At 39.4% G+C, this 93131-nt stretch carries 114 protein-coding genes, 1 tRNA gene and 2 pseudogenes; 87 read left to right on the forward strand and 30 right to left on the reverse strand.

Going from position 1 to position 93131, the window contains the following annotated elements:
• A partial coding sequence (locus tag F3G88_RS10340; RefSeq protein WP_188117486.1) for a hypothetical protein occupies positions 1-473 on the reverse strand: 473 nt, incomplete at its 3' end.
• A gap of 345 nt (positions 474-818) precedes the next feature.
• Positions 819-1250 carry a transcriptional regulator gene (locus tag F3G88_RS09520; RefSeq protein WP_021087448.1) on the reverse strand — a complete coding sequence of 144 codons (432 nt, stop codon included), beginning with the start codon at positions 1248-1250 and terminating at the stop codon, positions 819-821.
• Between the two features lie 307 nt (positions 1251-1557).
• On the opposite strand from F3G88_RS09520, the gene F3G88_RS09525 reads away from it, so the two are divergent.
• From F3G88_RS09525 to F3G88_RS09550, 6 genes are all read left to right on the forward strand, one after another.
• The gene (locus tag F3G88_RS09525) at positions 1558-1917 is read left to right on the forward strand and encodes an Lcl C-terminal domain-containing protein (protein ID WP_159070995.1); all 360 of its coding nucleotides are present in this window, start codon (positions 1558-1560) and stop codon (positions 1915-1917) included.
• A gap of 27 nt (positions 1918-1944) precedes the next feature.
• Positions 1945-2385 carry an Lcl C-terminal domain-containing protein gene (locus F3G88_RS09530; protein WP_149716039.1) on the forward strand — a complete coding sequence of 147 codons (441 nt, stop codon included), beginning with the start codon at positions 1945-1947 and terminating at the stop codon, positions 2383-2385.
• Between the two features lie 230 nt (positions 2386-2615).
• Complete coding sequence (locus F3G88_RS09535; protein WP_035142343.1) at positions 2616-3068, forward strand: Lcl C-terminal domain-containing protein; 453 nt, start codon at positions 2616-2618, stop codon at positions 3066-3068.
• A 100-nt stretch (positions 3069-3168) separates the two neighbouring features.
• On the forward strand, positions 3169-4935 hold the full coding sequence (locus tag F3G88_RS09540; protein WP_149716040.1) for an McrB family protein: 1767 nt from the start codon (positions 3169-3171) through the stop codon (positions 4933-4935).
• 4 nt (positions 4936-4939) lie between these two features.
• Positions 4940-6202 (forward strand): 5-methylcytosine restriction system specificity protein McrC, encoded by a 1263-nt coding sequence (locus F3G88_RS09545; RefSeq protein WP_149716041.1) that lies wholly within the window; start codon positions 4940-4942, stop codon positions 6200-6202.
• A 515-nt stretch (positions 6203-6717) separates the two neighbouring features.
• Positions 6718-7968, forward strand: a complete 1251-nt coding sequence (locus F3G88_RS09550) for a hypothetical protein (RefSeq protein WP_149716042.1) — start codon at positions 6718-6720, stop codon at positions 7966-7968.
• Positions 7969-7978: 10 nt separating this feature from the next.
• Here F3G88_RS09550 and F3G88_RS09555 read toward each other — a convergent pair whose 3' ends face one another.
• Together F3G88_RS09555 and F3G88_RS09560 are read right to left on the reverse strand one after the other, a co-directional pair.
• Positions 7979-8266 carry a type II toxin-antitoxin system RelE/ParE family toxin gene (locus tag F3G88_RS09555; protein ID WP_103644979.1) on the reverse strand — a complete coding sequence of 96 codons (288 nt, stop codon included), beginning with the start codon at positions 8264-8266 and terminating at the stop codon, positions 7979-7981.
• Positions 8267-8518, reverse strand: a complete 252-nt coding sequence (locus F3G88_RS09560) for a hypothetical protein (RefSeq protein ID WP_021092475.1) — start codon at positions 8516-8518, stop codon at positions 8267-8269.
• Positions 8519-8687: 169 nt separating this feature from the next.
• Here F3G88_RS09560 and F3G88_RS09565 point away from each other — a divergent pair, with 169 nt between their 5' ends.
• The 3 genes from F3G88_RS09565 (at position 8688) to F3G88_RS09570 (ending at position 11442) form a co-directional block, all read left to right on the forward strand.
• On the forward strand, positions 8688-8912 hold the full coding sequence (locus tag F3G88_RS09565; RefSeq protein ID WP_103644980.1) for a type II toxin-antitoxin system VapC family toxin: 225 nt from the start codon (positions 8688-8690) through the stop codon (positions 8910-8912).
• A 662-nt stretch (positions 8913-9574) separates the two neighbouring features.
• Positions 9575-9985 carry a nuclease-related domain-containing protein gene (locus F3G88_RS10575; RefSeq protein ID WP_223228782.1) on the forward strand — a complete coding sequence of 137 codons (411 nt, stop codon included), beginning with the start codon at positions 9575-9577 and terminating at the stop codon, positions 9983-9985.
• Positions 9986-10098: 113 nt separating this feature from the next.
• Entirely contained in the window at positions 10099-11442 is a 1344-nt protein-coding gene (locus F3G88_RS09570) for a DNA/RNA helicase domain-containing protein (RefSeq protein ID WP_223228783.1), read from the forward strand.
• Positions 11443-11447: 5 nt separating this feature from the next.
• Here the strand turns inward: F3G88_RS09570 and tpx are convergent, their stop codons facing one another.
• From tpx to F3G88_RS09585, 3 genes are all read right to left on the reverse strand, one after another.
• Entirely contained in the window at positions 11448-11978 is a 531-nt protein-coding gene (gene tpx, locus F3G88_RS09575) for a thiol peroxidase (protein WP_149716043.1), read from the reverse strand.
• 9 nt (positions 11979-11987) lie between these two features.
• Positions 11988-13130 (reverse strand): trans-sulfuration enzyme family protein, encoded by a 1143-nt coding sequence (locus F3G88_RS09580; RefSeq protein WP_149716044.1) that lies wholly within the window; start codon positions 13128-13130, stop codon positions 11988-11990.
• Positions 13131-13348: 218 nt separating this feature from the next.
• Positions 13349-13804: a DIP1984 family protein gene (locus F3G88_RS09585; protein WP_149716045.1), complete on the reverse strand. Its 456-nt coding sequence runs from the start codon at positions 13802-13804 to the stop codon at positions 13349-13351.
• An 88-nt stretch (positions 13805-13892) separates the two neighbouring features.
• On the opposite strand from F3G88_RS09585, the gene F3G88_RS09590 reads away from it, so the two are divergent.
• Positions 13893-15059, forward strand: a complete 1167-nt coding sequence (locus F3G88_RS09590) for a MalY/PatB family protein (RefSeq protein WP_149716046.1) — start codon at positions 13893-13895, stop codon at positions 15057-15059.
• A 175-nt stretch (positions 15060-15234) separates the two neighbouring features.
• A complete protein-coding gene (locus F3G88_RS10650) occupies positions 15235-15357 on the forward strand; it encodes a hypothetical protein (RefSeq protein WP_258030387.1) in 123 nt (40 codons plus the stop codon).
• Positions 15358-15701: 344 nt separating this feature from the next.
• Here F3G88_RS10650 and sodB read toward each other — a convergent pair whose 3' ends face one another.
• Positions 15702-16319: a superoxide dismutase [Fe] gene (gene sodB, locus F3G88_RS09595; protein ID WP_149716047.1), complete on the reverse strand. Its 618-nt coding sequence runs from the start codon at positions 16317-16319 to the stop codon at positions 15702-15704.
• Between the two features lie 468 nt (positions 16320-16787).
• On the opposite strand from sodB, the gene F3G88_RS09600 reads away from it, so the two are divergent.
• From F3G88_RS09600 to F3G88_RS09610, 3 genes are read left to right on the forward strand one after another with little or no spacing between them, the layout of a single operon-like run.
• Positions 16788-17780: a DctP family TRAP transporter solute-binding subunit gene (locus F3G88_RS09600; RefSeq protein WP_149716048.1), complete on the forward strand. Its 993-nt coding sequence runs from the start codon at positions 16788-16790 to the stop codon at positions 17778-17780.
• The gene (locus tag F3G88_RS09605) at positions 17780-18322 is read left to right on the forward strand and encodes a TRAP transporter small permease (RefSeq protein ID WP_021084026.1); all 543 of its coding nucleotides are present in this window, start codon (positions 17780-17782) and stop codon (positions 18320-18322) included. Before F3G88_RS09600 ends, F3G88_RS09605 begins: the two co-directional genes overlap by 1 nt.
• Positions 18323-18333: 11 nt before the next feature.
• On the forward strand, positions 18334-19617 hold the full coding sequence (locus F3G88_RS09610; RefSeq protein WP_103615308.1) for a TRAP transporter large permease: 1284 nt from the start codon (positions 18334-18336) through the stop codon (positions 19615-19617).
• 25 nt (positions 19618-19642) lie between these two features.
• Here the strand turns inward: F3G88_RS09610 and F3G88_RS09615 are convergent, their stop codons facing one another.
• The 5 genes from F3G88_RS09615 to F3G88_RS09630 are packed head-to-tail and all read right to left on the reverse strand — an operon-like array spanning position 19643 to position 24476.
• Positions 19643-20692 carry a GGDEF domain-containing protein gene (locus F3G88_RS09615; RefSeq protein WP_149716049.1) on the reverse strand — a complete coding sequence of 350 codons (1050 nt, stop codon included), beginning with the start codon at positions 20690-20692 and terminating at the stop codon, positions 19643-19645.
• A complete protein-coding gene (locus F3G88_RS09620) occupies positions 20685-21779 on the reverse strand; it encodes a GGDEF domain-containing protein (RefSeq protein WP_149716050.1) in 1095 nt (364 codons plus the stop codon). Before F3G88_RS09620 ends, F3G88_RS09615 begins: the two co-directional genes overlap by 8 nt.
• A gap of 45 nt (positions 21780-21824) precedes the next feature.
• Positions 21825-21983: a hypothetical protein gene (locus tag F3G88_RS10345; protein ID WP_002941615.1), complete on the reverse strand. Its 159-nt coding sequence runs from the start codon at positions 21981-21983 to the stop codon at positions 21825-21827.
• A gap of 11 nt (positions 21984-21994) precedes the next feature.
• Complete coding sequence (locus F3G88_RS09625) at positions 21995-23839, reverse strand: mechanosensitive ion channel domain-containing protein (RefSeq protein ID WP_021089226.1); 1845 nt, start codon at positions 23837-23839, stop codon at positions 21995-21997.
• A complete protein-coding gene (locus F3G88_RS09630; RefSeq protein ID WP_021086289.1) occupies positions 23832-24476 on the reverse strand; it encodes a carbonic anhydrase in 645 nt (214 codons plus the stop codon). The genes F3G88_RS09625 and F3G88_RS09630 overlap by 8 nt, the downstream gene beginning before the upstream one ends.
• 171 nt (positions 24477-24647) lie before the next feature.
• On the opposite strand from F3G88_RS09630, the gene F3G88_RS09635 reads away from it, so the two are divergent.
• The 6 genes from F3G88_RS09635 to F3G88_RS09660 all read left to right on the forward strand — a co-directional run bounded on the left by F3G88_RS09635 (position 24648) and on the right by F3G88_RS09660 (position 29293).
• Complete coding sequence (locus F3G88_RS09635) at positions 24648-25346, forward strand: Bax inhibitor-1/YccA family protein (protein ID WP_021087252.1); 699 nt, start codon at positions 24648-24650, stop codon at positions 25344-25346.
• The gene (locus F3G88_RS09640) at positions 25339-25722 is read left to right on the forward strand and encodes a hypothetical protein (protein ID WP_002941503.1); all 384 of its coding nucleotides are present in this window, start codon (positions 25339-25341) and stop codon (positions 25720-25722) included. The genes F3G88_RS09635 and F3G88_RS09640 overlap by 8 nt, the downstream gene beginning before the upstream one ends.
• Positions 25723-25784: 62 nt before the next feature.
• Positions 25785-26114, forward strand: a complete 330-nt coding sequence (gene secG, locus F3G88_RS09645) for a preprotein translocase subunit SecG (protein ID WP_002941549.1) — start codon at positions 25785-25787, stop codon at positions 26112-26114.
• Positions 26115-26116: 2 nt separating this feature from the next.
• Entirely contained in the window at positions 26117-27076 is a 960-nt protein-coding gene (locus F3G88_RS09650; protein WP_149716051.1) for a polysaccharide deacetylase family protein, read from the forward strand.
• Positions 27066-27623, forward strand: coding sequence for a ribosome recycling factor (frr, locus tag F3G88_RS09655; RefSeq protein WP_002941557.1), 558 nt, complete (start codon positions 27066-27068; stop codon positions 27621-27623). Before F3G88_RS09650 ends, frr begins: the two co-directional genes overlap by 11 nt.
• Before the next feature lie 92 nt (positions 27624-27715).
• Entirely contained in the window at positions 27716-29293 is a 1578-nt protein-coding gene (locus tag F3G88_RS09660; protein ID WP_149716052.1) for a DUF4153 domain-containing protein, read from the forward strand.
• Here the strand turns inward: F3G88_RS09660 and rnhB are convergent.
• From rnhB to F3G88_RS09675, 3 genes are all read right to left on the reverse strand, one after another.
• Positions 29285-29839 (reverse strand): ribonuclease HII, encoded by a 555-nt coding sequence (gene rnhB, locus F3G88_RS09665; RefSeq protein ID WP_149716053.1) that lies wholly within the window; start codon positions 29837-29839, stop codon positions 29285-29287. The genes F3G88_RS09660 and rnhB overlap by 9 nt on opposite strands.
• Positions 29839-30693 (reverse strand): S-adenosylmethionine tRNA ribosyltransferase, encoded by an 855-nt coding sequence (locus tag F3G88_RS09670; protein ID WP_149716054.1) that lies wholly within the window; start codon positions 30691-30693, stop codon positions 29839-29841. The genes rnhB and F3G88_RS09670 overlap by 1 nt, the downstream gene beginning before the upstream one ends.
• Before the next feature lie 80 nt (positions 30694-30773).
• Complete coding sequence (locus tag F3G88_RS09675; RefSeq protein ID WP_149716055.1) at positions 30774-31868, reverse strand: ATP-binding protein; 1095 nt, start codon at positions 31866-31868, stop codon at positions 30774-30776.
• A gap of 363 nt (positions 31869-32231) precedes the next feature.
• Between F3G88_RS09675 and rpsJ the strand changes: the two genes are divergently transcribed.
• The 45 genes and pseudogenes from rpsJ (at position 32232) to F3G88_RS09900 (ending at position 60286) form a co-directional block, all read left to right on the forward strand.
• Positions 32232-32540: a 30S ribosomal protein S10 gene (gene rpsJ, locus F3G88_RS09680; protein WP_009295257.1), complete on the forward strand. Its 309-nt coding sequence runs from the start codon at positions 32232-32234 to the stop codon at positions 32538-32540.
• A 20-nt stretch (positions 32541-32560) separates the two neighbouring features.
• Positions 32561-33139, forward strand: a complete 579-nt coding sequence (gene rplC, locus F3G88_RS09685) for a 50S ribosomal protein L3 (protein ID WP_002941563.1) — start codon at positions 32561-32563, stop codon at positions 33137-33139.
• A complete protein-coding gene (gene rplD / locus F3G88_RS09690; protein ID WP_002941609.1) occupies positions 33136-33750 on the forward strand; it encodes a 50S ribosomal protein L4 in 615 nt (204 codons plus the stop codon). The genes rplC and rplD overlap by 4 nt, the downstream gene beginning before the upstream one ends.
• 1 nt (position 33751) lies before the next feature.
• Positions 33752-34033, forward strand: a complete 282-nt coding sequence (locus tag F3G88_RS09695; RefSeq protein ID WP_002941535.1) for a 50S ribosomal protein L23 — start codon at positions 33752-33754, stop codon at positions 34031-34033.
• 1 nt (position 34034) lies between these two features.
• Positions 34035-34868 carry a 50S ribosomal protein L2 gene (gene rplB / locus F3G88_RS09700; protein ID WP_149716056.1) on the forward strand — a complete coding sequence of 278 codons (834 nt, stop codon included), beginning with the start codon at positions 34035-34037 and terminating at the stop codon, positions 34866-34868.
• Between the two features lie 2 nt (positions 34869-34870).
• The gene (gene rpsS / locus F3G88_RS09705) at positions 34871-35152 is read left to right on the forward strand and encodes a 30S ribosomal protein S19 (protein WP_002941639.1); all 282 of its coding nucleotides are present in this window, start codon (positions 34871-34873) and stop codon (positions 35150-35152) included.
• A gap of 11 nt (positions 35153-35163) precedes the next feature.
• On the forward strand, positions 35164-35496 hold the full coding sequence (gene rplV / locus F3G88_RS09710) for a 50S ribosomal protein L22 (protein WP_009295259.1): 333 nt from the start codon (positions 35164-35166) through the stop codon (positions 35494-35496).
• Between the two features lies 1 nt (position 35497).
• Positions 35498-36196 carry a 30S ribosomal protein S3 gene (rpsC, locus tag F3G88_RS09715; RefSeq protein ID WP_002941650.1) on the forward strand — a complete coding sequence of 233 codons (699 nt, stop codon included), beginning with the start codon at positions 35498-35500 and terminating at the stop codon, positions 36194-36196.
• Between the two features lie 2 nt (positions 36197-36198).
• On the forward strand, positions 36199-36624 hold the full coding sequence (gene rplP, locus F3G88_RS09720; RefSeq protein WP_002941572.1) for a 50S ribosomal protein L16: 426 nt from the start codon (positions 36199-36201) through the stop codon (positions 36622-36624).
• Complete coding sequence (gene rpmC, locus F3G88_RS09725) at positions 36611-36805, forward strand: 50S ribosomal protein L29 (RefSeq protein ID WP_002941625.1); 195 nt, start codon at positions 36611-36613, stop codon at positions 36803-36805. The genes rplP and rpmC overlap by 14 nt, the downstream gene beginning before the upstream one ends.
• 1 nt (position 36806) lies before the next feature.
• Positions 36807-37058: a 30S ribosomal protein S17 gene (rpsQ, locus tag F3G88_RS09730; protein WP_002941511.1), complete on the forward strand. Its 252-nt coding sequence runs from the start codon at positions 36807-36809 to the stop codon at positions 37056-37058.
• Positions 37058-37426 (forward strand): 50S ribosomal protein L14, encoded by a 369-nt coding sequence (rplN, locus tag F3G88_RS09735; RefSeq protein WP_002941516.1) that lies wholly within the window; start codon positions 37058-37060, stop codon positions 37424-37426. Before rpsQ ends, rplN begins: the two co-directional genes overlap by 1 nt.
• Positions 37426-37662: a 50S ribosomal protein L24 gene (gene rplX / locus F3G88_RS09740; RefSeq protein ID WP_002941666.1), complete on the forward strand. Its 237-nt coding sequence runs from the start codon at positions 37426-37428 to the stop codon at positions 37660-37662. The genes rplN and rplX overlap by 1 nt, the downstream gene beginning before the upstream one ends.
• Positions 37663-37667: 5 nt before the next feature.
• Positions 37668-38213: a 50S ribosomal protein L5 gene (rplE, locus tag F3G88_RS09745; RefSeq protein ID WP_002941643.1), complete on the forward strand. Its 546-nt coding sequence runs from the start codon at positions 37668-37670 to the stop codon at positions 38211-38213.
• Between the two features lies 1 nt (position 38214).
• On the forward strand, positions 38215-38400 hold the full coding sequence (locus tag F3G88_RS09750; protein WP_002941532.1) for a type Z 30S ribosomal protein S14: 186 nt from the start codon (positions 38215-38217) through the stop codon (positions 38398-38400).
• 9 nt (positions 38401-38409) lie between these two features.
• Positions 38410-38805 carry a 30S ribosomal protein S8 gene (rpsH, locus tag F3G88_RS09755; RefSeq protein WP_035169968.1) on the forward strand — a complete coding sequence of 132 codons (396 nt, stop codon included), beginning with the start codon at positions 38410-38412 and terminating at the stop codon, positions 38803-38805.
• 178 nt (positions 38806-38983) lie between these two features.
• A complete protein-coding gene (gene rplF / locus F3G88_RS09760; RefSeq protein ID WP_002941606.1) occupies positions 38984-39520 on the forward strand; it encodes a 50S ribosomal protein L6 in 537 nt (178 codons plus the stop codon).
• A 10-nt stretch (positions 39521-39530) separates the two neighbouring features.
• Entirely contained in the window at positions 39531-39887 is a 357-nt protein-coding gene (gene rplR, locus F3G88_RS09765) for a 50S ribosomal protein L18 (protein WP_002941658.1), read from the forward strand.
• A gap of 15 nt (positions 39888-39902) precedes the next feature.
• Positions 39903-40346 (forward strand): 30S ribosomal protein S5, encoded by a 444-nt coding sequence (rpsE, locus tag F3G88_RS09770; RefSeq protein WP_002941646.1) that lies wholly within the window; start codon positions 39903-39905, stop codon positions 40344-40346.
• Between the two features lie 15 nt (positions 40347-40361).
• Entirely contained in the window at positions 40362-40763 is a 402-nt protein-coding gene (rplO, locus tag F3G88_RS09775; protein WP_103574231.1) for a 50S ribosomal protein L15, read from the forward strand.
• Positions 40763-42025, forward strand: coding sequence for a preprotein translocase subunit SecY (gene secY / locus F3G88_RS09780; RefSeq protein ID WP_009295263.1), 1263 nt, complete (start codon positions 40763-40765; stop codon positions 42023-42025). The genes rplO and secY overlap by 1 nt, the downstream gene beginning before the upstream one ends.
• A gap of 1 nt (position 42026) precedes the next feature.
• Complete coding sequence (gene map / locus F3G88_RS09785; RefSeq protein WP_103574232.1) at positions 42027-42785, forward strand: type I methionyl aminopeptidase; 759 nt, start codon at positions 42027-42029, stop codon at positions 42783-42785.
• A gap of 33 nt (positions 42786-42818) precedes the next feature.
• The gene (gene infA / locus F3G88_RS09790) at positions 42819-43037 is read left to right on the forward strand and encodes a translation initiation factor IF-1 (RefSeq protein WP_002848031.1); all 219 of its coding nucleotides are present in this window, start codon (positions 42819-42821) and stop codon (positions 43035-43037) included.
• 189 nt (positions 43038-43226) lie between these two features.
• Positions 43227-43340 carry a 50S ribosomal protein L36 gene (rpmJ, locus tag F3G88_RS09795; protein WP_002941545.1) on the forward strand — a complete coding sequence of 38 codons (114 nt, stop codon included), beginning with the start codon at positions 43227-43229 and terminating at the stop codon, positions 43338-43340.
• Between the two features lie 3 nt (positions 43341-43343).
• A complete protein-coding gene (gene rpsM, locus F3G88_RS09800) occupies positions 43344-43712 on the forward strand; it encodes a 30S ribosomal protein S13 (RefSeq protein WP_012140556.1) in 369 nt (122 codons plus the stop codon).
• Between the two features lie 22 nt (positions 43713-43734).
• On the forward strand, positions 43735-44127 hold the full coding sequence (gene rpsK, locus F3G88_RS09805; RefSeq protein WP_021092633.1) for a 30S ribosomal protein S11: 393 nt from the start codon (positions 43735-43737) through the stop codon (positions 44125-44127).
• 25 nt (positions 44128-44152) lie between these two features.
• Positions 44153-44779 carry a 30S ribosomal protein S4 gene (rpsD, locus tag F3G88_RS09810; protein WP_002941501.1) on the forward strand — a complete coding sequence of 209 codons (627 nt, stop codon included), beginning with the start codon at positions 44153-44155 and terminating at the stop codon, positions 44777-44779.
• 14 nt (positions 44780-44793) lie between these two features.
• A complete protein-coding gene (locus tag F3G88_RS09815) occupies positions 44794-45810 on the forward strand; it encodes a DNA-directed RNA polymerase subunit alpha (protein WP_021087222.1) in 1017 nt (338 codons plus the stop codon).
• A gap of 11 nt (positions 45811-45821) precedes the next feature.
• Positions 45822-46178, forward strand: a complete 357-nt coding sequence (gene rplQ, locus F3G88_RS09820; protein ID WP_002941584.1) for a 50S ribosomal protein L17 — start codon at positions 45822-45824, stop codon at positions 46176-46178.
• Between the two features lie 933 nt (positions 46179-47111).
• Positions 47112-47579, forward strand: a pseudogene (locus F3G88_RS09825) (alanine--tRNA ligase-related protein); the annotation flags it as partial.
• 243 nt (positions 47580-47822) lie between these two features.
• On the forward strand, positions 47823-48785 hold the full coding sequence (locus F3G88_RS09830; protein ID WP_103574233.1) for a Cj0814-related protein: 963 nt from the start codon (positions 47823-47825) through the stop codon (positions 48783-48785).
• 101 nt (positions 48786-48886) lie between these two features.
• Entirely contained in the window at positions 48887-49498 is a 612-nt protein-coding gene (locus tag F3G88_RS09835; RefSeq protein ID WP_103574234.1) for a hypothetical protein, read from the forward strand.
• A complete protein-coding gene (locus tag F3G88_RS09840; protein WP_103574235.1) occupies positions 49495-50244 on the forward strand; it encodes an ABC transporter permease in 750 nt (249 codons plus the stop codon). The genes F3G88_RS09835 and F3G88_RS09840 overlap by 4 nt, the downstream gene beginning before the upstream one ends.
• A complete protein-coding gene (locus F3G88_RS09845) occupies positions 50241-50933 on the forward strand; it encodes an ABC transporter ATP-binding protein (protein ID WP_149716057.1) in 693 nt (230 codons plus the stop codon). Before F3G88_RS09840 ends, F3G88_RS09845 begins: the two co-directional genes overlap by 4 nt.
• A gap of 73 nt (positions 50934-51006) precedes the next feature.
• Positions 51007-51927, forward strand: a complete 921-nt coding sequence (locus F3G88_RS09850; protein ID WP_149716058.1) for an ABC transporter substrate-binding protein — start codon at positions 51007-51009, stop codon at positions 51925-51927.
• 136 nt (positions 51928-52063) lie between these two features.
• On the forward strand, positions 52064-52339 hold the full coding sequence (locus tag F3G88_RS09855) for a NifU family protein (RefSeq protein WP_103574238.1): 276 nt from the start codon (positions 52064-52066) through the stop codon (positions 52337-52339).
• The gene (locus F3G88_RS09860; protein ID WP_103574239.1) at positions 52326-52880 is read left to right on the forward strand and encodes a histidine kinase; all 555 of its coding nucleotides are present in this window, start codon (positions 52326-52328) and stop codon (positions 52878-52880) included. Before F3G88_RS09855 ends, F3G88_RS09860 begins: the two co-directional genes overlap by 14 nt.
• Positions 52858-54141 (forward strand): UDP-N-acetylmuramoyl-L-alanyl-D-glutamate--2,6-diaminopimelate ligase, encoded by a 1284-nt coding sequence (locus F3G88_RS09865; protein WP_149716059.1) that lies wholly within the window; start codon positions 52858-52860, stop codon positions 54139-54141. Before F3G88_RS09860 ends, F3G88_RS09865 begins: the two co-directional genes overlap by 23 nt.
• Before the next feature lie 18 nt (positions 54142-54159).
• Positions 54160-54729 carry an HI_0983 family protein gene (locus F3G88_RS09870; RefSeq protein ID WP_149716060.1) on the forward strand — a complete coding sequence of 190 codons (570 nt, stop codon included), beginning with the start codon at positions 54160-54162 and terminating at the stop codon, positions 54727-54729.
• 17 nt (positions 54730-54746) lie between these two features.
• Positions 54747-55094 carry an aspartate 1-decarboxylase gene (gene panD, locus F3G88_RS09875; RefSeq protein WP_103557800.1) on the forward strand — a complete coding sequence of 116 codons (348 nt, stop codon included), beginning with the start codon at positions 54747-54749 and terminating at the stop codon, positions 55092-55094.
• A gap of 3 nt (positions 55095-55097) precedes the next feature.
• Positions 55098-55412, forward strand: a complete 315-nt coding sequence (locus F3G88_RS09880) for a YbaB/EbfC family nucleoid-associated protein (RefSeq protein WP_002941513.1) — start codon at positions 55098-55100, stop codon at positions 55410-55412.
• Positions 55409-56518 (forward strand): DUF7488 domain-containing protein, encoded by a 1110-nt coding sequence (locus tag F3G88_RS09885; protein ID WP_149716061.1) that lies wholly within the window; start codon positions 55409-55411, stop codon positions 56516-56518. The genes F3G88_RS09880 and F3G88_RS09885 overlap by 4 nt, the downstream gene beginning before the upstream one ends.
• The gene (locus F3G88_RS09890) at positions 56515-57414 is read left to right on the forward strand and encodes a polyprenyl synthetase family protein (protein WP_149716062.1); all 900 of its coding nucleotides are present in this window, start codon (positions 56515-56517) and stop codon (positions 57412-57414) included. The genes F3G88_RS09885 and F3G88_RS09890 overlap by 4 nt, the downstream gene beginning before the upstream one ends.
• 108 nt (positions 57415-57522) lie before the next feature.
• Positions 57523-59433 (forward strand): transketolase, encoded by a 1911-nt coding sequence (gene tkt / locus F3G88_RS09895; RefSeq protein WP_149716063.1) that lies wholly within the window; start codon positions 57523-57525, stop codon positions 59431-59433.
• Between the two features lie 58 nt (positions 59434-59491).
• Complete coding sequence (locus F3G88_RS09900) at positions 59492-60286, forward strand: undecaprenyl-diphosphate phosphatase (protein WP_103574245.1); 795 nt, start codon at positions 59492-59494, stop codon at positions 60284-60286.
• 69 nt (positions 60287-60355) lie between these two features.
• Here F3G88_RS09900 and F3G88_RS09905 read toward each other — a convergent pair whose 3' ends face one another.
• Genes F3G88_RS09905 through moaC form a run of 3 tightly spaced genes read right to left on the reverse strand, consistent with a single transcriptional unit; the run spans position 60356 to position 62321 of the window.
• Complete coding sequence (locus F3G88_RS09905) at positions 60356-61594, reverse strand: hypothetical protein (RefSeq protein ID WP_103574246.1); 1239 nt, start codon at positions 61592-61594, stop codon at positions 60356-60358.
• 9 nt (positions 61595-61603) lie between these two features.
• A complete protein-coding gene (locus F3G88_RS09910; RefSeq protein WP_103574247.1) occupies positions 61604-61870 on the reverse strand; it encodes an HP0495 family protein in 267 nt (88 codons plus the stop codon).
• Positions 61845-62321, reverse strand: a complete 477-nt coding sequence (gene moaC / locus F3G88_RS09915; protein WP_180995527.1) for a cyclic pyranopterin monophosphate synthase MoaC — start codon at positions 62319-62321, stop codon at positions 61845-61847. Before moaC ends, F3G88_RS09910 begins: the two co-directional genes overlap by 26 nt.
• Before the next feature lie 416 nt (positions 62322-62737).
• Between moaC and F3G88_RS09920 the strand changes: the two genes are divergently transcribed.
• From F3G88_RS09920 to F3G88_RS09985, 14 genes and pseudogenes are all read left to right on the forward strand, one after another.
• Entirely contained in the window at positions 62738-63556 is an 819-nt protein-coding gene (locus tag F3G88_RS09920) for a PQQ-binding-like beta-propeller repeat protein (RefSeq protein ID WP_149716064.1), read from the forward strand.
• A gap of 12 nt (positions 63557-63568) precedes the next feature.
• Positions 63569-66157, forward strand: a complete 2589-nt coding sequence (nosZ, locus tag F3G88_RS09925) for a Sec-dependent nitrous-oxide reductase (RefSeq protein WP_021089247.1) — start codon at positions 63569-63571, stop codon at positions 66155-66157.
• 82 nt (positions 66158-66239) lie between these two features.
• Positions 66240-66995: a cytochrome C gene (locus F3G88_RS09930; RefSeq protein WP_103574075.1), complete on the forward strand. Its 756-nt coding sequence runs from the start codon at positions 66240-66242 to the stop codon at positions 66993-66995.
• Entirely contained in the window at positions 66988-68244 is a 1257-nt protein-coding gene (locus tag F3G88_RS09935) for a nitrous oxide reductase family maturation protein NosD (RefSeq protein ID WP_148824022.1), read from the forward strand. The genes F3G88_RS09930 and F3G88_RS09935 overlap by 8 nt, the downstream gene beginning before the upstream one ends.
• On the forward strand, positions 68237-68914 hold the full coding sequence (locus F3G88_RS09940; protein WP_149712520.1) for a 4Fe-4S dicluster domain-containing protein: 678 nt from the start codon (positions 68237-68239) through the stop codon (positions 68912-68914). The genes F3G88_RS09935 and F3G88_RS09940 overlap by 8 nt, the downstream gene beginning before the upstream one ends.
• Positions 68911-69462, forward strand: a complete 552-nt coding sequence (locus F3G88_RS09945) for a c-type cytochrome (protein WP_149716065.1) — start codon at positions 68911-68913, stop codon at positions 69460-69462. The genes F3G88_RS09940 and F3G88_RS09945 overlap by 4 nt, the downstream gene beginning before the upstream one ends.
• Positions 69459-69920 carry a c-type cytochrome gene (locus F3G88_RS09950; RefSeq protein WP_103559174.1) on the forward strand — a complete coding sequence of 154 codons (462 nt, stop codon included), beginning with the start codon at positions 69459-69461 and terminating at the stop codon, positions 69918-69920. The genes F3G88_RS09945 and F3G88_RS09950 overlap by 4 nt, the downstream gene beginning before the upstream one ends.
• Before the next feature lie 2 nt (positions 69921-69922).
• The gene (locus F3G88_RS09955; RefSeq protein ID WP_002941641.1) at positions 69923-70822 is read left to right on the forward strand and encodes a NapH/MauN family ferredoxin-type protein; all 900 of its coding nucleotides are present in this window, start codon (positions 69923-69925) and stop codon (positions 70820-70822) included.
• A 9-nt stretch (positions 70823-70831) separates the two neighbouring features.
• Positions 70832-71485: an ABC transporter ATP-binding protein gene (locus F3G88_RS09960; protein WP_002941553.1), complete on the forward strand. Its 654-nt coding sequence runs from the start codon at positions 70832-70834 to the stop codon at positions 71483-71485.
• Entirely contained in the window at positions 71478-72305 is an 828-nt protein-coding gene (locus F3G88_RS09965) for an ABC transporter permease (protein ID WP_103633393.1), read from the forward strand. Before F3G88_RS09960 ends, F3G88_RS09965 begins: the two co-directional genes overlap by 8 nt.
• 133 nt (positions 72306-72438) lie before the next feature.
• A complete protein-coding gene (locus tag F3G88_RS09970) occupies positions 72439-72846 on the forward strand; it encodes a tetratricopeptide repeat protein (RefSeq protein ID WP_149712517.1) in 408 nt (135 codons plus the stop codon).
• Between the two features lie 1188 nt (positions 72847-74034).
• Positions 74035-75117, forward strand: a complete 1083-nt coding sequence (locus tag F3G88_RS09975) for a PepSY-associated TM helix domain-containing protein (RefSeq protein WP_149716066.1) — start codon at positions 74035-74037, stop codon at positions 75115-75117.
• A pseudogene (locus tag F3G88_RS09980) lies at positions 75114-77228 on the forward strand (TonB-dependent siderophore receptor). Before F3G88_RS09975 ends, F3G88_RS09980 begins: the two are co-directional and overlap by 4 nt.
• Positions 77229-77324: 96 nt before the next feature.
• Positions 77325-77837: a chemotaxis protein gene (locus tag F3G88_RS09985; protein WP_149716067.1), complete on the forward strand. Its 513-nt coding sequence runs from the start codon at positions 77325-77327 to the stop codon at positions 77835-77837.
• Here F3G88_RS09985 and F3G88_RS09990 read toward each other — a convergent pair.
• Complete coding sequence (locus tag F3G88_RS09990) at positions 77834-79306, reverse strand: Na+/H+ antiporter (RefSeq protein WP_223228785.1); 1473 nt, start codon at positions 79304-79306, stop codon at positions 77834-77836. The genes F3G88_RS09985 and F3G88_RS09990 overlap by 4 nt on opposite strands.
• Positions 79209-79409: a hypothetical protein gene (locus F3G88_RS10580; protein ID WP_223228786.1), complete on the reverse strand. Its 201-nt coding sequence runs from the start codon at positions 79407-79409 to the stop codon at positions 79209-79211. The genes F3G88_RS09990 and F3G88_RS10580 overlap by 98 nt, the downstream gene beginning before the upstream one ends.
• A gap of 235 nt (positions 79410-79644) precedes the next feature.
• On the opposite strand from F3G88_RS10580, the gene F3G88_RS09995 reads away from it, so the two are divergent.
• Positions 79645-80091, forward strand: a complete 447-nt coding sequence (locus tag F3G88_RS09995; protein WP_149716068.1) for a Panacea domain-containing protein — start codon at positions 79645-79647, stop codon at positions 80089-80091.
• On the forward strand, positions 80088-80993 hold the full coding sequence (locus F3G88_RS10000; protein ID WP_149716069.1) for a hypothetical protein: 906 nt from the start codon (positions 80088-80090) through the stop codon (positions 80991-80993). Before F3G88_RS09995 ends, F3G88_RS10000 begins: the two co-directional genes overlap by 4 nt.
• Positions 80994-81118: 125 nt before the next feature.
• On the opposite strand, the gene F3G88_RS10005 is transcribed toward F3G88_RS10000, so the two are convergent.
• The 4 genes from F3G88_RS10005 to F3G88_RS10020 form a co-directional block, all read right to left on the reverse strand.
• Positions 81119-81206: transfer RNA gene (locus F3G88_RS10005), tRNA-Ser, on the reverse strand.
• Between the two features lie 43 nt (positions 81207-81249).
• A complete protein-coding gene (locus F3G88_RS10010) occupies positions 81250-81732 on the reverse strand; it encodes a GNAT family N-acetyltransferase (protein WP_149716070.1) in 483 nt (160 codons plus the stop codon).
• A 2-nt stretch (positions 81733-81734) separates the two neighbouring features.
• Entirely contained in the window at positions 81735-82538 is an 804-nt protein-coding gene (locus tag F3G88_RS10015; RefSeq protein WP_149716071.1) for a M48 family metallopeptidase, read from the reverse strand.
• Positions 82539-82787: 249 nt separating this feature from the next.
• A complete protein-coding gene (locus F3G88_RS10020; RefSeq protein ID WP_149716072.1) occupies positions 82788-83756 on the reverse strand; it encodes a putative transporter in 969 nt (322 codons plus the stop codon).
• Positions 83757-83865: 109 nt separating this feature from the next.
• Here F3G88_RS10020 and F3G88_RS10025 point away from each other — a divergent pair, with 109 nt between their 5' ends.
• Positions 83866-84312 (forward strand): DUF411 domain-containing protein, encoded by a 447-nt coding sequence (locus F3G88_RS10025; protein ID WP_021090169.1) that lies wholly within the window; start codon positions 83866-83868, stop codon positions 84310-84312.
• A 39-nt stretch (positions 84313-84351) separates the two neighbouring features.
• Here F3G88_RS10025 and F3G88_RS10030 read toward each other — a convergent pair whose 3' ends face one another.
• The gene (locus tag F3G88_RS10030) at positions 84352-85665 is read right to left on the reverse strand and encodes a sodium-dependent transporter (protein WP_149716073.1); all 1314 of its coding nucleotides are present in this window, start codon (positions 85663-85665) and stop codon (positions 84352-84354) included.
• A 200-nt stretch (positions 85666-85865) separates the two neighbouring features.
• On the opposite strand from F3G88_RS10030, the gene F3G88_RS10035 reads away from it, so the two are divergent.
• A complete protein-coding gene (locus tag F3G88_RS10035) occupies positions 85866-87176 on the forward strand; it encodes a hemolysin family protein (protein ID WP_508610358.1) in 1311 nt (436 codons plus the stop codon).
• Between the two features lie 471 nt (positions 87177-87647).
• Here F3G88_RS10035 and F3G88_RS10040 read toward each other — a convergent pair whose 3' ends face one another.
• Genes F3G88_RS10040 through F3G88_RS10050 form a run of 3 tightly spaced genes read right to left on the reverse strand, consistent with a single transcriptional unit; the run spans position 87648 to position 89757 of the window.
• The gene (locus tag F3G88_RS10040) at positions 87648-88292 is read right to left on the reverse strand and encodes a sugar transporter (protein ID WP_103606731.1); all 645 of its coding nucleotides are present in this window, start codon (positions 88290-88292) and stop codon (positions 87648-87650) included.
• Positions 88293-89183, reverse strand: a complete 891-nt coding sequence (locus F3G88_RS10045; protein ID WP_103616307.1) for a DUF3137 domain-containing protein — start codon at positions 89181-89183, stop codon at positions 88293-88295.
• Positions 89184-89193: 10 nt separating this feature from the next.
• Complete coding sequence (locus tag F3G88_RS10050) at positions 89194-89757, reverse strand: LemA family protein (RefSeq protein WP_103571980.1); 564 nt, start codon at positions 89755-89757, stop codon at positions 89194-89196.
• 158 nt (positions 89758-89915) lie between these two features.
• On the opposite strand from F3G88_RS10050, the gene F3G88_RS10055 reads away from it, so the two are divergent.
• Genes F3G88_RS10055 through F3G88_RS10065 form a run of 3 tightly spaced genes read left to right on the forward strand, consistent with a single transcriptional unit; the run spans position 89916 to position 91913 of the window.
• Entirely contained in the window at positions 89916-90761 is an 846-nt protein-coding gene (locus tag F3G88_RS10055) for a fumarate hydratase (RefSeq protein ID WP_009295312.1), read from the forward strand.
• A gap of 9 nt (positions 90762-90770) precedes the next feature.
• Entirely contained in the window at positions 90771-91331 is a 561-nt protein-coding gene (locus tag F3G88_RS10060; protein WP_149716075.1) for a Fe-S-containing hydro-lyase, read from the forward strand.
• A gap of 42 nt (positions 91332-91373) precedes the next feature.
• Positions 91374-91913, forward strand: coding sequence for an L-cystine-binding protein TcyA (locus F3G88_RS10065; RefSeq protein ID WP_149716076.1), 540 nt, complete (start codon positions 91374-91376; stop codon positions 91911-91913).
• Here F3G88_RS10065 and cheQ read toward each other — a convergent pair.
• Positions 91891-92364, reverse strand: coding sequence for a cheVAW transcriptional regulator CheQ (gene cheQ / locus F3G88_RS10070; RefSeq protein ID WP_103616304.1), 474 nt, complete (start codon positions 92362-92364; stop codon positions 91891-91893). The two genes, F3G88_RS10065 and cheQ, sit on opposite strands and share 23 nt — an antisense overlap.
• A gap of 94 nt (positions 92365-92458) precedes the next feature.
• On the opposite strand from cheQ, the gene F3G88_RS10075 reads away from it, so the two are divergent.
• Positions 92459-92833 carry a RidA family protein gene (locus tag F3G88_RS10075; protein ID WP_103589857.1) on the forward strand — a complete coding sequence of 125 codons (375 nt, stop codon included), beginning with the start codon at positions 92459-92461 and terminating at the stop codon, positions 92831-92833.
• Positions 92834-93131: the final 298 nt, after the last annotated feature.

Genomic DNA, 93131 nt, shown 5'->3' on the forward strand with positions numbered 1-93131 from the left:
TGCTTTTCTAGGTATTCATTTGGAGCTAGGATGTAACTATTTTTATCGTTTATATGCTGTTTTTGGCTCGGTACTAAATTTTGATCTAGCTTTATAAGCGCAAAAAACTCTTCACATATCTTCTCTAGTTTTATATTTATTTGCTTTCTTTTGCTCTTTATTTGTTCATCAAAATTTTTGATGTAGCCACGAAGTCTTGGCACATTTACTATTAGATCCTCGTCTTTGCCACAAACTTTGCTAACTTCATCCATAAATTTTTTAGTCTGTCTGTCTCTTTTTTCGTCAACTATCTTTTTAAGTATAGATAGATCATTTTCTTTACTAAAATCATAAAATTTACTAACAAAAAGAGAGAGTGCATATGTATTTACAAGAGAGTTTAAAATAGGTGTTTGATCTATTTTAAGGTTTTTATCTGGTTGCTTTTTGCTTCTACCATTAAAAAGTTTATATTCGACCTCGAATGACATATTTTATCCTTGTAGTTTTTAATAGACCCGTAGTATTTCAATAAGCTACATCCACCAAAATTCTACCTATATTTTTATTAGTTTTCCAAAAAACAAAGCAATAATATTGCTGAAATGATAAGTCATAGCCGTCTGTTCTATTTTGAAGCACATAGATTGATTGAACACCTGTATCTATAATGTATTGAAATTGCTAGTAGCACCTCTTTCTAATCCATATACCATGCCTTTTTCTATAAGTAAAAATTTTCAAGTATATTATTCATTACGAACTTTATTTAATATAAAATTTATTCTAACTACATATTTTCTAGGTAGGGCATCTTTATAGTGAGTAGAAGGTGGTTATAAAAGAGAAATATCTCTCATATGTCTTAGCGTTTGCTCTTTGTTTTTCTCTAGAATTTCTATTAGCCTTGATAAGAGTGGCTCTGAAGCATATTGACAAAGATCTATGATGCGACTTATGTTTTGTAAATTTTCATATTCTTTGTCATTGTAATTACATTTATTGACCATATCTTTTAAAAAGCTTGAGATATTAAGGTCGTCTATGAAAAGTTCTTGTTCGCTTACTCCAAGGGCTTTTGCTATATAAGGTATAAGCTCAGCCTTGATCTCTCTATTTCCATTGAGATAGTTATATATAGATGGCAGAGACGGCACTTCGCCTGTGCTTTTTAGCCTAGGTTCAAGATCTATAAATTTTTGGACAAAGTCCTTTTTCTTTAACTTTTTACTTCTTAGGATCGCATTTATTCTTTCATAAATTTGCATTTTACACTCTTTGAAATTGCTCTAAATTTAAGAAGTATAATTGATAAAAAAATACTATATGAATTAAGTATTCAATAAGAATAATTCTAATAAGATTATCCGTATAGTAAATTTTTTCTTAATAGTGATAGTTTTTATAAACCAACATACGTCATCAGGTTAATAGGTCTAATTTCAAGCAAAACAAGAAAGGATAAAGATGAAAAAGATAGCTTTTATGTTTGCGCTTTTGCTGTGTTGCGGCTCTGCGTTTGCGTTTGATCAAATTGTGGGCGATATAACTACCGGATTTAGCAGAGATAACCGATTGGAAGTCGTTAGAGACAATATATATAAGCTGATGTGGCAAGATGGTGATTTGCCACCATTTCGTATGTATTATGACAAAGCAGTCCAATACTGCGAAAATTTAAATTTTGCTGGCTTTGATGACTGGCGGCTACCTACAGTAAACGAGCTTTTAAGCATCATTGACTACAGCAAGTATAGTTCTGCTATGAATTTAGCTTTTAAGTATGCCGACATACCTAGCGGCAAGTACTGGAGCTCTACAAAGAGCGCCGACGACTCGTCTGATGTGTGGGTCGTGGATTTCGATAACGGCGAAGATTTCCGCTACAGCGTTTCATCTCATAAAGGCTTAGTGCGGTGCGTCCGGCAGTATTGATTTTAAAATTTAAGAAAGGATAAAAAGATGAAAAGACATATAGCCGTTTTTTTGCTGCTTTGCGGTTTGCTTCACGCAGAAGCTCTAAGACCTACGTGCTACCGAGATAACGATAAAAACGTAGTGGTATGTAGCGAAAAAAAGCTGGGAAGACTAATGTGGCAGGATGAAAAGCAAATTTTTGAAGGAACGTTGGAGCAGGCGCAGGAGTACTGCAAAACATTAAGTCTAGCCGGATACAAAGACTGGAGGCTACCAACCAGAACGGAGCTACTAAGCATAGAGGATAAGAGTAGATATAACCCCACTCTAAATACCGCTTTTAGATACATAGCAGACTCCGGCCATATATGGTACTGGAGCCAAACTAAAGACGCCAACGGCTCGCCTAATGCGTGGTACGTGGATTTCCGGAACGGCGGCGGTTCCTGGAACAGCGGTCCTCTCTTCGTGCGGTGCGTCCGATAGTATTGATTTTTGAAAGGATTTGAAAGAGTTGCGATATAAAAATTTGTCTATATTTAGAGCTTCTATGAGATTTTGCGTCTATTTAGAAAACAGTGTGGTGAAAACTTATAAATTTAAAAAAGCTTCGTTTCTAACTCATATAAAATGGGCTAAGTAAAAGGTGGCTTTGATAAATGAAAGCCTGGAAAATATCCAAGTGATATATAACTTTAAAAAGTAAAGGAAGATGGATGAAAAAATGCATAACTATATCTTTGCTGCTTTGCGGACTGCTTCACGCAGAGGCGCTAAGCACTGCGTGCTACCGAGATAATGATAAAAACGTAGTGATATGTAGTGAAAAGAATCTAGGAAGACTAATGTGGCAGGATGAAAAACAAATTTTTGAAGGAACGTGGGAGCAGGCGCAAGAATACTGCAAGATAGTAAACCTAGCCGGATACAAAGACTGGAGGCTACCGACCGGAACAGAGCTGCTAAGTATAACGGATGAAGTAAGATCCAACCTCGCTCTAAATACCGCTTTTAAATACATAGCAGACTCCGAATTACCATGGTACTGGAGCTCTACCAAACATAACATCTACTCGTCTAATGCGATGATCATGCGTTTCAATAGCGGCCGCGCTGGCTGGGACGACATTTCTCATCGCTACTTCGTGCGGTGCGTCCGACAGGATTGATTTTTGAAATTTCTTTTTTTGAGAAATTCGGACTTAATGGAGGCGCTTTGAAAAGCCTTTTGCTCCCATTACGGGAGCTTTTTAAATTTTGGAGAATAAAATGACAAATTTTACGGCAGAACAGATAATAAAAATAAACGAAATTTTTAGCAGAGTTGTCGACTGCAAGGGAAATTTGAAGGTGTTTAATGGGGCGTGGGATAAGTACAAAAATTATACTGCCATATACGAAGAAGATTCTAACGGCAATAAATCTATACAAGCGACATACAGCACTAAAGTATCATTGGAAGATATATATAATAATGCCAAAAAGGCACTGAGCATATGCAATGTTGGCAACATAGTAGATATAAATATTGTTACTATAAAGACTTTTGATATAAGCAGTAAAGTAAGTAAAGCTAAAATAGGGGATCAAGCGGATGCACATTTTTCTGTTTTATTGCACCAATGTCCAGATCTCAAGGAAGAAGATTTTAATACTCTTTATAATGCTTTTTATGATGTATTGGCAATTTGCGGCTACGACTTTAACTCAAGTGATAATCATACGATACTTTATCTAAACATTTTTCAAAGATTGATCGATTACTTCAAGGACGGTAAAATAAAATTTGATGTAAAGTCCGGTACGGTAGGTCAAATAGATAGTGGCTTGATTGAAAAATTAAAAGAGTGCTATGAAATAAATAAATTCGTTTGCAAGATTAAACTTTTTATAAAAGAAAATTATACACCGCTAAAAAGTCTTGAAATAGACTGGGATAAATTTAAAAATAACCTAGACGATATCAATAAAGAGTTATTTGATAGGAACTCTGGTATTTGGAGGCAGGTTGGCAAAATAGCAGGAGCTTTTTATGGCTTAACTAAAAATGACTTAAAAAACATCATCTACTACGGTGCACCTGGAACCGGCAAAACGAAATTCGTAAAATACTGCCTTGATATTTTAGATCCTAACCGCACTAGAACTGAGTGGGTACAGTTTCATAGCGGTTTTGAATACGAGGATTTTATAGACGGCATAAAACCTATCGGCATACAAAACGGAAATTTAAATTTAGCTTTGACAAACGGCATATTTAAAGAATTTTGCTTAAAAGCAGCACAAAATACTGATGAAAATTTCTTTTTTATAGTCGATGAGATAAATAGAGCCGATATAGCGGCGGTATTTGGCGAGACGTTATCGCTTTTAGAGGAAAATTACCGAGGAAAAAGCAGCGCCATAAAAATCAAAAATTCTGCGCTTATGGAAGATATAATAGTATCGGACGCTAGTAAAAAATCGCTTTGCATTGATTACGGTAATTTGCAAACTAAATTTTATATACCTGCAAATATCTATTTTATCGGTATGATGAACGACGTGGATAAGAGTATAGACTGCTTTGATCTTGCTCTAAGAAGGCGCTTTGCGTGGGTCTTGATGGAGTGTGATTATGAGGTTGTAGAAAATGCGACGGATAAAGCCTACAAGACAAAATGTGAAAGTTTAAATAACTACATCACCAATGAACTCAAATATTTAGTTGAATACGAAGATGAAACTAGGGTAAAAATAAGATCTATTCAGTCTTACAATAATGCCGAAAACAGAGATGATGATTATAATAAATTATTCTCAGATGCATCTGACAAAGAAAAGGATAAGAAAAGATACGAAAAAACTAGTGGCTTAAATTTAGGTAGAGCTTATGAGATAGGGCATTCGTATTTTCTAAAAAAAGAAACGACGGATGAGAAAGAAATCTGGGCTAGGCATATAGAGCCGATTTTAAGAGAATATATCAGAACGCAATTTGGCGACGGCGAAGTAGAGAAAAAACTAAAGATGGCTAAGAAAATTTTCGTAGGCTAGTGTGATGTTTGAAGATAACAGCTGTTGCAAGTGTGCCGAGCATCAAAAAGAAATAACCTTTGATGAGCTGGCAAAAGATAAGACGGATGTCATTTTTTTAAACGGACGGCATGATAAATTTAAATCCAAGATAAAAGACGACAAAGATGCGCACTATATTTTAAGAAAGTGCGAGAATGGCGGTTTTAAATTCGGCAACTATATAGGCCGTTTTACCTTTGAGGGGCAAGAGTACGTCATAAACTCGCGCTTTGGCAAAGAACTAGAAGCCGAGCTTTTTAAAACTATCGACTCGTCGTTTTTTAGCTCTGGCGGTAGCGTCGCCGAGATAAACGGCGAGATCCCTATGGACTACGTCCTTTATGCCTCGTTTATCAGCCGCTTAAAGCTAGCCAAGTTAAGCGGCTTTCCAAGCGTTTATAAAAAGATTCCTTTTAGAGACTACGCCCTGCACGGAAGCCTTGACGTTAAAAATTTCATCAAAAAAGATCAGCCCTTTACGGGTAAAATTTCAAGCCGAAAAAGCTCGCGAGTGCCTGACGAAGTGGTCGCAAGGGTACTTTTAAGGGCTTACGATATCTTGGTTAGAAAAAACACTAAATTCGCACTTTACGACAAAGAAATAAAGAATTTTTTGCTAGCCAATGCTAACGGCGAGATGAAAAGCATCAGAGATATAGATGCGGCTTTGAACTCAAAATCCGTTATGAACGAGCTTTATAAAGACTACAAAATTGCTCTTCAAATCGCTAGGATTATCATTTTGCAAGATTCTAGATATACGAACGAAAGCGCCGTCAAAAATCTAAATTTTGGTTATTTACTGTATGCGCCCAACCTTTTTGAACTTTATGTCGAGAGGCTCATAAGAAGTGTATTAGGCGAATTTGGCGGTAAATTTAGCCTAGAGACTCAGTATAAAATTCCAGGCTTGGATTTGAGACCTGATTTTGCGATAAAAGATGAAGAAGGGAAAATTTTAGCTGTTTTGGATGCTAAATATAGGCATTTTTATAATGCCTATATAGGTGAAACTGATTGCAAGAATTTGCTACAAATAAAACAATACGTGGAGAAAGCCGGTTCAAACACTGGAATTCTAATCTATGCCAAAAGTAACGTCTTTAATGAGCCAAAAAACATAAGACATAGTTCTGAAAACAAAATTTTTATACTCAGTGTATTAACAAATGATAATAAAACATCTGCTGACGAATTTAAAAAGTACCTTAAGAAGATTTTAGAAACTATAAAAGAAAAAAGATAATGTGAAAACATTATAAAGGTTGCAGCGTTTATGGCCATAAGATTGTTGGATACAAAAGCTGTTTTATCCATAGAAAGGATATATGGTAAAGATGTTCTTTTAAAAGAAAAAAGATAGTATCGCTGTCTATGTGGATATAAGATAAAAGGCACTATATCATCAAGTGATCCGCTAGTAGTCGCAGTGCTAAGCGGAGAAACATACTGTAAAGATATGCTTTAAAGATAAAAAATAAAATACGTAAAATATGCGATTAGAAAAATGCCTATGTAGCAGATGATGCACAAACAAGCTAGCAGGGGTAGGCATAAAGGACTCATTTAGTCTAGCTCTAGAATATGACTTATATTTTAAAAGAATGTAGGTCAAATCTCTCTTTTACATTAAAAAGCCTCGCAGAGCCCAAAGGTTTAGAGCTCTCTAAACCAATTTGGGCAATAAAATGGTTTGGGCTAATGATTTTTGCCCAAACACATATAATTACTATAAATAGATATTAAATTTAAAGAGGCAATATGTTTAAAAACCAACAAGCAAATATAACATTTGAGCTAGCTAGTGACCGCACAAATGCTCACAATAGTAGAGAAGAAAAACCTGGCTACCTAATGCCAGGATACTATCTAAACGAAAAATATGGCATCATGAAAAAGCCCGTGAGGTACATAAGATTAAATAAGCTTAGCTTCGATGACTTATGGCAAAAAAGAAGAGATGAGATGAAGTATGAAGTATCGCATCTTGGCAAGATCAAGCTAGTAGATAAACATAAAGGCAAAAAGCCACTAAAGCAAAACTGTCACTATGAATGCGTCATAGGACTAAATGAGCATACACAACTATCAAGCTTACTAAAATCCATAAAGGCAGTAAGTAAAATTTTAAATATTGAACCCATAAATTTATACATTCATAGTGATGAGGGGCACCTTTTGAGAAAGAGCGATAACAAGGAGATATTTCCACTATTTCATGATGAAAATGGCAAACTAGGTGGCACATACATTACAGATAAGGATGGCAGAGCTTATTACATACATATAAAAGAGAGTGTAAATGGTAAGCAATATTATGAAAAAGGGGCTGAACTCGAATATGAAAAATTTGAACCAATATTTCAAAAGCATGCTCATGTAGAATGGAATAGCTTAGTAAATGGCAGAAACCAAATGCAAAGATTCAAAAAGAATACAACTGATCCAAATTTGGACTATAAAACCGTTTTTAAAACTGTATATAACACAAATGCTGAAATTCTGGGAATGATAAAAGGAGATGGTGGCAGTAAGCATAAGAAACTAAAAGCTTTTAGAGTGGCTAGCGAAAATGATAAGCTTATGAAAAAACTAGAAGAGCTAGAGGCTATCATTGAAAAAGATGAGACATATATAGAGATCATTACTGGATACAGCGAAGATCAAAAAGTAAAGATAGAAGAGCTAGAGCATGAAAATCAAACACTAAGAACAAGGCTTAGCGATCAAGAAAGCTTATATAAAGCTCAAGAGACGGAGCTACAAACTACTAAAAATGAGTTTTGCAAGACTAATCAAGAGCTTATCACAAAGAATAGTGAAATAGAATTGGCAAGAGAAGAGATAAGGCAAGTAAAAGAAGAAATTTATAATCTAGTCATAACTCATGCAAATACAAATATCAAGCTAAAAAGAGAGCTTGAACACTTTGGTATAGCCTTTCCTGTGGAGATTAAGGCGCAAGAGCTAAATAGTAATTTAGAAGTTATAGCCTCTATAAATTTAAGCTAATAGCGTATTTCTATGAGTAAGGAGTGAGATTGTGCTTATATATTGCAAGTATTTTTATGTGATCTTGTTCTATACGAAAGACTACCACATACCCTTTAAAGATAAGGTCTCTAGTGTCTTCTCTATTGATTGTTTTATTTTTTCTAAATCTGTAAGGCATATAAGAGATGCTTTTTAGCCTTTCTACCAGCTCAATATAAAAAGCCCGAGCAGTCTCAATGCTATCCTTAGAGTAAAAATCTAAAATTGCATCAAGTTGGCTTAGAAATTCCTTGCTTAAATAAGGAATTTGCTGCATTTAGGCACCGTATTTTTTAAAAAGAGAATTTACATGAGCATTCATTTCGTCCATTGAGACATACTCTAGCTCTCCTTTATCATCCATATCAGAAATCCTCTTTAGATGCTCTTCGTCCTCTTTACTAAGATAGTTTTGCTGCTCACCATAGGCTTCAAAAATAGCAGCTGGATCTATTTTAAAAAGTAGAGCCTTTATCGCTTCGAGAGTGGTATTATCTGCAGTTGTTTGAATGTTTATCATGGTTGTCATAAAAGTCCTTTTAAATTTGGGTAGATTATAGCACTTTAGAGTCTTTGATTTTATTAAAACAAAAATTTCTATAGCTAAAAATTCTAGAAAAAGTTGTCCTGATAATCGGACAAGTTTTTTATTAAAAATGTTCTAAAAGCCCCTTAAAATCATAGAATACTTGTTACAGATGGGCGATTTTATCTCAAATTTCGGCGTTTTGGATTTTACGAGTAAATGCGCAGCAAGCTATGGTAAAATAAGGCTTGAGATAAGAAATAAAAACAGAAGGATAGGCGATATGGATATGCTGATTGCTGCCGTAGCGCTTGGCGATAATCTTATTTTGGTTACGAATAACGAAAAAGATTTTAAAGATATAAGCGAGCTCAGGATGGGAAATTGGAGCATTTGATATAATATACGGTAAATACAAAGCCTTTTGTTGGTTATATCGGAGGTTAGCTTAAAGCTGGAATGTGCAACCAAAACAAAGATGACTAAGCTCATGAAAACCAGTTGTGCCGCTCTCGATAGACTACTAAACCCAGACAACGATTCGCTAACGCTAAGCACGCTTGAAGGTGCGATAGCGTCAGGCAAAAGACTAAGTATCTAGGTAACCTGGCGGTTGCCGATTAATATATTTAAATAAAAATCGTCTAAAATTTTGGACGAAATTTTATATAAAATATTGCAGAGGAAAGGAATTAATGGTGCTAGACTTGTTACATAGACTTGTTACATCTTTTTACTCAGAAAGAGTCAATATTTATACTCTTAAAAATGCCATAGAAATCCCATTTTTAGGTACTTGTAGTAATGAAAAATGTTTTTACACTCTAGGTGTCCCTATCTCCCGGCCACTTCAAATTTAAAATCACTTTTTTTAATTTTTCAATTATTTTCTTATTTCTTCAGTTTATAAATTTGTATTTTTGCCATAAAAATTCATTTTAAATTCACCCGTAAGGCTTAAATTTAGTCTCAAACTAAATTCTAACAATGTACGCTTTCAAACTCTAAGATTAAAATTTATAAAATGTCAAAGTTGTTAAAAATTTAAAGGAGTGGTTTATGAACATAAAAAGCATTTTTAGCAAGATATTTAAAGGTGAGCAGGGTGAGGCCGATGTGCTCGAAGCTATCGGTAAAATTTTAAATCAAAAGGGCGATGAAAACTACTATCTCATCCCAAAGGCGAGCATCGATGATCCTGCTGGCTCATCTAGAGAGATCGACCTGCTTTTGCTCCATCCAGCACTTGGAATTTATGTCATCGAGGTGAAAAACTGGGATGATCTTGAGCAACTAGACGAAAATAACCCCTACGAACAGGTAAAAATTTATCAAAGAATGCTTCTTGCAAAGATAGAGTCAGTGCTTAAAAAAGTGCCTATAAATGTCGAGTACAGGGTCATTTTCCCCTCTATCAGCAAGGCTGAGGCTAGTAAATTTTACGCGAAAAATCCAAGCTATCTAAATTAAAAAATCACACCTTTTTCAAGGACGATCTCATAGACGAGAACATCTTTGCTAAATTTTTCAACTCCTCTATAAGCACGCTACCAAACAAAAAAGAGTTTCTTAAAATTTCAGAAATGCTTGTCAATCAAAGCAGGCTAAAACAAAAGATAATCCCGATAATCACGAAAGACGAAGTGATGTTTTTTGACCACAAGCAGCTTAGTATCATGAACGGCTACACTGGCGGTTTTCGCGTGATCAGAGGCGTTGCAGGCGCTGGCAAGACGATGATACTTGCAAATTTTGTCGCAAATAGGCTTGAGCGTGACGAAAATGAGAAATTTCTCGTGCTTTGTTTTAACAAAAATTTGGCCCAAAATATCAAGTCAAGCTTTGGCGATAAATTTATAAACAAAAATATCGCCGTATATCCGATCATCTCGCTGCTAAAACGCATAGAATTTGACGAGACAAAGCTTGAAATGGATGAAAATACAAATATCAGCCAAAAGTATCAAATTTATGAAACCGACGAAGCGATTGCTGAGTTTAGAGTGAAATTTAAAGCCCACCTTGCAAAGCACCCGATCGACTACGTCCTTTGCGACGAGACTCAGGACATGCCAGCTGGCTTTATGCGTGTCATCTATGAGGAGATAAAGGACTGTATATTTTTCATCGACGAGGCTCAGAAATTTTACACATACACGATGAACAACATCGCCGACATCTTTCACCATCCAAAATTTGAGCGGATCGACATGAGAGGGCGCGTGAAAAATCTAAAAAACATCTACCGAACGCCTTCAAACATCGCTAGGTGCGCATTTGAGATCTTGCAAAAGGACTCTGCGATAAACGACTACTACAAAAAGAGCTTTTATCTAAATCATGACTTCATCTCAGACATCCAGTGTATCTTGCAAGATGGCAGCATAAAAGTGGCTGAGCTTGATGAATTTGCGGAGCTTAAAAAGTGCATAAAAGCCTTACCAAATGGCGAAACAAGCGTCGTTTTAAGTAATAGCAAGGTCGCTGTAAATGCCATAAAAGAGAGCGTCTTGCTAGAGTGTAAAAATGTAGAGGTTTTGACGATACAGTCCATTAAGGGCCTTGAGGCGCAAAATGTCATCATCCACAACTTTTTGCCGTTTTTACAGACCATATATAAAAATGAAAGAGCGCTTTTTTATAGGAAAATTTACGTCTTGCTAACTAGAAGTCGTGAAAATTTATATATCTCACTGCCTAAAAATTTGGATGAAAATTTGCCAGATGAGATAAAACAGGTGATCGATGTTATCAAAAAATACGCAAGCATCACGCAAGACTTGCCAAAGAAAAGCGAACAAATAAAAGAAAAATCAAGCCTAAAACTAGCCTCTATAAGGCCAGTTTTAAGGGATGTAAAAGAGGTTGGTGAGCTAGTGGTGACAGGCAGTCAGCTCTTTGCCATCATAGCTGGGCTCTTTGCATAGTAAATTTAATGGCAGCCGCAGCCACAACCACATCCGCCGCTTTGTTTTATCGCGTCAAAAACTGCGTCGTAGTTTGGCTCCTCTGTCACTTCAGGGACGATTTGCTTGTGGATGATGACGCCATCTTTGATGACAAAGACCGCTCTTGCAAGTAGTCCTTTTAGCGCCCCGTCACTCATTAGCATGCCGTAGTTTTGGGCAAATTCGCCGTATCTAAAGTCGCTACCAACACGCAAATTTGCTATGCCCTCAGTCGTGCAAAATCTCCCCATCGCAAATGGCAAGTCGTTTGAGATGATGCTAAGTCTAATGCCCTGTTTGCCGGCTACTTTTTCGTTAAATTTACGTGCTTCTGCCGCGCAAACGCCAGTATCTAGTGAAGGCAAGCAGACAAGCACCTCGATGCCGTTATTTCCGCCCACGCTAAATTCGCTAAGATCTTGCGCTACGACTCTTGCTTCAGGTGCATAAGAGCCGACAAATAGCTCGTTTCCGCTTAAATTTACATCTGTGCCTTTAAATTTTGTAGTTGCCATGATTTCTCCTTATCTTTTAGCTTTTTTAAACGCTTGATCAAGGTCAGCTATTAGATCATCGACATTTTCGATGCCGATGGCTAAACGAAGCAAATTTTGTTTTATGCCGATCTTATCTAGCACCTCTTTTGGATATGCCTCGTGCGTCATCGTTGCAGGCCTGCAGATAAGGCTCTCTACGCCGCCAAGGCTCACTGCTAGATCAAAAATTTCTAGCGCTTTTACAAATTTATTTACATCATATTTTTCATCAAGCTCAAATGAGATAAGAGCGCCGATATCGCTTGCTTGAGCTGCTTGCATCTTTGCCTCTTGCTCGCTATATGAGCCAGGGAAATGCACCACGCTAACGGCGTCACTATCCTCTAAAAATTTGATGATTTTATGGGTATTTTGCGTTTGTCTGTCAAACCTAACGCTAAGAGTTTTAAGCCCACGTATTAGGTAGTATGCGTCCATCGGACTGATGATGCCACCAAGCGTGTTTTTGGCAAATTTTATCTTTTCAGCCAAAGCATCATCGTTTAGCGTGACGATACCAGCGATCACGTCAGCATGTCCGCCGATATATTTTGTGGCGCTATATACCACGATGTCAGCTCCGTGCTCAAGAACTTTTTGATAGTAAGGCGTCAAAAATGTATTATCCACGATGACTAGAGCGCCCTTTTTTTGAGCGATCTTTGAAATTCTAGCGATATCAGTCACTCTTAAGAGAGGATTTGAGGGAGTTTCGATGAATATAGCTGCCACGTCGTCGCTTATGTCATCTTCGCTTAAAAAATTTAGATCATCTATAAATTCGCTCTTTATGCCGTGACTCTCAAAAACAGTCGTGACATACCTATAAGTACCACCATAGACGTTGCTATTTAGCAGGACTTTTTGCCCTGTTTTTATAAGGCTAAGTGCAGCTGCTGTTGCTGCCATGCCTGAGCCAAAGCTAAATGCGTATTTGCTACCTTCAACTTTAGCAAAGATATCATCAAATGCCTTTTTCGTAGGGTTGTTGCCACGTGAGTAGGCAAATTCTTGAAAATTTTCAAGGTCATCTTGCACGAAGGTGCTAGCTAAAAATACTGGCGGAACGACCGCTTTGTTTGGGTTGTTTTTAGCTTCGATGCCTTTTACGATAAGAGTGTCTAGTTTCATAAATTTCCTTTTTAAAAATTTACGAAATTTTACATGATAAAAATTAATTTTCCCCAAACCCACCCAAAATATAGCCAAACCAGTAAGTGGTAGTAAAAGTGCTTTTTAAATTTGCATTTGTAAGATTGCTAAGACTAAATTTAAGCTTTTGCTTGGTCTTCGCAAGCCGCCAATGTATGGTTTTTTACTCGCTTTTGGCTAAATTTTTACCATAAATTTTACTCTACTAGATCAACCGACCAGTTTGCCTCCTGAAGCTTCATCTCAAGCTCTCTGATCTCTTTTGAAAGTGCGTCCACTTGCTTTTGAAGTGCGGCCACATCGACTGTGCTTAAAATTTTGATCTCGCTGTTTGAGTAAAGATCCACTTTTTGACTAGCGCTCGTAGCAAACTCCCTAAGCACGTTTGCTTTTAGCACCAAAGCGTCCTTTTTGGCGATCATCTCAGTGAGGCTCATGCCATCAAATTTAGCGCTTGAGTTTGTCAAATTTATAGAGCAAATGAGCGTAAAAAGCTCGCTAGTTAGCTTGTCTAGCTCTTTTAAAAGAAGCTTTGGATCTTCGCTAGGTTTTTCGTTTTCCTGCGTTTTTGCGTTGCTAAGCAGTCTGACTTTTAGCTGTTCGATGCGCTTTTGCGTGTCAGCCCTTAGTATGAGAGCCTGAGCTAGTTTCATCATTTTTCCTTTTTGGGTATTAAATTTTTAAATCATCTTAGTATCTTTTGGGTTATAATCAATTTAAAATTTACTTCAAGGACTTGCTATGAGATATGATTTTGACACGCTTACAGATAGAGAGGGCACTAACTCGTCAAAATGGCGCATGAAGAGCGATGTTTTGCCGATGTGGGTTGCAGATATGGACTTTAAGGCCGCACCTGAGATCTTAAGCGTCTTGCAAAAGCGCCTTGATAACGGCGTCTTTGGCTACTCTTTCATCCCAAAAGAGTGGAACGAAGCGATAAAGAGCTGGTGGCAAAGACGTCACAACGTGAGCTTAGAGAACGAGTGGATGTGCTTTTGCACTGGCGTCATACCGGCCATCTCAACTGCCATTAGGAGATTTAGCAGCCCAGGAGATCAAATTTTAGTGCAAGCGCCTGTATATCACGTCTTTTTTAACTGCATCAAAAACAACGGACGTGAAATTTTATCAAACGACCTAGTCTATAAAAATGGCTCTTATGAGATCGATTTTGACGACCTCGAGGCAAAGCTAGCCCAGCCGCTAACTACCATGATGCTTCTATGTAATCCCCACAATCCAATAGGCAAAATTTGGGACAAAGAGACGCTTAAAAAGATAGGCGAGCTTTGCTATAAGCACGATGTTTTGGTTATCAGCGATGAAATTCACTGCGATATAACTGACCCAGGTCTAAGCTACGTGCCATTTATCAGCGTGAGCGAGGAGTGCAAAAACAACTCCATCACGTGCATCTCGCCAACAAAGGCCTTTAACATAGCTGGCCTTCAAAGCTCAGCCGTCGTTACGCCAAATGAAAAGATCAGATCAAGGCTAAATGCCGCCATCAACTACGATGAGGTCGGCGAGGCAAATGCCTTTGCGATCATCGCCGCAATCGCCGCATTTAACGAGGGCGAAGCGTGGCTTGATGAGCTTAGAGAGTATCTTTTTGAAAACAAAAAGGTCGTTGCTAACTTCATAAAAGAGCAAGGCTTGCCAGTGAAGCTTTTGCCATCAAGTGCAACCTATCTTTTGTGGCTTGACTGCAGTGCGTTTTGCGAGGATTCGAGCGAGTTTATGAATTTCTTACGCGATAAAGCGGGACTTTGGCTAAATGACGGCAACGCTTACAGGGGAGATAGATTTTTCCTTCGTATGAATATCGCAACGCAACGCGAAAGGGTGCTTGAAGGGCTAAAACGCTTGCAAAATGGGATAAATTTATACACTTCAAAAAGATAGATTTTGGCTGGGTGGCTTTGAAATTTAAGCCACCCTTGCCTTATGTAAAATAGCTACTAGAAGCATTTTTGACCTTCCTTATTTCTTAAAGATCAAAGTAAGTTTTCTGATAAATTTAAAGTCTAGCGAGCCTATGCTTGTTTTTGGTTACTTTAAATTTTAAGCATGGAGTTGCTTGGTCGTAGTAAGAGAGGTCGTAAAGCCAGTTTTTGTTATTTTTGATATCTCGCCAGCATGCACTAGTGCGCTAAAAGAGTGTCATGGTCGTGTTTGGGAATTAAGTAGCTTTCGCTCATAAATTTAGTAGTTTAAATTTGAAAGAGAGAAATTTAAGAGCGAGATAACTTGCACTGATCTTGAATTGCATTAAATTTAAGCAAAAAAGCCTTTAAATGCAATGATCAGGGTCGTTTTCAAAGCAGTATTATATATCGCGCCTGTTTTTTAAATTTAGCAACTCAAAATAAATTTGAAAGTGAGATATTTTGCGCTAGCGTTAAATTTTAAAAAAGTCACTTGGCAAAACGAGAATTTGAGCTGTTTAAAATCGTATTATCTTTCAAAAAGCGGTTTTTCTTATAAATTTGATAGTTAAATTTGAATAAAAGTAGAAATTTAAAGGCGGGAAAGTCCCGCCAGATATTATTTATGTAGTTCTTTTGTGTAAAACTCAACTGAGCCAAGACCCTCTTTTAGTGCCCACTCGTAAGCTTTGCTTACAAATTCCCAGTTTATGTTCTCATAGAAAGTCTCTAGGTATTTTGGGCGTGCGTTGAAGTTGTCGATGTAGTAAGCGTGCTCCCAAACATCAACGACTAGAAGTGGCACTTTGCCGTCGCTCACTGGAGTTTTTGCGTTGCTAGTTTGCACGATCTCTAGCTTTTTGCTGCTTGGATCAAATACAAGCCACGCCCAGCCTGAGCCAAAAAGCGTTGTAGCTGCCTTTAAAAACTCCTCTTTAAAGTTTGCAAAATTTGCCTCAATCGCTGTTTTTAGCTCACTTGACATCTCGCTTTTTTTAGCGATGCAGTCCCAGTAAAAGTCGTGGTTATAAACTTGAGCGACGTTGTTGTATAGGCCGCCTTCGCTATTTTTTAGGATTTCGTAAAATGATGCGTTAGCAAATTTTGTATCTTTTATGAGATTGTTTAAATTTGCAACATAGGTCGCGTGGTGCTTGCCATAGTGGTATTCACAGGTCTTAGCACTAACTACTGCATTGGCATTTGCGTCAAACGGAAGTTTTCTTAGTTCAAACATAATAATTCCTTAATAATAAAATTTGTTATCTCGCATTATAGCCACAAAAGATTAACAAACAAAATCTTTTAAAATTTAAGCCAAAAATAGGGCTTTTTATAAAAGCTAAATTTTGAATTTATAAAATATGAGCAAATTTTCTTTATAAATTTGTGGTTAGAAGAGTGAAATTTATATCCTAAAAGAGCAAATTTGGCTTTGTAAAAGAGAGAAAAGTAAATTTAAATTTCTCTAAATGTAAAAAATAATATAAAAATATGTGTAGAAAAGTAACAAATATGCTCTATAAAAATGATAAATAAATTTTTACGTTAAATTTACAAAGTAAAAACTATCCATTTTAGATCAAAAATGTTACAAAATTACACATATAAAAATAAAGATATGTGAATTTATGAAACAAAATTTCTAAATTTTTATTTTTGAAATTTATAATGCACCTATCAAAACTATTACAAAGGATGAAAGATGAAATTCTTACAAGCTTTACTTTTTACATGTGCCATCAGTGGCTTAGCATTTGGTGCTGACAAGGTCTATACGATCAAATTTGCTCACGTTGTCGCAGCTTCTACGCCAAAGGGCAAGGCGGCTGACTTTTTTGCAAAGCGTGCTGAGGAGCTAAGTGGCGGCAAGATAAAAGTTCAAGTCTTCCCATCAGCTCAGCTACTTGATGATGATAGAGTTTTTGGCGCGCTAAAGCTTGGCAACGTTCAAATGGCAGCTCCAAGCTTTTCTAAATTTACACCTATCGTGCCGCAGTTTCAGCTATTTGACCTACCTTTCATCTTTAAAGATGCAGACCACCTTCACAAGGTCCAAGACGGCGAGGTCGGCGAGGAGCTAAAAGGTCTTGTGACTAAGAAGGGCTTTGTGGCGCTTGATTATTGGGATGCTGGATTTAAGCACTTTAGCTCAAGCAAAAAGCCTATCCTCACTCCAGAAGATGCAAAAGGACAAAAATTTAGAATCCAAAGCTCAAAAGTGCTTGAAGAGCAGATCAAAGCGATCGGTGGCAACCCACAAGTTCTGCCATTTTCAGAGGTTTATTCTGCACTTCAACAAGGCGTAGTTGATGCTACTGAAAACCCACTTTCAAATTTCTATAACTCTAAATTTCACGAGGTTCAAAGCTCACTTACACTTTCTCACCACGGATATCTAGGCTATCTAGTTGTTATGAGTGATAAATTTTGGAACAAACTACCAGATGATCTAAAAGCAAATGTAAAACAAGCTCTAAGCGAAGCTACAGCTTACGAGAGAGAAGAGACAGCTAAAGAGGACGCTCACGTCATAGCTCAGCTTGAAAAATATATAGCAGAGACCAAAAAGCTAGAAATTTTCAAGATCGACGACGCACAAAAAGCTGAATGGCAAAAAGTTATGCAGGCTATCTATCCTAAATTTTACGATGTCATCGGCAAAGAGCTTATAGAAAAGACAATCGAGACAAAATAATGAAGAATTTCATTAACGCTCTTGATATATTGATAGTTTCGCTTAATAAAACTATCGCCGTTTTAGGGCTAGCTAGTGGAACACTACTAGCCTTTGCCAACGTCGTGGCTAGATACTTTTTTGATAAAAGCTGGTCATGGGCGAGCGAGCTATCAAACTACTTATTCATCTGGTCGGCGTTTTTTGCCGCAGCATACGGCTTTAACAAGGGCATCCACGTGAGCGTAACTATCTTGGTGGAGAAATTTCCACCAGCGCTTGCAAAGGCGTGCTTACTCTTTTCACATATCTTAACAACTGTCTTTTTGATATTTATCGCGGTTTATTCAGTTGATTATCTTAAAATTTTACATGAGATCGAGCAGATGATCATAGACCTTGGCATACCTCAATGGGTCCCTATGCTAGTGCTTCCAATAGCCTTCGTCACAGCTAGCTACCGCTCGGCTGAAAAGGCTATCAAAGTAGCGCTAACGCCTGCAGCGAAGGTCGTAAGCAACGAAGCGCACGAGCTAGCTCACGGTAGCGTAGTCAAAGACTAAGGAGAAAAAAGATGACAATAGCATTTTTATTTATCCTACTTTTTGCACTGATGCTAATAGGCGTGCCAGTGGCGGTTTCGCTAGGCACAAGTACTGTTTTAACGATGATATTTTTTACAGATATCGACATCGCTACGATCCCGCAGCTAATTTTTGATGGTATCAATAAATTTTCGCTAATGGCGATCCCTATGTTTATCTTGGCTGGAAATTTACTAAGTAAAGGCGGCTCAGCAAGACGTATCATCGACTTTGCAAAGTCGATGGTCGGACACTTGCCAGGTGGCTTGCCTATGAGTGCGATATTTGCCTGCATCATCTTTGCTGCAGTCTCTGGAAGCTCGCCTGCGACAGTTGTGGCTATTGGCTCGATTATGTTTGCAGCGATAAAAGAGGCTGGCTATCCAAAAGAGTACGCAGTGGGCGGCATAACTACGGCTGGTTCGCTTGGAATTTTGATCCCGCCTTCAGTTGTTATGATAGTTTATGGCGTAACGGCAGAGGTTAGTATTGGCAAGCTCTTTATGGCAGGCGTTGTGCCAGGTCTTATGCTTGGTGGCATGATGCTTGTGCAAACCTACGTTGGCGCAAAAAAGCTTGGATTTAAAGCGACTAAGGCTGAGCCACTTAAAGTAAGAGTGCAGAAATTTGCAAAAGCATTTTGGGCTCTTTTGATCGTCGTTGTGGTTATTGGCGGAATTTATGGAGGCATATTCACTCCGACTGAAGCTGCTGCAGCAAGTGCGGTCTATGCGCTATTTATCTCACTTTTTATCTATAGAGATATAAAGATAAGAGACCTTTGGGATATCTGCCTAGACTCAGCCCTTACAACAGCTATGATATTTTTCATCATCGCAAACGCCGTTGTTTTTGCGTATTTGCTAACTAGCGAGCAGATCCCGCAAGCGATCGCTTCGATGATACTTGACGCAAATATCGGCATGATAGGATTTTTGATATTTGTAAATATCTTGCTCTTTATCATGGGTCAGTTTATGGAGCCTTCAAGCGTTATCATGATCATGGTGCCGCTCTTGCTTCCGATAGCTACGCAGCTTGGCGTCGATCCTATACACTTTGGTATCATCTTGGTTGTAAATATGGAGATAGGTATGGTCACTCCGCCTGTTGGACTAAATTTATTTGTCGCAAGCGGTCTTACAAATATGAACTTAAAAGAGGTCATCATGGCGTGCTTGCCATGGACGCTAACCTTGTTCTTTGGTCTTATCTTGGTTACTTATATACCACAAATTTCACTTTGGCTACCAAACATAATGTATGGACATTAAAATTTAGAGGTCTAGACCTCTAAATTTATCCTCTTGGATCGTAATCCGCGCTCATAACGATATTTTTACCATTTCGCTTACCAACGTAAAGTAGCTCGTCAGCTTGCTTGATCATACGCTCGATATTTACCTCAGTGTTGCCACTATGTGCCACGACGCCAAATGTCATCGTCGCTATGATCCTATTGTTTTCAAATTCAACGACATTTTGATTAAGCGTCTCTCTGATACGCTCTAAGATGCTAACTGCTTTTGCCTTTTTAACATCAAAGATAACAGCCAAAAACTCCTCGCCGCCAAATCTTGCAACCCTATCTTCATTTCTAAAAGCGTTTTTGAAAATTTTAGAAAGGCTCTTTAGCACTTCATCGCCTGCACCGTGTCCGTAGGTGTCATTTATCTTTTTAAAGTTATCGATGTCACACATCACGATAGCAAAGTCATTGCCGTCAAATAAATTCTTTTGTCTAAAAATTTGTTGCATCGAGGCGCGGTTTAAAAGCCCAGTTAGTGGGTCGTGGTTAAAGACAGCCTTAGCAGACTCTTTCTCTTCTAAGATGCCTAAGAATATAAATAAATTTGAGCTCTCTAGCAAAAATGATGTTAGGACGGCAAACACGCAAGATGCAGTTAGGTTAAATACAAAAAATATCTCTTTATATAAGGTATCATCTTTTACTGGTAGATCTATCACTAGATAAAAAAGCAAAAATGCCGCGATATCTAGCAAAGAGATAAGTCTGCTTAACATTTTAAAGCTAACTGATAAGAAAAAGAGGCTAATTGTCGATGTTAAAAATAAAATTTCAAAGCCCCAGCCCAGTCCAAGGATAAAGACGCAAAGTGAGGCATGGAGTAAAATTTCTACTTGCAAGATAAACATCACGATCTTGTTGTTCTCTTCGCTATCAAAGAGTATCTTTAGTGCAAAAAGATATATGCTAACAGAAAGGATGTTTGCCACAGCTAAAATTTCTTCGCCCATGAGGCAAAATATAACTAGGTAAAAAGTATGTACAGCTAGGAGCGAAAAGACGATGATCTTTTGTGAGATATAAAGTGAAATTTTAGGCATTGTCTTTGTCCTTATTTGCCTTCATGATCTCATACTCGATGCGGTCTTTGCCATTTTTCTTACCCTCATATAGCTTTTTATCAGCTTTGTTTATGACTGTGTCGATATCAGTTATAACGCCATTTGCACAAAGAACCAGACCAAAGGTCATGGTTACTGAGCTCTTATCAGGCAATTTTACCTGTGCTATCCTTGTACCAAGTCTGGTTTCTACCTTTTTTACGTCTTCAGTTTTAACTTCAGGCAAGATAACTAGAAATTCCTCTCCACCCCATCTACAAATGCGGTCATTTTCTCTAAAAGTATCTTGTAAAGCCCTTGCGATCTCTTTTAAGACCTTATCGCCCCAGTCGTGTCCGTAGGTGTCATTTATCTTTTTGAAGTTATCTATATCTCCTAGCATAACGACTAAATTTGCGTCACTGCTTTTTTCTCTAAGCTCTTTTAGCTCATATCTAAGTGTTCTCTCGATCGAGCGTCTATTTAAAAGACCGGTTAAAAAGTCATACTTAGAAATTCTCTCTATCTCCTCTTTCTCTTCGCTGATCTGTTTGTAGCCACTAGATGTGATCGCATCAGAGAAAAAAGAAAGTCTAAAGACCAAGTAAAAAGTAAAGAAAACGCTTATACAGGTTGAGCCTATTTGTACCATGGTGTCTATCTCAACTACTTTATCTTTATATGTAAGATATAGCCACAAAAGGACAAATAGCTCAAGAAGGCAGACAGAGTAGGTAAGAAGCCTTTGGTTAAAAGCCAAAAAGTAGTTTATAAAGATAACGCCAAGGAGTGTTATCCATATATTAGAGCTCCAGCCCATGCCAACAACGCCAGCGATAACTGCGGTGATGACATTTAGTTGAAAGATGGCAGAGATTAAAAATCTGTATTTGATATTAAATCTAATCCTTAAAGCAGTGCTAATAGAAAGAAATAAAAAACAGATAAAAATGATCGTTAAGTCAAAGTAAAAACTGCAAAGCGCGATCAAGACAAAGGCGTTACTTACTATCGCTACGTTTAATATCGTTTTGTAAATGTCATCGATAGCCTTATAGCTATCTTGCTCTATAAATTCCTGTACCAAGCATTCTCTCCGTTAATTTCATCCATTAAATTTAATTAGACCATTTTAATACGAGTCGTAACTATCCTCATCTTCATCGCTATCTTCATAGTTGTAGTCATTTTCGTCGTAGTTATAGTCATAGCTATCGCTACTATCCTCGTCCTCATCGTTAAATTCAGAGTAGTCTTCTTCTACCTCTTCGTAGTCAAAATCATCACTCATTTTTTTTCTCCTTAAATTTTATCTTTGATATTTTCTATATACAAGCTTTGGCTTGGGAATGCAAAATTTAGACCATTTTGCTTTAAAATATCCATAATTTTTAGCATTACATCTTGTTTTACGTCTAAAAACTCTCCCCAAACGATAGTTTTGGCAAAGCAATAAACTAGGATATTTATCGAGCTATCAGCAAAGTCATCAACCACGACAAATAAATTTGACTTATATCCAGCGTAGTCATCAACTGAGACTATGTTTTGTCTATATTTTAGACCTCTTTTATTAGCCGCGATATCTTCGCTTTTAGCGATATCTGGGTGATTTATCAGCATATTTTTGATGTCATTTACACATTTTTTGATCTCTTCTGTAGTTGGTCCATACTCGATGCCAATAACCATTCTTATGCGTCTGCCGACCTTTCTTCTGCTCCAGTTTCTAACAGGATCGCTCGCTAGCTTTGAGTTTGGCACGAAGATAAGGGCGTTATCAAAGCTTCTAACTGTTGTTTTTCTAAATCCTATCTCAACGACCGTGCCCTCGATGTCGCCACAAACTATCCAGTCGCCTTGTGAAAATGAGTTGTCAAAGAGCATCATAACAGATGCAAAGAAGTTTGCGATGATGTCTTTAGCAGCGAAGGCAACAGCAAGACCACCGATACCAAGTGAGGCGATGAGTGCTGAGATATCAAAGCCAAGCTTTTGAAGGATCAGTAAAAGTGTGATGATCAGCACGATCACGTAGATCACTTTTAGTGCTAGGTTTATCACCTCTTTACGCTTGCTTTTTTGCGCGATCTTGTCGAGTATAGCGATGCCGTAGCCATTTAGTATGGTGAGGACAAGCCATGAAAATGCGACTATATAGATGATAGAAAAGATATTTGCTACCGTTAGAGGCACTGGCACTGGATAAAATCCAATGCCGATACAGATGTTTAGCGCATAGATGATAAGAAGTGCTGAGATCGGCTTTTTGATGATATCAACGATCTGATTTTTAGCCTCTTTTACCCCTTCGCCTGAAGCGACGAGCGACATCACCCAGTAGGTGAGCTTGGCTAAAATTCTAGTTAGCGAGACGAAAAATAAAAATATCGCAACGATAACAACGATCTTGCCTATGTTAAATTTGCTTGAATTTATGGCTGTTGTTTTGTTTATATACTCGACTGCATCGACTAAATTTAGCTCAGACAAGAGCATGCTTGAGCTTAGAAGGTCAGCGTTATTTTTAAGATAGATTAAAATTTCTTCTTCACTCTCTTTTTTCAGCTCAAGGTCAAAAAAGGCGCTGTCGTAAGAGCCTGAAGTGTCATTTAATGAGTCTTTTAGATCTTTTATACTTACATAAGAATTTGTCTGTAAATTTAAAAGTCCATTATCTATCACTTCTTTTATAGAATTTGCCTTAGCACCCTTTTTAAAGATCTCTTCAAGACTAATAAGCGCTGAGTAGTAAGCGTAATCAACCTTCATCTTCTCAAGCTCGATAGCACTTTGAATGTAGGCATCCTTGTTTGACTGCTTCTCTAGCCTAGCTACCTTTTTCTCTAGCGCCTCTTTTTGCAGATTATATTTATTGATATCGCTTTGTGTGACTTCGATCTGCATAACATAGGTCGGAATTTTCTCTAAAAGAGCGTTCTTTTTATTTTGAAGAGTGATCAAATTTGAGTTATCGATCTTTGAAGCGTTTAGGTCTTTTTGCTGAGATTTTATGATGTTTATCTGGCTGTTTAGGGTTTGAATTTGATTTGTTATGCTGATGATATCGTCTTCTTGCGTTACGTTGTTATCAGCGCCAAAAAGAGTTATGAAAGAAAGCAGGATGATGGTTAGAAATTTACGCATTTTCGCCTCTTTTGTCCGCTAGAAGTTTAAACGTGCCCTCTTTTAAATCGTAGCTAAAAATTTCGCCAGTTTCTATGATGTAGTGCCAGCCATAAATTTGAAGCTTACCACTTTCATACTCCTCTTTTACATTTGGATATGTCATTATGTTTTCGATCGAATTTATCACGTTTAGCCTCTCGGTTAGCCACGCCATTTTGGCTGGATCATCGCTTGTAAATTTAAGAACTTCTCGCTTTATAGGCTCTATTAGCCTGATCCAGTTTCTAACGTTTGGAGTGTTTTTTAGCTTCTTTTCATCAACATAAAGTGCCGCGCATCCACCACAGTCAGAGTGCCCGCAGATGATGATGTTTTTGATGTTTAAAACTTCAAGCGCATACTCGATCGCCGAAGTGGTCGCCAAAAACTCTTCGCTCACCCTATAAGGTGGCACGATGTTTGCGATATTTCGCACCATAAAAAGCTCACCTGGCAGGCAGTTTGTTATCAAATTTGGCACGACCCTTGAATCCACGCATGATATGAAAAGCGTGTGCGGATCTTGCTTGTGTTGTAAGCTTTTAAAGAGCTCTTCATGCTCTAAAAAGCCATCTTCCATAAATTTTACTGCACCTTCAAGTATTGAATCATCCATAAAATTTATCTCCATTTTTTATATTTTTATCGCGATTATAGCAACTTTTATTTAATCAAAAAAATGCTCTCTAAAACGAACTTTAAACTAATATTTTTTATTAAACTTCTTTTTATATATTGTTTAATTATTTTAGGCTAAACTCATCGCAAAAATTCATAAGGAGAAAAAATGAGTTTGTATGATAGAAACTACGCCAAGCAAAATCAAGAAGAGCTTGCGTATTCTCAAAGCTCACTAAGCACTTTTATAAAACAAACTTATCAACTTTTTGCAGCATCACTACTTTCAGCTACAGCTGGCGCTTATGTAGGCATTAGTATCGCTAGTGTTTTTGCGGCAAATAGATTTTTGTTTTGGGGACTTGTGATACTTGAGTTTGTTCTACTTTTTGGACTAATGGCGGCTAAACGCAAAGAGGGATTAAATTTAATACTTCTTTTTGCATTTACATTTGTAAGCGGTCTTACGCTAACTCCGCTACTTTCAGCGATCCTTGCTATGCCAAGTGGTGCTAGTATCGTGGCTCAAGCATTTGGCTTGACAACAGTTGCATTTGGTGCTCTAAGCGTCTTTGCGATGAATACAAAACGCGACTTTACAACGATGGGCAAGATGCTATTTATAACTTTGATAGTTATCGTTGTGGCAGCGATCATCAACATTTTCGTTAAAAGCACGATGTTTCAACTTGTAATCGCAAGTATTTCATCGATCTTATTTAGTGCTTATATACTTTTTGATACACAAAATATCATCCGTGGCAACTACGAGACACCAGTTGAGGGTGCAGTTGCTTTGTATCTTGATTTTGTAAATTTATTTACATCATTACTACAAATTTTAGGCATTTTTAATAGAAATGACTAATGACGAGCGCATCTACCGAGTGATAGATGCGAATTTAAATAGGCTAAAAGAAGGGCTTCGCGTCGTTGAAGATATAAAAAGATATGTCTTTGATGACGCTAAGCTCGCCTATAAGATAAAGTCCCTCCGCCACAAGGCAAAGATCCCACAAAAAGAATTTTTAAAATTTAGAAATTCACAAAATGATGTTTTAAAAACCAGCACAAAAAGCGAGCAAGAAAGATCAAATTTAGATGAGATCATCACCGCAAATTTCAAGCGTGCCCAGGAGAGCGCCCGCGTGCTTGAAGAGTGCTTTAAGCTTATAAATTTAGAGCGAGCTGAGCTTTTTAAAAGCATAAGATACGAGCTTTATGAGCTTGAAAAAGAACTTTAACTAAAAATTTAAATCTTTTCTTGTATAATCGCAAACTATTTAAAAAATTTAAAGGAAATTTCGTGAGTTTAATATTTTTAATCTTACAATTTGTTCTAGCTGTCGTTATCACGATCGCAGTTTTACTCCAAAAGAGCTCATCTATCGGTCTTGGAGCATACAGTGGAAGCAACGAGAGCCTTTTTGGAGCAAAAGGACCAGCTGGATTTTTAGCTAAATTTACCTTTGTGGTAGGCGTTTTGTTTATCCTAAACACACTTGCGCTTGGATATTTTTACAATAAAGATCTAAAACGCTCTATCGTTGATAGCGTCGATAGCAAATCTCTAGTCATACCAAAATCAAACGACGTGCCAGCAGCTCCTAGCGCACCACAAAATCCAGCAAAATAACAATGATAAAAACGTTTTTAGCGTCACTTTTGACGCTAACGTTTGCTTTGGCAGACGCTCACATTCTAGTTTATCACCGCTTTGACGAGCCAAGGCACGCTAGCACGGATATTTCTATTCAAAATTTAAGAGCTCAGTTTGAATACTTCAAAAATAATGGCTATGAAGTTGTCAAGCTATCAAGACTTGTCGATGCTGTAAATGCTGGCGAGCCGATCCCTGATAACTGGATCGTTATCACCGTTGATGATGGATACAAAAGCTTTTACAATAACGCTCTTGAGCTTTTTAAAGAGTATAACTATCCATTTGCTTTGATGGTCTATGTAGAGGCAAGCGCGAACAAATATGGTGATTATCTAGACTTTGATCAGATCAAAGAGCTAGAGGCTTACGGCGAGATCGGCTACCACTCATACGCTCATCCAAGGATGACTAGACTTAGCGATGAGGCCTTGAGGGAGGACTTTCAAAAGGGCGTTGAGACCTTTGAAAAACACATGGGTTATAAGCCAAAATACTTCGCAGTCCCTTACGGCGAGATCGATAGCAGAGTCGTCTCTTTGGCAAAAGAATTTGGCTTTTTAGCACTTTTAAATCAAAACTCAGGCGCAGTTTCAGATAAAAGCGATGTTTATGATCTTTACAGAACGCCAGTGATGAACGGCACAAAGATAGCGCTAACTTTTAATAGCAAATTTTTAAATGCCCAGTGGATATTTCCAGAGGGCTATCCGCAAAACAATGCGATCGACAAGCTCATCATCAAGACCGACACAAACGCTAGTGAGGGCAGTTTTTTCATGACTGGCTTTGACGGCTTTAGAAAAGTACCTATGACAAATGGCGTTTTTGAGTGTAAATTTAACCCACCACTTGATAAACGCAAAGTGTTAATGTCGCTAAAAGTAGATCATCACAGAAGTACAAAACTTCTAATAAAGGACACCAATGCTAAATAAAATTTACGATACCCAAAAAGAGGGTTGCGAAAAGGCGATCGCTTCTTTAAAGCGCGATTTTACAACGCTAAGAACTGGCAAAGTAAATATCAACATCCTAGATAACGTTATGGTTGATTACTACGGCTCGCCAACTCCGCTTAATCAAGTAGCCACCGTGCTTACAAGTGACGCCTCGACTATCGCTATCACACCTTGGGAAAAGAGCATGATAAAAGCGATCTCATCAGCCATCCAAGCTGCAAATATCGGCGTCAATCCAAACAGCGACGGCGAGAGCGTTAAGCTATTTTTCCCACCGATGACCGTCGAGCAACGCCAAGAAAATGCAAAACACGCAAAAGCTATGGGCGAAAAGGCCAAAGTTAGCATCAGAAACGTAAGAAAAGACGCAAATGACGAGGTCAAAAAGCTTGAAAAAGACAAAGCTATAACAGAAGACGAGAGCAAAAAAGGTCAAGATGAGGTTCAAAAGATAACTGACACCTACACCGCAAAGATCGACACTCTCGTAAAAGAGAAAGAAGCCGAGCTTTTAAAAATCTAAATTTACTTAGAAATTTGCGCCCCTTGCAAATTTCTAAACCTCCACTTTTTAGCCATGCAATGTGGCTAAATTTCATCCTTTAAAGGACGATCTTGCACATCATCACCGAGCTAAAAGCTGCATTTGCTGATAAAAAAATTTTGTTTCTTACCATTTTGGCTTTTTCTCTAGCTACCATTTTTCTTAGCCCAAGCCAGATAGTGGATGAGTATAGAGGTTTTTGGCTGCTTGAGCCGCTACTTTTGGTCGCTATCTACCTAAATAAAAGGCAAATTTTACTTCCTTTATACTTTTTGATATTTGGAGCTAGCCTTTACTTTTTTGGCCTTAAGCTAAGCGGTCACACTAGCGATCTTGTGGCACTTTATTTCATGGCTTTTGTGCTTTTATTCTCTTTAAATTTTTCCAAAGATAATGAGAAATTTATAAGCCAGAGCCTAGCAAGACTATTAAATTTACTCATCTCATTTACCCTTTTTCACCTATTTTTTCTTGGCATTGTGGCTGTTTATGCAGGGCTTAACTACCTTTTTGATTTGGAGCTTCTAACCAGTCACAGGACGCAAAGGCTCTACTTGACACTGGCCTCTTTTGGTCTGCCTTGTCTATTTATCTTTTTTGAGAGCAAATTTAGCGAGTACAGGCTTTTAAATTTCGTCAAGATCGCCATAAATTTCATCCTAAATCCCGTGCTCATCATCTATGTGGTGCTTTTAAATTTATACTGCATTTATAGGCTTGTTTTGCTTGAGCTGCCACGAGGCGGAGTGGCTTATATCGTGCTTGCCTGCTTGATCGCTGGCTTTGTTTTAAGAGGGCTAAATTTACTTATCAAAAGCCAAATTTATGATCAAATTTTTAAGCTCTTACCACTTTTTGTCATCTTGCCTAGCATAATGCTTTGGTGGGGCGTCATGCACAGGGTTGGTGAGTACGGTCTAAGCGAGGCTAGGATATATCTCATCGCCTGCGTGATATTTGCAAATTTGAGCTATTTTGTGATGATATTTCTTAGAAACTTCTCTTACAAATTTCTAGCATTTTTCATGATATTTGGCATATTTTTCACCCATTTTGTCCTTGATACGAAGCAGCTTGTGCTAAATTCTCAAAAAGAGCTTTTATTAAGAGAGCTAAGAGCGCTAAATTTACTTGATAGCAGTGGCTCGCTAAGCGGCGACGTGAGTAAGATAGACAAAGAGAAGCTCTACTTTTTGCAAGATAAATTTGACTTTTTAGTAGAAAATGGCGATAAATTTGCACTAGAAAACAAAAAATTTATAGTGGGTCTTGAGGTGGCTGAGCAGAAAAATTGGCAGATATTTAGCATTAACTCAGGCAACATCGGCATAAACGTCAAAGAGGCAACCATAAAAAGCGTAGTCACAAGCAGCGTAAATGGCGATGAGCTCGTTATGCAGCTAGATAATGAAAGAGTTAGTATAAATATGCAAAAGCACCTAGAAAAGGCGCTCGCAAGTCTAAATTTAAAGCCAGATGGCGACTTTGGCGCTGAGGTATTTGAGCGGTTAAAAGAGCAGCTTTTGATCTTTGAAGTTGGCAAGCGAGCCTTTGTTCTGCGCTCTATGGAAATCGCGCAAGAAAACGGAGTTTATAAATTTTACGATGCAAGCGTGCTTTTTTATATGGAGGATGCGTTGCTAAAATAGCGAGCCTTGCGTGAGTTTTGGCTTTATGACAAAGCTTTTTCTATGAAAGTCTGAGTAACCAAATTTAGCTATCGCATCTAGGTGCGACTTCGTGCCATATCCTTTGTGCCCTGCAAAGCCGTATGCTGGATAAAATTTATCCCAGCCGTTCATCAAGCGGTCACGGCTTACTTTTGCTAATATACTAGCAGCGCTTACCCCAGCGATCTTGCCGTCGGCCTTTATCATCGTCGTGATGCCAACGCCATAGTCTAAATTTCCATCGTAAATGATCTCAAAGCCCTCAAAATGCGCCTTGAAAAGTTTGAGCGCGCGCCTTAGGCACTCACTTAGCCCAAGCTCGTCTATCTGGGCGTTTGAAAAGTAGGCGATGAGGAAATTTGAGCTTTTTGTGATCTCTTTAAAGAGCTCTTCGCGCCTTTTTGCGGTTAGTTTTTTGGAGTCGTTTAGACCAGAAATTTCGCTATTTAGCACGCAAGCAGCCACACTTAGTGGTCCAGCTAGCGCCCCGCGCCCCGCCTCGTCGATACCGCAAATTTTAGCCATTACAGCCCGACTTCATCGCTAAAGTAAGGTCTTAGCTCCTCAAGTGGGACGCTGATTTGCTCCTCGTTTAAAAATGTAAGCCCAAGTGGCGAAAGCACGAAGTTATCGCTAACACCAGCGGTTGCAAGGACTGCTTTTAGATGTTCGTTATTCATATCTTTAAAAATTTGCTTTAGTTTTAGCTTTTTGTTTGTCGCAAGCGAGATCACCTCGCAGTTTGTTTTTTCGTTTTTATAGGTGCAAACGCTTTTTATCTTGTCGTTGATGTAGTAGATATCTTTTAGACTCTCATACTGGCTATTTGGCCATTTTTTGCGCTCGCTTTTTAGGTCGTAAAACTCTGCAAGAAGCTTGTTTTTGTATTTTTTAGCAGAGTCTTTAGCGAAGATGTCGTTAGTGATCGCCTCATATCTTGTGCCGTTTGCCTCGGTCATTTGGATGCCGATATTTAGGATCTCATACTCTTTTTCTTCTTTTACGGTGGCGTTGTAGGCTTTGTTTTTGACGATTATCTTGCCTTTTAGCTCGCCGTTTTCGTTTTTAACGTCTAAATTTATCTTGTCTGAGACTGCATTTAGCGATGAAATTTCACTGCCATTTTGCTCAAAAGAGCCCTTTTCATAGTCGTATTTTGTGCCGTCAAAAAAGATGTGACCGCTTATCTTGGGTGGGACCTTAAAACTCTTACTTTGTTTGAAATTTTCAAATTCATCTTTAAAATAGTTCATATAAACTTCAAATTTCACACCATTTGCATCGCCACTAAATTTATAAAATTTAGCCCAGTTTTCGTGGTTTATCTCATAGCCAAAAAGGCTTACAGCGATGAATAAGATCCCAAAAAATGCTCTCATGTCTGTCCTTTATAGTTTTTTTGATTATAACTATTTTATCCCTAGACTTTTAAAATGATAATCAAACAAAGAGTTTAAATTTATAAACCTAGGCTCCACCTAGAAAATGGCAATATCTCGCATTTTATCCCCTCGATGCTTTGCTCGGCTTGGTTTGCGACACTGATGATTTGAAGTTTGCTAACGCCCAGCTCTTTTAGGCTCGCGTGGAGCTTTTTAAATTTCAAAAAGACAATCTCAGGCGCAGAAAATGGCACGCAAATGATCGCAAGTTTCTTTTTAGCAAGGAAAAAATCGATCTCTTTTGTATAGTAAATCTCATCTTTAAATTTAAGCAGCTCACAAAAAACGACATTTGCAAAGACAGCTAAAAAGTCCTTTTTTAGGCACAAGGCATTACGAAGGGCAAAATTTGTAAAGTAAATTTTCTTACTCGTGCTGCTCTCATCTAAATTTGGCACAAACTCCACATATCCGCTCTCATTTAGCCAGCTTATCGCGCCATAAACGCTATCTTTTGAAATTTTCATCTGTTCTTTTAGATTTTTATAAATCCCAAAGGCGCTTATGGTGTCGTGGCATTTTGTCGCGCACTCTTTTAAGATAGCGATGTTTTGCTCGTTTAAATTTGCTCTTAAGAGCTGCTGCAAGTGAGCTGTGACCTCACTGGAGTCCAAAAAGGCGCTTGCTATCTCGTTGCCATGGGCCAAAAAGTAGCTAAAAAGCAGGTCTTGGTCTAAATTTTTCTTAAAAAATAGTATAAATTCCTCGTAGTCGAGATAGTTTAAATTTATGCGTGCAAAGCCATCAAGCGAGAGTGAAAATTCCTTGCTTGTAAGGATGATGTTTTCAAGTGCAGCGTCCTTTAAAAAGTCTAAATTTGCAAGATCAGCGCCTTGCAAATTTTCAACTGCGAGCACCTTTATCTGGGCATTTTTTTCTAAAAACTCTTTTAAATTCGCTAAAAGCAAGGCTCTATCTATCCTTATATCGTCTAAATTTATATAAAGCCTCTCCTCGCTTTTATAATGGCTCAAAAACTCATAAACAAGGGCTGTTTTGCCACTTGAAATAGCACCAATGATAAGCGTTTTTGGCGAGATGATCTCATATTTTCTAGGGATAAATTTTGCATTTTTAATGGGTGCTTGATAGAGCGTTTCTAAACTTTTCAAATTTGACCTTTTTGGCTTTTTGAAATTATAGCCACTTCCTTTTAAAAAGGAAAATATTGTGTTAAATTTTAAAAAATGAACAAAATTTAGAAATAAAAAATAAAATTTTAGACTAGAAATTTATAAAATTTTTTAAAAATCAATTCACCATTTACAAGATACCTTCCTTATCAAAAGGAAATAATTAATTAAAATTCAACAAAAAATAGCGTTTTTCTTGACAACTATAATAGCTTTTTTGTAAAATCCCTATCTCTTTACGAAAGACCTATGTCTTGCTCGTACGATCGCTTGATCCTATGCGGGTTATTTTGATGTAAAGAGGTCGCGAGTTTGCGACAAGTTCTTTTTAAAGGAAAACACATGGAAAGAATCAGGTTAAAGCTAAAAGCTTACGACCATAGAGTTCTAGACCGCACTGTTGCAGCAATCGTAGAAGCTGTCAAACGAACAGGTGCCGACGTTCGTGGCCCGGTACCAATGCCTACAAAGATCAAACGCTATACAGTCTTAAAATCTCCACACATCAACAAAGACTCACGTGAGCAGTTTGAGATGAGAATACACGCTCGTATGCTTGACATCGTAGCTGCTACTCCAGAAACTGTAGATAGCCTAACAAAACTCGACCTAGCTCCAGAAGTTAATGTCGAAGTTCGTGCGATGAAATAAGCGGACAAAAGGATAAGAGTATGGAATATATTGTAGAAAAAATAGGCATGAGTAGAACGATTGCCACGAAGAGTACGCCAGTTACACTACTTAAGCTAGTTGAGGCTAAAGTATGTGAGATCGACGAAAACAAACGTGCTATCGTAGCGTATGCCCACACTAAAGCAAACAACAAAGCTATCGCTGGTCAGCAAAAGAAATACAATCTGACAGCAGAATTTAACAAATTTGCTACGCTTGAAGTAGCTAATAGCGAAGTTGGAAACCTAGACTTTACACCATTAAATGAGGCTAAAATTTTAAAAGTTAGCTTTAACTCAAAAGGTAGAGGCTACCAAGGTGTGGTAAAAAGACATGGTTTCGGTGGTGGTCCAAAAAGCCACGGCTCACGTTTCCACAGACGCCACGGATCAATTGGTAACTGCGAATGGCCAGGTCGTGTTCAACCAGGTATGAAAATGGCAGGACACATGGGCAATGAGAAAGTTACTGTTAAAAACGAGCTAATAAGCTTTGACGCTCAAAATGGCATCGTAGTTGTAAAAGGTTGCGTTCCTGGTCACAATGGTGCAATGGGTAAAATAAGGATTGTAAAATGAGTAAAATTCACGTATTAAACGATAAATTTGAAAATTCAGGCGAGTTAGAGCTTCCTGCAAGCTACGCTGAAGTAAATCCGCACAACCTATATCTTTATGTAAAATCTTACCTTGCTGGTATAAGAGCAAATTCGGCTCATACTAAAAGCCGTGCTTTTGTAAGCGGTGGTGGTAAAAAACCATGGAGACAAAAAGGACGTGGTGGTGCAAGAGCGGGTTCAACTAGAACTAACGTTTGGGTAGGCGGTGCAGTTGCATTTGGTCCAACAAACGAGAAAAACTATTTTCAAAAAGTCAATAAAAAACAAAAAAGACTAGCTCTTGAGTACGCTTTGGCAGCAAAAGCACAAGATGGTAAAATTTTCGCAGTAGATAGCATCTCAATCGAGTCTGGAAAGACAAAAGATGCAGCTAATATCATCAAAAATTTAAAAGTAAAAGATGCGCTTATCGTTAAAGATTTACTAGACGATAAAACACTACTTGCTTTTAGAAATTTAGCAAACTGCTATGTAGTAGATGCAAATGAGGTAAATGCTTATCTTGTCTCTACATTTAGTTCGGTTATTATTGAAAAAGCTGCACTAAAAACTATAACAAAAGAGGGCTAAAATGGCGGATATAACTGATATCAAAACAATTATTTATACAGAAAAAACTCTAGGCCTTCAAGAACAAGGCGTTGTTGTTATCCAAACTTCACCAAGAGTTACAAAAAACAGCTTAAAAGCGGTTTTACAAGAGTATTTTGGAGTAACGCCTGTTCGCGTAAATTCACTTAGAATTAGCGGCAAGGTTAAGCGTTTTAGAGGAAGAGCAGGCCAACGTGACGAGATAAAGAAATTCTACGTTAAGTTACCTGAAGGCGTAAGCCTAGAAAATACGGAGGCGTAAGATGGCTATAAAATCATATAAACCATATACACCTAGTCGTAGATATATGACTGGACTAAGCTCTGAAGATATAACAGCTAAACCAAGCGTTAGAAGCTTGCTTGTTAAACTACCTGCATCTAGTGGTAGAAATAACAATGGTCGTATAACTTCAAGACACAAAGAAGCAGGTGCAAAAAAACTTTATCGTATCATCGACTTTAAACGTCGCAAATTTGGTATAGAAGGTAAAGTTGAAGCGATCGAATACGATCCAAACAGAAACTGCCGTATCGCTCTTGTAGCTTATAAAGATGGTGAAAAGCGCTATATCATTAGACCAAATGGCCTAAATGTTGGCGATGTTATCGCATCTATCGATGAGGGCTCACTAGATATTAAACCAGGCAACGCTATGAAGTTAAGATTTATCCCAGTTGGTACTATCGTTCATAACGTAGAGCTAAAACCTGGCAAAGGCGCTCAGATAGCTCGTTCGGCTGGCGGCTATGCTCAGCTAATGGGTAAAGAAGAGAAGTATGTTATCTTAAGAATGCCAAGTGGTGAGATGAGACAAGTACTAGCTGAGTGTATGGCAAGTATCGGTGTAGTAGGCAACGAAGACTGGGCTAACATCACTATAGGTAAAGCCGGACGTAATCGCTACCGCGGTATCCGCCCACAAACACGTGGTTCTGCTATGAACCCAGTTGATCACCCACACGGCGGTGGTGAAGGTAAGAAAAATTCAGGCCGTCACCCAGTTACTCCATGGGGTAAACCAACTAAAGGTGCTAAGACTCGCCGTAAAAAAGCTAGCGATAAGCTTATAATTTCAAGAAGGAAAGGAAAATAGAGATGGCAAGATCACTCAAAAAAGGTCCTTTCGTAGATGATCATGTAATGAAAAAAGTTATTGCCGCAAAAAATGCAAACGATAACAAACCAATCAAGACTTGGTCAAGACGTAGCACGATTGTACCTGAAATGATTGGACTAACATTTAACGTTCATAATGGCAAGAGCTTTATTCCTGTATATGTTACAGAAAATCATATAGGCTATAAACTTGGCGAATTTGCTCCAACACGCACATTTAAGGGTCACAAAGGCTCAGTGCAAAAGAAAATCGGCAAGTAAGGGGAGATAATATGAGTAAAGCAATTATAAAATTCGTAAGACTTTCTCCTACAAAAGCAAGACTTATAGCAAGAGAAGTTCAAGGTATGAATGCCGAGCTAGCACTTGCAAGCTTGCAATTTATGCCAAATCGTGGTGCTAAATTTATAGCAAACGCTATTAGCTCAGCAGTAGCAAATGGCGGATTTGAGCCAGAAGAGGTTGTAGTAACTAGTTGCCGCGTTGATGCTGGTCCTGTATTAAAGAGATTTAGACCAAGAGCAAGAGGAACAGCGAGCAAAATTCGCAAACCTACTTCTCATGTAATGGTAGAAGTATCTAAACCTGAAAAGAAGGAAGCATAATATGGGACAAAAAGTAAATCCAATAGGTCTTAGACTAGGAATTAACCGCAACTGGGAATCTAGATGGTTTCCAACCAAACAAAGTCTTCCTGAAAATATCGGTGAAGATTACAAAATTCGTGCATTTTTAAAGAAAAAACTTTACTATGCAGGAATTAGCCAAATTCTAATCGAAAGAACGGCTAAAAAACTTCGTGTAACCGTAGTTGCAGCTCGTCCTGGTATCATCATCGGCAAAAAAGGCCAAGATGTTGAAAACCTAAAGAACGAAGTTAGCAAACTTATCGGCAAAGAAGTAAATGTAAATATCAAAGAAGAAAGAAAAGCTCAAGCTTCAGCTCAACTTGCTGCTGAAAACGTAGCTATGCAACTTGAAAAGCGTGTCGCATTTAGACGTGCTATGAAAAAAGTTATCCAAGGTGCTCAAAAATCAGGCGCTAAAGGTATCAAAATTTCAGTTGCTGGTCGTTTAGGTGGCGCTGAGATGGCAAGAACCGAGTGGTATCTAGAAGGTCGCGTTCCGCTTCATACTCTTAGAGCAAAGATAGATTACGGTGTAGCTGAGGCTCATACAACTTATGGAAACATAGGTATTAAAGTATGGATTTTTAAAGGTGAGGTTCTTCAAAAAGGTGTTCAACCTGAGAAAACTGAAGAAGAGGCACCTAAGAAAACACGTAGAGCAAGAAGAGGTAAATAATTATGTTGATGCCTAAAAGAACGAAATTTCGTAAGCAAATGAAAGGTCGCAACCGTGGTTATGCGACTCGCGGAGCATCTTTAGCAACTGGCGAATTTGCACTTAAAGCTGTTGAGGCTGGTAGAGTAAATTCACGCCAAATAGAAGCTGCTCGTCAAGCTCTAACTCGTCACGTAAAGAGACAGGCTAAAATTTGGATTAGGGTTTTCCCAGACAAGCCACTTACTAAAAAACCTCTACAAACTCGTATGGGTAAAGGTAAGGCAGGAGTTGAAGAGTGGGTTATGAACATTAAACCTGGTCGTATAATATTTGAAATGGCTGGTGTTGACGAAGAGTTGGCGCGTGAAGCTTTAACTTTGGCTCTACACAAACTTCCTTTCAAATCAAAATTTGTAACGCGAGAGAGTGAAAATGAAATATACTGAGTTAAAAGATAAGAGCGTTGCAGAATTAAACGCGTTGCTAAAAGAGAAAAAGGTGCTTTTATTTACATTAAGACAAAAGCTAAAAACTATGCAGTTAAGCAACCCTAATGAGATTAGTGCTGTTCGCAAAGAGATAGCTCAGATCAACACTGCAATTAGTGCAACAAGACAAGGGGCGTAAAATGGCATTAAAAAGAGAAATTCAAGGTGTTGTTTTACAAAAAGCTGGAGATAAGACAGCTACTATTTTGGTAGAAAGACGCGTTATGCACCCAAGATACCATAAATTTGTAAAACGCTTTAAAAAGTATTTGGTTCATGATGAGAAAAATGAGACAAGAGCAGGCGATACAGTTGTTGCAGTTGAGTGCAGACCACTTTCAGCTCGCAAGAATTTTCGCTTAAAAGCTGTATTGGCAAAGGGAGTTGAGTAATGATTCAAAGTTTTACAAGACTTGCAGTTGCTGATAACAGCGGCGCAAAAGAGTTGATGTGTATAAAAGTTCTTGGCGGCAGCAAAAGAAGATACGCTACACTTGGCGATATCATAGTTTGCTCTGTTAAAAAAGCTCTTCCAAATGGTAAGATCAAAAAAGGACAGGTTGTAAAAGCTGTTGTTGTAAGAACTAAAAGAGAGGTTCAAAGAGATAATGGTTCGCTAATCCGCTTCGACGAGAACGCAGCTGTTATACTTGATAGCAAAAAAGAGCCAGTCGGCACTCGTATTTTTGGACCAGTTGGACGTGAAGTTAGATATGCTAACTTTATGAAGATTGTTTCGCTAGCTCCGGAGGTTTTATAATGGCTAATGTAAAATTTAAAGTCAAAAAAGGCGATACTGTAAAGATCATCGCTGGTGACGATAAAGGCAAAACTGGTAAAATTTTAGCAGTTCTTGCAAAAAAAGGTCAGGTTATAGTTGAGGGATGCAAAATAGCTAAAAAAGCTATCAAACCAAGCGAAAAAACTCCAAATGGTGGTCACGTAAATAAAGAGATGCCAATTGACATATCAAACGTCGCGAAAGTTGAAGGATAAGAGATATGAGTAGATTAAAAGATAAATTTAACGAAACTATCAAGCCAGCTCTCGTAAAAGAATTTGACATCAAAAATCCAATGCTTATCCCTGCGCTCGAGAAAATCGTGATCAGTGTAGGCGCTGGAGACTCTGCGAAAGATCAGAAAGTGCTTCAAAATATGGCTGATACCATTTCACTTATCGCTGGACAAAAAGCGGTTATCACTGATGCTAAAAAATCAGTTGCTGGCTTTAAAGTTCGCGAGGGTTTCCCTGTTGGTATCAAAGTAACTTTGAGAAAAGAGCAAATGTATGCTTTCTTAGATAAGCTAATAAGCGTTGCTCTTCCAAGAGTTAAAGACTTCCGTGGTCTCCCAAAAAATGGCTTTGATGGACGTGGAAACTATAACTTTGGTCTTAGCGAGCAGCTAATGTTTCCAGAGGTTGAGTATGATAAAATTTTACGAACTCATGGTATGAATATTACGATTGCTACTACGGCTAAAAATGATAAAGAGGCATTCAAATTGCTAGAGCTATTTGGTGTGCCGTTTGCAAAAGGAAAGTAAAATGGCAAAGAAATCAATGATAGCAAAAGCTGCACGCAAGCCAAAATTTGCGGTTCGCGGCTATACTAGATGCCAAATTTGCGGTCGTCCGCACTCTGTTTATAAAGATTTTGGAATTTGCCGTGTTTGCCTAAGAAAAATGGCTAACGAAGGCCTAATACCTGGTCTTAAAAAAGCAAGTTGGTAAGGAATAGAAATGTTGAACGATTTAATATCAGATGGATTAACACGCATTAGAAATGCAAGTATGAGAAGACTTGAGACTGCTAAATTGCTTCATTCTAAGGTTGTTGAGGCTACTCTTTCTATCCTTGCAGCAAAAGGCTATATCGAGAGCTACAACGTTATCGAAGAAGGTAACAAGAAATTTATAAACGTAGTTTTAAAGTATGATGAGTACGGCAGAAGCGTTATAAACGAGCTTAAAAGGGTTTCAAAACCTGGTCGCCGTGTTTACCAAGGCAAAGACGACATTAAGCGTTTTAAAAATGGTTACGGAACAGTTATCGTTAGCACAAGCAAAGGCGTTATGAGCGGTATTGAAGCAAGTAAAGCTGGCGTTGGCGGCGAGGTTCTTTGTACCGTTTGGTAATAGTAAAGCAGCGTTTTGGCGTTGTTTTAAATTTAGAAATTTAACTTTAGCTAGGTGAAATTTTATATTTCGCCCAGGCTAAATTTAGTAAGGTTTCGTCAAATTTGACGATCAAATTTACGGCATTGTGGTGTTTATTCGTAAATGTAGGAACACCCTAGACAAGTAAAGGAAAGAAATGTCACGTATTGGAAAACAGCCTATCGCTATCCCAAGTGGTGTAGACGTTAGCGTTGAAAATAATGTCCTAAAATTTAAAAAGGGCAATCACTTAAAAGAGCTTGACACAAAAGGTCACGTTGATGTCAAGATAGAAAATGGCCATATAGTTTTTGCTCCAAAGGGCGAAGATCGCCAAAGCAGAGCTTACTGGGGAACATATAGGGCACTTGCTAATAACATCGTAACTGGTATCACTCATGGCTTTACTCGCCAGCTTGAGATCAACGGCGTTGGTTACAAAGCAGCTGCAAAAGGTAAAATTTTAGAGCTTTCTCTTGGTTTTTCACACCTTATCAACTATGAGCTACCAGCAGGCGTTGAAGCTAGCGTTGATAAAAACGTTATAACTATCAAAGGTGACGATAAACAAGTAGTAGGTCAAGTGGCTGCTCAAGTTAGAGGATTTAGACCACCTGAGCCATACAAAGGCAAAGGCGTTAAATATCTAGAAGAACGTATCATCCGCAAAGCGGGCAAGACATCTAAGAAGTAAGGGGCGGTAAATGACAGCAAAAGTACTAAAAAGAAAAATCGCTCTTAGAATTAAGAGAAAAAGAAGAATCAGAGGTAAAATTTCTGGTGTTGCAACTTGCCCAAGAGTTTCTATTTTCAAATCAAACAGGACTCTTTATGTTCAAGCTATTGATGATGTTACAGCTACTACACTAGCTGCAGTTGATGGTAGAAAAATAGGCATAAAAGCAAACAAAGAAGGTGCGGTCACTTTAGCTAAAGAATTTGCTAAGGCTTTAAAAGCTAAGAAGATAGATGTTGCGATTTTTGATAGAAATGGTTATTTATACCATGGCGTTATTGCAGCATTTGCTGAAGCTTTAAGAGAAAATGGCATCAAGCTATAACCCAAAGGAAAATCGATGGAAAAATATAATAGAGAAGAATTTGAAGAAGTAATCGTCGATATCGGTCGGGTTACAAAGGTTGTTAAAGGTGGTCGTAGATTTAGATTTACAGCTTTAGTTGTTGTTGGTAATAGAAATGGCCTAGTTGGCTTTGGATATGGCAAAGCTAAAGAGGTGCCAGATGCGATGAGAAAAGCGATTGACGACGCATTTAAAAATATTATCCACGTTAAGATCAAGGGCACAACTATCCCTCACGATGTAGAGGTAAAATATAACGCAAGTAGAATGTTACTTCGCCCAGCTAGCGAAGGTACTGGTGTTATCGCTGGTGGTAGTGCACGTCCTATTATCGAGCTTGCAGGTATTAAGGATATCCTTACTAAATCACTTGGCTCAAACAACTCAGCAAACGTCGTTCGTGCTACCATAAAAGCACTTAGTTTGCTAAAAAGCTAAGAGAAAGGAGTTAAGATGGCATTAGAAAAATTAACACCTGCTGCAGGTTCAACTCATTCAACTAAAAGAATAGGTCGTGGTCAAGGCAGTGGCAATGGCAAAACTGCTGGCAAAGGCAACAAAGGTCAAAGAGCAAGAAAAGGCTATAATGAAAAAAGAGGTTTTGAGGGCGGACAACAACCACTTCAAAGACGTCTTCCAAAGGTAGGCTTTGCTTCTAAATTTGAAAAACCTTATGTTATCAATGTTGAGAAGATCACAGCTATAAAAGAGCTTGCGGAAATTTCAATAGCAACAATAGCTAGCGTTCATAAAATTTCAAAGAGCGTTACTAAGATAAAACTAATCGGTGCAAGCGCAAAAGCTCTTGCTTCAAAGATCAAAGACGAGAACGTTAGCGTTAGCGGAACAAAATAATGGATAAAACACTGACCAACAAGATTTTAATCACGTTGGCATTTTTGTTCGCATACAGGATACTGGCTTATGTGCCAGTTCCTGGTGTTAATGTCGACGTAATTAAAGAATTTTTCAATTCAAACAATAGCAACGCCTTGGGTCTATTTAATATGTTTAGTGGTAAGGCTGCTGAGCGTTTAAGTATCATATCTCTAGGCATCATGCCTTATATCACAGCTTCGATCATCATGGAGCTTCTAGCAGCGACATTTCCAAAGTTAGGTCAGATGAAAAAAGAGCGCGACGGTATGCAAAAATATATGCAAATCATACGTTATGCAACCATCGTTATCACTCTTGTTCAATCAATCGGCGTCTCTATCGGACTTCAAAGCTTAAGCGGTCGTGGTGGCGAGCAAGCTATCATGATAGATATGAATTTATTTATTGCGATCTCTGCTGTATCTATGCTAACTGGCACTATGCTACTTATGTGGATAGGTGAGCAGATCACACAGCGCGGTATAGGCAACGGTATAAGTCTTATCATCTTTGCGGGCATCGTCTCTGGCATACCTAGTGCGATCGGCGGAACTGTAAATTTGGTAAATACTTCTGAGATGAATTTCCTAACAGTCATCGCTATTTTGGTGATTATTTTAGCGACCATTGGTGCTATTATCTTTGTCGAGATGGGCGAAAGACGTATCCCTATTTCTTACTCAAGAAAAGTGATAATGGAAAATCAAAACAAGCGTATAATGAACTATATACCGATCAAAGTAAATTTAAGTGGCGTTATCCCACCGATATTTGCTAGTGCGATTTTGATGTTTCCAAGCACTATTTTGCAGGCTAGCACAAATCCAGTAATCCAGGCTATCAACGACTTTTTAAGTCCAAATGGCTATATGTTTAACGTTTTAACATTTTTATTTATAATCTTCTTTGCATTTTTCTATGCATCGATCGTCTTTAACACAAAAGATATAAGTGAAAATTTAAAGAAACAAGGTGGATTTATCCCTGGTGTTAGACCAGGCGAAAGTACAGCTAGCTATCTAAACGAAGTAGCTGGCAGACTAACTTTAGGTGGAGCTTTATACTTAGGTATTATTTCAACACTACCTTGGGTACTTGTCAAGACTATGGGCGTACCATTTTATTTTGGTGGTACATCAGTGCTTATCGTGGTTTCAGTAGCACTTGATACGATGAGACGTATAGAAGCTCAGTCTTATACAAACAAATACCAAACTCTAAGTGCAGTAGGTCTATAAAATGGCTATCACGCTAAAAAGACCAGCTGAGATAGAGAAAATGAGAGCGGCGAATAAGATCGTCGCTCGAACACTTGATCACGTTTCTACGATCATAAAACCCGGAATTTCCCTTCTTGAGATAGATAAAATTTGCGAAGATATGATAAGAGCTGCTGGAGCAAAACCTGCCTTTAAAGGGCTTTACGGCTTTCCAAATGCAGCCTGCATAAGCGTCAATGAAGTGGTGATCCACGGAATTCCAAACGAATACAAACTAAAAGAGGGCGATATCGTTAGTGTTGATATTGGCTCAAATTTAGATGGTTATTTTGGCGATTCGGCTAGGACTTTTGGGGTTGGTAAAATTTCAAAAGATGACGAGGATTTGATCGCTTGCTCAAAAGACGCGCTTTATTTTGCGATTGATTTTATAAGAGCTGGTATGCATTTTAAAGAGATTAGCTACGAGCTTGAGAAATTTATACTAGGTAGAGGCTATGTGCCTTTGCGCGGATATTGCGGTCATGGCATAGGTAAAAGGCCACATGAAGAGCCGGAAATTCCAAACTATCTTGAAGGAAACAACCCAAAAGCTGGACCAAAGATAAAAGAGGGAATGGTTTTTTGTATAGAGCCGATGATCTGCCAAAAAGATGGCACGCCAGTTTTAGGAAGCGATAACTGGAAAGTAACCTCAAAAGATGGTTTGAGAACTAGCCATTATGAGCATTGTATGGCGATAGTTAATGGCAAAGCTGAAATTTTAAGTCAAGCGTGAAATTTAGAGAAAAATTTAAAGAAAGGAGAATTTGTGGCAAAAGACGATGTCATTGAGATTGATGGAAATGTTGTTGAAGCACTGCCAAATGCAACTTTTAAAGTTGAGCTCGACAACAAACATATAATTTTATGTCATATCGCCGGAAAGATGAGAATGCATTATATAAAGATAATGCCTGGCGACCGCGTAAAAGTAGAACTTACGCCATATAGCCTAGACAAGGGCAGGATCACTTATAGATATAAGTAAATTTGATTTTGTGGCAAATATGCTAAGTAAATTTAAAGCTGGCTTTGGATAAAATCCAAGCTTTGCGAAAAGCTGTATGAAGAATTATTTTCAAAGTTCCCCACTTATTTTGAAAATAGTTGGTTTAAATTATTTCTTTAGACCTGATGCAGCCCCTAAAAAAGTGGAATAAATTTTTAGGAGACTAAAATGAAAGTTCGTCCTTCTGTAAAGAAGATGTGTGACAAATGTAAAATTGTCAAACGTAGTGGCATAATTCGTGTTATCTGCGAAAATCCAAAACATAAACAAAGACAAGGATAAGGCATGGCACGTATTGCAGGTGTAGATTTACCAAACAAAAAGAGAATCGAGTATGGTTTGACTTATATCTATGGTATAGGTCTTTATAAATCTCGTCAAATTCTTGACGCAGCTGGAATTTCTTACGACAAGAGAGTTTATGAGCTTAGCGAAGACGAAGCAGCAGCTATCCGTAAAGAAATTCAAGAGCACCACGTCGTTGAGGGTGATTTGAGAAAACAAGTTGCTATGGATATCAAAGCTCTTATGGATCTTGGAAGTTATAGAGGTCTTCGCCACAGAAAAGGTCTTCCTGTTCGTGGTCAAAAGACTAAAACTAATGCTAGAACCAGAAAAGGCAGACGTAAAACTGTCGGCGCGGCTACTAAGTAAGGCAAGGGTTAAAGGATAATAAATGGCGAAAAGAAAAATTGTTAAGAAAAAAGTAGTTAGAAAAAGTATAGCCAAAGGTATCGTTTATATCAGTGCAACATTTAACAATACTATGGTAACTGTAACTGATGAAATGGGAAATGCTATTGCATGGAGTAGTGCAGGCGGCTTAGGCTTTAAAGGTAGTAAAAAATCAACTCCTTACGCAGCTCAACAAGCAGTTGAAGACGCTTTAACAAAAGCAAAAGAGCACGGCATTAAAGAAGTTGGCATTAAGGTTCAAGGTCCAGGTAGCGGACGTGAAACGGCTGTTAAGAGTGTAGGTGGTGTAGAGGGTATAAAAGTAACTTTCTTCAAAGACATCACACCTTTACCACACAATGGTTGCAGACCGCCAAAACGCCGTCGCGTATAATTAGAGAAAATTAGGAGAAATTATTATGGCTAGATATACAGGACCTGTTGAAAAATTAGAAAGACGTCTTGGTGTGTCTCTTGCGTTAAAAGGCGAAAGAAGACTTGCTGGTAAAAGTGCTTTAGAAAAAAGACCTTATGCACCAGGACAACATGGACAAAGAAGAGCAAAAATAAGCGAATATGGCTTACAACTTCGTGAGAAGCAAAAAGCTAAATTTATGTATGGCGTTTCAGAGAAACAATTTAGAAGATTGTTCCAAGAAGCAGCACGCCGCGAGGGCAACACTGGTGCTCTTTTGGTTCAACTACTAGAGCAGAGATTAGACAATGTTGTTTACAGAATGGGCTTTGCAACGACTCGTCGTTTTGCTCGTCAGCTTGTAACTCACGGACATATTTTAGTAAATGGCAAGAGAGTGGACATCCCATCTTACAGAGTGGAACCAGGCTCTAAAGTAGAAGTTGCTGAGAAATCTAAAAACAATCCACAAATCGTTCGTGCGATCGATCTTACAGCTCAAACTGGCATCGTTGCATGGGTAGACGTGGAAAAAGAGAAAAAATTTGGAATTTTCACTAGAAATCCAGAAAGAGAAGAGGTTATTATTCCTGTTGAGGAAAGATTTATAGTAGAGCTTTATTCGAAATAATAGAGGGTATAAAGATGAGAAAGATTACTACATCAGCTTATATGCCAACTGAAATAGAAGTTAAAAGTGTTAGCGAAAATGTTGCTAACATTACAGCATATCCTTTTGAAGCAGGTTATGCTGTTACTTTGGCTCACCCACTACGCCGTCTTCTTTACACAAGTACAGTAGGTTTTGCTCCTATTGGTGTCAAGATAAAAGGTGTTAGCCACGAATTTGATAGTATGCGCGGCATGCTTGAAGACGTAGCGTTTTTTATTATAAATTTGAAGAAGATCAGATTTAAATTAAAAAGTAGCAGTGAGCGTGAAGTTATAGAGTATAGCTTTAAAGGACCAAAAGAGATAACTGGCGCTGACCTAAATAACGACCTAGTCGAGATCGTTAATCCAGATGCATATCTTGCGACTATCAACGAAGATGCTGAGCTAAATTTCTCAGTTATCATCCAAAAAGGTATCGGATATGTTCCTAGTGAAGAGATCAGAGAAGAGATCGAAGACGACTTTATCGCACTTGACGCTTTCTTTACACCAGTTAAAAAGGCAGTTTACGATATACAAAATGTCTTGGTTGAAGACGACCCAGACTATGAGAAGATCGTATTTACGATAACAACTGATGGTCAAGTTGGTCCAGTAGAAGCTTTTAAAAATTGTTTAGAAGCTATGTATCAACAAATGTCAGTATTTAAAGGAATTTTGGATATTGATGTTAGCGCTCCAGTTGCTAGCTCAAGCGCAAGCGGCGAGTTCTCAAAGCTACTTTCTAGTGTAGAAGATCTAAATTTAAGCGCTAGAAGCTTTAACTGCCTTGATAAGGCTGAGATTAGATTTATCGGTGAGCTTGCGTTGATGGACGAAAACGAGCTTAAAGAGCTTAAAAATTTAGGTAAAAAATCTCTTGAAGAGATAAAAGCGGTTATGGAAGAGATAGGCTATCCAGTTGGTGTTGATGTGTTAAAAGATAGCAAAGAGCAACTCAGAAAGAAAATAACCGAGCTAAAATCACAAATGAGTGCAAAAGAATAAAAGGACAATAGATGAGACATAAACACGGATATCGTAAACTTGGTAGAACGTCATCTCATAGATCTGCATTGCTTAAGAATTTAGCGATAGCTATCATCAAAAGCGAAAAGATAGAGACAACTTTACCAAAAGCAAAAGAGCTTAGAAGCTATGTTGAAAAGCTTATCACAAGAGCTAGAAAGGGCGACTCAAACGCTCACAGAGCAGTATTTGCTTCTTTGCAAGACAAAGAGACTACAAATAAACTAGTTACTGAAGTAGCTCCAAAATTTAAAGAGCGCAACGGTGGCTATACAAGGATCATCAAAACTCGTGTTCGCAGAGGCGACGCAGCAGAGATGGCTTATATAGAGCTAGTAGCTGAATAATCCCCAGAGAGCCTATCTGGCTCTCTTTTCTTTCTAAATTTATCTTTTTACGTTTTATAAATTTTCATTTTTAAAAGCTTTTTAAAATTATCCGCCCTGTTTCCTAGCAAATTTTCAAGTTAGAACGCTATAAAATTTGTTTTTTGGTGTTTGGGGTTTGTGGGCTGGAGTTAGTGCAAATTTATATAGTGGTTTTAGAATGTAAAATAGGCTAGGCGACCATAGTATCAAATTTAATGTATTTCAAATTTCTAAAACGAGCTTACAAATTTCTATATTTTTTAAATTGAACCATTCTATGTTGTAGTAAATTTGCAAGTTAGAACATTATAAATTTTAGTTTTTCGAAGTATTTAGGTAATTGACGCAGAGTTAGTGAAAGTTTATATAGACGTATTAAAACAAAATTGACTAGACGCTCATAATATTAAATTTAATGTATTTCAAATTTCTAAAACGACCTTGCAAATTTATAGCTTAAATTTATCCTATTAAATTTTAATGCCAAAGCTATAAATTTCTGAATTTAAGCTAGCTATTCTTAGTTAGTTTTAAAGAGCAATTGCTAGATATTTATAAGGAGAAAACAAAATTTCAAAATGGTCCATCTTGTGTTATAAATTTCCCAACTTTGCCCAAAAGATAAATTTTGCTTTCCTTTAAATTTACGACCCAAAATGATATAAATTTCTAAATTTAGAGCCAGCTTTTTAAATTTTCGGTGTTGTGCCGAGCTATGGGCTTGGCAGGTGGTGTTTTTGTGGTGGTTGTGGTGCAAATTTACAAGGAAGTTTGTGGAGTTTTAATAGCAAGGGGGCGTATACTTGAAATATTAAATCGCATGCGGTATAAATTTCTAATAGACTATCTTAAATTATAAATTTAACCAGTTTCACCAAAAATAAAATTTCAAATTCTAAATTTTGACAATGTAAAAAGCATAAACTAGTAGCTTCTGCGCCACTCGTGCCAAACGATGCAACACTACTTTTCACAAACGCAGGCATGGTGCCATTTAAGAGCATTTTCACAGGCGAAGTGCCACGTCCAACGCCACCTATCCGTACCAGCTGTCAGACCTGCATAAGAGCTGGCGGAAAGCACAACGACCTTGATAACGTCGGCTACACAGCACGTCACCACACATTTTTTGAGATGCTTGGAAATTTTAGCTTTGGCGAATACTTCAAAAAAGAGGCGATCGCCTACGCTTGGGAATTTGTCATAGAGGTGCTAAAACTACCAAAAGATAAGCTCTATGTTACAGTTCATGAGACTGATGATGAGGCGTTTGAAATTTGGAGCTCACACATCGCAAAAGAGAGAATTTACCGCTTTGGCGACCATGATAACTTCTGGCAGATGGGCGATACTGGACCATGCGGCCCTTACAGTGAAATTTCACTATCAAGGCTGACCGGTTATGCGAGCGAAGATGGCACAAATTTGATATGAAATGATCTGCGATATGGCAAAATACGAGCTAAAGCCAAAATCAAAAATACGAACAAAATACAATAAAACCAAACCTAGCTCAGGTAAATTTCTAAAAAGCAAATTCTAAATTTATCCAGTCCCAAACCAGCCTAAATTTTACTCTGAAAGAGACGATATTTGTTTTAACTATCTTACAAAGGATTTGAGATGATAGGTGGCGTAAATGGAGCTAATGTAAATTTATATAGCGGCTTTCAAAACATTAGAGAGCAAAGCGCTAGCCATATCAGGCCTAGCACAGACGAAAATTCCTTAAATTTATCATCTCAAAAATTAGTTCAAAACGCCAACCAAAGCAGCGATCAAATAAAATTTCACAAAGATGATGAGCCGCTAAAATTTGCTAAAGACTACTCGCTCACAGGCATAGCTGCTAATGGCAAGATAAGCATCTGGGGCAAACTCATGGGATACGACAAGCAAATGAGCCAAGACGAGATAGATGAGCTTAAAAGCTTTGTTAGTCAGACCGAGGCGCTTGGCTTTGGAAGGCTTTACGAATCGATTATCGGATACTATCCAACAAACGTCGATCTCTTCGCAAAAGAGTACACGTCAAAAGATGATAGCGGCACCTTGCTCGGACTTGGCCGCAAGAGCCATGTGGAGGGCTTTGAGATACTTGATAAGGACCTGAGCGTCGAGGAGTTTAAAGATAGGTGGCTGGACTATGCGCTGAGGCAATATCTTGGCGAGAGGGTCGGCGTGGAGAGCATTACAATAGGCAAGAAGGCTATCTCAATGCTAACTAGCACAAACAAGCCACCGATCGAATATGAGACAATGCAAAGTATAAATTTCACTGACGATGAGAGCAGGCAGAGATTTTTAACGCTTATGAAGGCTGGCATGAAGAGCGGGGCGAAATTTAAAGAGGTGATAGAGGGCGTGCTGTCACTTTACAATGTGCAAAACACGGACAAGCTTGATGGCAACAAGGTCTATGCCTCGGTGATCGGCCGAAGCGAGAAGCTAGCGACCTACGATATAAATAAGGACGAGAAATTTGCCTATCTTAAGGAGCTAATGCGCCTTGAAAAAAGCGGCGTAGATATACTAAAACTCATAGAAAAGACGCAGAAAAAGCAAAATTTAGACGTAAAAGTCTAGCTGTTTATAAATTTAACCCCCAAAGCCATCTTTTTACTTTCAAGTGATACAATTTTGATTTTAATTATTACATTTTGCTTTTAAATTTGACGGGAGCTCTTATGAAAAAAGTTGTTTGGTTAAATCCTGTTGTAAAAAACATCTACGACTTTGCAGCACTTAAAGAAATTTTGCAAAACAAAGGTTTTAGCGTAGTAGAGTGCGAAAAAGACCACGTTAAAAGCGTAAAAAACGCATATAAAAACGACCTTGCGCAAAAGGAGCTCATCTTCGATAGCCGATGTCCAAGGGCTGTAAATTTCATCAGGGCAAATTTCAAAGAGCAAGCCGCTCTCATATCAAATTTAAACCCCATTTTGATAGAGAGCGCGCTTGAGCTTAGCGCAAAGCTAAAAGAGGACGAGTGGCTTTATGCGACGACACCTTGCGAGGACTTAGCTCAGCTAGGTAGAGGGCTAAATTTAGCGCGAACTACATTTTTGACGTGGAAAAGCTTTAGGGAGCAAAACGCTATAAATTTAAAGATGAAAAGGCTAGGGGCAAGCCCGATACCGCCTGGCTTTTTTACAAATTTGGGCGTAAAAACACTAAGCCTTAGCAGTAAAGAGAAGATACAAAACGCCCTTTCATATAAATTTAGCGAGCTTAAAAACTACCAGATCATCGAGCTTTTATACTGCGAAAACGGCTGTCACAACGGAGATGGACTGTGAGGGAAATTTTTAAAAAGAGCATTTTAGTTCTCGTGATCTTTGCTATCTGGCAGGTCGTTTGCAAGCTAGAAATTTTTACGCCATATATCTTGCCAAGCCCGGTGACGACCTTTAAGACGATGCTTGGCATGATTCAAAGCGGCGAGCTTGCTACGCATACTATCATCAGCTTTAAGCGCATATTTGCAGGATATGCTCTCTCCTTTGCCCTAGCGCTAGTTCTTGGCGGCATAGCGGCACTTTTGCCAAAGATAAGCGTTTATTATGAGTGGATACTGGAGTTTTTTAGAAATATCCCGCCGCTTAGCCTCATTGCCATTTTGGTGCTTTGGTTTGGTATAAACGAGACGCCAAAGATCATCATTATCATCCTAGCCTCATTTTTCCCGATGTTTCTTAGCATTTCAAAGGGGCTAACGAGCTGCGATATAAAGCTCATCGAGGTTGGCAAAATTTTTGGCTTTAGCAAATTTGAGATTTTTTACAAGATCATCTTAAAAAGTGCGCTAAAAGATATCTTTGTCGGCATGCGAATAGGCTTTGGCTACGCCATGCGTGCGATCATTGGAGCTGAGATGATAGCGGCTTCAAGCGGTCTAGGCTACTTGATACTCGACGCGGAGGAGCTTTCACGCGCGGATAGGATATTTGTAGGTATTTTTACGATCGGCATTTGCGGCGTGCTTATAGATAGGATATTTTTACTTTTGATAGCAAAATTTAGCCTTTTGCGAGGTGAGAAATGATAGAAATTTCAAATTTATCCAAGCATTTTTTTATAGGCGAAAAGCGTATCGACGTTTTGAGAGAGCTAAATTTAAGTATAAAAAAAGATAAGATCACCGTCATACTCGGCAGAAGCGGTTGTGGCAAAACTACGCTTTTACGCCTCATCGCTGGCCTTGAGAGCATTAGCCAGGGCGAGATAAAATTTAAAGAGCAAGCAAAGATCGGCTTCGTTTTTCAGGAAGCCCGCCTTATGCCCTTTTTAAACGTCTATGAAAACATCGTATTTGCGCTTAAAAAGCAGGAGATCGAGCCAGCGAAGATAGAGGCTCTCATATCGATGATAGGGCTTAGCGACTTTAAATTTGCCGCAGTTTCGCAGCTCTCTGGCGGTATGAGCTCGCGCGTTTCGCTTGCAAGGGTGCTTGCGTATGAGGCAAATTTGATCCTTATGGACGAGCCGTTTGCCGCGCTTGATGCATTTACTAGAGCTAGCATGCAGGCTGAAATTTTAAAGATAAAGGCTGGCAAAACCATCATTTTTGTCACGCACAACATCGACGAGACGCTATTTTTGGCGGATGAGATCATCTTGCTTGAAAAGGGTGGGATAAAGTCAAGCTACGATCTATCAAATTTAGTAAGACCAAGAGATCTGCTAAGCGAGGAGCTAATAGCGATAAAACGCAAAATTTTGAGTGAAATTTAGGCAAATAAAATGATAATTAAAACCAAAATGAAGCAAAAGATTATATAATCTTGAAAATTTTAAAGGAGCAAATATGAGAAAGTTTTTTAAGGTTTTGTGTGCGGCCTCTTTGTTTTGCTTAGTTGCAAACGCAAGCGAGGGCTTAGATAAGATCGGCATGACCTACGTAAAATCGCCACTAAACGTCCCATCAATCGTCGATAAATTTAAAGGCTTTTACGCGAAGTCTTTTGGCGTGCCGGTTGAGTACTCTGAGATCACCTCAGGTGCGAAGCAGACACAAGCTCTCGCATCAAATTCGCTCCAGTTTTTAAACTGCGTGGGCGGCACTTCGGTCATACTAGCAGCTGCAAATAAGGCTGATATAAAGATCATAAGCGCCTATTCAAGGGCGCCAGAGGCCTTTGTCATATTTTCTAAAGATAAAAACATCAAGTCGCCAAAAGATCTAAAAGGCAAAAAAGTAGCAGGCCCAAAAGGCACTATCCTAAACGAGCTTTTGGTTAGATACCTAGCGCTTGGCGGACTTCGCATAAACGACGTAGAGTTCATCTCTATGGGTATCCCAGCTGCGCAAGCTGCAGTAGAAAACGGCAGCGTCGATGCAGCGCTTCTTGCAGGACCAGCGGCCTACAACGCTCAAAAATCAGGCCTAAATGTAGTGACAACTGGCAAAGGCGTCATCACTCCAGTCATAGTCACGGCAACAAGCGGAGAGTTTTATAAAAAGCATAAAGACATAGTTGAGAAATTTAAAAAGGCTCAGGATGAAATTTTGGCCTACATCAAAGCAAACGAGGACGATGCGCTTAAATTTACGGCTGAAGAGACTGGGCTTAGCATAGAGGCGGTAAAGAGCATGTATCCTCAGTACGACTTTAGCTCAAAGATCACGGCTGATGATATAAAAGCGCTTGAAGCTACGCAAGAATTTATGCTTGAAAGCAAGATGATAGAGCATAAAATCGATATAAAATCACTTCTACTAAACTAAATTTAAAGGGCAAATTTGCCCTTTTTTCTCACAAAAAACCACCAAAATTTAAAGCCAAAACGCCACCAGTAAAAGCCTAGAAAACGTTTGTTTGCACTTTATCTGCTATAATAGCTAAAAAATTTAAGGAAAAAATATGATCCCATTTAGTGATGAAGAGCTTTTAAAACCAGTGACTGCGAGTTTGCAAAAGGTGCTACCTATGCTTGAAAATGATGGCGGCGGCATGGAACTACTTGGCATAAAAAATGGCAAAATTTACGTAAGGCTCACAGGACATTGTCACGGATGTGCGGCCAGCACGACCACGCTAAAATACGGTATCGAAAGGCAACTTCGCATCGACATTCACCCAGAGCTTGAGGTCATAAACGTCCCAATAGGCGAGGAATTTAACATTGATAGATTATAAAAAAGTAGGCATAAAGCACTTTAAGCGCTCTAAATTTAAAGATGCGATCTTTTACTTTTCGCTAGCCTACGAGAAGACACGCGAGAAGGATCTGCTATTTTTGATACAAATTTGCTCTCTTGGCGAGGAAAATGCCGAGGAGGCAAAGCTCTTGTTTGACTACTACATGGCTAAGGTAAGAGCCGGCGAGGACGACGAGGGCGTGGAGGAAATTTTAAAAATTTTAGAGTCCAGAGACGAGGAGAGCGAGTACTTTGAAGAGCAAGACGCGATCAGCTACGAGGACTTTAAAAGGGCTGTTTATAAGGACGGCAGCTTTAAAAAGGTCTTTGAAAACATCATGTTCTCAACCAAGGTGATGATCTCAAACAAAGACGATTTTTTGGAATTTTTAGGAAATTTGATAAAAAATGACTTCATCGATATGAGCATGAACTACCTTGAGAGTGCGGCGGTGATGTTTGGCGGCGACGAGCGTATAGATCAGCTTTTTAAAGAGATACAAAAAAGACAAAACGATGAAAATATCAGTAGAAAATAGCTTCATAACAGATGACTCAAACGAGTGCGAGCAGGGTGCATACTTTGTGCAAACCACTGCAAATGCGAAATTTGCAGAGGACGCGGTAAAAAAGGGCGCTAAGATAATCACCCTTGAAGAGTGCAAAAAGCTTTTAAAAATAGACGAAAGCTTAAAAATAGTTGGCATCACAGGGACAAATGGCAAGACTACGACGGCTGCGGCTATCTATGAGACCATGCGAAATTTAGGCAAAAAATGCGGCCTAAGTGGCACCAGGGGGGCTTTTATAGAGGGCGAGCAGATAGATGACAAGGCGCTTACGACAAGTGCCATTTTAAAGACGCTTTCATACCTCAAAGTAGCTAGCGAACAGGGCTGTGAGTACTTCGTGATGGAGGTTAGCTCACACGCGATCGCTCAAAAACGCATAGAGAGCTTAAATTTTGCTCTTAAAATTTTTACAAACCTAACGCAAGATCACCTAGACTACCACAAGAGCATGGAGGAGTACGCAAGGGTAAAATCAAGCTTTTTTGACGATGAGAGCGTAAAGCTCATAAACATTGACGATGGTGGCGTTAAATTTAACCCAAAAAACGCCTACACATACGCGATCAAAAAGCCAGCCAGCTTCTCGCCGATAGTTTATGGGCTAAAGGACGGCATAGACGCAGTTATCAAGACGCCAAATGGTGATGTGGAGATAGACTCAAGCCTTCAAGGTGAGTTTAATCTCTACAATCTAATCGCAGCTCTTGGCGCAGTTTGCCTGCTAGAGCGCCCAGACGCAGCCGCACTTTCAAAGGCGATAAGTAAATTTAAAGGTGTGAGTGGCAGGATGGAGGTCGTTAGCACCGATCCGCTAGTCATCGTGGATTTTGCCCATACGCCTGATGGCATAGAAAAGGTGCTAAACTCGCTTAGACATCTAAATTTGATCGCAGTCTTTGGTGCAGGCGGCGACAGAGATAGGACAAAGCGCCCTAAAATGGGAGCGATAGCCCAAAAATACGCAAGAATTTGCATCATTACAAGTGACAATCCAAGAAGCGAGGAGCCAGAGAGCATAATCGATGAAATTTGCGCTGGTATGAGCCAAAATGAAAATTTGATACGAAACGCCAACCGCAAAGAGGCGATCGCGCTAGCCATTAGCAAGCTTGAGCCTGGCTGGGCGCTTGTCATACTTGGCAAAGGCGACGAGCCATATCAGGATATAAAGGGCGTCAAGCATCCATTTAGCGACAAAGAAGTGGTGCTTGAAATTTTATGTAGATAACTTTTGAAAGGAAAAATGATGAAAATTTTAAATTTAGCCTTTACGGCTACTTGCGTTGCACTATTGCTAGGATGTACCACTGCTCAAAAAGAGCCGCAAAAGCTACAATCTAGCGCAAACCAAAAGAGCTATCTGGTGAGCAACCTACCTCAAAATATAGAGTATGACGGCCAAATTTATCACCAAAAATACCAAAATGAATTTACGGTGGAGTATTATTTGGAAGATGAGGGCGGCTATGGATGGAGTAAGCTAATCAGCGTTACCTATGCGCCAAGCATCAAAAACATAGATGATTTTATAACAGCGATAAAAAAAACCACAGATCCAAAAAAGGGCAAATTTAAGATAGAAAAGATAGGTAGCGACAGCTCTTACCGTGAGGAAATTTACTATCCAGAGCCAAATAATCCAAAATTTAACAGCTACGAGATAACACTAGATGTTACAAAAACGAGCGAGTGTGGGCTAGTCGGCGTATCTTTTGCTAGAAATTTCAAAACTCTTGACGAGCTAGAAAAGACGCTAAAGGCAGAGAAACTAAACGAGAAATTTTTAGCAAACAGACCAGTGATAGAGTGCAAATAAACTAAACAAGGCAGAAAATGACAATAGAAATTTTAGCTAGTAAGATCCACAGAGCCGTCGTAACAGACGCAAATTTAAACTATGTTGGCTCGATCAGCATCGGCGAGGAGCTTATAAAAGCTGCAAATTTGATAGAAAATCAAAAGGTTGAAATTTTAGACGTAAATAACGGCGAGAGATTTGCCACCTACGTGATAAAGGGCAAAAAAGGCGAAATTTGCCTAAACGGCGCAGCTGCTAGAAAGGTCTGCGTTGGCGACGTGGTCATCATCGTGGCTTATGCTAGTATGAAATTTAAAAAGGCTAAGAAATTTAAGCCAACCATCGTGCATGTAAATAACAAAAACGAGATCATAAAGGAGTAGGCGATGTTTGAGGGATTTGACTTTTCAAAGATGGGGCAGATGCTTGAGGATGTGCAAAAGCAGGCCAAGCAGATGGAAGAAGAGAGCAAAAATAAAGAATTTGGCGCAAAAAGCGGTGGCGGACTAGTGAGCGTTAGAGCAAACGGCAGCGGCGAGATACTTGATATCAGCATAGATGATAGCTTGCTTGAAGATAAAGAGAGCATGCAAATTTTGCTAATAAGCGCCGTAAATGACGTGCTAAAATCAGTTGAGGCCGATAAGAAAAACACCGCTTCAAGGATGCTTGGCGGCCTTGCTTCGATGGGGATAAAATGAGACTAAAATATAAATTTGCCCTTGCTTTTTTGCTATCAGCGCTTTGCCTAAACGCCGATCCTAGGCCTACGCAAGAGGACTTTAACGCCTGCTTTGAAAAGAACAAAAACTCAATCGTCTCGGTAAATAAACACTTTGGCGTGGCTATCACTAAAAATTTGATCGCAGTGCCAAAAAGTGACGGAGCTCCGCTTGGCGAATATGTCAAATTTGACCCATATTTGCAGCTTTTCTTAGTCCGCTCTAGCAAGGAGCTAAGCCCCGTTGTGATGGCTGATGAGACCAACGAGGAGCGCATCAAAAAGAGCACTTGGGTTGGCATCTTAAACGACTCCAACAACACCGTCATGGGTCACATCAAGTCTTTGGGGCAAAATTTAGGCGACTTTGATACGCTAAGCTTCGAGTATAACGCGACTGGCGAGATAAACACGCCTTGCTGTAAGATGATAGGCATAGCTGTTGGAGCTGATAAATTTATACCAAATCGCTATTTAAAGCACTTTGTATCTTACGATGACGTATATTACGGCGATATCGGCGTGAAATTCTTACAAAAAGAGGATAAATTTTTTGTGGGTCTTGTTGATCCACTGGGCCGCGGCAAGATGATGATGGTTGATGATGAGCTTGTTACGATAAATGGCATCAAGCCAAAGAGCCTAAGAGAGCTAAACGAGATGGTGCTTTTTGCTCCAAAAGGCGCAAAACTGGACATCATCGTGAAGCGTGATAGGCAGGAGCTACTCTTTCAAGTCCCAGTAAGTGGGGATGTGAAATTTAACCAAAGCCTAGACATTGACGCCCCTTCAAGCCTTGATCTGCCAAATTTAAATGTCATGCCAAAATCGCCTGAGAGCTTGCTAGATGATAAAGTTTTGGTGGATTATGGTATCACGGTTGATAAAAATTTAGTAGTTACTAAGGTCGAGCCAAAGTCAAATGCCGACATCTTTGGCATCAAGATCGGCGATAAAATTTTAGGCTACAACAAAGAGAGCGTGAGCAACCGCGAGGAGCTTTTAGAAAAGATCGGCGATCTGCAAAATTTCGTGCTTTTATTTACTAGAAACGACTTTCAGTTCTTTGCAAGAGTGCCAAAATGAGCCTACTTGAGGACTTCGTAAAATTTCTAAATGCAAATTTGCCAAAGGCGTCTAGCTTTCATCCTTACTACGAGGAGGCGCTTGGCGTTATTCTAAAGGCTGGAGGCAAGCACTTTAGGGCGCTTTTGCTTCTTGGCGTGGTCGAAAATGTGGATAAAAGCCTCACGCAAAAAGCCATGAGAGTGGCTTTGGGGCTTGAGATGATGCATACATACTCGCTCATCCATGATGATCTGCCATCTATGGATAACGCAAGCCTAAGGCGCGGCACGCCAACGCTTCACGTAACCTACGACGAAACGACTGCGATACTTGCAGGAGATGCGCTAAATACGCATGCTTTTTATGAAATTTCACGTGCCGATTTACCAGCCGACACTCGTATAAAGTGCGTTGAAATTTTAAGCCAAAATGCTGGTGTTAGTGGCATGGTGCTAGGTCAGGCGCTGGATTGTTTTTTTGAAAATACAAATAAAGAGGACATCAAAAGAGCAAAGGCTAAATTTGGCCTCTCTGGCAAGATGCTAAGCCTTGATGAGCTAGTCTTTTTACACATCCATAAAACCGCAAAGCTCATCGCTGCAAGCCTAAAAATGGGCGCTGTGATAGTAAATTTAGACGAAACAGAGCGCGAGAAAATTTATGATATCGGTTTAAAGCTTGGGCTTGCTTTTCAGATACAAGATGATATCATCGATCTTACAAGCGACGAGGCGGCCGCTGGAAAGCCCGTGCATAACGATCTAGCTAAAAACTCATTTACAAATTTACTTGGTCTATCTGGCGCAAAAAAGAAAAAAGATGAGCTAATTAGCGAGATAGAAGAGGCGCTAAAACAGATAGATGCAAACATTGCAAAGATGATCTTAGGGCTTACAGACAAGCATCTAAGATAGCTCGTAAATTTCGTAAATTTATATCACTTTTTAGACATTTTGAGCAAAAACGCAAGGCAAGTTTTAATCACTTTTTTGTATAATCTGACGCAATAAAAAGGAGATCATATGCTAAAAAAACAAGCCGATACTATAAGATTTTTGTGCGCTGATATGGTGCAAAACGCTAACAGCGGACACCCAGGTGCTCCTATGGGCCTAGCCGATATCATGGTGGTTTTAAGCAACTTTTTAAAACACAACCCTAAAAATCCAAAATGGCTAAACAGAGATAGGCTCGTTTTTAGCGGTGGTCACGCGTCAAGCTTGGTCTATAGCTTCTTGCACCTAAGCGGCTACGATCTAAGCCTAGATGAGCTTAAGAAATTTCGCCAACTTGGCTCAAACACCCCAGGACACCCAGAAATTCACACTCCAGGCGTTGAGGTGGCTACTGGCCCACTTGGTCAAGGCGTAGCAAATGCAGTTGGTCTAGCCATGGCAGAAAAGTACGCTGCAAACGTGCTAAATGAGCCAGATAATAAAATAATCGATCATAAAATTTACTGCCTTTGCGGCGACGGCGACCTAGAAGAGGGCATAAGCTACGAGGCATGTTCGATCGCTGGAAATTTAAGACTAGACAACCTTGTGCTCATTTATGATTCAAACAACATCACGATCGAGGGCGACACAGCGATCGCATTTAGCGAGGACGTCAAAGCTAGGTTTGAGGCGCAGGGCTGGGAGGTCGCACGCATCGACGGACACGACTACAACCAGATCGAATTTGCACTTGAGCAAGCAAGCGAGAAAGAGTCGCCATATCTCATTATCGCAAACACACACATAGCACGCGGCGCAATGGAGCTTGAAGGCAGCCACCACAGCCACGGCGCACCGCTTGGCGAAGAGATCATCAAAAAGGCAAAAGCCGCAGCTGGCTTTGATCCTGAGAAGAAATTTGCTATCGATGAGGACGTGCTTTTAAGATTTAGAGGTGCAGTAGAAAAGGGCGATCTTGAAGAGGCTATGTGGAACAAAAAGGTTGAGGCATTAAGCATTGAAGGCAAAAATTTACTAAATTCCCTTCTTAATCCAGACTTTAGCAAGATCGAATTTCCAGACTTTAGCGACAAAAAGCTAGCCACAAGAGATACAAACCATGTTATTTTAAATGAGATAGCAAAAAAACTTCCTGGCTTTATCGGCGGTAGTGCTGATCTTGCTCCTTCAAACAAGACCGAGCTAAAGGGCATGGGCGACTTCCCAAATGGCAAAAACATCCACTACGGCATCAGAGAACACGCCATGGCAGCTATCAACAACGGCATCGCCAGATACGGCCTTTTCTTGCCATTTTCAGCGACATTTTTCATCTTCAGCGACTATCTAAAGCCAAGTGCGAGGATAGCAGCGCTAATGGGCATCAAGCACTTTTTTGTCTTCACGCACGATAGTATCGGCGTTGGCGAAGATGGTCCGACACACCAGCCAATAGAACAGCTTAGCACATTTAGAGCTATGCCAAATTTCTACACTTTTCGTCCGGCTGATGGCAACGAAAATGCAGCTAGCTGGCATGCGGCGCTAAATTTAAACGCTCCAAGTGCCTTTGTGCTTAGTCGCCAAGGGCTTGAGCCACTTGCAAAAGGCGAATTTGGCGAGGTTGGCAACGGCGCATATCTGCTAAGCTCGGCAAAAGATGCGAAGATAACATTTATAGCAAGTGGCAGCGAAGTCTCACTCTGCGTAAAAGCAGCTGCAATTCTAGCTGAGCAAGATATCGGCGCAAATATCGTATCAGCGCCTTGTTTTGACCTGCTTTGCGAGCAGCCAGCTGAGTATGTGGCTAGAATTTTAGATAAAAACACAACGATCATCGCAGTTGAGGCCGCAACTGGCTATGAGTGGTATAAATTTGCCGACGCAGTTTATGGTATGAACAGCTTTGGCGCCAGCGGCAAGGCGAACGAGCTATTTGATCACTTCGGATTTACTCCGCAAAAGCTTGCAAATTTTGCTAGCGAACTTATATAAAATTTAACTTTGGGGAGTAAAATCCCCAACTGCAATCTACAATCAAAAAAGGCATTTTATGGAAATTTCTCACGTTATCGTTTTGGCCTTGGTGCAAGGCATAAGCGAATTTCTGCCTATTTCAAGTTCAGCTCATCTCATCTTGGTGCCAAAGCTACTTGGCTGGCCAGATCAAGGGCTTGCTTTTGACGTGGCAGTGCATGTTGGTACGCTAAGCGCGATACTTTTTTATTTTAAAGATACGATTTTTAAGCTACTTCGCGACTTTTTTGCCTCGATCGCGCAACGAAAGATGGTGGGCGATAGCCTGCTTGTCTGGTGCGTTGGATTTGCTACTATCCCAGTTGGCATTTTTGGACTTTTGTTTAACAATATGATCGAAGAGTACGCAAGAAGCGGCGTTGTGATCGCTGTTACTACGATCGTCTTTGGCATCGCACTTTACTTTGCTGATCTTCGCTCGACAAATAAAAGCGAATACGAAATGACCATAAAATTTGCTCTTATCATCGGTTTAGCACAGGCTGTGGCGCTCATCCCTGGCGTCTCAAGATCAGGTATAACGATGACAGCAGCCTTATTTTTAGGATTTAGCCACAAAGGCAGTGCAAATTTCTCATTTTTGATGTCGATCCCAGTCATCATCCTAGCTGGCGGACTTGAGAGTATCAAGCTTATAAAAGATCCAAACGCCTTGCCTTGGAGTGACATCGCTCTTGGCGTTATCATAAGTGCAGTTAGTGCTTATATTTGCGTGAAGCTATTTATGGGGATCATCTCAAGGATCAGGATGCTACCTTTTGTCATCTACCGCTTGATATTGGGTGCGTTTTTGCTCTATCTATTTTTATAAATTTAAGTTGTAAAATGGCTAGGCTAAGACCTAGCCAAAATGATAAATTTGCCAAAAAGCTTGGCAAATTTACTCCTCTTTTTTATCTTTTTTTATGACGTTTAAAAAGTCTTTTGCGGCTTGATAGGCTCTATCGCCAAATTTCTTAGCTTCTGTTTTTATATCCATTTGTTTGATATCTTCAAGCTTGTCGTTCGCCTTTTTCTCAAACTCCGCGATATCTTGTTTGAGGCCTTCAAGCTTATCATTTGCGTCAAAATTTAGCTTTAGCTTTTTGCTTTTGTCGTTTAGTTCTTGCTTTAGAGCTTCAAATTTATTATTTGCCTCGCTCATAAGCTTTGCAACGCCGTTTGATTTTAGCTCTTCAAGCCTTGAGCTGATCTGCTCTATCGCTTGATCGCTTATGCGTTTAAATTTTGCTAGATTTGTGTCAAGCTCGCTATTTATCACGCTTTCGATCTCGCTTTTAGCTACGCCATCAAATTCGTTTTCAAGCTCTTTAAGAAGCGCTATAAACTCTTCATCTACGTTTTTTAAATTTAAAAGCTGTGAGTTTAGCCTTAGCTCGTCTGGAGCAAATTTAGCCTCATCTTTTAGCTTTTCAATAGCTTTTAAAATGCCATCTCTCGTGCCATTTATCGCGCCTTTTATGAGCTCTTTTGCAAAGATATGCCCCTCATTTGCTAAATTCCCCGCTGCACTGATGATATTTTTTGAAATTTCAAACATTCGCTCTTTGCTAAACTCCCCGCCTCTTATCGCAGAATAGGTCATATTTTTAGCTATCGCGCCAGCGGTCTCTTCTACGTCCTTTGCGCCCTCAAGCGTCGTTAGAAAGGCGATTTGAGCGCTCTCTTTTAAGATGCCAAGCATTCTCGTTTCTCTAATGATCGCATTGTTTAAAAGCTCTAAAATTTCCTCTTTTTCACCAAAATTTCTATCTTTTACGACCTCTTCAGCCGCTTCAAATGAAATTTTTAGCCTATTTTTTATCTCTTCTCGCTTTGCCTCGATGGCTCTATTTATCTCATCTCTTTTATCAAATAGCTCATAAAGCTCCTTCTCTTCGCCGCTAACTAGAGCTTGATTTATCCCCTCCATCGCGCTTTTTAGATTTTTGGCATTTATGAGGCTCTCTTTGTCCATCTTGTTGTAAAGCTCATTCATCTTTTGCTTCAAAAGATCAGGCAGTGCGTTTTCATCTTTGTCTGAGACGTCCTTAAAAAAGTCGTTGCAAAGAGCTTTTATGCTAGTTAGTAGCCCCTCGCTTTCTTTATAATCACGTAAATTTTGTTCAAGTTTATCCATATTTTTGCCTTATAAAACGTATTTTGCTTCGTGTTTTAGTGCTGAAAATATCTCCAGCCTCTCTTCTTCGCTCAAAACTAGCACCGCCAGATCATAGCTCGCGTACTTTTTATCCTTGCTAAATTTAGAAAAAACTAGCATAAATTCCCTATCTTTTACTATATCTTTCACCTTTGCCTCTGCCTCATCACTCGCATCAAAGATCACTTTGTACTCCCAGTGTGTTGGGTAGTCGATCTTTGGTTTTTTATTATTTAGATCGCATATACTCGCCACTTTTGCCTCCTTTTTTGCTCTCTAGTACGATGTTGCCGATCTCCATACCTTTATCTATGGCTTTTACCATATCATAAATAGTAAGAAGTCCCACGCTTACGCCTGTTAGCGCCTCCATCTCGACGCCTGTTTTGCCCTCTATCTTTACGCTTACAAAAAGCTTAAAAGCGCAAATCTCAGGCAGCTCCTCGATGTCACAATCCACGCCCAAAATGGCCAGTGGATGGCACATAGGTATTAGCTCGCTTGTCTTTTTAGCGCCCATTATCGCAGCGACAACGGCTGTTTGTATGACTGGGCCTTTTTTGCCGGTGTTTTCTTTGATCGCCGTAAAGGCCTCTTTGCTCATTTTGATGATCCCGCTAGCTGTTGCTACTCTTTTGGTGGGATCTTTTGGGCTTACATCGACCATTTTTGGACGGTCTTTTTCATCTAAATGTGTTAGCATTATCTCTCCTTTTTTTGGTGGATTATAGCCTATTTAAACAAATTTAAGTTATCAGCAAATTTAAGCAAAAAATATCAAAAATCTAAAATTTAAGCTTTGTTCAAAACGCAAGAGCGATTTTTCATTTCTTAATATAATTATATAATTTAAATAATTTTTTTAAATAAATATTTATAATTTAAATTTTAATGCAAAAAATACCTAAAATACGAATTTTTATAGATAATAAATTTTATTAAAAATATATTTCTATCCATTAAATTCCAAAGTCTATTTATTGTAAATAGCAAAATTTAAAAAAAATTATTGATATTTTTCTTTAAAAGCTTAAGAAAACAAATTAACTTCTAATTTGCTTTTAAGATATGAATATGTATATTTTTGTTAATTTTAAATTTACGATGAAAGCAACCTAGATAATGAAATTTCTGCTATGTCTTAGCTTATCTTTGATAGCGCTTTTTGCCGAGGGTAAGGGCTGTTTCGTCGATGAAAATAGTCAAAACATCATCTTTGTAAAAGATGGCGAGACAAAAAGCCTAGGCTTAAAGGAGAAAATTTACAAAGATCAAAGATGTGCTTTTGATGAGAGCTCTTTTTACGTTGCAAATTTAAACAACGAGATCGTAAAGGTAGCTAGCGAGAAGGAATTTTTATTTGCTCTGCCAAATGTTGGCTGTAAGGTTTCAAATATCTTGCTAGAAAAAGATAAAATTTACGTCGCTTGCGATATGGCAAATGTCGTAACGATCGCCATTTTTGACAAGAGTTCTAAAAAATTTATATCAAAAAATTTTAACAATGTTTATAAAATTTCTAGCTTTTTACCGCTTGGTGAGGGAGCATTTTTTACTAGCTTTAATGGCAAGGCATTTTTGCTTGATAGCAAGCTTGATGTAAAAGAGCAAAAAAACGTTGGTTTTGCGCCAGTGAGCGCTTGTAAATTTAGTGATGATGAAATTTTCATAGGCTTTAAAAATGGAGAAATTTTAGATCTTAAAAGTGGAGCTAAAAAGCAAGTTTTAAGATCTAAAATTTCAGCTCTTGCTTGCGCGGGAGATGAGGTTTTAGTAGCTAGCGAGGACGGAGTGATCTATAAATTTGACAAAAGCTTTAAGCTAAAAGGCAAAAAAGAGCTTTTTAGTGGCGAGATAAAAGAAATTTTTATAGATAAAAACGTGCTTGTTGGCGTGGATCTAGGCAATAAGACAAAGAGTTTAGAGATAAATTCATTTTAAAAAGGAGAGTAAATGCAAAAGTTATTTTGTGTCGCAAGTGCTGCACTGCTTGGGCTATCTTTAACTGCTGCTTGTGCTGCTAGTAGTGACCTTGAAAAAGTCATGAAAGAGCGTGGGCTAAGCGAAAAAGATGTCCTTGCAGCTGCTAAGACTTACCAGCCAAGCGGTAAAAAAGATGATTTCATCGTCTTTTCATCTGGCGGGCAGAGTGGTCAAGTACTAGTTTATGGCGTTCCGTCGATGAGAATTTACAAATACATCGGCGTTTTCACCCCAGAGCCTTGGCAAGGATATGGCTATGACGATGAGTCAAAAGCTGTTTTAAAACAAGGCAACATCAGGGGCAAAGAGATAACTTGGGGCGATACGCACCACCCAAATTTCACTGAGAAAAATGGTGAGTATGTTGGTGATTATCTATTTATCAACGACAAAGCAAACCCAAGGATCGCTGTTATAAATTTAAAAGACTTTGAGACAACTCAAATGGTCGTAAACCCTATCATGAAGAGTGAGCACGGCGGTAGCTTCATCACTCCAAATAGCGAGTACGTCATCGAAGCTAGCCAGTACGCAGCTCCACTTGATGATAACTATCACTCAATGGACGACTACGAAGCTGTCTATAGAGGCGCTGTGACATTTTGGAAATTTGACTATCCAAAAGGCAAGATCGACGAAAAAGCTTCTTTCTCACTTGAGCTTCCTCCATACTGGCAAGACCTAAGCGACGCTGGTAAGGGCGAGAGCTACGGCTGGGGCTTTACAAACTCAATAAATAGCGAGATGTATACAGGTGGTATCGAAAAAGGTCTTCCTCCATTTGAGGCAGGTGCTAGTAGAAATGATACTGACTTCTTACACGTTTATAACTGGCAAATTTTAGAAAAACTTGCACAGGATAAGAAAAACTACAAGGTTGTAAATGGTCACAGAGTGGTCACGATAGAAGCTGCTGTAAAAGCTGGAGCACTATTTTTGATCCCAGAGTCAAAGAGCCCACATGGTTGTGACGTAACACCAGATGGTAGATATATCATCGTTGGCGGCAAACTTGATACTCACGCATCAGTTTATGACTTTAAAAAGATCAAAGAGCTAATCGACAAAAAAGAGTACGCTGGCACTGACCCATACGGCATACCTATCTTAGATAGAGAAAAGACAATGCACGGACAAGTAGAACTTGGCCTTGGACCACTGCATACATCATTTGACTCACAAGATGGCGTAGTCTATACTTCACTTTACGTTGATAGCCAAATCGTAAAATGGGACTACAAAAATTTAAAAGTGCTTGATAAAGTAAATGTTCATTACAACATCGGTCACCTTGACACAATGGAAGGCAAATCAGCAAAACCAGTTGGCAAATATGCAATCGCTCTTGATAAACTTTCAATCGATCGCTTCAACCCAGTTGGCCCACTCCATCCACAAAACCACCAGTTAATAGACATCAATGGTCCAAAAATGGAGCTAATCTATGATATGCCTATCCCACTTGGTGAGCCACACGACGTTGTCTCAATCGCTGCTAGCAAGTTAACTCCAGCGCTTACATACAACATGGGTACAAACTCAAGAACAGGCGAGGCTAGCCCATACGCAACTCTAGCTGGTCAAGAAAGAGTTGAGAGAAACGGCAAAAACGTAACTGTCTATGCGACAATGATCAGAAGCCACATCAACCCAGAGCACATCGAGGTAAATAAAGGCGATAACGTAACTATCCACCTAACAAACCTAGAGCGCGCTCAAGATGAGACTCACGGCTTTGGCATCGACCTTTACAACATCCACGCTTCACTAGAGCCTGGTAAAACTGCTTCAGTAAATTTCGTAGCTGATATGGAAGGCGTCTTCCCATACTACTGCACCGAGTTTTGTTCAGCACTTCACCTAGAGATGATGGGTTACTTACTTGTTAAAGATCCAAATAAAAAATATGAATCTGCAAAAAATAGCAAGCTAAAAACTCTAAGCCCAGAGGCTCTAAAAGCTGAGTACGACAAAGTAATCGCAACTAACAAAGCAACTGATGATGTTATCCAAGAGGTTGTTAAATACCTAAAAGAGAAACATTATGAGAAATATCCAAAAGTAAAAGCTTTGGTTGATGACGCACTTGATCAATACGGCCACATCAAAGAGGTAAAAGCTAAAGCTGACGAAGCTTACAAAAAAGGCGACGTAAATGGCGCTATCCTTTGGGAGTACCAAGTATGGCAATACATGGTAAAAACTGCTGACGTTGGTCTAAGAGCTAAAAACAACCTAGCTAAAGAGATCGCAACTCCGATGAGCCCAGCTGCTGCAAAAGGCGAAGAGGCTTATCTAAAAGGCGGATGTAATGGCTGCCACGTTATCGGTCAAGTAAGCTCAGGCCCAGACCTAACTGGTGTCTTGCTAAGACATGAAAACGGCGAAAAATGGGTAGCAGACTTCATAAAAGACCCTGCTAAATTCTATAACGATGACTACGTTAAAGCGATGATTGACTTCTTTAAACTTAGAATGCCAAATCAGCACATGAGTGACGAAGAGATCAAAAACATCATCCAGTATCTAAAATGGATAGACGAAAACGCAGGCATGTAGTTTTAAGGGGCATTTTTGCCCCTTTTAAATTTTAAAATTTAACTTTTTGCTAGGCTAAATTTTAAAATTTAAAGGAGAGATTATGAGTAAATATAAAATTTATACCATTGTTGCACTTATCATTATGAGCGTTTGTTTTACTCTGCCAGTTCTTGGCTGGCACGGAGCAAAAGAGCGTATAGCTAATGGCGATGAGCTACCATCTTATGCTTACACTATCTACGATCTTTATAGCTCATTTCAGTATAAAAACCACCTTTTGCCAAAAGAAGTAGCGAGTGATCTTCATAAGATGATCGAGCAAAAAGCAGAGATCGGCACGCCATCTCTTCCTATCTGGTACGTATCTCTTGAAGCGCCAAACTACCCAAAGGCAGCCTTTCCAGATGGCATCCCAGTATATTTTCACGTAGATGGATATAGCGGCGACGTGCATGAGATGAATACGATAAACCACTACATCGGCATGTATCCTATGGAGCATGGTGGCAATGTCGAGCGAGCCATCGCACCTTATTATCTACTTATCGCCACACTTTGCATGCTTGCGTTTTTATACTATGACGGTAAATTTAACTCGCTTCTCATGGTGCCAACCATCATAGCACCTGTGCTATTTATGAGTGCATTTGTGGGCTGGCTATACTGGTACGGACACAATATGCAAGAGTGGGGTGCATTTAAGATTAAGCCATTTATGCCAACAGTCTTAGGCGATGGTAGCGTGGCGCACTTTACAACGCACTCATATCCAACTATCGGCTTTTGGATGATGATGGTGATGAGCGTGCTTTGCATACTTGCAGTTTTTTCAAAGAAAAAAGAGCTAAATGCGTAAATTTTCTAAATTTGCCCTTGTTTTTTTGCCACTTTTTGGCTTTGCAAACGTCCTTCAAGATGCGATAAATAACGCTAGCCCTGGCGATGTGATAAAACTAGGCGACGCCGTTTATGAAGGGGGCATAACGATAAATAAGCCTCTTACGATCATCGGCGAGGGCAAAAATGCCCACATAAAAGGGGATGGTAAGGGCAGCGTTATAAAGATCATCGCTTCAAACGTGACACTTAAAAATTTAAAGATAAGTGGCAGTGGCAACGATCTTGGCGAGCTTGACGCTGGCATAGGCTGTGACAAGGCAAATAACGTTGAAATTTCTAAAAACGACATAAGCGACGTGCTTTTTGGGATTGACTTTAAAGAGTGCAGTAGCTCAAAGATCACTGAAAACAACATCACCTCAAAAAAGGGCGCTAGCCTTGGCTTTAGAGGCGATGCGGTGAGACTTTGGTATAGCCACGAAAATTTGATCGAGCGCAACAACATCCGCGACAGCCGTGACATGGTCGCATGGTATGCAAGCCACAATAAATTTCTAAGCAACAAAGCAGTTGGCAGCAGATACTCGCTGCATTTTATGTATGCTAATCAAAATTTAGTCGAAAATAACGAATTTATCGGCAACGCTGTTGGTATGTTTTTTATGTATTCGGCTAGCTCAAATATAAAAAATAACCTAGTTATGGATAGCGACGGCGCCTTTGGCATCGGCATCGGACTAAAGGACGTGTCTGACTTTACGATAGAAAATAACACACTTATCTATAATGCGCGTGGCATCTTGCTTGATAACTCGCCCTTTCAGCCGGGATCAACTATAAATTTTATAGGTAATAAAATTTTACACAACGTAGTTGGCGTCTATTTTCACGCCACGCAAGGCACAAGTATATTTGAAAACAACGACTTTATCGGTAACATGGACATCGTCGTAAACGACACCCCGGGCGAAAAGATGCTTTTAAATAGGTGGAGCAAGAACTATTATGATGAGTATGAGAGCTTTGATAGAGATAAAAATGGCTACGGCGATACGCCATTTTTGCACCTCTCATACATCGATCAGCTTTGGCAGTACTATCCAAATTTGCAGTTTTTCTATGGCTCAAGCGTCTTTAGCGTCTTAAATTTCTTAGCCAAACTCGCTCCATTTTCTGAGCCGATAAAGCTACTTGAAGATAGTTCGCCTAGGATAAAACCGCTTGATGTTTCAAATTTCAACGCTTTAAAGGCGAAACGTGGATAGAAGAAATTTTATGATAATTGGCTCAGCCGCAGCGGTGGCTGGATACGCCATAGGCAAGTTTTTGCCAAAAGGTAGTGGCGACAAACTCTATCTTAGACCTCCAGGTGCTGTTGATGACTTTGATGATCTTTGCGTAAAATGCGGTCAGTGCGTGCAAGTCTGCCCTTATCACAGTATAAGCTTACTTGACATAGAAGATGGCTACTCAAGTGGCTCAGCTCACATCGACGCCAAAGAGCGAGGCTGCTACTTGTGTGACCTTTTCCCATGCGTGCTAGCCTGTCCTAGCGGTGCGCTCGATCACGCCACAAAGGTCGTGGGTGATGTCAAAATGGGCGTTGCAGTTTTAAGTGACACGGCGGCCTGTTTGAGCGTGAAAAGAGAAAATTTAAGCGAAGCTGGCGTTAAACATCTGCTTGATCGCAAAGCTTATAACGACAGAGAAGAGGCGCTAAAAGATAAGATAAAAGGCAAGATCGGTCAAATTTGCGATCTTTGCGTCACGCTTTGTCCAGTTGGCGATAGCGCGATAGCAATGAGCGAGGCAAATTTACCACTTATAAAAAATGGCTGCGTGGGTTGTGGCGTTTGCGCTGAGGTCTGCCCAGCAAAGATCATAAATATCGCCCCAAAGATGAGTTATGATGAAATTTACAAGGAGAAAAAATGAGAGCAATAATACCTTTAATAGCTGCTGCATTGATATTTGTCGGCTGTGAAAAGAGCGGGGACAAAGCGCAAGAGGCTGCTAGCGAGCAAGGCGCAAATGCGGCGACAAGTGCTAGCATAAAGGTCGAAAAAAATGAAAACAACGAGAGTGCAAATAAGCAAAATGAATTTATAAAATACGACATGCACGGCGAAAAAAGCGTCAAATTTGGTCTTGAAGATAACAACGTAAGCCGCCAGATCGGAGCGCTTGCCATGGTAAAAAGCCCGCTTCAAACTATAAATTTAAGGCTTATAAAGGGCAGACTTAGCAAGGACTTCATCACTAAGTGCTCAGCCTGCCACGATGACTATGCAAATGGCATCATCGGACCATCTCTTCTAACAAAGAGCGAGGATGAAATTTTCAAGATGATAAACGCTTATAAAAACAAAGAGAAGGTAAATGTGCTAATGCGTGATCTTGTTAAAAAGATGGATGAGAGTGAGATTAGAAAATTAGCCAAAGAGATAAGCGATTTTAATGCGCAGTTTAGGAGCAAACAATGAAAATCGGAAAAATCATAACGATCATTTTAGCGGTGCTGATATGTGGCATCATGGTGTTTATGCTAAGCCAAACTCCGCCTAAAAAGGAGAAAGTAGAAGCTAGCGTTCAGCCAAAAGTGGAGCAAAATATCTCAAAAGAGCAGTCAAAGTCTAGCGAGGAATTTGCCAGCGAAGATGAGCTAAAAAAGGTAAAAGAGCTAAGCCTAAGCGTGGCTAAGACGCAAAATGAAGGCGTTAGCAGGCAATACCTAACCTCTTGCGCACCATGTCACGGCGCAAATGGCAAGGGCGTCGTAGCGCCTGATATCACTCATCTAAGCAAAGAGGATCTGCTAAAAAAACTGGCTGATTACAAGGCTGGCAAGGTGCAAAACACGCTTATGAAGGGCTTGCTGACAAATGTTAGCGACAGCGATCTAAACAGCCTTGCTGATGAAATTTCTAAATTTAAAAAGTAAAAATGGATAAATATAACGTTCGTGCGACCGTTAGAAACGTAAGCTTTCTAAGCACGCTAATAACGACTACAAAAGATGGCAAAAAGCGTCCAAGCATACGTTTTTGGCGAATTTTTACCATCGTTTTAGTTCATCTTTTGTTTGTGCTCTCATACAGGGTCGATGTGCAAATTTTAGAGGGCGACATCAGCGCTTCAAGGATACTTGGCTTTCACCTAGCAGACGCTTTTATGAGCTTGCAAGTCTTTTTGGCAACGCATGAAATTCATGTAAATTTGCTCATTGGCTCGCTTAGTATCTTAGCCTTTTACATCATTTTTGGTGGCAGGGGCTTTTGCTCGTGGGTTTGCCCATACTCACTTATAAGCGAGATAGCTGAGAAAATACATGAAAATTTGCGCGCCAAAAAGATAGTAAAACCGCGAGTTTTTGACACAAAGTGGCGATACGCCTTTACTATTTTGTTTTTGGCTCTTAGCTTTGCTAGCTCAAGCTTAGTCTTTGAAATTTTTAACGTCGTTGGGATATTTTCAAGATTTATCATCTATGGCTACTTTCACGCTATCTGGCTTGTTGTAGCTATGCTTGTGGTTGAAATTTTCTTCTCACGCAGGGCGTGGTGTAGGTATGTTTGCCCTGTTGGAGCGACTTATTCGCTACTGGCTAAACCAAATGCGATAAAGGTCAGTTGGGATAAAGAAAAGTGCGATCACTGCTTAGTTTGCACCGATGTTTGCCTAGTGCCACACGTGCTTTTTATGACAAAAAAGGGTGCAAAAACTGATGATAGCAAAAAGCTCTTTAGGATAGCTGGGGCTGACTGCACGCTTTGTGGCAGGTGTATCGACGTTTGCCACCAAGATGCGCTTAAATTTGACAACGGCTTTAAGAAACTCATATAAGGAAATTTTTTGATAGATATAAAAGAAGTAACGAAAATTTTTGGCTCGCAAAAGATACTTGATAGCGTCAGTCTAAATGTAAAAGCTGGCGAAAAGATAGCGATACTTGGGCAAAATGGAGCTGGCAAAAGCTCGCTCATGCGTATCATCTTGGGCGAGTTTGTGCCAAATAGTGGAAGCGTCGCGATAAATGGCGTAAATACCCTAAAAGATAGAAAAGAGGCACTAAAGTTTATCTCATTTGTGCCGCAAACCCCGCCACCACTTAAATTTAGCCTACGTGAGCTTTGCGAGTTTGTCTGCAAAAGCTCAAATGTAAAATTTGAAGATATTGAGAAATTTAGCAAGCTTTTGGAGCTTGACCTGCATGCAAATTTAAACAAGTCATTTTACAAGCTCTCGGGTGGTATGAAGCAAAAGATGTTAATAGCCATCGCATTTGCCAAAGATAGTGAAATCTTGATGTTTGACGAACCAACGGCAAATTTAGATGTAAAAGCAAGGGAGTCTTTTAAAAATTTGCTCGATAACTTCACGCAAAAAAAGACGTTAGTTTTCATCTCGCACCGCATAGATGAGATCGCTCATTTGCTTGATAGATGCGTCTATATGGACCTTGGCAAGATCATCAAAGAAGAAAATTTAAGGAGCAAGAGTGAATAACCTTTTTTTAATAGCAAAACTAGACGTCAAAGAGTCGTTTCGCTCAAGGTGGTTTGCGATCTATGCGCTTCTTTTTTCTGCTTTGATGATAGGATTTTTATTTAGCGGAGTGACGGACTCGCGCGTGCTAGGCTTTTCTGGGCTAACAAGGGCGCTACTTTTGTTTATACAAATTTGCGTCATCATCGTGCCGATATTTATCCTCATCTCAACCGTTAGAAGTATAAATCAAGACAGGGACACAAACCTGCTTGAATACGTGCTAAGCTTCCCGCTAAGCCTTAAAGAGTACTACTTTGGCAAGGCGCTTGGGCGGACATTTGTCGTTTTTGTGCCGCTTTTGTTCTCGCTTTTGCTTTGCGTGGTGGTTGGCTTTATAAAGGGCGTGTCGATACCTTGGAGCGTGCTGGTGCTCTACTTTGGCCTGCTTTTTAGCCTAAGTATCGTCTTTTTATCGCTTGGCTTTTTCATCTCAAGCCTTATCAAAAACCAAGAAACAGGTCAAGGCGTGGCGTTTTTGCTCTGGCTTATCATGCTAGCTTTTATCGACCTAGCGCTCATTGGGCTGCTTATGCGAAGCTCAGTCGATGAGTATGTCATCTACTCTATCGCGATGTTAAATCCGATCGAGCTTTTTAGGATAGCCGCACTTAGCCTTTTTGACCCAAATTTAGCAGTCATCGGCACTGCATCTTACTTTATATTAGGCACATTTTCAAAAGCGACCTTCGTAGCTTATGCGATCATCTATCCTTTAGTGCTTGGCGCGATCTTGCTAGTTTGCGGCTATTTGGGCTTTAGCAAGAGAGATCTTGTTTGATTGTTTTTTGTTAAATAAGAGTTGGTTTTAAATTTAGACGAGGCTTGTATTATTCCACTTGTCCAACAAGAAACCTCCTTTTTGTAATGACCCCCTTTCCCCCAAAGGGGGTTTATCTTTCTCAAGGAAATTTATGAAAAAATCCATTTTATTTTTAGCCTTTGCCATTTTATCTCTAAGTGCAAACTGGGATGAAAATATGCAAAACTGCATCAATAAAAGTGACGCAAAAGCTTGCGAGAGCTTTACTAAAAAGCTTTCAAGCGAGTGTGAGAACAAAGACAAAACCTCTTGCTTTTTATATGCTGACATGCTAGGGCGAGGTCTTGGCGTTGAAAAAGATCTGGTTAAATCTTACGAAGTTTTTAAGTCGCTTTGTGAAAATGGTAGCAGCGAAGCTTGCTATGAGCTAGCTACAAAATATCTGCAAGGAAACGGCGTAGAGCAGAGCTTTGATCTATCTGCAAATGCCCTTGATAAAGCTTGCAAGATGGGCAGCAAACGAGCTTGCAACGTCCTAGAGCTTGTGCCTAAGAATTGAAATTTATCTAACATTTATATCTATGACGAAGTAAATTCGCAAATTTTAAAACTTCATTCACTCGCAAGAATTGACTACTAAAATTTGGCTTCGCTTATCGCTTAACTCAAATTTTAGAGCCAAAATTACTCGTTCATGAAATTTTAAAATTTACTATAAATTCTCTCACATAAAACTCATGCGGCACGACAGTGCTATCGCATGCACTTCTAACGTCGTCGGGGTTAGGGGATTGTTAAGGGGGAAGGGAGCGACTTCGTAATTCAAGCCTCTTCCCCCTTAACAAAGAAATAAAACTTTAAATTTTTAAAAAACTATTTTGCAAATTTTAAAACTTTACTCACTCGCTCTATAATAAAACGCATGCAGTGCGTAGCACTGACGCATGCCACTTCTAGCGTCGTCGGGCTTTACTTCGACTTCGTCTCGTAACTGCGAGCAGAAGAGGGATCTAAAGGAAGATAAGGGGACGGACTTCGTGTCTGCCCCGCAGTTGCGAGCTAGCGAAGCAAAATTCAAGTCCCCTTGTCACCCTTTTGGATAAAAAGAATTTACAAATTTAATGAAACTATTTTACAAATTTTAAATTTTTACTCACTCGTAAGAGTTGGCTACTAAAATTTGGCTTCGCTTAACGCTTAGCTCAAATTTTAGAGCCGAAATTACTCGTTCATGAAATTTTAAAATTTATCCGAGTTTTTAAGCGCATTTAGTGAGATACCTTTTTTACGTCGCTAAATAAAACACGTTTAGGTGTAATAAAAATAAAATTTCAAATGTTAATTTTTTTATACAAAGCATATATTTTTACCTTTTTAAAAGAGAAATTTTTCTAGTAAATGCCTAAATATCGTGATTTAATTTAGTATTACGCAGAATTTCTTTTTTATTAACTAAAAATTTCATTAAAATTTATATTTAAATAATAACATTTCATCGTCCTAAACGGACCCTCCTTTTTGTAGCGGTTAAGACTTTGCTTCCCCCTTTTCTGGCTTTTCCGCTTACACAAAGAGGAGTTGTCTCTTTTTTTTAAATCAAATTTTTACCTTTCTAAACTCAAATTTCACAAGCGTCACTTTCTTTTTAAAATTATATTTTGATAATGGTTTTAAAAATTATAAAAGCAAAAATCTTATAAAATTGCAAGCTGTTATCAAGACTAACTTTTAAAAGGTGGCAAAAGGGGTGAAATTTTTAAATTTAAAGCTTTTTTACAAGGTGCATGCGTATTTGTCGCTTCTCTTTTTTATCCCGCTTGTTGTAGTTTGCTTTAGCGGCGCGATCCTGGTTTATAAAGATGAGCTAAACAGCCTTTTTCGCCCAAATATCGTAAATGTAAATTTAAACAAAGAAAATTTGAACAAAAGGATCAGCTTTGATGAGCTAAGAGATATCATCGCAAGCGAGCTTAGCGGCTACGAGATGGTTGGCATAAACATCGATGCAAACCCTAAAAAATGCGACAAAATTTGGCTAATCGAGCATAACGATAGCAAAAAAGAGTGGAAATTTGTCTATTTTGACGCTTTTAACGGCAAGATAAAGAGCGAGCCACTGGCACATGATGAGGGATTTTTCGGGGTTTTAGCGCATATCCATGAGCAGCTTCTTCTTGAGAAAAGTGGCAATGTTATCCTTTTTCTAACAGCTATTTTTACATTTTTTATCTGCATTAGCGGCTTTGTGATCTACCGCAAATTTTGGCTAACTCTGCTTAGACTGCGCGTAAGTGGACTAAATGTTTTCATGAACGACATCCACAAGATAATAGGCATTTTTTGCACGCCAGTTTTGCTTCTCATTTGCATAAGTGGCGCCTGGTGGGAATTTCAGATGGCACGCACGCCAGAGTTTAAAGATGACTTCGTAATAGACGCAAAAATTTATAACAAGAGCTTATCCCTTGATGAGCTGGTGGCGCGAAGCAAAAAGGATATAAAAGGCTTTGAGCCACACTTCATATCGCTGCCTTTCATGCAAGGGGCAAACATCCGCATCTTTGGCTACGTGATATGGCAAAGCTTTTTGCATAACGAATACTCAAGCGTTATCACCTACGACAAAGAAAGTGGCAAACTAGTTAGCGTCCTAGACATAAAAAATGCAAATTTAAGCGAGAAAATCCTCTCAGCCTTTAGAAGATCGCACTTTGGAAACTACAACCAAACTACAAAATTTATCTGGTTTATAGTGGGCATCTCGCCGTTAGTTTTGAGTATCTCAGGGCTTTATCTGTGGTTTAGAAAATTTAAAAGGAGAAAAAAATGAAAAAAATTTTACTTAGCTTAGTTGCTTTAAATTTGGCATTGCCTCAAATTTACGCTAGTGAAAATGAGAAGGTTTTATAAGCGGTCGATGTCGTGGAGAGCGAGCGAAGAGACGATGCAAACTACTTTGCAAAAGAGCTTGTAAAGAGCACAACTAGGCTAAATTTAACCTCTCGTCAAACGCCACAGTCGCTAACTGTGCTAACAGAAGCAAGGCTAAAAGATCAAGGCATCAAGGACTATCAAGTGCTTCTTAGAAATGTCCCAGGCGTCACGCTAAACAAAATGGACGAGCGCGTATATCCGACGGCTCGTGGCTTTAAGATAGATTATTACTTGCTTGATTCGATGCCTAGCTTTAGCGGCTTTAGTCTTGGCGCATATGATATGAGCTTGCTACCTTATGAAAGAGTTGAGGTGGTAAAAGGGGCAAATGGCCTACTTGCAGGCGCTGGCAACCCAGCTGCTAGCTTAAATTTCATAAGAAAAAGAGCAGACTCAAAGGAGCTAAAAGGAAATTTTGGACTAAGTGCTGGCTCATACGATAGATACGGCGTAAATGGCGATGTGCAAACGCCAGTAAATGAGAGCGGAAGCGTTAGGGCAAGGCTATCTTTTATGCATGAGAAGTCGCACTCTTATATGGACTATTATAACCGCAAAAATAGCGCGATTTACGGCGTAGTCGATAGCGACATAGGCGATAACTCATGGCTTAGCCTTGGTGCGTTTTATCAAGAGCTAAGACGCCACGGGGTTAGATGGGGCGGCATGCCAGCATTTTACACAGATGGCTCTAGGACAAATTTTAGTAAAAATGAAATTTTCTCTCAGCCTTGGACTAGATGGGATATAAAAACGCTTGATTTCTACGCTGATTTTAAACACTACTTTGAAAATGAAGCAAGCTTAAATTTAAGCTACTCATTTAGGCGGGCAAACACTGACTCAAATTTACTCTACTACGGCGGAGCAGTAAATTTAGATGGCACTGGCAACATAGGTGGTCTTAGCGCCTATGCAAACAAAAGAGAGGAGAACATCCACAACGTCGATGCGTACGCAAATATCCCTTACGAGATAGCAAATTTATCCCATGAGTTTGTCTTTGGCGCGATGTATAACAACTATAAAAAAAGTAGCGATAAGGTAAGTAGCTACTGGTTGCAAAGGACTACGCCAGCTGGGCTTGCTTATACGGCAAGAAGCAGGATTGATTTTAAAAACTTGCACCTTGATGATCCAAAATTCCCTTACGAAGATCAAAACAATAAAGACAAAACGATACAAAAGGCATTTTACGCGGCAAATAAACTATCAATCACCGATGAGCTTAAATTTTTGCTAGGTGCTAGGGTGAGCTACTACAAATACGAGATCGAAGGCGGCAAAGACAATAGAAATTTCACAAATGAGATCACGCCATATCTTGGCGTCACTTACGACATCGGAGCAAACCACACTCTATATGCGAGCTACACGAGTATATTTCAACCTCAAACCGCAAAAGATGCAAATGACAAATATCTTGATCCGATCCAAGGCAAAGACTATGAAGTGGGCATCAAAGGCGAGTATCTTGACGGGGCGCTTCAAGCAAGTCTTGGCGTCTTTAAGATCGTGCAAGACAAGCTTGGCATAAACACAGGCAAGAAAAATCCAGCGACAAATGCTGACATATATGAAGCTGGCAAAGGCGTGACAAGCAAGGGCGTCGAGCTAGATCTAAACGGCGAGATCACTAAAAACTTAAGCCTAAGCTTTGGTGCAACGCACTTTAACACAAAAGATGCTAATGGCGAGAAATACGCCACCGACTCATCAAGAAGCACGGCAAATTTATTTGCAAAGTATGAATTTAGGGACTTTAGAGTAGGGGCTGGAGCTATGTATAAGAGCAAAATTTACACTGGCAAAGGCGCAGGTGAGATCACACAAAAGGGCTACACTTTGGCAAATTTGATGTTTGGATATAAATTTGGTAAAAACTTTGACGTGCAGCTAAATATCGACAATCTCTTTAATAAAAAATACTACGAAGGCATCGGCAAAAACATGATGGTTTATGGCGATCCACGCACATTTAATCTCAGCTTTAACTATAAGTTTTAGCTAAATTTACTCTAACGCGCCAGCTAAATTTCTAGTTGGCGCTCTTCATTTTTTGCATAGTAGGTGTATAATTTCAAGAAAACTAAGGAATTTGCATTGCTTAAAGTGGAAGTGATATATAAATTTTGTCTTGTTTGCACTCTTGCTTGTGGGATCTGCCTGCTTGCATTTACTGGGCTAAATTTCGCCATGGGTGATTATAATGAGTGGATGATGAGCGCGCACAAATTTGCAGGAGCTTTGATCGTTTGTGCCGTGATCTTGCACCTTTTTAACCGCAGAAGAAAGCTAGTAAAGCTCGTAAATGAGATAATCGACGTCATCACACACCGCAAAAATCCAACTATATGCAACATGGACCGCATCATCGCTTCGCTTGAGCCTTACACTATCAGTGAAATTTCACGCATGCTTGGCTTTGACGAGACTGAGTTTTGCAAGAGTTTGCGCGAAAATGATGTTAAATTTAATAACGCCAGCCAGACCCTGCGCCAGATCGCACGGCTAAATGATGAGAAGATATTTTTTGTGCTTGTGCTCATCGTCGAGGCCAAATTTGGCAAGAGATTTTGCGGCGCGGTAAGCTGCAGCGTCGGGAGAAAATTTTAGTGCTCGCTATGCGCACGCCACCTCTGCTCTTCAAGGTCGATGTGATATAAAAACGTCCTAATGACCTCTTCATCGATCTTTGGATCTTTGTTTAACTCGCAAAGTGCCTTTCTTTGCTCCTCTAAAATCTCAAAATACCTCTGTCTGGTCTCGTCGCTGATCTCAAAATTTTCGCTCTCAAGCTCGAAATTCCAAACCTCTTCAAGCTTTTGAAATAAAAAATGCTCATCGCCCACAAATTTCTCTTTTTTAAATTTAAGCGAAGCCTGCGCAAGTGCTTTTTTGATCTTGATCCTTGCAAGCTCATTTGGCATGTGGTCGTTAAAGTCTGGAAATTTCACGCTTTTGATGAGTAGTGGCAAGCTTAAGCCCTGAAGCACAAGCGTTAGCAAGATCACGACAAATGTTATAAACAAGATGAGGTCTCTGTGCGGAAAGGGCTCGCTCCCAGCCATGGCAGGGATAGAAAGTGCCGCAGCCAGCGAGACTACGCCCCTCATACCAGCCCAGCCGACGATAAAAGGTGTGGCTTTGCCAGGGTTGCGATCGTCCGCCACGCTGATATAGCGCTTCATAAACATCGTGATATAAACAGCGCCATAAGATGCCATGAGACGGATGACGATGAGCACAGCAGTGACTAAAACGCCGTAAGAGACCGCCTCAAAGAGCGAGACGCCGCTACGCTTGAGGCCTGCTAAAATTTCAGGCAGATCAAGGCCGATCATGGTAAAGGCAAGGCCGTTTAGCAAAAAGATAAAGTTGTTCCAAACGGGCACCGCGTGGATCCTTGTTGAAGCGGTAAAAATTTCATTTTTCTTAGTAGAGAGATAAAGTCCGCCACAAACCACCGCCAAAACGCCGCTAGCGCCAAGCTCCTCAGCCAAGATATACATGATATAAGGCGTCGTGATCGTCATTATCGTGTCGCTGTTTTCATCAGTTGGCAAAATTTTATGTAAAAAATAAGCCGCAAGTGCCACTACAAGACCAGCCAAAACGCCGCCAACCACCATCCAAACAAAGCTAGCAGCTGCCTCATACCAGATAAACTGTCCAGTCGTGACCGCAACTGCGGCGAAGCGAAAGATGATGAGCGATGAGGCGTCATTTAAAAGGCTCTCGCCCTCCAAAATGGCGCTGATCCTGCGTGGGGCTTTGACAAATTTAAGGATAGCTGCCGTGCTCACCGCATCTGGTGGCGAGACGATGGCTCCTAGCATGAAGCCAAGAGCGAGCGAAAAGCCAGGGATCACTAAATTTGCTATCACTGCAACTGCTGCTGCGCTTACGAAAACCACGATAAAGGCGAAACTGCCGATCGTACGGCGCCATTTATAGAGCTCTTTTAGCGAGTTTGCCCACGCAGCCTCATAAAGAAGTGGCGGCAAAAATATCGATGAAAATAAGCTCGGGATCGATCTTGATACTTGGTAAATTTGGCACAAAGCTAATGGCAAGCCCGCCAAGGACCAATAGCACTGGATAGGCGATCTTTAGGCGGTTTGAGACCATCACTAAAGCGATGATGATGGCTAGCAGTGCAAAAAATAGCAGCAAATGTTCGATCATTTTGTCTCTTTTTGGTTTTATAAATTTGCATTAAATTTAGGAGATTTTAGCACTTTAGGTTTAAAATATTTATCTGTTTAGTTTGACTTATTTTAAAAATTTAATATATTTTTGACTTTTTTTTGATAATATACAAATAAATTAATTCATATTTTTACCACTATAATTATTTTAGACATTTAAAAGTCTTAAAGTTCTTTATATAATTCAATTAATTTTATCTAAAGGAGCAAAAATGAAAGCAATGGATGTGGCAGCACATGTAATTAATAGATGCATTGAAACAGGGCGTCCTATAACAAATTTAAAGCTCCAAAAAATATTATATTTCTTGGATATGACTTTCCTTGTTCAAACTGAAGAAAGACTCATAGATGATAATTTTGAAGCTTGGCAATATGGTCCAGTTGTCCCGGCAGTTTATAGAAATTTTTCTATGTTGGCAGCTAGTCCAATAGTAATTAAGCAGGAATTCCAAGAGAATTTCCCTGATGACTACTTGGATAAGATAAATAATAAAATAGATAGTCTTGCTGATACCCCAGTTTGGGATTTGGTAGATAAAAGCCATAAAAAAGATACCCCATGGTATAAAGCTTTTCATAACAAAAGTTGCAACAAGGAAATCTCAAGAGAACTAATGAATGATTTTGCTAAAGAAATAAGAAACAATAAACAATGAATCCAAACGACCCATATGGCTGGGGAGAGAAATTAGACCCTAGATTTAATAGAGATGGTGACAATAAGTTATGCGAAATATTAAATAATTTATGTTGTATAGAAGATGCGCCAAACGACAGCTTTGTAAGTGAGTTGAGAGAAGTATATAAAGATAATTTTAGACATAGCTACTCGTCTATTAATGCTTTTTTAATAAAAATATCAGAAGGTGATATAAGCAAAATAACTATAATTGCAAATAAGCTGTTAGACATTTATGTTGAAATAAATAAGAATTTAAAAGAAAATGATAAAAATGAAGAAGATTTTTTAAGGCATTTGTTTAAATTATATGATCATATAAATTTAGAGGCAGTCCAGCTTCAATTTATGGCAACTACAAGTGAGCAAATAAGAAAAACAGAAACAAATATTCAAAATACTGAGAATAAAATAAACGAACAATCTAGTGAAGTAAGCAAAACAAAAGATAGCATTCAAGCAACAAAAAAAGAAATAGAACAGGTAAAAATTACTATAGATAAAACACAGGCAAATTATGTTGCTATTTTAGGTATATTTGCTTCTATTATAATAGCTTTTGTTGCAAATATGTCTTTCTCTGCTTCTGTTTTGCAAAATATAGACAAACCCAATACTCTCAAACTTGTAGCAATTATATGTTTCTTGGGCGTTTTTATAGTCAATATACTAAATTTGCTTTTTAACTTTATTAGAGAAATACATTTTGGTAAAAAAGAAAATAATGGATGTTGTTCTAAGCTTTGGCTTTTTAATATAACAATAATTTTTATTGCTACAATATGCCTTATTAAGTCTTTAGATTATGATAAAAAATATTCACAACAAAAAGATAGTAATTCTACTATTAATTTTAATATCACCTCTCCTCGCTTTTAACAGTAGTAATTGTATTATTTTAATGCATATTGTAAATAATAAAATAGAAATGGTATCAATTATATTTTAAAAAATTGGTTAATAAAGGTTGATGTTTATAAAGGATTATAATTGCTTATAAGTAGTGGCGGGCAGAGAGAGATTCGAACTCTCGGTGAGTTGCCCCACACACGCGTTCCAGGCGTGCTCCTTAAACCGCTCGGACATCTACCCAAGAAGAAGGTGATTATATCCTCATTTGCTTAATGCTTGGCTTTTAGAGCTTTAGCCCCAAGATAACGACATCTTTATACTCGCCATCCATCAGGCAAACGCCCGGCAGTTCGCCCCATTTTTCAAAGCCAAATTTCAAAAATAGCTCAAGGCTTGCTTCGTTTTTGCTAAAGATTAGCGCGATGATATTTTTTAAATTTAGCTCTCTAGCTTCATTTAGGCTGTGGGCTAAAAGCTGCTTGCCGATACCCCTTTTAAGAGCCTTTTTAGCGACATAGATGCTTATCTCTACGCTTATATCGTAAGCGATCTTGGGGTTAAAGTCACTTAGCGAGCAGTAGCCTAAAATTTCATCATTTTCTTTGTAGATAAAGATAGGGCGCGAGCCGCCGTGGGCGTTAAACCAAGGCTCTCGCTCCTTTGTGCTAACTGGGTGCATATCCGCAGTCGCACTTCTTTCTAATATGTAGTCGTTATAAATTTGCGTGATTGCAGGAAGATCGCTCGGCTTTGCCCGTGAGATCAAGCCTAACCCCTTTTTGCCGCCTGATAGACTGGCTCAAGCTTTGCTGCGACCTCTTTTAGGTCTTTTATCCTGCTCTCGTTTGATGGGTGAGTGCTTAAAATTTCAGGTATTTTGCCAACATTCGTCTTGCTCATTTTAACCCAAACTTCGACCGCCTCTTTTGGATCGTATCCAGCTCTTGCCATTAGCTCAGTGCCGATGCGATCGGCCTCTGTCTCATGTGAGCGAGAAAATGGCATTGAGATGGTGTATTGCGTAGCTAAACCTAATGCACTTGCTCCAAGATTACCAAGTCCAGCAACAGTTGCTACTGTAAGGATGCCAATGCCTGTTAGCTGGTCAGTGCTAGCTTGCTCTCTGCCGTGCTCTCTAAGTGCGTGGGCGATCTCGTGACCCATAACCGCTGCTAATTGCGCATCTGTTAGATTTAATTTCTTAACAATACCACTATAAACGACGATCCTGCCCCCTGGCATGCACCAAGCATTTAGCGTATCTTCGTTTATGACATTTACTTGCCACTTCCATTTTAGGGCGTCGTCTCTGAAAACGCCAGTTTGCGCGATCAGCCTTTTTGCGATATCTTGAACCCTTTTTGTGAGGATCGGATCGACATTTAGCTCGCCCTTGCTTCTAGCAGCTGTGAGCGTCTTGACATAAGCTTGAGCCGAGCTTTGCTCCATCGCTTCAGAAGATACTAGCATGAACTGCTTGCGATCTGCGCCCACAACGCCTGACTTTGTGACGCTCGTGCAGCCAGTGATAAGCATGCTAGCTGTTAATAACGTAAGTAAAATTTTTTTCATTTTCATCCTTTTTGGATTAAAATTTGGCGTATTATAGCTTGTGTTGGATATGCATTGTTAAACGAGGGGAGAAATTTAAATTTTGGGTGGGTTTTGGCTTTTTGCAAATTTTAAACTTTCATTCACTCGCAAGAATTGACTACTAAAATTTTGCTTCGCTTAACGCTTAGCTCAAATTTTAGAGCCGAAATTACTCGTTCATGAAATTTTAAAATTTGTCTGAGTTTTTTGATATATAAATTTAACCCACTACGCTTTATAGTCTATATTTCTCTCAAATTCTCTCAAACGCTTATTGACCGATCTTAGCTCCGTTATCGTCGTCCAGTTATCGATAAAGACGCTAAAGCTCTCTCTGACCTGTGAGAAAGCGTTGCTAGCTTGGATCAAAACACCAAGCGTGATGACACCGCTAAATAGGCCATTGCCCATGATGATGTAAGGCACGATGACAAGAATTTGCGAAAACGAGATGAGCCAAAGGTTGAAGTAGCCATAGTGCAAAAATAGCTTGTAGTAGTTTAGCTTTACCCCTGTAAAAAGCTCTAGCATGACGTTTGGCTGGCAAAATTTGAGCTTATCATCCTCGCCATAAACTAGCTCTTTTCTAAAGGCCGCCTCTGCTTTTTGGTTGTTATACTCAAGATGTGGTAGCTTTATGCCTACAAACCACGATACGATGAGGCCTCCAACGCTAATTAGTAGAGCGATATAAACTAGCGAGCCATTGATATCTTTGATGTAAGGTAGGCTCACACTCTTGCTTAGCTCCCAAAGTACCGGTATAAAGGCGATGAGCGTCATAAACGCCTTTAAAACCTGCACGCCAAGGCTCTCCATGATCTTAGCAAAGCGGTAGATGTCCTCTTGGATACGCTGCGAGCTACCCTCGATGTCGTTTTGGCAGTTTCGCCAAAATTTGAGGTATTTAAAGGTCATCGCCTCCCTCCAGCGAAAGACCCAGTGGCTCGCAAAAAACGATATCACCGTGTAGGTCACGACGTAAGGCATGGCGATCTTTATGAAATTTAATATCTCGCGCCAAAACTCATCTACTTTGTGATCCTTTGAGTTTTGCACGATGTCGTAGAAATTTTTATACCACTCGTTGATGCGGACGTTTAGATGCGTTTGATAGACAAGTAGTAAGATGATAAATATCACTCCGCCGTAAGCCCAAAGCGCCCATTTTTTGTCTTTAAAAAATGATGAAAACATAAAGTACCTTTTGTAAATTTTGGCAATTATAGCAGGCAAGGTTTAAGCATTTATATAAAATTTAAACCAAAACTATATCATTTTGCAAATTTTAACGTAAAGGAAAATGATGAAGAAATTTGCATTTTTAGCTCTTAGCCTTTGTGCGACCTTGGCGCTTGCGGCCGATATGAAGGTCTATAAAAGCCCAACTTGTGGTTGTTGTGGCAACTGGGCCAATGCTATGCAAAAAGCTGGCTTTAGCGAAGAGACCATAAAAGTAGATGATATGGTCAAGGTCAAAAAAGAATTTCACGTGCCACTAGAGCTTTCAAGCTGCCACACAGCTATCGTTGATGGCTACGTTATCGAGGGTCACGTGCCAGCTGATGAGGTCAAGCGCCTGCTTGAGCTTAAACCAAAAGATGTCGTTGGTATCGCAGTGCCTGGCATGCCTATGGAGAGTCAAGGTATGGAGCAAGGCGGCAAAGCCGAGCAATACGATGTCATACTCTTTAAAAAAGATGGCTCGCAAGAGGTCTTTGCTACTTACATCGGCTCTAAAAAGCTAAAATAACTTCAAATTTAGACTTAGCTCGTCTTTTGATGGGCTAAGTTAAAAAGAAATTCCCTTGCTAATGGCGATGATGCAGAGTAAAAAGGCTATCGGCACATAGATAAATTTACCTACAAAATACCAAAATGAGCCGTAAGTTTTATTTGCTCCTGAATTTACCTCGTCTAAAATTTCTTCTTTTTTAATGATCCAAAACCAAGATATTGCGCCGATGACTGCGCCGATTGGGATGATGTAGATAGAGACAAAGTCCATCCAAGGTCCCCAGCTGCTAATAGGCTCCATAAACGCTCCAACCCCAAAACAAACCACACAAAGCAGCGCAAGCACCCAAAATCTGCTAAGGCGCGGGAATTTATGCATAAGCGACTCAGCCACGACCTCAAACATATTTTGAAGTGAGGTGATACCGCCAAAGATGACTGCGGTAAATAGTATGATCGCAAAAATTTGACCGCCGATCATATTTTGTAAAATTTTAGGAAGCGTTACGAAAAGTAGCTTTGGACCCTCAGCTGGATCCATAGCGTAGGCAAAGACTGCTGGGATCATGACAAGTGCTGCTACAAGGGCTGCAAGCGTGTCAAAAAATGCCGTAGTTTTGGCGCTTTCTACGATGTCCTCATCCTTTGAAAGATATGCTCCATAAACTATCATGCCTGATCCTGTGATAGAGAGCGAGAAAAAGGCTTGACCCATCGCAGTGACCCACACCATCGGATCTTCAAGCTTGCTAAAGTCAGGGATAAATAGAAATTTATACCCCTCAAGTGCGTTTGGCAGCATCGCGACATTTATAGCCAAAATGGCAAATAACACGAAAAATAGTGGCATCATTATTTTATTAGTCTTTTCGATGCTTTTTGCTCCAAAAAATAGCGTAAGAAGCGTGCCAATAATTACTATGAAGTGATATGGAAGGACTGAGTACTCGGCAAGTGCAAATGAATTAAACCAAACATTTGTATCAACGCTCATAAATGAGCCAGTAAGCGCCTGAGTAAGGGCCTTTAGCACGTAAGCGATGATGACAGCGTAGCCAATGGCTATGCAAAGTGAGCCAGCAAGTGGAAGCCAGCCGATGATACTTCCGATGACGCCTAAATTTCTACTTTGCCAAGCAAATTTATATGATCCTAGCGTGCCAGTCTTTGCTCGTCTGCCGATCGCATACTCAGCGCTTAAGCCAACGTAAGAAAAAAGCGCCACAAAAAAGATGTAGATGAGTAAAAATGCTCCACCACCATTTGTGCCAAGCTTGTAAGGAAAGCCCCAAACATTTGCCATACCAACGGCTGAACCAACTGAGGCTAGTATAAACGCCCAGCGTGATGAAAAATTCTTTTTGCTCATTGTAAAATCCATAAATTTAGTGATGAAAATAATGTTACCAAAATATGATTTAAGAACTTTTTATAAATCTTAAATTTAAGAAAAGTTGTTACTTTTGGGCGCGGCTAATTTGACCGCTAAATATAAATTCGCTATAATCAGCCAAAATTTTTAACTCTTAAGGATCATAATTGTACCCCAGTAGCGATAACTCGCTTTTAATGGTAATACTTGCCATTATATTCATTTTACTAAACGCATTTTTTGTTTTGTCGGAATTTTCCCTTGTCAAGGTTCGCAAGTCTAGACTTGAAGAGCTTATCAAAGAGAAAAAGCCAAACGCCCAGCTTGCCTTTGAGATGTCAAACAAGCTTGATACCTATCTTAGCGCCACTCAGCTTGGCATCACGCTAAGCTCGCTTGCCCTTGGTTGGATCGGTGAGCCAGCAGTCGCAAGGCTCATAGAAGCCCCACTTAAAAATGTTTTTAATCTTAGCGATATCTTAGTTCATACAGTTGGCTTTGCGATCGCATTTACGCTTATCACGCTACTTCACGTCGTTATGGGTGAGCTTGTGCCAAAGTCAGTCGCCATAGCCAAATCAGAATCAGTAGTGCTTAAAATCGCCCGTCCGCTTCACTTTTTCTGGATACTATTTTCGCCTATCATAAAGCTTTTTGACATCCTAGCTACATCTGGACTTAAAATTTTAGGCATCCAGCCAGCAAAAGAGAATGAGCTAGCGCACTCTGAAGAGGAGATCAAGATCATCGTTGGCGAGAGCTTAAAGGGCGGCGTACTTGATAGCTTTGAGACTGAGCTTATCAAAAACGCAGTTGATTTTAGCGACACGGTCGCAAAAGAGGTTATGACGCCAAGACGCGACATGATCTGTATAAACAAACAAAAAAGCTTTGAAGAGAATTTACAAGTCGTTTTTGAGTCAAAATATACTCGCTACCCTTATATAGACGGCTCAAAAGATATCATTTTGGGCATGATACACATTAGAGATATCTTGCAGCTACACTTTAGCGAGGATAAAGAGAAGAGCTTTGATGCGATCGTGCGTAAATTTGTCATCGTGCCTGAGAGCCTTTCTATATCAAAGGTGCTTGTGATGATGAACAAGGAGCAAATTTCAGCTGCACTTGTCGTTGATGAGTATGGCGGCACGGCTGGACTTCTTACGATGGAAGATATCATGGAGGAGGTGCTTGGCGACTTTAACGACGAGCACGACGAGGTCGATCAACACTATAAAAAGATAAATGAAAATATCTATGAATTCCAAGGCAGATACGATCTAGAGAGCGTTGAGGAGCTTCTTGGCATAAGCTTTGATGAAGAGACTGATCAAGTCACTATCGGCGGATATGTCTTTAACCTTATCGGTCGTTTGCCAGTAGTTGGGGACAAGATCGAGGATGAAAACTGCTACTACGAAGTGAGAAAGATGGATGGAGCTAGTATCTCACGCGTAAAAGTTAGAAAAAAGATAAAAGAAGAAGAGGAGCCTGCTCAGGCTTAGTTTATAAATTTAATGGCTTTTTTGAGCCATTAAATTTAACTTCGTCAAATCATAAAAAAATAGGGCAAATTTAAGTGGCATTGCGCTTTTTAAAGACTTTAAGCCATCAAATTTAGCTTTTAAAACCACAAAATTTAAAGCGATACCACCTTTTTAAATAGATCTTTAAAACGTTAGCACCGCTTTTTTGTAAATTTGGTTATAAATTTTAAAATGGCTTGTGAGTTTTAAATTTATCATCCGCTCGCAAAAGTAGCTGCGACTGATCTTGTTTGTGATATTTAAATTTACTAAAGTTAGTTAGCCTTGGCGGGGAGATACGATGTCACGAAATTTCGTCATAAATTTCTCTATCGCGCTCATCTAGGCTGCAACAAGAGAGTCAAATTTTCTTTTGTTAAACCTTAAACAACGCCTCTTAATAGCTCTTTTGTAGCCAAATTTGCTTATATATTTTTATGTGTAAATTTATCATTTATAAAAGCGTGCTAGATCTTTGCCGTGCTTTAGTGCTAGCTCGTAGTAGGGCATGTCTGGATCCTCTCCTATCATCTCATAGAGCTTTTTACGAAGCTTTGGCAAAAGGCGAAGATCGCTATAATCTATCCTCTCTTTATACGCTGGCAAGCCTTGTAAAAGCAGGGCATTTGAGTAGTTTATGCCGCCAGTTTTGCTGCCAGTGATGTTAAATTCACTCTCGTATTGCGTGCGAGTTAAGCCAGTTGGTATGCTAAGCTCTCCTCGTTCTAGGCAAATTTTGTCATTGCTACTGACGATATACTCTGGGAATTCTAACTCTTGGTAGTCGATATCTTCGTGATCATAATACACCCACTTTATAGCGTCTTTATTTTTGCGGTTGAAACTGCTTTTGTAGATGAAGCTACCCGGGATGATAAATTCACGGCTTTTTAGCACTGGCGTATCTGTTATATCTTTATAAACAGCAACCAAGTAGCAGTCACTAAAAAAATCAAGCGGCCAAAGAAGCCCCTCATTTGCTCGCTTTATAAAACGGTTCATGATATCAACTAAGATTTTGCCAAAGAAATATCTCTCGTAATAGTCGTTATAGACGTAAAATATGTCCCCTTCTTTGATTTTTTTATCTGGCATTTAGCTCTTCCAGATATTTTTGTTTAGCTCCAGATCACGCACGATCTCTACAAAGTCGCTAACTCCTGCGATGTAGTTTTGCACGCTCTCGTTGCTGTTTATCGGCTTTTTAAGATCAGGCTCAAAGCTGTCCTTTCTAAGATCGATCGCGATGAAAATTTCATTTTTTAAAAACGCTGCCGAGAGTGGGGCATTAAATTTAGTTCTTAGAGTGGTTAAATTTTCCATCAGCTTTGGCGTCAGAGCATATCTTGCAGCGATCTGATCGGTCGTGTAGGTCTTAAAAAGCTCATTAAATTTAGGATTATCCATTGTCGCTTGCTCGCCATCGCTTCTTAGATCAGAAGTTCGCTTTTTATCGCAGACGTAGATCGTGGCGCTTAGCTCTTTTTTAAACTCAGCCTTTAGCAAAATGCCTTGAAATTTCACCGTTGTTGTGGTGCGTTTCTCACCTTTTACCTCTTTTGCCGCATAAAAATCGCAAAGCTTAAACTGCGTGTTATCGATCTGTCCGTAGATCATATCTTCTGCGTAGTGTCTATTTACATCGGCGTCATAAATTTTATAAAAATCGTTCAAACTTAGTCCGCCATTTGCGCTGAAATTTAGACCATAGTTTTTTACGATGACGCCAACTACTTTTTGTTTAAATTTTGCTATAAGCTCGTTTTTTAGCCCATTTATCGTCTTGCCAAGATAAAAAACTCCACCGATTAGCAAAAAGAAAAATAAATTTCCAAGGTGCAGTGATGCCAAAAAACCACTTACAACTATGATGCCAAGAAAGCCATAAACTATCATTTTAAAGGCTTTTTGCCCCATAGCAAGACGCTCTTTTTCAAGCTCGTCAAGGTCGCTTAGATCGATGCCTTTTAGTTCGTCTGCTTGCATTTTTTATGCCTTATTTTTTAAAAAGATCACCGACGTTTGGAGCAGCTGCCTCGTTTTCTGGGATATCAAAAAAGACATCTTTATGAAAGCCAAACATTGAAGCTACGATGTTTGAAGGAAACATCTGTGTGGCGTTGTTGTAAATTTCAACAGCTGAGTTGTAAGCACGTCTGGCAGCTGAAATTTGCTCTTCGACCTCGTTTAGTGTGCTTTGGATGTGAAGTAAATTTTGATTTGCTTTTAGATCAGGATAGTTTTCTACGCTCACTCTTAAACCATTTAGCAAGCTTGAAATTTTGTTATTTAGCTCAAATTTCTCCTCATTTGTAGAGGCGCTTCTAGCACTTTCTCTAAGGGCAGTGATGTTTTCTAGTAGGCCTTTTTCATGCACCATGTACTCTTTTGCAGTAGCTACTAAATTTGGTATGAGGTCATATCTTCTTTTTAGCTGCGCGTCGATGCCAGCCTCCACGCTTTTTACCTGGTTTTGCTTTGCAACAAGCGAGTTGTAAAGGCTAATGAAAAAGACAAAAATGACTGCGATAACAAGTATCACGATGACTAACGAATTCATAACTTTTCCTTTGAAATTTAAGTTTGTTGTAGTTTATCCAAAGTTGCTTAAGAGTATTTAAACACCGAGGTTGGGTGATTAAATTTAATATTATAATTTAATCTTAAATTTTACATATAATTTATATAATTAAAAATTGTTTTTTACGAGGAGGATAAATGAGAACGGTAAACGTAAAAGATATAAAAGAGACTGTTGCAAAGCTTTGCAAACAAGCCTGTTACGTCGTTACGCCAGATCTAAAGGCTGCTTTTACAAAAGCACAAACCACTGAGAGCTCATCTCTAGGTAAAGATATCTTGGGCAAAATTTTACAAAATGCCAAGCTAGCAGAAGAGGGTGTTGCGCCTATTTGCCAAGATACAGGTATGACGGTTGTCTTTGTCGAGATCGGTCAGGACGTGCATATCGAGGGCGGATATATCGAAGATGCGATCAACGAAGGCGTTGCAAAAGGCTACACTGAGGGCTATCTTAGAAAATCAGTTGTTGCTGAGCCACTTTTTGAGAGAAAAAACACCACAAACAACACTCCAGCAGTCATCCACACTAGGATCGTCCCAGGCGATAAGCTAAAGATAAAAGTCGCTCCAAAAGGCTTTGGTAGTGAGAATAAATCAATACTAAAAATGCTTGTGCCAGCTGATGGCATAGAGGGCGTTAAAAAGGTATTTTTAGAGGCTGTAAAATACGCTGGACCAAACGCTTGCCCTCCAATGACAATAGGCGTTGGCATAGGCGGCACTATGGATAAAGCTGCACTTCTAGCCAAGCAAGCCGCAGTTCGTCCAGTAGATAGCAAAAATGCCGATGCTAGATATGCAAAACTTGAAGATGAGCTTCTTGAGCTTGCTAGCAAAACAGGCGTCGGACCTCAAGGGCTTGGCGGCGATACAACTGCCATAAAAGTAAATGTCGAGTGGTATCCAACTCACATCGCAGGCCTACCAGTAGCCATAAATATCAACTGCCACGCTGCACGCCACGCAGACGCCGAGCTTTAAGGAGATAACATGTCAGAAGTAAAAAGAATAACAGCACCATTTGATAAAGAGGTGGTAAAAAGCCTAAAAGCAGGCGACAATGTCCTAATCTCAGGCACTATCATCGCTGCTCGTGACGCCGCTCACAAGGCACTAACAGAGGCTCTAGCGCGTGGCGAGAAGCTACCAGTTGAGCTAAAGGGCGAGACTATCTACTACGTCGGACCAACACCAGCTAAACCAAACCAAGCTATCGGCGCAGCAGGTCCAACAACAAGCGGCAGAATGGACAAATACACACCAACTATGATAAACGAAGTTGGTATAAATGGCATGATCGGTAAGGGATATCGCAATGATGCAGTGGTTGATGCGATGAAAAAATCATGCTGTGTTTATATGGTCGCTATCGGCGGCATCGGAGCGGTCATTAGCCAAAGTATCAAAAAATATGAAGTCTTGGCATATCCAGAGCTAGGACCAGAGGCAGTCGCAAGGCTCACAGTAGAGGACTTCCCAGCGATAGTCGCTATCGACTGCGAGGGCAGTAACTTCTACGAAGTTGGCCAAGCACCTTATAAAAAAATCTAAATCTGATCCGCTAGCTTTGGGGCTAGCGGAATTTCTTTCAAAATGAAAACTTTTTACAACGATCAAGCAAAGCCACTACTTAAATTTTTCACCAAAACCAAAAGCGAGCTAGTAAATTTAAAGCTAAAGCAAATTTTAAACGATGGCTTCATCTCAAAACCGCAAGGGATATTTTTAAAAAGCGCCATAAGAAAAAGGCAGAAATTTGAGCAAAATAAGACGCAAAATGAGTGGTCGATAAATGAGATAGTAGTTTTTGAAAGCGAGTATGAAAGCTGCGAGGAGTATTTTAGCGATGTGGGGTTGTTTGTAGTGAAGATGGCTGATAAATTTAGAGCAAGTGGCATTAGCGAGGAGATAGTGATTGCGGTTTCGTTTCAGGCGCTGCAGTTTATCACTCTGGATAGCGAGGAGTTTAAATTTATATACGAGGACTACGACGAGAGCACAAACTCCGCTCACATTAAAATTTACGCCAAAAGAGAAAACGACGAAATTTTACTATATAAAGATGGGTGTGGTGGCTACAAAACCGAAGCGCTAATCGTTTACGAGGTGGCTAGTAGTAGCCAAGACACATAGTCTCAGTCAGTTTTATGCGCTTTTCAAAGGGCGCTGGCGAGAAAAATTTGCACTTTTCTATATAAATTCTATACGAGTAGCTAAGCTTAAAATCATCATAAAATTTCTTTAAATTTAAAAATTTGATACCGCAAATTTCATGAAATTCAAAAAGCTCATAAATTTTAGAGCCATTTTTCGCCACAAGGTGTGAGGGGGCGAGTGAGGTAAATGAGCAAAAAACGCCAGTTGGCACGAGGCCATTTAAGGGCGTGCAAGCTTGCAAAGCGCTTGCAAATTTCTCTGGGACACTCTTTTTTCTAAGAAAAACGATGCGCGAGTTTTCAAATTTAGCGCTGATCGCATTTTTCCAAAAGAGGTAGGCATTTGATGAGATGCCGGCATTTTTGGCAAGCTGCGCGCTAAGCACGTAGTCATCTAAAAATTCGTTTGGTGCAAGGGTTATTTGCATCTTTGTCCTTTTGAAATTTTGCTCATTATAGCCTTTGGTGCCTAAAAATTTAGAAATTTATAGTAGGATTTTGCCAAAATTTAAAGGAGAAGATATGAAAAAACAAATTTCAACAAAAAACGCTCCACAAGCGATCGGACCATACTCTCAGGCGATTAGCGCGAATGGATTTTTATTTATCTCAGGTCAGCTTGGCGTCACACCAGCAGGTGAGTTTGCAGGTAGTAGCGTAGAGGCGCAAGCACAGCAGTCACTTACAAATTTGCAAAACATTTTGGCTGAGGCTGGACTTAGTTTTGATAATGTCGTAAAGACTACGATCTTTTTAGCAGATATGGCAGATTTTGCCAAAGTAAATGTCACATACGCTAAATTTTTCAAAGAGCCATATCCAGCCAGAAGCACGGTGGCTGTGAAGACTTTGCCAAAAGATGCACTCGTAGAAATTGAGGTTATCGCGGTTTGCTGACACATATCGTGAAAAAGTTATATCACATATAGTTAATCTTTATAAGATGGAGAGTAAAACTCTCCAAATTTATGTCTAAAAAAATTTTGATTTTATAAAATATTTTGCAATTATTTCAACTATCTTTAAGCATCCCTCATATATAATTCCAGCTCACGAAACGAGAAACCACCTTTAACTTCAACGTTAATAAAGCCTTTTTCTTATCGTTGTTCTTTTAACTTACAATTGTTAAACTATTAGTCAATCTTTGAAATCTAAACAAGTGATCGATTGAGCCAGTCTATTATGCTTAAAT

The organism is Campylobacter concisus, assembly GCF_902460675.1.
GTDB lineage: Bacteria > Campylobacterota > Campylobacteria > Campylobacterales > Campylobacteraceae > Campylobacter_A > Campylobacter_A concisus_AJ.

What these genes read in the sequence shown, in the direction of transcription:
- F3G88_RS09520 (WP_021087448.1), bottom strand. Translation starts at nt 1,250, where the DNA reads ATGCAAATTTATGAAAGAATAAATGCGATCCTAAGAAGTAAAAAGTTA.
- F3G88_RS09530 (WP_149716039.1), top strand. Translation starts at nt 1,945, where the DNA reads ATGAAAAGACATATAGCCGTTTTTTTGCTGCTTTGCGGTTTGCTTCAC.
- F3G88_RS09535 (WP_035142343.1), top strand. Translation starts at nt 2,616, where the DNA reads ATGAAAAAATGCATAACTATATCTTTGCTGCTTTGCGGACTGCTTCAC.
- F3G88_RS09540 (WP_149716040.1), top strand. Translation starts at nt 3,169, where the DNA reads ATGACAAATTTTACGGCAGAACAGATAATAAAAATAAACGAAATTTTT.
- F3G88_RS09545 (WP_149716041.1), top strand. Translation starts at nt 4,940, where the DNA reads ATGTTTGAAGATAACAGCTGTTGCAAGTGTGCCGAGCATCAAAAAGAA.
- F3G88_RS09550 (WP_149716042.1), top strand. Translation starts at nt 6,718, where the DNA reads ATGTTTAAAAACCAACAAGCAAATATAACATTTGAGCTAGCTAGTGAC.
- F3G88_RS09555 (WP_103644979.1), bottom strand. Translation starts at nt 8,266, where the DNA reads ATGCAGCAAATTCCTTATTTAAGCAAGGAATTTCTAAGCCAACTTGAT.
- F3G88_RS09560 (WP_021092475.1), bottom strand. Translation starts at nt 8,518, where the DNA reads ATGACAACCATGATAAACATTCAAACAACTGCAGATAATACCACTCTC.
- F3G88_RS09565 (WP_103644980.1), top strand. Translation starts at nt 8,688, where the DNA reads ATGGGCGATTTTATCTCAAATTTCGGCGTTTTGGATTTTACGAGTAAA.
- F3G88_RS10575 (WP_223228782.1), top strand. Translation starts at nt 9,575, where the DNA reads ATGAACATAAAAAGCATTTTTAGCAAGATATTTAAAGGTGAGCAGGGT.
- F3G88_RS09570 (WP_223228783.1), top strand. Translation starts at nt 10,099, where the DNA reads ATGCTTGTCAATCAAAGCAGGCTAAAACAAAAGATAATCCCGATAATC.
- tpx (WP_149716043.1), bottom strand. Translation starts at nt 11,978, where the DNA reads ATGGCAACTACAAAATTTAAAGGCACAGATGTAAATTTAAGCGGAAAC.
- F3G88_RS09580 (WP_149716044.1), bottom strand. Translation starts at nt 13,130, where the DNA reads ATGAAACTAGACACTCTTATCGTAAAAGGCATCGAAGCTAAAAACAAC.
- F3G88_RS09585 (WP_149716045.1), bottom strand. Translation starts at nt 13,804, where the DNA reads ATGAAACTAGCTCAGGCTCTCATACTAAGGGCTGACACGCAAAAGCGC.
- F3G88_RS09590 (WP_149716046.1), top strand. Translation starts at nt 13,893, where the DNA reads ATGAGATATGATTTTGACACGCTTACAGATAGAGAGGGCACTAACTCG.
- sodB (WP_149716047.1), bottom strand. Translation starts at nt 16,319, where the DNA reads ATGTTTGAACTAAGAAAACTTCCGTTTGACGCAAATGCCAATGCAGTA.
- F3G88_RS09600 (WP_149716048.1), top strand. Translation starts at nt 16,788, where the DNA reads ATGAAATTCTTACAAGCTTTACTTTTTACATGTGCCATCAGTGGCTTA.
- F3G88_RS09605 (WP_021084026.1), top strand. Translation starts at nt 17,780, where the DNA reads ATGAAGAATTTCATTAACGCTCTTGATATATTGATAGTTTCGCTTAAT.
- F3G88_RS09610 (WP_103615308.1), top strand. Translation starts at nt 18,334, where the DNA reads ATGACAATAGCATTTTTATTTATCCTACTTTTTGCACTGATGCTAATA.
- F3G88_RS09615 (WP_149716049.1), bottom strand. Translation starts at nt 20,692, where the DNA reads ATGCCTAAAATTTCACTTTATATCTCACAAAAGATCATCGTCTTTTCG.
- F3G88_RS10345 (WP_002941615.1), bottom strand. Translation starts at nt 21,983, where the DNA reads ATGAGTGATGATTTTGACTACGAAGAGGTAGAAGAAGACTACTCTGAA.
- F3G88_RS09625 (WP_021089226.1), bottom strand. Translation starts at nt 23,839, where the DNA reads ATGCGTAAATTTCTAACCATCATCCTGCTTTCTTTCATAACTCTTTTT.
- F3G88_RS09630 (WP_021086289.1), bottom strand. Translation starts at nt 24,476, where the DNA reads ATGGATGATTCAATACTTGAAGGTGCAGTAAAATTTATGGAAGATGGC.
- F3G88_RS09635 (WP_021087252.1), top strand. Translation starts at nt 24,648, where the DNA reads ATGAGTTTGTATGATAGAAACTACGCCAAGCAAAATCAAGAAGAGCTT.
- F3G88_RS09640 (WP_002941503.1), top strand. Translation starts at nt 25,339, where the DNA reads ATGACTAATGACGAGCGCATCTACCGAGTGATAGATGCGAATTTAAAT.
- F3G88_RS09650 (WP_149716051.1), top strand. Translation starts at nt 26,117, where the DNA reads ATGATAAAAACGTTTTTAGCGTCACTTTTGACGCTAACGTTTGCTTTG.
- frr (WP_002941557.1), top strand. Translation starts at nt 27,066, where the DNA reads ATGCTAAATAAAATTTACGATACCCAAAAAGAGGGTTGCGAAAAGGCG.
- rnhB (WP_149716053.1), bottom strand. Translation starts at nt 29,839, where the DNA reads ATGGCTAAAATTTGCGGTATCGACGAGGCGGGGCGCGGGGCGCTAGCT.
- F3G88_RS09670 (WP_149716054.1), bottom strand. Translation starts at nt 30,693, where the DNA reads ATGAGAGCATTTTTTGGGATCTTATTCATCGCTGTAAGCCTTTTTGGC.
- rpsJ (WP_009295257.1), top strand. Translation starts at nt 32,232, where the DNA reads ATGGAAAGAATCAGGTTAAAGCTAAAAGCTTACGACCATAGAGTTCTA.
- rplC (WP_002941563.1), top strand. Translation starts at nt 32,561, where the DNA reads ATGGAATATATTGTAGAAAAAATAGGCATGAGTAGAACGATTGCCACG.
- rplD (WP_002941609.1), top strand. Translation starts at nt 33,136, where the DNA reads ATGAGTAAAATTCACGTATTAAACGATAAATTTGAAAATTCAGGCGAG.
- F3G88_RS09695 (WP_002941535.1), top strand. Translation starts at nt 33,752, where the DNA reads ATGGCGGATATAACTGATATCAAAACAATTATTTATACAGAAAAAACT.
- rplB (WP_149716056.1), top strand. Translation starts at nt 34,035, where the DNA reads ATGGCTATAAAATCATATAAACCATATACACCTAGTCGTAGATATATG.
- rpsS (WP_002941639.1), top strand. Translation starts at nt 34,871, where the DNA reads ATGGCAAGATCACTCAAAAAAGGTCCTTTCGTAGATGATCATGTAATG.
- rplV (WP_009295259.1), top strand. Translation starts at nt 35,164, where the DNA reads ATGAGTAAAGCAATTATAAAATTCGTAAGACTTTCTCCTACAAAAGCA.
- rpsC (WP_002941650.1), top strand. Translation starts at nt 35,498, where the DNA reads ATGGGACAAAAAGTAAATCCAATAGGTCTTAGACTAGGAATTAACCGC.
- rplP (WP_002941572.1), top strand. Translation starts at nt 36,199, where the DNA reads ATGTTGATGCCTAAAAGAACGAAATTTCGTAAGCAAATGAAAGGTCGC.
- rpmC (WP_002941625.1), top strand. Translation starts at nt 36,611, where the DNA reads ATGAAATATACTGAGTTAAAAGATAAGAGCGTTGCAGAATTAAACGCG.
- rpsQ (WP_002941511.1), top strand. Translation starts at nt 36,807, where the DNA reads ATGGCATTAAAAAGAGAAATTCAAGGTGTTGTTTTACAAAAAGCTGGA.
- rplN (WP_002941516.1), top strand. Translation starts at nt 37,058, where the DNA reads ATGATTCAAAGTTTTACAAGACTTGCAGTTGCTGATAACAGCGGCGCA.
- rplX (WP_002941666.1), top strand. Translation starts at nt 37,426, where the DNA reads ATGGCTAATGTAAAATTTAAAGTCAAAAAAGGCGATACTGTAAAGATC.
- rplE (WP_002941643.1), top strand. Translation starts at nt 37,668, where the DNA reads ATGAGTAGATTAAAAGATAAATTTAACGAAACTATCAAGCCAGCTCTC.
- F3G88_RS09750 (WP_002941532.1), top strand. Translation starts at nt 38,215, where the DNA reads ATGGCAAAGAAATCAATGATAGCAAAAGCTGCACGCAAGCCAAAATTT.
- rpsH (WP_035169968.1), top strand. Translation starts at nt 38,410, where the DNA reads ATGTTGAACGATTTAATATCAGATGGATTAACACGCATTAGAAATGCA.
- rplF (WP_002941606.1), top strand. Translation starts at nt 38,984, where the DNA reads ATGTCACGTATTGGAAAACAGCCTATCGCTATCCCAAGTGGTGTAGAC.
- rplR (WP_002941658.1), top strand. Translation starts at nt 39,531, where the DNA reads ATGACAGCAAAAGTACTAAAAAGAAAAATCGCTCTTAGAATTAAGAGA.
- rpsE (WP_002941646.1), top strand. Translation starts at nt 39,903, where the DNA reads ATGGAAAAATATAATAGAGAAGAATTTGAAGAAGTAATCGTCGATATC.
- rplO (WP_103574231.1), top strand. Translation starts at nt 40,362, where the DNA reads ATGGCATTAGAAAAATTAACACCTGCTGCAGGTTCAACTCATTCAACT.
- secY (WP_009295263.1), top strand. Translation starts at nt 40,763, where the DNA reads ATGGATAAAACACTGACCAACAAGATTTTAATCACGTTGGCATTTTTG.
- map (WP_103574232.1), top strand. Translation starts at nt 42,027, where the DNA reads ATGGCTATCACGCTAAAAAGACCAGCTGAGATAGAGAAAATGAGAGCG.
- rpmJ (WP_002941545.1), top strand. Translation starts at nt 43,227, where the DNA reads ATGAAAGTTCGTCCTTCTGTAAAGAAGATGTGTGACAAATGTAAAATT.
- rpsM (WP_012140556.1), top strand. Translation starts at nt 43,344, where the DNA reads ATGGCACGTATTGCAGGTGTAGATTTACCAAACAAAAAGAGAATCGAG.
- rpsK (WP_021092633.1), top strand. Translation starts at nt 43,735, where the DNA reads ATGGCGAAAAGAAAAATTGTTAAGAAAAAAGTAGTTAGAAAAAGTATA.
- rpsD (WP_002941501.1), top strand. Translation starts at nt 44,153, where the DNA reads ATGGCTAGATATACAGGACCTGTTGAAAAATTAGAAAGACGTCTTGGT.
- F3G88_RS09815 (WP_021087222.1), top strand. Translation starts at nt 44,794, where the DNA reads ATGAGAAAGATTACTACATCAGCTTATATGCCAACTGAAATAGAAGTT.
- rplQ (WP_002941584.1), top strand. Translation starts at nt 45,822, where the DNA reads ATGAGACATAAACACGGATATCGTAAACTTGGTAGAACGTCATCTCAT.
- F3G88_RS09830 (WP_103574233.1), top strand. Translation starts at nt 47,823, where the DNA reads ATGATAGGTGGCGTAAATGGAGCTAATGTAAATTTATATAGCGGCTTT.
- F3G88_RS09835 (WP_103574234.1), top strand. Translation starts at nt 48,887, where the DNA reads ATGAAAAAAGTTGTTTGGTTAAATCCTGTTGTAAAAAACATCTACGAC.
- F3G88_RS09845 (WP_149716057.1), top strand. Translation starts at nt 50,241, where the DNA reads ATGATAGAAATTTCAAATTTATCCAAGCATTTTTTTATAGGCGAAAAG.
- F3G88_RS09850 (WP_149716058.1), top strand. Translation starts at nt 51,007, where the DNA reads ATGAGAAAGTTTTTTAAGGTTTTGTGTGCGGCCTCTTTGTTTTGCTTA.
- F3G88_RS09855 (WP_103574238.1), top strand. Translation starts at nt 52,064, where the DNA reads ATGATCCCATTTAGTGATGAAGAGCTTTTAAAACCAGTGACTGCGAGT.
- F3G88_RS09865 (WP_149716059.1), top strand. Translation starts at nt 52,858, where the DNA reads ATGAAAATATCAGTAGAAAATAGCTTCATAACAGATGACTCAAACGAG.
- F3G88_RS09870 (WP_149716060.1), top strand. Translation starts at nt 54,160, where the DNA reads ATGAAAATTTTAAATTTAGCCTTTACGGCTACTTGCGTTGCACTATTG.
- panD (WP_103557800.1), top strand. Translation starts at nt 54,747, where the DNA reads ATGACAATAGAAATTTTAGCTAGTAAGATCCACAGAGCCGTCGTAACA.
- F3G88_RS09880 (WP_002941513.1), top strand. Translation starts at nt 55,098, where the DNA reads ATGTTTGAGGGATTTGACTTTTCAAAGATGGGGCAGATGCTTGAGGAT.
- F3G88_RS09885 (WP_149716061.1), top strand. Translation starts at nt 55,409, where the DNA reads ATGAGACTAAAATATAAATTTGCCCTTGCTTTTTTGCTATCAGCGCTT.
- F3G88_RS09890 (WP_149716062.1), top strand. Translation starts at nt 56,515, where the DNA reads ATGAGCCTACTTGAGGACTTCGTAAAATTTCTAAATGCAAATTTGCCA.
- tkt (WP_149716063.1), top strand. Translation starts at nt 57,523, where the DNA reads ATGCTAAAAAAACAAGCCGATACTATAAGATTTTTGTGCGCTGATATG.
- F3G88_RS09900 (WP_103574245.1), top strand. Translation starts at nt 59,492, where the DNA reads ATGGAAATTTCTCACGTTATCGTTTTGGCCTTGGTGCAAGGCATAAGC.
- F3G88_RS09905 (WP_103574246.1), bottom strand. Translation starts at nt 61,594, where the DNA reads ATGGATAAACTTGAACAAAATTTACGTGATTATAAAGAAAGCGAGGGG.
- F3G88_RS09920 (WP_149716064.1), top strand. Translation starts at nt 62,738, where the DNA reads ATGAAATTTCTGCTATGTCTTAGCTTATCTTTGATAGCGCTTTTTGCC.
- nosZ (WP_021089247.1), top strand. Translation starts at nt 63,569, where the DNA reads ATGCAAAAGTTATTTTGTGTCGCAAGTGCTGCACTGCTTGGGCTATCT.
- F3G88_RS09930 (WP_103574075.1), top strand. Translation starts at nt 66,240, where the DNA reads ATGAGTAAATATAAAATTTATACCATTGTTGCACTTATCATTATGAGC.
- F3G88_RS09935 (WP_148824022.1), top strand. Translation starts at nt 66,988, where the DNA reads ATGCGTAAATTTTCTAAATTTGCCCTTGTTTTTTTGCCACTTTTTGGC.
- F3G88_RS09945 (WP_149716065.1), top strand. Translation starts at nt 68,911, where the DNA reads ATGAGAGCAATAATACCTTTAATAGCTGCTGCATTGATATTTGTCGGC.
- F3G88_RS09950 (WP_103559174.1), top strand. Translation starts at nt 69,459, where the DNA reads ATGAAAATCGGAAAAATCATAACGATCATTTTAGCGGTGCTGATATGT.
- F3G88_RS09955 (WP_002941641.1), top strand. Translation starts at nt 69,923, where the DNA reads ATGGATAAATATAACGTTCGTGCGACCGTTAGAAACGTAAGCTTTCTA.
- F3G88_RS09970 (WP_149712517.1), top strand. Translation starts at nt 72,439, where the DNA reads ATGAAAAAATCCATTTTATTTTTAGCCTTTGCCATTTTATCTCTAAGT.
- F3G88_RS10580 (WP_223228786.1), bottom strand. Translation starts at nt 79,409, where the DNA reads ATGATCGAACATTTGCTGCTATTTTTTGCACTGCTAGCCATCATCATC.
- F3G88_RS09995 (WP_149716068.1), top strand. Translation starts at nt 79,645, where the DNA reads ATGAAAGCAATGGATGTGGCAGCACATGTAATTAATAGATGCATTGAA.
- F3G88_RS10000 (WP_149716069.1), top strand. Translation starts at nt 80,088, where the DNA reads ATGAATCCAAACGACCCATATGGCTGGGGAGAGAAATTAGACCCTAGA.
- F3G88_RS10015 (WP_149716071.1), bottom strand. Translation starts at nt 82,538, where the DNA reads ATGAAAAAAATTTTACTTACGTTATTAACAGCTAGCATGCTTATCACT.
- F3G88_RS10020 (WP_149716072.1), bottom strand. Translation starts at nt 83,756, where the DNA reads ATGTTTTCATCATTTTTTAAAGACAAAAAATGGGCGCTTTGGGCTTAC.
- F3G88_RS10025 (WP_021090169.1), top strand. Translation starts at nt 83,866, where the DNA reads ATGAAGAAATTTGCATTTTTAGCTCTTAGCCTTTGTGCGACCTTGGCG.
- F3G88_RS10030 (WP_149716073.1), bottom strand. Translation starts at nt 85,665, where the DNA reads ATGAGCAAAAAGAATTTTTCATCACGCTGGGCGTTTATACTAGCCTCA.
- F3G88_RS10035 (WP_508610358.1), top strand. Translation starts at nt 85,866, where the DNA reads ATGGTAATACTTGCCATTATATTCATTTTACTAAACGCATTTTTTGTT.
- F3G88_RS10040 (WP_103606731.1), bottom strand. Translation starts at nt 88,292, where the DNA reads ATGCCAGATAAAAAAATCAAAGAAGGGGACATATTTTACGTCTATAAC.
- F3G88_RS10045 (WP_103616307.1), bottom strand. Translation starts at nt 89,183, where the DNA reads ATGCAAGCAGACGAACTAAAAGGCATCGATCTAAGCGACCTTGACGAG.
- F3G88_RS10050 (WP_103571980.1), bottom strand. Translation starts at nt 89,757, where the DNA reads ATGAATTCGTTAGTCATCGTGATACTTGTTATCGCAGTCATTTTTGTC.
- F3G88_RS10055 (WP_009295312.1), top strand. Translation starts at nt 89,916, where the DNA reads ATGAGAACGGTAAACGTAAAAGATATAAAAGAGACTGTTGCAAAGCTT.
- F3G88_RS10060 (WP_149716075.1), top strand. Translation starts at nt 90,771, where the DNA reads ATGTCAGAAGTAAAAAGAATAACAGCACCATTTGATAAAGAGGTGGTA.
- F3G88_RS10065 (WP_149716076.1), top strand. Translation starts at nt 91,374, where the DNA reads ATGAAAACTTTTTACAACGATCAAGCAAAGCCACTACTTAAATTTTTC.
- cheQ (WP_103616304.1), bottom strand. Translation starts at nt 92,364, where the DNA reads ATGCAAATAACCCTTGCACCAAACGAATTTTTAGATGACTACGTGCTT.
- F3G88_RS10075 (WP_103589857.1), top strand. Translation starts at nt 92,459, where the DNA reads ATGAAAAAACAAATTTCAACAAAAAACGCTCCACAAGCGATCGGACCA.